Origin of the sequence: Brevundimonas aurantiaca (assembly GCF_904830995.1) — a bacterium.
Classification (GTDB): domain Bacteria; phylum Pseudomonadota; class Alphaproteobacteria; order Caulobacterales; family Caulobacteraceae; genus Brevundimonas; species Brevundimonas aurantiaca.
Map to the genome: position 1 here is coordinate 440033 of NZ_CAJGVD010000001.1, position 111887 is coordinate 551919.

Below are 111887 nucleotides of genomic sequence, written 5' to 3' on the forward strand. Positions count from 1 at the left end.
GAATTTCGGCGCCAGGAACAGGCTGATCCCCTTGGGCCCCTTGGGCGCGTCGGGCAGGCGCGCCAGGACCAGATGGAGGATGTTGTCCGTCGCGTCGTGATCGCCCCAGGTGATGAAGATCTTCTGGCCGTGGATGGCGTAGGTCCCGTCGCCGTTCGGCGTCGCCGTGGTGATCAGAGAGCCCAGGTCCGAACCGGCGCCCGGCTCGGTCAGCACCATGGCGCCGGTCCATTCGCCGCTGACGAGCTTGGTCAGATATTTCGCCTTCTGCTCTTCCGTGCCGACCTGCTCCAAGGCCTCGATGGCGGCGAGAGACAACATTGGACACAGGCCGAAGGCCATGTTGGCGGCGTGGACGGTCTCATAGGCCGCCAGCTCCAGCGCCTTGGGCAGGGCCTGGCCGCCCGCCTCGACCGGCGCCGACAGACCGGTCCATCCGCCGGCGGCGAACTGGCGATAGGCGTCGGCGAAGCCGGGAGCGGCCGTGACGGCGCCGTTGGCGTAGAGCGAGCCCTTCTGGTCCCCGATGCGGTTCAGCGGGGCCAGCACCTCCTGAGAAAACTGTCCGGCCGCCTCCAGCACGGCTGAGGCGACGTCGGAATCGTAATCCGGAAAGGCGCCGGTGGCGGCGACGTCCGCCATGCCGGCCACGGCCTCCAGGGTGAAGGCCAGATCACGAACGGGGGCGCGGTAGCTCATGGGTTTCCTCAATGTCCTTTCCGGCTTAAGTGCCTCGCCGAAGCCCCCCGTCGCAAGAGAGACTTGGCGCAGGCGGGGCAGTCGGGGCACAGTGACGCCCTGCCGCGAGGGAAGGGAAGTCGCCATGGCCGAGCCGCGCAATCGCTATTCGTCGGTGTCACTGGCTTTGCACTGGATCATCGCTGCGGCGATCCTGGTCCAGGTGCTGCTGATCACCGCCCATGAAAGCACCGAGGGGCCGCTGTCTGGGCAGTTCGTCATGCTGCACAAGTCGCTGGGCGTGTCGATCCTGGTCCTGACCCTGGCCCGCATCGGCTGGCGACTGGCGCATCCGGCCATTCCCTTGCCCGCGTCGATGCCGCGCTGGGAGCGGCTGGCGGCGCGCGCCACCCATGTCCTGTTTTACGTCGTCCTGATCGCCATGCCTCTGTCGGGCTGGCTGGCCACCTCGGCGGCGGGACGCGGCTTCGCCTGGTTCGGCCTGTTCGACTGGCCCCTCTTGCCGGTGGGCGGCGGGCGCGAGGCCGCCGGTCGGTTCATGGACGTGCATGAGACGGTGATGAAGGGCCTCTATGTCCTGATCGCCCTGCATGTCGCCGCGGCGCTGAAGCATCAGTTCATCAACCGCGACAATGTGCTGCATCGGATGATCCCCCTGATCCCGCGGCGGCCGTGAGGAGCGCGGGCGACCCGCCGGATCAGGCCGCCGCCGCCCTGCGCCGCGGCGAACTGATCCTGCTGCCGACCGAGACGGTCTATGGCCTGGGCGCCGACGCCGCCGATCCGCGAGCGGTGGCCGCCATTTTCGAAGCCAAGGGAAGACCTCGGTTCAACCCCTTGATCGCGCACGTCTCTGACGCCGCCGCCGCTGAGGCGATCGGTCTGTTCGACGCCGCCGCCCGCGCCCTGGCCCAGGCCTTCTGGCCGGGGCCGATGACGCTGGTGGTCCCGGTGCGGGATCGGACCCGCGTCTGCGATCTGGCGCGCGCGGGGTTGGACAGCGTCGCCGTGCGCGTTCCCGGCCACGCCCAGGCGCGGGCTGTGCTGTCGATGTTCGGCGGCCCCGTCGTGGCGCCGTCGGCCAACCGCTCGGGCCGGCCCAGTCCGACGACCTTCGCCGACGCCGTGGAGGAGACCGGCTTCGCCGTCTCGGCCGCCGTGGACGGCGGTCCTTGCGCCGTCGGTCTGGAAAGCACCGTCGTCTCGGTCCTGGAAGGACGGGTCGCCCTGCTGAGACCCGGCGCCGTCACCCGAGCGGAGATCGAGGCCGTGGTCGGTCCCCTGGACGAGGGCGGCGACGGGCGACGCTCTCCCGGTCGGCTGGCCGTCCACTATGCGCCCGACGCCCCGGTGCGGATCGAGGCGACCCAGCCGCGTCCGGGGGAAATCCTGCTGGGGTTCGGGCCGGGCGTCGGCGACCCCCGCTGGAGTCTCAGTTCTTCCGGCGATCTGCGAGAAGCCGCCGCTAACCTGTTCAGGTTGTTCAGAGAAGCAGATCGCACCAAGCCGGCGGGCATAGCCGTGGCGCCCATTCCTTCCTCCGGACTGGGCGAGGCGATCAACGACAGGCTTCGGCGAGCGGCGGGCTTCGTCGGCTAACCGAACCGCGCCTGAAGATCGACGCTGGAGCGGCGTCCGACGCTGGCGAGACAGGTTTCCAGCCAGTCGTCTGCAGCCGCCCGGCCACGGGCCTTCAGGTCGGTCAGGAAACTCCATTCCGTGTTGAACTTCGACCTCAAGGACAGGTCCGACAGCCAACCGTCGGCCTCGATGGCGTGAAGTCGCAATTGTCGATAGGGGCCTGAGCCGTGTTTCAACTGGCCCTGGCTGATCATTTCGCCGGCCATGGCGATGGCGCGCAGCTCGGCCAGGAGCGGCGCGTTGAAGAGGATCTCATTCAACCGATCGACGATGTCGCCCGCCGCGCGGGGCGTCTCGTCGCGCACCATCGGGTTCAGCGTCACCAGCAGCACGTCGTCCGGCGTATCGTCCCCCGTCAGGGGCCAGAGCGGCGGATTGGTCAGATAACCGCCGTCCCAGTAAGGCTCCCCCTCGATCTCGACGGCCTGAAACAGGTGCGGCAAACAGGCCGAGGCCATCAGGACGTCGGCGGTGATCTCGCTGGACGCGAAGATGCGGGCCCTAGCCTGGCGCACGGCCGTGGCGGCGACGAACAGTTTGACGTCGGACTCCTGGACCGCCTGAAAATCCACGGCCGTCTTCAGAACCCGTTTCAGAGGATTGTGGTTCAAGGGATTGAATTCATAAGGGCTCATTGACAGAGCCAGGGTTTCTCCGGCGCGCCAGAGCGGCGTGTCCTTCAGCCAGTCGGGCGCCTGGGCCGGATTCCACAGGGCGCTGTCGCCGAAGACGTTGCGGCCCCCCGACTGGTTGATCTCGCGCCACAGCCGGTCCAGGGCGGCGCGGGCGTCGCCCCTCGCCAGGCCGGAAACCAGGGCGGCCCCGTTCATGGCGCCGGCGGACACGCCCGAAACGGCGCGGATGTCCAGCCGATCGTCTTCCAGCAGTCGATCCAGCACCCCCCATTGGAAGGCGCCGTGCGCCCCGCCGCCCTGAAGCGCCAGACAGAAGGGCCGCCGTCCTGTCGAGGCGGCGGCCAGGTCCGTCGGCTCGGCGGTCTTGCGTTTGAAGATCGCCATAGGTCGGCCCCCGCTGGGATGATCTTATTGAGCGGTCCAGCCGCCGTCGATCGAGAAACTGGCGCCGTTGGCCGAGGCGCCCAGGTCGCTGACCAGATAGAGGAACAGCCCCGCCAACTGATCCGTCGTGACGAACTGTTTGGTCGGCTGGGCGGCCAGGATCACGTCGCTCATGACCTTTTCAGGACTGATGCCGCGGGTGCGGGCCTGGTCTTCGATCTGCTTTTCCACGATCGGCGTATGGACGAAGCCGGGGCAGATGGCGTTGCAGGTGATGTTGTCCTTGGCCAGCTCCAGCGCCACCGTCTTGGTGAAGCCGATGACGCCGTGTTTGGCCGCGACATAGGCCGATTTGAAGGGGCTGGCGACCAGGCCGTGGGCCGAGGCCATGTTGACGATCCGACCACGCCCCTGGGCCTTCATGATCGGGATGGCGGCGCGGGTAGCGTAGAAGGCCGAGGACAGGTTGATGGCGATGATCTGTTCCCATTTGTCGGTGGGAAACTTCTCGACCGACTCCACATGTTGAATGCCGGCGTTGTTGACCAGAATGTCCAGGCGGCCGAACTCGCGCTTGGCGAAGGCGACCATGTCGGCCACCTCCTCGCCGCGCGTCATGTCGGCGGGGTGATAGCGCACCCGCGCGCCGGAAGACGCCTCAAGCGCGGCGCGGGTGCGCTCGATCTCGGCCGGATCGCCCAGGCCGTTCAGGACCACGTCGCCGCCCCGCGTCGCCACCGCGCGCGCCAGGGCCAGGCCGATGCCCGAGGTCGAGCCCGAGATCACCGCCGCCTGACCCTTCAGATCGCCGATGTCGCGGAAGTCAGGGGACTGGGGCGAGGTGGACATGGATGCGCCTTTCGTTCTTTCGCGAGAGACTAGCGGGGGCGCCCGGCGAAGATCAAGAATTTCCCGACCTGATGAATATCCATTCGGTCTCGGTCGAGGCCGCCTTGTCGAAACCGTAGCCGTCCCGGTCGAAAGCCTTCAGATCCTCGACTCGTTCCAGCCGTTCGTCGATGGCGAAGCGGCTCATGGCGCCGCGCGCCTTCTTGGCGAAGAAGGAGACGATCCGCGTTTCGCCGTTCTTCTCCTCGCGGAACTGGGGCGTGACGACCGGCAGTTTCAGAGCCTTGGCGTCGACGGCGCCGAAATATTCCTGGCTGGCCAGGTTGACGACGACCGGATCGGGCGATCCCTGGGCTCTGAGGTCTTCGGCGTCGGCGTTCAGCTGTTTGGAGATCCGATCGCCCCAGAAATCATAAAGGCTGGAGCCGCGGCGGGTCTTCAGCCGCGTGCCCATTTCCAGCCGATAGGGCTGGATCCGGTCGAGCGGACGCAGCAGCCCATAGAAGCCGGACAAAATCCGCAGATGGTCCTGGGCGAAGGCCAGGGCGGCGGCGTCCAGCTCTCGCGCCTTCAGCCCCTCATAGACGTCGCCGGCGAAGGCGAAGGCGGCCTGGACGCCGTCCGTCGATTCCGGATCGAACGCCCTGAACCGTTCCAGATTCAAGGTCGCCAGATCATCCGAAATCCCCATCAGGCGACGCAGGTCGGCCTTGGTCTGACGCCGCGCCGTCGCCGCTAGGCTGGCGGTGTCTTCCAGAAAGCGACGCTCCGTGCCGGGCAGGGCCGGATCGGCCGGCGAGAAGTCGAGCCGTTTGGCGGGAGAAAGAAGGATCAGCAAGGGACGGCTCCGTGATGGCGCCGCTCACATAGGCCGCTTCTGCGAAGATTTGAACGGGCGAGGCCGGAATGCCGCGGCTCAGCCGCCGAAGCCGCCCTGGTCGAGGAAGGCCTGCTCTTGCGGCGTCGTCGCGCGGCCCAGGGCGAGGTTGCGGTGGGGAAAGCGGCCGAAGCGCACGATGATGTCGCGGTGCAGGCGGCCCCATTTCTCCAGCTCGGCGTCGCCGGCGACCAGGGCCAGGTAGCGGTCCTGATCCTCGAGCCGTTCGGAATGTTCGAAGGGCAGCAGGAGGAAGTTCTTCAGTTCGGGTTCGACCCGGAGGTGCCAGCCGCGCGCCACCGCCTGTTCGGCGAACATCAGCGCCAGGGGATCGGTGGCGAACTGATGGGCCGTGCCGCGGAAACTGTTCCTCGGATACTGATCCAGCAGGATCAGCAGGGCCAGGGCGGTCTCGGGGGCCTCGATCCAGTCGTCGCGTTCGCGCCGGGCGGCCGACAGGTGCAGATCCTGGCCGCGCGACCGAAACTGGGCGTCGAAGGCCTCGTCCTTGGCGAACCACTTTTCGGGCCCGGCCTCTTTCCAGAAGGCGACGACGTCGGATGCGGTTATGAAGGGGACCATGACCGACATCTTAGCCAATCCGCTGCCCGTCTTCCATGACCGCGACTGCGACCTTTCGATCATCCGCGGCAAGCGCGTGGCCATGATCGGCTACGGCAGTCAGGGACGCACCCATGCGCTGAACCTGCGCGATTCGGGCGTGACCGACATCGTGGTCGGCCTGAAGCCCGGGTCGAAGACGCGGGCTGTGGCCGAAGCCGACGGATTTAAGGTGATGACGGCGGGCGAGGCGGCGGCTGGGGCGGACGTGGTCGCCGTCATGACCTCCGACGAGGCGCATCGCGACCTGTGGCGCGACGAACTGGCGCCTGCTGTGCGGCCCGGCGCGGCCCTGATCTTCGCCCACGGCCTGTCGGTGCGATTCGGCCTGGTGGAGCCCCGCGACGATCTGGACGTGATCCTGGCCTCGCCCAAGGGGATAGGGCCGCGCATTCGCGACCTGTACGAGGCCGGGGAGGGGGTCTTCTGCCTGTTCGGGGTGCATCAGGACGCCACGGGCGGGGCCCATGCGCTCGGCCTGTCCTATACGGCGGCCCTGGGCTGCGGACGCAAGGGCATCCTCGAGACGACGATGCGGGACGAGTGCGAGAGCGATCTGTTCGGCGAACAGGTGGTGCTGTGCGGCGGGATCGCCGAACTGATCGATTCGGCCTTCATGAAACTGGTCGAGGCCGGCTATCCGGCCGAGGTGGCCTGGTTCGAATGTTTCTACGAGGCCAAGCTGGTCACCGACCTGATGTACGAGCGCGGCATAGCCGGCGCCTTCGCCAAGATCTCCAATACGGCGGAGTACGGGGCTTACCGCACCGGGCCGCGCGTGATCGGCGCCGAATCGCGCGCCGCCATGGATCAGGTCCTGGCCGAGGTTCAGGGCGGGGGATTCGTGCGGGATCTGATGGCGGACTATGACGCCGGCTCGCCCGACCTCATGGCGCGGCGCGCGGCCCTGGGGCGGCGGCCGATCGAGTCGGTGGGGGCGCGTCTGAACGAGGCGGCGCGGCGGGCGCGGGAGACGGCGGCGAACGACGACTGATGCGCGGGAGACGACTCGTCATCCTGTGCGTCCTCATCGACGCCATGCGGCGGACGGGCCGGCCCTCGGGTCGAGCCCGAGGGTGACGATCACTAGAGGGATGAGAGAGAATGGTCGGAGTGAGAGGATTCGAACCTCCGACCCCTGCGTCCCGAACGCAGTGCTCTACCAGGCTGAGCCACACTCCGACCGTGGGGGCTGGCCGCAAGGCGTCGCCCCGAAGTGAGGACGCGGCTTATAGCCATGGGTTTCGGAGGCCGCAAGCGTCCATTTCGACCTTCTTCGCAGGCGGCGAAAATTGTCCTGAATGGGGGTGTTGCATCCGAAAACGGTTTGGCCTATCTGACCGCCTCCGCCGCACGAGAGTGCAGCGGACGCCGGACCTGCTGGGGAATGGTGTAATGGTAACACTCCGGTTTTTGGTACCGTCATTCTAGGTTCGAGTCCTAGTTCCCCAGCCATCCGCCCCTCCCATAAGCGAAGGCCTGCCTTGGTGTCAGGCCCGCCGGCCAAGCCTCAAGACACAGTTATTTCAGTGCGGAGGCGGCATTCTGGCCGCAATCCCCTGGGCGGCGCGATTCGCAATGAACTGGTGGCGGGACGGCGTTGGGGTTACAGCGCCCCTTGTCAGGGGCGATCCCGCCCTCTAGAGCCCACTGCCTGCCCATGCGGATGTGGCGGAACTGGTAGACGCACTGGATTTAGGTTCCAGCGCCGCGAGGCGTGGAGGTTCGAGTCCTCTCATCCGCACCAAGCAAAAAGGCCCGGGATCGATCCCGGGCCTTTTTGTCTTTGTAGGGCAGGCTTATCGCGCTTCGCGCTGCTTGAGGCCATTTTGTGGGCCCATCGCGCGTGGCGTTAGTTGAGGCGCCGTTGGCGCGCCTCTGTTTCGCTTGCGGCGAAGAAAAAGGCCGGGGCGTTGACCCCGGCCTTCTTTGCATCAGTCGCGTTCTTCCTTGGAGCCGGGGGCCGGGGCGCCCGGCATCGGCGGGACCGGGCCGACCGGGGCGTCGGCCGACAGCTCCGGGACCTCGACCAGGCCGCGGGCGACGTGGCTCTTACGGAAGCCATAGGCGAAATAGATCACCAGACCCACGGCGCCCCAGATGGGCAGGACCATCTTGGCGTCATGCGGCAGGTTCCAGAACAGGAAGGCGCAGCCGGCGGCCGAAAGCGGCGCGATGATCCAGACCAGGGGCGTCTTGAACGGACGGTTCCGGTTCGGATCGGTGCGGCGCAGGATCAGGACCGCGATCGACACCATGAAGAAGGCGAACAGGGTGCCCGAGTTCGAGATGTCGGCCAGTTGACCCACCGGGAAGAGGGCGGCGGCGATGGCGACGGCGACGCCGGTGAACAGGGTCACGACATAGGGGGTCTTGAACCGCTTGTGCATCTTGGTCAGGCCTTCCGGCAGCAGGCCGTCGCGCGCCATGACGAAGAAGATGCGGGTCTGGCCGTAGATCATCATCAGGATGACCGAAGGCAGGGCCAAGAGGGCGGCGGTGCCCAGGGCGTTGCCGACCTGCGGATGGCCGATGACGCGCAGGACGTGGGCCAGGGCCTCGTTCGAGCAGACCAGGGCCTCGGCGTTGGCCGGCAGGGCGCAGGCGGCGACGAAGGCAGGCGAGCCCGGCTGGACGGCTTGACCGGCGGCGCCGAGGACCGGCTGGGCGCCGATGGCGCCGGCCGCGCCCAGGGCGACCAGCAGATAGAAGACGGTGCAGAAGGCCAGGGAGCCGATCAGGCCGATCGGCACGTTGCGCTGCGGGTTCTTGGTCTCTTCAGCAGCGGTGGAGACGGCGTCGAAGCCGACATAGGCGAAGAAGATCGAGGCGGCGGCGCCGACGATGCCCATGCCCGAATAGGCGCCGAACAGGCCGTTGGGCGCGAAGGGCGACAGGTTGGCGGTGTCGATGACCGGCAGGGTCAGGACGATGAAGACCGTCAGGGCCGCGACCTTGATCGCCACAAGGATGGCGTTGACGCGGGCCGATTCCGTGGTGCCCAGGATCAGCAGGCCGGTCACGGCCAGGGCCACGATGATGGCGGGAATGTTGACGATCCCGGCCGAGAAGTCCGGCGTCGGGATGAAGCCGTTCATGCTCCAGGTCGGTCCGGCGGATAGGAGGTCCGGGAAGTCGAAGCCTATCCCGTTCTCTATCAGGCCCAGCACATAGCCGGACCAGCCCACCGACACGGCCGAGGCCGCAACAGCGTATTCGAGGATCAGGGCCCAGCCGACGCACCAGGCGAGCAGCTCGCCCAGGACGGCGTAGGTATAGGTGTAGGCCGAGCCGGAGACCGGGGCCATGGCCGCCAGTTCCGAATAGCAGAGCGCCGCCACCGCGCAGACCGCGCCGGCGATGACGAAGCTGACCATCATGCCGGGGCCGGCCTTCTGAGAGGCCGCAGCCGTCAGAACGAAGATGCCGGTGCCGATGATGGCGCCGATGCCGAGTAAGGTCAGTTGAACAGGTCCGAGCGACCGATGAAGCGACTTCTTCTCGGCCGTGGCCAGAATCGCGTCGAGCGACTTAACGCGCCACATAGAATACCCCCACGTTTACGGCGGCCCTCTGGCCGCGTCGGCGGGGACGCTAGCGGCGGAATGCGGGCCGCGCAACGCGCATGACTGCGGGGTGAAGCGCTCACGACGCTTTCGTGATCGTGGCGCATCGGGGGCGCATCGGGCTAGAGGCGGATCATGTTGCCGATCCACGCCGTTCTCGACCCGCTGAAATCCGCCCTTGCAAACGGAAATACGGCGGTTTTGGCCGCCCCGCCGGGGGCGGGGAAGACCACTGTCGTCCCCTTGGCCCTGCTGGACCAGGCCTGGCTGGGCGACGGACGGGTGCTGGTGCTGGAGCCGCGCCGTATCGCCGCACGGGCCGCCGCCGACCGGATGGCCGCCACCCTGGGCCAGGAGGCGGGCGGGACGGTCGGCTACCGCACCCGGCTGCAGAGCCGGATCGGGCCGAAGACGCGGATCGAGGTGATCACCGAGGGGGTCTTCACACGGATGATCCTGGACGACCCCGGGCTGGAGGGGGTGGGAGCGGTCCTGTTCGACGAATTTCACGAGCGCAGCCTGGACGCCGACCTGGGTCTGGCCCTGGCGCGGGAAACGCAAGGGGCGCTGCGGGAGGATCTGCGGCTGCTGGTGATGTCGGCCACCCTGGACGTGGCGGGGGTGTCGCGGTTGCTGGACGGCGCGCCGGTGATCGAGGCGGAGGGGCGGGCCTATCCGGTCGACACCCGCTATCTGGGCCGCAATCCGACCGAGCGGTTCGAGGAGGCGATGACGCGGGCCTGTCTGACGGCCCTGGGCGAGGAGACGGGGTCGGTTCTGGCCTTCCTGCCGGGGCAGGGCGAGATTCATCGGGTCGTGCGGCAGATCAACGAACGGCTGAGGCTGCCGAACGTCGACGTGGTTCCCCTGTATGGCGGACTGGATCGGGCGGAGCAGGACCGCGCCATCGAACCGGCGGCGCCGGGGCGGCGCAAGCTGGTGCTGGCGACCTCGGTTGCGGAGACGAGCCTGACGATCGACGGGGTGCGGGTGGTGGTGGACGGCGGCCTGTCGCGCGTGCCTCGGTTCGAGCCGTCCAGCGGCCTGACCCGGCTGGCCACGGTTCGGGTCAGTCGGTCGTCGGCGGAGCAGAGACGGGGGCGGGCAGGACGGACCGAACCGGGCGTCTGCTATCGGCTGTGGGACGAGGAACAGACGCGCGGCCTGGTCCCGCATCAGCGGCCGGAAATCCAGGAAGCGGACCTGACCGGCCTGGCGTTGGATCTGGCGCGATGGGGCGCGCGGTCGGTCGAGGGGTTGGCCCTGCTGGACCCGCCGCCGGCCGGAGCCCTGGGCGAGGCGCGCAAGGTGCTGACGCGGCTGGGGGCGCTGGATGCGGAGGGCGGGTTGACCGATCACGGGCGGCGGCTGACACGCATCCCCCTGTCGCCGCGCCTGGCCCATATGGTCGCCGTGGCCTCGGACGGGCACGACGCCATGACGGGCGCGCGGATCGCGGCGGTGCTGAGCGAGCCGGGATTGGGCGGATCGAACGTGGATCTGCACGAGCGGCTGGTCGGCCTGGAGCGGGACCGGTCGCCGCGGGCGCGGGATGCGTTGAAACTGGCTGAGCGCTGGGCTCGGGCGGCGGGCGGCGGCGCGGGCGGGTCGGTCGATGAGGGACTGCTGCTGGCCGAGGCCTTCCCCGAACGGATCGCGCGGATGCGGGGCAAGGCCGGCGAGATGCTGCTGGCCAGCGGGCGCGGGGCCATGGTCGAGGCGACCGATCCCCTGGCGCGCGAGACCTGGCTGGCGGTGGCCGAGCTGGGGGGCGGCGAGGCGCGGGACCGGGTGCGGCTGGCGGCGGCGCTGGACGCGGCGACGCTTGAAACCGATCTGGCGCGGCTGATCGAAACCGAGGAACGGCTGGCGCGCGAGCCCTCGGGCCGGGCGGTGATCAAGCGCATCCGACGGATCGGCGCGATCGTTCTGGATGAGAAGGTGATCGGGACGCCTGACGCGAGCCAGTTGTCGGCCGTGCTGAAGGCCGAGGTCGAGGCCGAGGGGATCGGCGCCCTGCCCTGGGGCGAGCAGGCCTCGGCTCTGCGGGCGCGGCTGGCTTTTCTGCACGGACTGGACCCGGCCTGGCCTGATGTGTCCGACGAAGGGCTCATGGCGGCGCGCGAGGCCTGGCTGTGGCCGGTGCTGGAGGGCGCCAAGTCGCTGGCGGCGATCGGCGACGGCAGGCTGGCGGACGCCTTGCGGGGGCTGATCCCCTGGGATCTGCAACGCAGGCTGGACGAACTGGCGCCGCCGCGACTGACGACGCCGCTGGGGTCGGCGGGCATCGACTATGGCGCCGAGGGCGGACCGCGCGTGGAGATCCGCGTTCAGGAGCTGTTCGGCGTGACGACCCATCCGACGGTCGGCGGCGGCCGCGTTCCCCTGACCCTGGCCCTGCTGTCGCCGGCGCGGCGGCCGGTGCAGGTGACCCGGGACCTGCCGGGATTCTGGGCGGGCTCGTGGGCGGCGGTGCGCTCGGAGATGCGCGGCCGCTATCCGCGCCATCCCTGGCCCGAGAACCCGGCCGAAGCCCAGGCGACCAACCGGGCCAAGCCCCGCGGGACGTGAAGCGTCGAACCGGTCCCAAGCGGCTGCAACCGGGCGGCAAGCGCTGCGTTGAGCCAATCTCGCAGAGGACGCCCCATGGCCTTCACCCAACTCGACCCCCCGCTGCCTGTCACCGTGCAGGATCGCGGCAAGGGGTTCGCCTTCGCCGTCATCGACTATGGTCAGGAGCACAATCTGATCTGGGTGACGGCCATTACCGAGACCGGAGAAATCTGGTGCGCGCCCAACCCGGTCGTGCGGATGCAGGCCAACTGGACCATGGGACGGCCGTCGCCCGCGGGTTGAGGCTTTTCAGCGGGAGAAGATGACGCGATATGGTCAGGCGCGCCCGCCGTGCGCCAACGGGGACAAAATCGTGCCGAACGCCAGGACCATCTCGCCGACCGCCGGAAAAGGGCGGGTGCTTTTCGCCAGCCTGATCGGCACCACGATCGAATTCTACGACTTCTACATCTACGCCACGGCGGCGGTGCTGGTGTTTCCGCGGCTGTTCTTCCCGGGCGGGGACCCGACGACGGCCATGCTGTCGTCCTTCGCGACCTTCTCCATCGCCTTTTTCGCAAGGCCGGTCGGCGCCCTGGCCTTCGGGCATTTCGGCGACCGGGTGGGACGCAAGGCGACCCTGGTGGCGGCCCTTATGACCATGGGCCTTTCGACCGTGGCCATCGGCCTGCTGCCGACCCATGCGACGGTCGGTATTGTCGCTCCCCTGCTGCTGGCCCTGTGCCGGTTCGGACAGGGGCTCGGCCTGGGCGGCGAATGGGGCGGGGCCGTGCTGCTGGCCACCGAAAACGCGCCGCCGGGCAAGAAGGCCTGGTTCGGCATGTTCCCGCAACTGGGGGCGCCGATCGGCTTCATCCTGTCGACGGGCGCCTTCATCGTCCTGACCTCGACGATGGGCGAGGCCCAGTTCGAGGCCTGGGGCTGGCGCCTGCCCTTTCTGGCCAGCGCCGTCCTGGTCTTCGTCGGTCTGTGGGTGCGGTTGAAGATCACCGAGACCCCGGAATTCCAGACGGCGATGGACCGGAAGGAGCGGGTCAAGGCGCCGGCCGTGACCCTGTTCGCCCAGCACAAGACCGCCCTGTTCCTGGGGACGTTCAGCGGGGTGACGACCTTCTCCCTCTTTTATCTGATGACGGTCTTCGCCCTGGGTTGGGCGACGACGGGGATGGGGCTGGCGCGAGGCGACGTCCTGCCGGTCCAGCTGATCGGGGTGCTGTTCTTCGCCGCCTTTATCCCTGTGACGGCCCTGCTGGCCGACAAGTTCGGCCAGGTGAAGGTGCTGATCGCTTCATCGGTCGGGATCGCCCTGTTCGGCGGCCTGTTCGCGCCCCTGTTCGGAGCGGGGCTGACGGGGCTGCTGATCTTCTTCGCCCTGGGCTTTGCCCTGATGGGGTGCACCTATGGCCCTATCGGCGCGGCCATGGCGCGGCCCTTTCCGACGGCCGTCCGCTATACGGGGGCGTCCATGGCCTTCAATCTGGCAGGGATCGTGGGGGCGTCGCTGGCGCCCTATCTGGCGACCTGGCTGGCCAAGACCTACGGCCTGGCGGCGGTCGGCGGCTATCTGGCCCTGTCGGCGGCGGTGACCATACTGGCCCTGTGGGGCATGGGGCGGGTCAGCCCGGAGACGGAACTCTGATACCGAACTCTAGGCTTCGTCCGTCGCCGCATAGACCATGATCCCGGTCGCGATGGCCAGGTTCAGGCTGTCGGCCCGGCCGCGCATCGGGATCTTGACGTTGACGTCGCAGGCGGCGGCCAGCTGGTCGGTCAACCCGGCCTGTTCGTTGCCCATCAGGATCAGCGACGGCTTCTGCATCACCGCCGAGCGGTGGCTGACCTTGGCGTCCAGCCGGGTGCCGACGACGCTGCCGGGCCAGGTCTGGCGCCAGGCCAGGAAGGACTCGGGGTCGGCTTTGGTGATGGAGACGGCGAAGACCGAACCCATGGTCGCGCGCACCGCCTCGACCGAATAGGGATCGACGCAGTCGCCGATCAGGATGACGCCGCCGCAGCCGGCCGCGTCGGCGGTGCGGATGATGGTGCCCAGATTGCCGGGATCACGCACCTGCTCCAGGGCCACCCAGCAGGGGGCCGAGGCGGGGTCCAGCCTGTCCAGAGGGGTATAGACCTGATCGAACACGCCCAGGACCGTCTGGGGATTGTCGCGGCGGCTGATCTTTTCGAGGATGGCGTGGGTGACGACGACGATCTCGCCGCCGGCCTTGCGCGTCTCGGCCCTGGCCCGGTCCAGCAGGGGGTGCGGGCGGGCGTCCTCGCCGACCAGCAGCATGCGCGGCGCCCGGCCCAGATCCAGGGCCTCGCCGATGAATTTCAGCCCCTCGGCCAGGAAGGTTCCGGTGTTGTCCCGCTCCTTGCGCATATGCAGGGCGCGGACGGCCTTGACCGTATCATTGGTCAGGGAGGTGATGACGCGGTGGGTGTCGTGCGCGCTCATCGGCTCCACCGGGCGAAGAAGGACAGGCCGATGGCGCGGGCGTTCGCACCGTCTTCGGACAGGGCCAGTTCGCCCCAGTCGATGCGGCCGCCCCGATCCGGCAGGGCTTCGGCCATCAGATGGGCCAGGGACAGGCCGGAGATGCGGGCGGCGTAGGCGTTCAGCAACAGGAAGTCGGCCTCGTCCGACAACAGGACGGCGCAGTCCTTCAGCAGGGCCGGCATGTCCTCGAACAGGCGCCAGACCTCGCCGGTCGGGCCGCGTCCGTACTTGGGCGGGTCCAGGATGATCCCGTCGTATTTGGAGCCGCGCCGGACCTCGCGGACCACGTATTTTCGGGCGTCCTCGACGATCCAGCGGATCGGGCGGTCGGACAGGCCGGACTGTTCGGCGTTCTCGCGGGCGTAGCTGACCGATTTCTTGGAAGCGTCGACGTGGGTGACCTCGGCTCCGGCGGCGGCGCAGGCCAGGCTGGCGACGCCGGTGTAGCCGAACAGGTTCAGGATCTTCGGCGCTCGGCCGGCGTCGCGCGTGAAGGCGCGCACGCGGCCGTCCAGCCAGTCCCAGTTGGCGGCCTGTTCCGGGAAGAAGGCCAGGTGGCGGAAAGGCGTGAAACGGCCGGTGAACTTCACCTCGCGCCATTTCAGGGGAAAAGCGTCGACGGGGCCGTGCCGGTCGAAGCGCCAGCGACCGGAGTCGTCCTCCTCCTGCTGCGGATCGAAGGCGGCCGTGGCCTGGTCGAAGGCGGCCGGGTCGCGCGGGGACCAGAAGCACTGGGGCTCGGGCCGGACCACCGTGTAGGGACCGTAGCGTTCCAGCTTCCGACCGTCGCCGGAGTCCAACAGGGCGTAGTCGGACCAGCCGCGGGTCACCAGGGTTTCGGGGGTTGGGGAGAGCAGGGGCGCCATCCTGCGGCTGATAGGCGGTCAGGCGGCCTTCCGTCCAGCATCGACATGGGTCGAGGCGTCGCATTCGGCGTCATGGTCCGGCTCATGAATCGTCTTGTCCCAGACATAGGGCGATACGATCAGTCGCCACAGAGCCTGTACAAACGCGACGCTGAGCAGGGACCAGTAGGCCGGCGCCAGCAGCATGTCGCTGAGACGATAGTCCAGACCGGCGCGCCGCGCCCCGACGGCGCAACTCATCCATGCGGCGACGACGCCCAGAGCCAGGACGGCGAGCGATCCGACCGGCAAGGACGGCGCCGCGCCCGTGTGAAGACCCAGGAGAAGGGCCGAGCCGATCCAGGCCAAGGCGGGAGCGTGGCAGGCGGCGGATATGACGGCGGCTCCCAAGGTCATGACAAGCGACAGCAGTCCGCGCTCGCCCAGGGCGGCGGGCGAGCGCGTGTGGACGCCCCAGGTCTGCATATAGCCCTTCAACCATCGCGTTCTCTGGGGCAGCCAGCGCTCGAAAGGGCCGGGCGGCGTTTCCCAGGTCGGTCGGTGGATGACCCCCAGACGCCACCCCGCCGACCAGAGCCGAAAGCCCAGGTCGGCGTCTTCCGTCACATTATAGGCGTCCCAACCGCCCAGATCCCGGAGGATGGCCGTCCGAAGATGATTGCTGGTGCCGCCGAGGGGGAAGGGCAGGTTCAGCTTCGCCATGCCCTGAAGATTGACCTCGAAAAGGGCGGCGTACTCCAGGGCGAACTGTCGATCGAGAAACCCCTTCAGGCCGGCGCCTCTACGAACGCGCAGCGGCGCCTGAAGACAGGCCAGGTCAGGGTTCTGGGCGAAGTGCGCCGCCGCTTCACGCAGTTGCCCCGGGTCCGGCGCATCTTCGGCGTCATAGACGGTGACCAGTTCGCCCTTGATGAAGGGAAGGGCGTGGTTGAGGGCGCGCGGCTTGGTCTGGGGCGCGCCAGGCGGCACAATCAGGATCTGCAGCCAGTCAGGCCTGGCTGCGGCCGTCGCCGCCGCAATGGTTGACTGATCGTGCGCTTCCAGGATGAGGAACCCCTGCAACTGTCGGCGGGGGTAGTCCAGCCGAGACAGGTTCTGCACCAACTGCTCCACCACCGCCGCCTCGTCATACAAGGCCGCCAGGACGGTATAGCGCGGCCAGCGGCCCGGCTTGGGCGGCGGGGGCGGCGGAGAAAGACTGGCCGCCGCCAGGACGGCCCGCCAAACGGCCGTGGCGACGAAACAAGCCTGAAGCCCCAAGATCAGGGCCTCCAGCGTCGCCCGCGGCCAGAGGACGAGGGCGAGCGCCACACATGTCGCCAGCCCGCCGACAACCGCCGCCTGCCAGGCCGTCGGCGTTCGACGCCCTGCGCCGCTGAGCGCATTCGTCTTGATCGTCATGGTTCCAAGCCCCCGCCCGAGCCAAATACAACTTGAAATATATTTGCGCTGCAACTGGATTTTTTGCGCCGATTGGCGCCGATGATCGATTGTCGCTATTCAGATCGCTCCTGACCTGGAGTCGCCTTTGCCCCTCGCGTCGCAACCGTCTCGTTCCCACCGCAAGCCCAAGGGGGAAGGCCATTCACGGCGCGGCGAAATCCTGGCCGCCGCCGAGCGGATTTTCGTCGAGCACGGCTATGAAGGAGCGACCATTCGCAAGATCGCGGATGAGGTCGGCCTGTCCTCGACCGCGCTCTACATGCATTTCCCCGATAAGGGCGCGATCCTGCAGGAAATCTGCCGCAACGCCTTCAGCGTCCTGACGGCGGCTGCGGCCTCCCTGTCGTCGGGCTCCGCGCCGCCGGAGGTGCGACTGAGGGCCATGATCGAGGCCTACGCCCAGTTCGGGTTCGATCAGCCCAACGCCTATCGGCTGATCTATCTGACCCGTCCCGCGGAGGCCCGAGAGGGCGCTCAGACCTTGTCTCAGGAGCTGGGCGCCGTCGTCTTTTCCGCCTTTGTAGCCTTGGTTGAGGAGACCGTGGCCGCAGGGCGGATGGAGGGCGACGCCAGGGCGATCGCCCAGTCGATTTGGGCGGCTGCGCACGGCGTCGTGTCGCTGATGATCACCAAACCCTATTTTCCGTGGGTGGAGCGGGACCGGTTGGTCAAGACGACCCTGGACGCCGTGTTCGACGGCCTGCTTAAACCGTGACCCCACGCGCCCGGTCGCTCCTTCTCTGTCTGGTCCTTGTGGGGCTGACGCCGCTCCCCGCCCAGGCTCGGCCCTTGCGGGTCATGGCCCTGGATCAGTGCGCCGATCAATATGTCCTGGCCCTGGCGCCCGACGCCGAACTGGCCCTGTCGCCGCGCGCCGACGATCCTGACGCCTGGCTGAGGCGCGAGGCGGCCGGACACAGGCGGCTGCGCCCGACCCTGGAGGCGGCGGTCGGGTTCAAACCGGATGTGGTCGTACGCTACTGGGGCGGCGAACCCCGGCTGCTGGCGGCACTGGAGCAGCGCGGGACCAAGGTGGTCACGATCGCGGACGCGACGGACTTCGACGGGGTGCGCGCCAATATTCGCGCCGCAGCTCAGGGTCTCGGGCAGGCCGAGCGGGGGGCTCGACTGGAGCGGACCATGCAGGCCAAGCTGGATCGCGCGGCGCCGCCCGCCGGAAGCCCCACGCCCGGCGCCCTCTATCTGACCTCGGGCGGCTATACGTCCGGTCCCGGCACGCTGATGGATGCGATGATGCGGGCGGCCGGCTTTCGCAATCTGACGACCGCGCCGGGCTTCGGGGCCGTCAGTGTCGAGCAGATCGCGCTTCAGCCGCCCATCCGGTTCGTGCTGGGCTTTTTCGACCAGTTGCGGGCCGACTGGCGGGGCGCGGGCCGCCATCCGGTGGTGCGCCGCGCCGCCAAGGGGCGGACGGCGGCGAAGCTGCCGGCGGCCGTCCTGACCTGTCCCGCCTGGTTCGCCGCCGACGGGGTGGAGATGATGAAGGCGCGCCCATGAATCGTACGGTTCGTCTGTGCGTGACTCTGGGCCTGCTCTGTACGGCGGCCGTGGCGACCGCCGTCCTGTTCGGGGAGACGGGGTTCGACCGCGCCCAGTATGCGGCGGCCTTCGGCGATCCGTCTTCAGGTCCCTGGGACGTCTTGTGGCAGGTGCGGGCGCCCCGCGCCGTCTGCGCCCTGGTCGTCGGAGCGGCTCTGGGGCTGGCGGGGGCGGTGATGCAGGGGCTGCTCCGCAATCCCCTGGCCGATCCTGGCGTGCTGGGGGTTTCGGCGACGGCGGCCTTGGGCGCGGCCCTGGCGATCGTCCTGGGCGGCGCGGGCGTTGGGGGCTTGGTGGAGATGTCGGCCCTGGCCGGCGCGGCTGTGGCCGGCGGGGTGCTGGTCGCGGCAGCCGGACTGATGCGGGCGCCGGAGGCCCTGATCCTGTTCGGGGTGGCCCTGTCGAGTTTCGCGGGGGCGGCGACGGCCCTGATCTTCAACCTGTCGCCGTCCCCCATCGCCCAGGCCGAGGTCATGGCCTGGCTGTTGGGATCGGTGCAGAACCGGAGTTGGGTCGATGTCGCCTGGGTGGCGCCGGCCCTGGCGATCGCGGCCGTTTTCGCCGCCCTGTCGGCGCGGGGACTGCGGATGCTCACCCTTGGCGATGAAACGGCCGCAACGTCGGGGCTCTCCATGGGGCGGTTGAGAGGCTTCGCCCTGATCGCGGCGGCGCTGGCGACGGGGGCGGCGGTGGCGGTCGCGGGCGTGATCGGCTTCGTCGGTCTGGCGGCGCCCCATCTGGTGCGGGCGGCGGTGCGCGGGGACGCGGGGCGAATCCTGGCGCCCTCTGCCCTGGCGGGCGGATTGATCCTGGTGGTCGCGGACTTAGCCGCGCGGCTGACGCCGACGGATCAGGAGCTGAAACTGGGGGTGTTCACGGCCTTGATCGGGGCGCCCCTGTTCGCCCTGATCGCCTGGCGGGCGGCGCGGGAGTGGCGACTGTGATCGCGCCGCTGACGATGTGGGACGCCGAGGCGACCCTGGGCGGGCGCAAGGTGCTGGACGGTGCGGACGTACAGGTCGAGCGCGGCCGGTTGGTCGCCCTGGTCGGTCCCAACGGGGCGGGCAAGTCCAGCCTGATCAAGGCGTTCGTCGGACTGCTGGCGCTGGACGGCGGCGTCGCCCGCCTGAACGGCGACGACGTCACAATCCTGTCCCCTCGAGAACGGGCCCGGCGCGTCGCCTATCTGCCCCAGGAGCGGCGGATCGCCTGGAATCTGCCGGCGGTGGAGGTGGCGGCCCTGGGCGCGCCCTTCCTGGCCGGTCCCGAAGCCCTGGCGCGGGCCAAGCGGGCTCTGGCTGAAGTGGGCGGCGCCCATCTGGTCGATCGCGGCGTAGCCGAAATGTCCGGCGGCGAGCGGGCGCGGGTGCTGCTGGCGCGCGCTCTGACGACCGACGCCCCCATGCTGCTGGCGGATGAACCGATCGCGGGGCTCGATCCGGACGCGCAGCGGCTGGTGCTGGAGCGGCTGCGCGCCCGCGCGGACGGCGGCGCCGCCGTGCTGGTCAGCCTGCACGACCTGACCCTGGCGGCGGTCTTCGCCGACCAGGTGGCGGTCATGCATCAGGGACAGGTCGTCGCCGCCGCCCCGCCGATGGAGGCGCTGGAGCCGGGCGTGCTCAGAAGCGTCTTCGGCTTGGACGGGCGCTGGGTCGAAACGTCGGACGGGCCGCTGTTGGCGGCCCGCCGGGCTCAGTAGGCGACGTAGGGACGGGGACCTGCAGCCGCGCCGCGCGCAATGTCGGCCGAGGGCGTCAGGGGCGCCGAGCCGCCGTTCAGCCGGGCCTTGTAGACCGCCATATTCTCCATCACCCGCATCATATAGTTGCGCGTCTCGGTGAAGGGGGCGCATTCGATGAAGTCGATGGCGGCGTTGGCGTCGCCGCGCGGGTCGCCGCAGCGGGCGATCCACTGGTTCGGCCGCGCTGGGCCGGCGTTGTAGCCGACCGTGGCCAGCAGCATGGAGCCGTTGTTGGCCGCCATCAGCTCGCCCAGGTGATAGCTGCCCAGGGTCATGTTGTAGTCCGGGTCCCACAGCTGTTCGGCCGAGAAGCTCATGCCCAGGCGACGGGCCACGCCGGAGCCGGTGGAGGGCAGGAACTGCATCATTCCGCGCGCATCGGCGCCGGAGCGGGCCCGGGGGTCGAAACTGGATTCCTGACGCGTGATGGCCTGAGTGAACTCCAGCGGCGCCGCGCCGGCGACCTGTGGCGGTATGCGGACCGGATACATCCGCTCTGGCAGGACAAAGCCCCTCTGGCTAGCCGCACGGCCGACCATCATGGCCGCGAAACCGTCGCCGTAGCTGCGGCTCAGATCCATCAGCAGGGCCAGATCCTCGATCGTCGGGAGGTCGTTGTCGAGCTGATAGGCGAAGACCCGCAGCAGGCTGGTCTCTCCGGTCTCGCCGAGGATCCGAGTGGCGCGAACCCGTTCATCGGCTTCAAATCGGGCGATGTCCGCAGCGGTGGGCGCCGGATCGCCGGGCAGGGTCAGGGTGGTCATCCCCGCCTTTTCGGCGGCGAGCTGGCCATAGAAGGTCTGCCAGTGCTGGGCGCCGTTGCGATAATAGGCGAGGGCGGCGTCGCGCTCGCCCCGCGCTTCTGCGGCCCGGCCCAACCAGTAATAGGCGCGGCCCTGGGTGATCGGAGTGGAGGAGCCGGTGCGCAGGGCCTCGAAATGGCGGGCGGCGACCTCGGGCTGGTTCAGCTTGGTCAGGGCGACCCAGCCGGCGAAGAATTCGGCGTCAACCATTCGGTCGCCCGAGGTGAAGCCGTGGCCGTTCATCGCATCATAGGCGGCGCGCCAGTTTCCCTGCTGCAGGGCGTCCAGATAATAGTTGCGGCGCTCGGTCCACAGGGTGTCGTCGCCGACCGTGTGGCCCGGAGCGGGCGGGAGGTAGGCCAGAAGCGGGAAGGCTTCGGACTGACGGTTCTGAGACCGCAGGATACGAACCCGTTCCAGGACCACGACGGGATCGACGGCCTGTGTCGGGGTCAGGGAAGCGACCACGGCGTCAGGGCTGTAGGCGGTGCGCAGGCTCATGACGGCGTTTGCGACGGCCGCCCGTTCCGGTGAGACGAGGCCCGTCATCGCGCGGGTGGCCGGGCCGTGAGGGCCCATCAGCAGCAGATTGAGGCGGGTCTCATGATCGGCCGGGGTCAACCATCCGGCCCAGGCGGCCAGAATGCGCGATTGCGGCGCCTCGTCGAAGGATCGCGTGCGCCACCATTCGCGGATCAGGGCGCGCGCCTCATCGCGTCGCCCCCTCTGTTCAAGGGCGGCGGCGTAGGCGATGGCGCCATCGACCGTGCGGGGCGGTTCCTGCGCGAACAGGGCCAGGGCGGCGTCCGGGCCGACGCCGGACCGGGCCAGCACCTTTTCTGTCGCTTCGCGGCGTGATTCGGCCCTCGGCCAGCCGGCCAGCTCCGTCTGAGCGCGGGCGAGGTCGGCGTAGGACAGCTGTTCGCCCGAGGTGTCGATCAGGGCCCACTGGACCAGTTTGCGCGCTGCGGGATCGCCGATCTGTGAGAGGGCCGACTGGGCGCCCAGCACGTCGCGCGCCCGCGCGGCGGCCAGTCCTTGACGAAACAGCGCCGTGTCCTGATCATTCAGGACGCGGGTTTGGCCATAGGCGACGCCGGTTTGAGTGACGGAACCATAGGGGACGGCCTGCGCCGGCGCCGCGTCTTGAGGGCTCGGCGCAATCAAGGCGAGAACCGCCGCCAGACTCGTCGCAATCATGATCTTTCCTGTTCTCATTCATCCCGGTTGCGGCGAAGCCGCTGGCGACCTAACGTCTCGCGCTCTCAAGACAGAGGTCCTGGACGTCCGTCCATCGCCCCTCCCCAGTTAGGCTAGCTAGTCCCATGACCGCCCCCTTGTTCAAGGGCGTGATCACCGCCCTGATCACACCACTTCATGACGGAAACGTGGACGAAGCCGCATTCGCCACGCTGATCGAGCGTCAGATCGCCGCAGGCGTCAGCGGTCTGGTGCCCGTCGGCACGACAGGCGAGGGCGCCAGTATGGATCTGGACGAGCACAAGCATGTGATCGAACTGTGCGTGCGGCTGGTCGCCGGCCGCGTTCGCGTCATCGCCGGAACCGGTTCGCCCTACACCAAGGAAGCCATCGACCTGACCCGTCACGCCAAGACGGTGGGGGCGGACGGCGCCCTGGTCGTGACGCCCTATTACATCCGCCCGTCCCAAGCCGGGATGGCGGCGCATTTCGAGGCCATAGCGGACGCCGTCCAACTGCCCATCCTGCTTTACAATGTGCCCGCGCGAACCGGAGCGGACCTGGCCAATGAGACGGTGGCGCGATTGGCGGCTCATCCGAACATCGTCGGCATCAAGGACGCCACCGGCGACATGAGCCGGGTCAGCTGGATGCGGGCCGAGATCCAAGGGCCGTTCGACCTGATCTCCGGCGATGACTCCAGCTATTTGGGCTATCACGCCCATGGCGGGGTCGGACTGATTTCGGTGGCGTCGAATGTGGCGCCCGAAGCCATGGTCGCTTTGCACAATGCGGCGGCGTCCGGCGACTACGCCGCAGCGCGGGATTGGCAGGACCGTCTGATCGGCCTGTGTAAGGCGCTGTTCCTCGATAATTCTCCCGCCCCGACCAAATACGCCCTGGCCCGGCTGGGCCTGTGCCGTGAAGAGGCGCGCTTGCCGCTGTCGCCGACCTCCGACGCGGTCAAGCCGGCCATCGACAAGGCCATGGTCGAGGCGGGCGTGATCTGATGGCGCCCAAGCCGCAGCCCAAGTCCAAGGTCATCGCCGAGAACCGCCGCGCGCGCTTCGACTATTTCCTGGAGGACAATATAGAGGCGGGGATTCAGCTGCTGGGCACCGAGATCAAGGCTCTGCGCGACGGCCGGGCCAATATCGCCGAAAGCTATGCGGCGGTCGAGGGACGAGAGATCGTCCTGATCAACGCCGACATTCCGCCTTACAAACAGGCCAACCGCTTCAATCACGAGCCCCGCCGGCCGCGCAAATTGTTGCTGCACCGCAAGCAGATCGACAAGCTGATGGGGGCGGTGCAGCGTGACGGTCAGACCATCATCCCGCTGAGGCTCTATCTGAACGAGGCGGGCAAGGCGAAGCTGGAGATCGCCCTGGCCAAGGGCAAGAAGCTGCACGACAAGCGCGAGGCCTCGGCCGAACGGGACTGGCAGCGCGACAAGGCGCGGCTGATGCGGGACAAGGGCTGAGCCCCGTCGCCGTCGCCTAGTTGAGAGGGCGGGCGTCCGTCACGCCGGGCAGGTCGGAGGCGCTTCGGCTCATCTGGCCGCCGGCGGAGGGGGCGACCAGACCGCCGGTCAACAGCGTCAGCACCGTGAAGGCGACCACGACCACGGCCGCGATCAAGGCCAGCCTGCGCTCGGCTGGGGTGAAGAGTCGATCGGTCGTGCGTTGCATGGTTCAGCCTCCCTCCGTGCGAGAACGCAGCGGCGGGGCCTCAGTTCCGCCTCAATTGGATCCTGCCGGATTGGTGCGACACCTCCGCGACAGCACGTTCACGCTTCTATGATCGACCGGGCGCGATTGAACACCGCTTCGAACATGTCCGGGGTCAGGCGACCCGTGTTCGTGTTCAATCGGGAGCAGTGATAGGAGTTCAGGATCACATAGCCTCCGGCCTCGCCCTCGGCCCCATGCCCCGCCGGCATGGCCGAGGCGGGGCGGCCGAACGCCTTGAGGATGTTGCGGCGAGAGACGTCGCCCAGGGTGATGATGACCTTAAGATTGGGCAGAAGCGCAAGTCGGTCGATCAGGAAAGGACGACAGGTCGTCTCTTCGACCGGCAGGGGCTTGTTGCCGGGCGGGGCGCAGCGGACGGCGTTGGTGATCATGCAATCGACCAAGGTCAGATCATCGTCGCCGTTCGGCTCATAGGTTCCGGTCGCGAAGCCGGTCTTCTTCAGCGTGTCGTACAGCAGCCATCCGGCGTGGTCGCCCGTGAATGGACGGCCGGTGCGGTTGGCTCCGGTGCGGCCCGGCGCCAGGCCGGCGACCAGAAGCCGCGCCTGAGGGGCGCCGAAGGAGGGGGCGGGGCCGTTCCACCAATCCGGATTCTGGCGGGCGTTTTCCTGGCGATAGGCCACCAGTCGCGGGCAGAGCGGACAGTCGCGGGGCGGCTCGGGCGTTAGGCTCATTGCGCCGTCGCCGACTTGGGTCGGCCGAAGTCGGCCATCAGATCGTTCAGGTCCAGGAAGGCGTCCGCCTGACGGCGCAGTTCGTCGGCGATGTGGGGCGGCTGAGTCTTCTGGGTGGAGATGACCGTCACCCGCACGCCCTTGGCCTGGACGGCCTGGACCAGCCGTCGGAAGTCGCCGTCGCCCGAAAACAGCACGACATGATCCAGCGCCGGAGCCAGCTCCAGCATGTCCACCGCGATCTCCATGTCCATATTGCCCTTGATCCGGCTATGGCCGGCCGTGTCCGTGAACCGCTTCACCGGCTTGGTGACGACGGAAAAGCCGTTGTAGTCCAGCCAGTCCACCAGGGGTTTTACCGGTGAGAACTCTTCGCCCTCCACCACCGCCGTGTAATAGTAGGCGCGGATCAGGATGGATTTTTCGCGAAACCAGTCCAGCATCCGCCGGAAGTCCATATCGTGTTGCAAGGCGCGGGCGGCGGAATACAGGTTGGACCCGTCGATGAAGATCGCCAGGCGGTCGGTGGGATGAAACATGGTCGAGGCCGTCGAAAGAGATGAAATGAGGGACGAAAGGCGAGGGGCGCCGGTCGATACGAGAATCGACGCCGCACTCGACCTGAACGCCGCAGTCATCGTGGCGCTGGGCTGTAATGACAAGGGGGCCTGGTCGTCTTGCCGCGAGGCCCTGGAGGCGGCTCTGGCGCGGTTTCGCACGGAAGGGATCGATATCATCGCCCGGTCGTCCTGGTGGTCGTCGCTGGCCTGGCCCGATCCGCAGGATCCGCCGTTCCTGAACGGCGTCGTGATCGTGAGCACCGCCCATGATCCCCATGATCTGATGGCGGCGCTGGGCCGGATCGAAGACGCCTTCGGGCGGCGTCGGTCGGCGCGCAACGCGCCGCGCACCTTGGATCTGGACCTGATCGCCTACGGGCGACTGATCGGCGACCTGAACGGCCTGATCCTGCCGCATCCCAGGGCGGCCGAGCGCAGATTCGTCATGGGGCCGATTGCGGAGATTGCGCCGGACTGGGTGCATCCCGCCGGCGGCGACGCCGCAGCCCTTGCCGGGGCCGCAGGGGTCGGCAAGGACGCTCATCCCATCTGACGCCGTAGTTTCGCCGCTCTGGCGTTGCAAAACAGCGACCATATCTGTATTTGACGCGGTTCTCCCCCGCGTTCGAGGAATTTCATGGCCCGCGTCACCGTCGAAGACTGCATCGAGAAGGTTCCGAACCGCTTTGGTCTGGTGCTGATGGCGGGTCACCGCGCCCGCAGCATCGCCAACGGCGCCGCCCTGACGATCGACCGCGACAATGACAAGAACCCCGTGGTCGCCCTGCGCGAGATCGCCGATGACACGGTGGCGCCCGATGAACTGCGCGAGACCATCATCACGACGCTGCAACGCGTCGATGAGCGCACGGAGGCCGAGGACGAGGCGGAAACCGTCGCCCTGCTGGCCGAGCCGCAGCACATGAACATGGCCGAGGCCGAGCTGATCCGCGCCCTGCAAAGCGACCGGGACGGCGGTCAGGAGGAGCGCTACTGACGCCCGAGGGAGCCCCAGGCGTCACTATCCTGCCGGCGCGGACCGAGACGGTTCCGCCGGCGCCCCAAGCTGCAGACAAAATCGAGCCGGCGAAAGACATGGCGCCGCTCAAGCGCGCGCCGATCCTGCGTCAGTTCGAACTGATCGAGGCCGTCAAGGCTTATGATCCGACCGCTGACGAGGCGCTTCTCAATCGCGCCTATGTTTATGCGATGAAGATGCACGGCTCGCAGCTGCGGGCTTCAGGCGATCCCTATTTCGCCCATCCGATCCAGGTCGCGGGCATATTGACCGACTATCGGCTGGACACGGCGACGATCGTCACGGCCCTGTTGCATGACGTCGTCGAGGACACCTCGGCCACACGCGAAGACATCGCCCAGATGTTCGGGGAAGAGGTGGCCGTCCTGGTTGAGGGCGTGACCAAGCTGAGCCGGCTTGAGCTTCAGGCCGAGCATACGCGCCAGGCCGAAAACCTCCGCAAATTCATTCTTGCGATCAGCCGGGACGTGCGGGTCCTGTTGGTCAAGCTGGCGGACCGCCTGCACAACATGCGGACCCTTCAGTACGTCAAGCCGGAGAAGCGTGAGCGCATCAGCCGCGAGACGCTTGAGGTCTATGCACCCCTGGGGCGGTCAATCGGCATTCACTCCATTGCTTCCGAGTTGGAAGAACTGGCCTTCACCCATCTGAATCCGACGGCCAAGACGGCCATCGAACGTCGGCTTGAGGCGTTGAAGCTGGAGCATGGTCACGCCATCGAGGGCGTGTCGGACGAGGTGGAGCGGGTGCTGTCGGAAGCCGGGGTGCCGGCGCGGGTTTTCGGTCGGCAGAAGACGCCTTATTCCATCTGGCGCAAGCTGCAACGCAAGTCCGTCGGGTTTTCGTCCCTCTCCGACATCTATGGATTCCGCGTCATTCTGGAGGCGGAGGACGACTGTTACCGCGCGCTGGGCGTGATCCACCGGGCCTGGCCGATGGTCCCGGAACGGTTCAAGGACTTCATCTCCACGCCCAAGTCGAACAACTACCGCTCGCTGCACACCACGGTCGTGGGGCCGCGCGGCTTGCGAATCGAAATGCAGCTCCGCACCGAGGCTATGGACCGCGTCGCCGAGGATGGAGTGGCGGCCCACTGGCGCTACAAGAACCATTCCTACGGTTTCGATCATGAAGCCATGGCGACGGGAGGCGGCCGCGATCCCTTGCAGAACCTGCGCCACCTGGTTCAGGTGATCGAACATGGCGAGGGCGGAGAGGACTGGGTCGAGCACGCCAAGCTCGAAATGTACCTGGATCAGGTCTTCGTTTTTACGCCCAAGGGCCGGCTGGTGACCCTGCCGCGGGGCGGCATGCCGCTGGACTTCGCCTATGCGGTTCACACAGAGGTCGGCGACACGGCCGTCGGGGTAAAGGTCAACGGCGAGCTCAAGCCGATGCGGACGCCCTTGCAGAACGGCGACGTGGTCGAGATCATTCGCGGGGCCAAGCGGGAGGTGCCGGCGGACTGGCGTAGTCTGACGGTGACCGGGCGGGCCCGTTCCGCCATTCGTCGTCATATCCGAACCTCCGAGCGTGAAGAGTTCATCAAGCTGGGCCGTGTGGCGCTGGAGCAGACGCTGGCCCGGGTGGAGAAGTCTCTGGCTGACGTCTCGCTGAAGCCGGTTCTGGAAACCCTGGCGGTCGCCTCGGACGACGATGTGTTCGAAAATCTGGGCCGCGGTCGGTTCTCGCCCACGACCGTGGCCGAGACCCTGTTCCCGTCCTTGAAGGGGCGGTTGAAGGCCGGGCCGGAAAAACAGAGGATCGAGGGCGATACGGCGCGGCTGTTCGTTCGCGGGGGCGGACTGACGCCCGGCGTCAGCGTCCATTTCGGCCGTTGCTGCACGCCTGTGCCCGGCGATCGCATCGTGGGCATTCTTGAGCCGGAAACCGGGCTCACCGTCCATACTATCGACTGTCAGGCCCTGGCGGCCTTCGCCGATGACGATTCGGTCTGGCACGATCTGCAATGGACGCCTCAAGCCGAGACGGACGCCGTCGCCGCGGTCCGGTTGAACGCCACCATCCGCAATGCGCCGGGCGTGCTGGGGCAGGTGACCACCCTGATCGGCGAGGCGGGCGGCAACATCATCAATCTGTCGATGGCCTATCGTCAGCAGGACTTCTTTGACGTGACGATTGATGTGGAGGTGGAGGACGCCAAACACGCCACCACCATCATGGCGGCTCTGCGGGCCAATCCTTCGGTCGACAACGTCGATCGCGGGCGCGGCTGAGTCTTTCGCCGGACAGGGCGAGGCGCTAAGACGCCCCGCATGAACACCCAAGACGTCCTCAACGAGTTTCGCGACGCCGGCGCCCTGCGCGAAGGCCATTTCGTCCTGTCCTCCGGTCTGCACAGCCCCGTCTTTCTGCAGAAGAACCTGGTCTTCATGCAGACGGACCGCTGCGAGCGGCTGTGCAAGGCTTTGGCGGAAAAGATCGTCGCGACGGTCGGGCCGGTGGATGTGGCCATTTCGCCGGCCGTGGGCGGGATCATTCCCGGCTATGAGACGGCGCGTCACCTGGGCGTCCCGTCGATGTATGTCGAGCGCGAAGGCGGCCAGTTCAAACTGAGGCGCGGGTTTTCCGTCGAGCCGGGCCAGAAGGTTGTGATGGTGGAGGATATCGTCACCACCGGATTGTCGTCGCGCGAATGCATCGCCGCCATCCAGGCGGCGGGAGGCGAGGTGGTCGCTGCAGCCTGTATCGTCGATCGGTCAGGCGGAAAGGCCGATGTGGGCGTGCCACTCATCGCCCTGGCGTCGCTGGAGGTGCCGGCCTATCCAGCCGACGCCCTGCCGCCGGAACTTGCGGCCGTGCCGGTCGAAGACCCCGGCAGCCGTAGACTTGCGAAATAATGTCCGGCGAAGCGACGTCGGGGCCGGCGAGGAGCTGAAGATGCGCGAACGGGTGAGGCTGGGCGTCAATATTGATCATGTCGCGACGGTTCGGAACGCTCGCGGCGGCGCCCATCCGGATCCGGCCAGAGCGGCGGAGACGGCCTTGATGGCGGGGGCAGACGGCATCACCGCCCACCTGCGCGAGGACCGGCGCCACATTACGGATGCCGACATCGGCGTGCTGAGCGCGCTCTGCGCTCGCGCAGGCAAGCCGCTCAACTTTGAGATGGCCGTGACCGATGAAATGCTGAGCATCGCCCTGCGCCACCGCCCCCACGCCGCCTGCCTTGTGCCCGAGCGGCGCGAAGAGGTGACGACGGAAGGCGGCTTGGCGGTGGCGGGACAGGAGGCGCGGATCAAGCCTGTCGCCCAGGCCCTGACGGAAGCTGGGATACGGGTCTCGCTGTTCATCGAACCGTCCGAGGCTCAGGTCGAGGCCGCTGCGGCGGTCGGCGCCCAGGTGGTGGAGTTTCACACCGGCCGCTATTGCCACCTGACCGATCCCGGGGAGCGGGAGGTCGAGTTCCAGCGGCTGGCCGCCGCCGCCGCCCAGGCCGACGTCCTGGGGCTGGAGGTCCATGCCGGTCACGGGCTCGACTATGAGACCGCCCCAACGATGTTGGCCATTCCCGAGATTCGGGAGCTGAACATCGGCCATTTCCTGATCGGCGAATCCATATTTGTGGGCCTGGATACAGCGATCCGTCGCATGCGGGCGGCGATGGATTCGGCGAAGTGATCATCGGCGTCGGCGCGGACCTGTCGGACATCCGGCGTATCCAGGCCTCGCTCGACCGGTTCGGCGAGCGGTTCAAACAGCGGTGTTTCACCGACATCGAACGGGCGCGGTCGGATCGGAAGCCGGACCCGGCCTGGAGCTACGCCAAGCGGTTCGCGGCCAAGGAGGCCTGCGCCAAGGCCCTGGGCACCGGCATGAGGGCGGACGTCTATTGGCGCGACATGGGGGTGGTGAACCTGAGGTCCGGGCAGCCGACCCTGGCCCTGACCGGCCACGCGGCCGATCACCTGGCGCGGCTGACCCCGGCCGGGCACGAGGCGAAGATTCACCTGACCCTCAGCGACGAACACCCCTATGCGCTCGCCTTCGTGGTGATCGAAGCCTTGCCGCTGTCGTAATCGCGATATACCCGTCACTGGACGACCGCGAGGACGCGGCAAGGGGATGCTTGATCGCATGAGCGAAGATCAAAAGCCGCAGGGCGACGACGTGAAGACGAGCGATGCTGCGGGTGCGGCCTCGGCGGGCGACGTCTATGTCTGGACTGAGGGCGACAAGGCGGAGAAGCCTGCGGAGGCGCCTGTCGAGCCGATGACCTCGACGACGCCGGTCGCCGCAAAGCGGCCGGTTTGGAGCGACGACGGCGACGCCCCCTTCGAGGACGCGCCGGCGCCTGCGGCGCAAAAGGCGGACAAGTCTTCCAAGGCCAAACAGGGCGGCGGGGCCGGGGACGAGACGATGGAAATCGTCAAGACGGTCGTCTTCGCCCTGCTGATCGCCATGGTGCTGCGGATCTTCCTGTTCCAGCCCTTCACCATTCCATCGGCCTCGATGGAGCCGAACCTGTATGAGGGCGACTATATCGTCGTGTCGAAATGGTCCTACGGCTATTCGAGACACTCGATCCCGTTCAGCCCGCCGCTGTTCGACGGCAGGATCTTGGGGTCGGCGCCCAAGCGGGGGGACATCGTCGTGTTCAAACTGCCGCGCGACGACAAGACCGACTTCATCAAGCGCGTGATCGGCTTGCCGGGCGATCGGATCCAGATGATCGCCAACAAGCTGTATATCAACGATAAACCTGTTCAGGACGTCGTGGTCAGCCAGCAGGAGATCAACGACATCTTCGGCCCGCGCCCCGTCACCGAGGTTCGCGAGACCCTGCCCAACGGCAAGAGCTTCATGACCCAGGACTTCGGCCCGGGCAACGATCTGGACGACACCCCCGTCTATGAGGTGCCGGCCGGTCACTATTTCATGATGGGCGACAACCGCGACAACTCGATCGACAGCCGCGTCGAACAGTCCAGCGGCGTGGGCATGGTCCCGGCCGAGAACCTGGTCGGCAAGGCGCAGATCATCCTGTTCTCGTGGAAGCCGGGCGCCTCGCTGTTCAAGCCCTGGACGTGGGGCAATGTGCGGCTCGATCGGTTCTTCGACGTTCTGCACTGATGGCGAATACGCGGGCCGAGGCGGTCGCGGCGCTTGAGGCGCAGCTCGGCCATCATTTCCGGGACAAGGCCCTGCTGGATCGCGCCCTGACCCACGCCAGCGTGGGCGAGGGGGCGCCGGTCGGCGTCCATGGGCCCAAGCACAACGAGCGGCTGGAGTTCCTGGGCGACCGGGTTCTGGGCCTGCTGGTGGCGGACAAGCTGTCGCGGGATTATCCGACCGCAGACGAAGGACTGCTGTCGTCCAGCCTGCACGCCCTGGTCGACAAGACCGCCTGCGCCCGTGTGGGCGAAGCCCTGGGCGTCGGGCCGGCCCTGCGGCTGTCGCCCGGCGAGACCAAGACCGGCGGGCGGCGCAAGGCCGGGGTGATCGCCGATGCGGTCGAGGCCGTGCTGGCGGCCGTCTATCTGGACGGCGGACTTGAGGCGGCGCGAGCGGTCTTCGACAAGGCCTGGGCGGCCGAGTTCGCGGCCCCGCCGTCGCGGACGGTGACCAATCCCAAGTCGGCCCTGCAGGAGTGGGCACAAGGGCGCGGCCGGCCCTTGCCGACCTATCGCGTGGCGGATCGTACGGGTTCGGATCATGCGCCGACTTTCACCGTCGAGGTGACGGTCGAGGGCGTGGAGCCCTTGACCGCACAGGGGCGTTCGCGTCAGGAGGCGGAGAAGGCGGCCGCGACGGCCCTGTTGAAACGTGAAGGCGTCATTTGACCGAGATTGAAAACCAGCGCGCAGGCTTTGCCGCCATCATCGGGGCTCCGAATGCGGGCAAGTCCACGCTGGTCAACCGGCTGACCGGATCCAAGGTCTCCATCGTCACCCAGAAGGTGCAGACCACGCGGTTCCCGGTGCGCGGCATCGCCATGGAAGGCGACGCCCAGATCGTGCTGGTGGACACCCCCGGCATCTTCACCCCGCGCCGGCGTCTGGATCGGGCCATGGTGGCCTCCGCCTGGGGCGGCGCTGAGGATGCGGACGTGGTGGTGCATCTGATCGACGCCCAGTCGCACATCAACGCCGAAGGCCGCGAAGGCACGGCGGCGGATCGGCGCTCGGCCGAGGACACCGAGACCATCATCGCCAATCTCAAGGCGACGGGGACCAAGGTGATCCTGGCCCTGAACAAGATCGACGGCATGCGGCGCGACACCCTGCTGGGCCTGTCGCAGAAGCTCTTCGAGAGCGGCGTCTATGAGGAGGTCTATATGATCTCCGCCGCCAACGGCGACGGGGTCGAGGACCTGAAGCAAAGGCTGGCGCGGTCCATGCCCAAGGGGCCGTGGCTCTATCCCGAGGACCAGGCGGCGGACGTGCCGGTTCGGGTGCTGGCGGCCGAGATCACGCGCGAGAAGGTCTATCTGCGGGTCCATGAGGAACTGCCCTATTCGGCGGCGGTGGAGACGACCAGTTTCGAGGAGCGGGCCGACGGCTCGGCCCGGATCGAACAGACCATCTATGTCGAGCGCGAGAGCCAGCGCCCCATCGTTTTGGGCAAGTGCGGCCAGACCCTGAAATGGATCGGCCAGAAGGCGCGTGAGGAGCTGAACGAAATCCTGGGCCGCCAGGTCCACCTGTTCCTGACGGTGAAGGTCGATCCGAAGTGGCAGGATTCGCGGGCGCTCTACGCCCAGTTCGGTCTGGATTTCGACGTCTGAGCGCCCGTGTTTGAAGTGCCGCGTACCCCGGGGGGCATCCCCGGCTCGTTCTGGGCGTCCTGGGGGCGCTGATCCTCGGCGGCGCCGTCTGGGCCGGATTCTCCACAGCGGTAAGGCCCGTCAGCGACGCAGCGCGCGCCGCCGCTGCGCCCGATACGCCGCCGCGCCCGCCGCTCGTCGTGGTCGAGGACCTGCCTCAGCTGGCCGCGCGGCTGGATCGCGAGGCCGCCGCCGGTCGGTTCATGGGCGGGGTCCTGGTAGCCAGGGGCGACCGGGTTCTGTTCCGTCAGGTCTACGGCAAGGCGAACTATGGGCAGGACCAGGCGCTGAAACTGGACTCGCGGTTCCGGCTGGCCTCGATCTCCAAACAGTTCACGGCGGCGGCCATTCTGCGGCTACAGGACGAAGGCAAGTTGAGCGTCTCCGATCCGGTATGCAAATGGATCCAGCCTTGCCCGAAGGCGTGGGAGCCGGTGCGGATCAGCCATCTGCTCTCGCACACCTCGGGTATTCCGGACCTGATGGCGCGGCCGGGCTGGGGCATGCGGCGGACGACGCCGGCGACCCTTGACGAACTGACCGAGGATTCGAAGCGGTTCGGCCTGCAGTTCCCGCCGGGGACCAAGGTCCGGTACGACAATGCAGGCTTCAACCTGGCGGCGGCGATTGTCGAGAAGGCCAGCGGACGGCCGTATGACGCCTATATGCACGACACCTTCTTCAGCCCCCTGGGCATGAAGGACAGCGGGCTGGACCTGGACGGCGGCGACCACGGGCTGATTATGGGGTACGCCAACTTCCCCGGCGGGCTGGCGGCCCAGCCGAACGCCAACACCTCCATCGTCGCGGGGGCGGGGGCGGTCTATTCGACGCTGGACGATCTGCTGGTCTGGCAGAGGGCGTTGCACCGCGGCGGTCTGCTGAAGCCGTCCAGCTATCAGCAGATGCTCGCCGACCACGCCCCTGCCGATACGCCGATGGAGCGGGGCCATCCACGCCGCGACTGGGGCTACGGGATTTTCGCGAACCGGCTGGGCGATCAGGTTCGGCCAAGCTTCCAGGATCGCCAAATCTACCACACCGGCAGCTGGGGCGGATTCCGCAACCTGATGCTGTACCAACCCGACGCCGATGTGACGGTGATCGTGCTGTCGAACAACTATCACCTTCGGGATCAGGTCTTCCTGATCAGCCAGCAGGCGATGGCCGAAGCCCTGGGCCGTGACTTCCCCACGACCCTGCACCGCTAGCCTCATCTGAGGCCGTCCTAAAAGCGTCCGCTCCCGTCAAACGGACCGGCGCGGGGCGCAAAGGCTTGCGCCGCCGTATTCAGGAGCGGACGGAAGTGATCCGACCCGCTTCCTCAGGCCGGAAGCATGGAGCCGGTGTCGATATAGCGCTGATGCCAGGATAGGGCCTCGTTCAGCAGATGCGGCGACTGGAGGCCGTAGGAGCCCTTCAGCGCGCGATCGAAATAGTCGGTCAGTCCGTCGCGGTACCTGGGGTGGGCGCACTGGGCGATGATCAGCCGGGCGCGCTGTTTCGGCGACAGGCCGCGCAGGTCCGCCAGGCCCTGTTCGGTCACGATGACCTGGACGTCCTGGGTGATGTGGTCGACGTGGCTGGCCATGGGGACGATGGCCGAGATGGCGCCGCCCTTGGCCGTCGACGGCGTCACAAAACACGAGATGAAGGCGTTGCGCGAAAAGTCGCCCGAACCGCCGATGCCGTTCTGGATGCGCGAGCCCATGACCTGGGTCGAGTTGACGTTGCCGTAGATGTCGGCCTCGATCAGGCCGTTCATGGCGATACAGCCCAGGCGGCGGATCAGCTCGGGGTGGTTGGAGATTTCCTGGGGGCGCAGGATGATCTTGCCGCGGAACTGCTCCATCCGGCTGTTGAGATCGGCCGCCGCCTCTGGGCTGAGGGAGAAGGCGGTGGCGGAGGCGACGGTCAGCTTTCCGGCGTCCAGCAGGTCCAGCATGCCGTCCTGGATGACCTCCGTATAGGCGGCCATCCGCTCGAACGGACTGTCCATCAGGCCCGCCAGGACAGCGTTGGCGACATTGCCGACGCCCGACTGGAGCGGCAGAAGGCCGGCGGGCAGGCGGCCCACCCTCACCTCATGTTTGAGGAACTCGATCAGATGGCCGGCGATGGCGCGGGCGTTGGCGTCCGGGGCGGCGAAGGGCAGATTGCGGTCCGGCGCCTCGGTCTCGACGATGGCGACGATCTTGTCCGGGTCGCAGCGCAGGGTCGGCTGGCCGATCAGCTGGTCGGGGCGGGTCAGGGGGATGGGCACCCGATTGGGCGGCAGGGCGGTGCCGTAATAGATGTCGTGCATCCCCTCCAGGGCGGGGTTCTGCCAGGCGTTGACCTCGAGGATCACGCGCTCGGCCCGGTCCAGCCAGGTCTTGTTGTTGCCGATCGACGAGGAGGGGACCAGGGAGCCGTCCTCCTTGATGGCCGAAACCTCGATCACGGCCGTGTCGAGGCTGCCCAGCACGCCTTGCCAGACCATGGGGGCCAGGTGGCTGAGGTGCATGTCCAGATAGTCCATCTGGCCGGAGTTGATCTTCTCGCGGGCGATGGGGTCGGAGTTGTAGGGCAGGCGCCGTTCTATGCCGTCGGCCTTGGCCAAGGCGCCGTCCAGCTCGGGTCCGGTAGAGGCGCCGGTCCACAGGTTCAGCCGGAAGGGGGAGCCCGCGTCATGCGCCGCCTCGATCCGCCGGGCCAGGGCCGGGGGGACAAGCTTGGGATAGCCGGAGCCGGTGAAGCCGCTCATGCCCACCGTGGAGCCTGGAGGGATCAGGGCGGCGGCGTCTTCGGCCGACATAAGCTTGGAACGCAGGGACGAACAACGGATGCGCGACATGAACTCTTCAGGGTTACGGCCGGGGAGGGCCTTCAGCGTCTCGGTTAGGCGGCGCCTTGAAGGCGATCCATTCGACCTTGGTCTAGATCGGCCCAGGCGTCCCTGATCTTCGTCAAACCCGCCACGCCTCGATGGAACGCCTCAAGGCCCCGCCGGTTTGCCAGAAAACGACGGAAAGGATCCCCATGAGAGCGCTCGTTCTGAACTGCACCCTGAAACCTTCGCCCCAGACGTCCAGCACCGAGGCCCTCGCCCGGGTGGTGATCGCGGAGCTGGAAAAGGGCGGCGCCGAGGTCGAGCTGGTCCGGCTGGTGGATCTGAACCTCAAGCCGGGCGTGAGGACGGACGAGGGCGAAGGCGACGACTGGCCCTCGGTTCACGCCAAGATTATGGCGGCCGACATCGTCGTCTTCGCCACCCCGACCTGGGTCGGCCAGATGTCGAGCGTCTGTATGAGGGCCCTGGAGCGGATGGACGCCCTGTTCGGGGAAACGGACGACAGCGGCCGGCCCGTCGCCTTCGGCAAGGTGGGCGGCATCGTCATCACCGGCAATGAGGACGGGGCGCACCATATCGTCGCCACCGTGTCCCAGGCCCTGATCGACATGGGCTTCACCATGCCGGCGCAGAGCTGGACCTACTGGCACCTGGGGCCGGGCGCCGGTCCCGACTATGTCGAGACGGATCAGGGCCATGACTATTCCGATCGGGTGGGCCGCAACGCGGCGCGCAATCTGCTGGCCCTGGCCCGTGTTCTGAGGCCCGACACCTACCCCGTTCCCGAAAGCTGAGAACAGGACTAGAACGGGCGGCATGATCATCGCCCTGTTCGCCGTTCTCGCCCTTCAAGCCGCGCCGCCGACGACCGGGTCGTCAGTGCGGACCGACGGAGTCCGCGCGACCGCCCAGCGGGAGGCGGACGCGGCGGCGGCGACCCTGGACCGGATGCATCAGGCTGCGGCGCAGGCGGACGGGGCGACCTACTTCGCCCAGTTCAGCGACACCGCGCGATTCGTCGGCACCGATGCGTCGGAACATTGGGATATTGCCGCGTTCAAAGCCTACGCCGAGCCGGTGTTCGCCCGCGGCCAGGGCTGGACCTATCGGCCCTATGACCGCACTCTGATCGTGTCGGGCGACGTGGCCTGGTTCGACGAGAAGCTGGACAACGACAGCTACGGCGCCCTGCGGGGATCCGGCCTGCTGCGGCGGACCAGTCCTGAAGGCGAGTGGAAGATCGAGCAATATGTGCTCAGCTTCACCGTGCCGAACGACCGTGCGCGGGCGGTGGTCGCGCTCATCAAGTCCGACGCCGCCGACTGATGGATTTCCACGAAGAGGCCTTCGTCCTGTCGGCGCGCAGCCATGGCGACACCGGCGCCGTGGTGGATCTGCTGACCGAGACCCATGGGCGGCGCGCGGCCTATGTGGCGGGCGGGGCGTCGCGGAAGATGCGGCCGTTTCTGCAAGCGGGAGCGCGGGTTGTGGCCGACTATCGGGCCCGAACCTCGGATCATCTGGGCGCAGCGCGGCTAGAGCCGGTGGGAGAGGGGCCGAGCGCCCTGTTCGACGACGCCCTGGCCCTGACCGGCCTGGCGGCGGCGGCGGGCGTGGCCCAGGGCGCCCTGCCGGAGCGCGAGCCGCATCCGGGCGTCTTCCTGGCCTTTGAGGCCCTGATGGCGGCCTTCGCCTGGCCCGAGGTCTGGCCGGCGGTCTTCGTCCGGTTCGAGGCGGGGCTGCTGGAGGACCTGGGCTTCGGGCTGGATCTGTCGAAATGTGCGGCGACCGGCGTCACGGACGACCTGATCTATGTCAGCCCCCGCACAGGCCGCGCCGTCAGCCGCGCGGCCGGCGCCCCCTATGCCGACAAGATGCTGGCCCTGCCGCCCTTCATGCTGGGCGCCCAGGCCGGCGTGGACGAGGGCGACGTCAAGGCGGGCTTCGATCTGACCGGGCATTTCCTGGAGCAGTTCGTCTTCCACCCGCAGAACCGGCCCCTGCCGCCGGCGCGGGTGTGGATGCTGGACAAGCTGGGCGAGGCGGGCCGGCTGTAGGATCTGGAGCGTCGCTCCAGATCCCAGGCTTGACGCGGTTCAGGCGACGAGGAAGGCGATGCCGATCTCGCGATGGGGCGTGTAGCGGATCTCATATCCGGTCAGCATGGCGAGCTGCTCTTCCGATTCCGGAGAGAAAAACAGGCCGAGCGAGATCTTCCTGGCGCCCCCCAGCCCCAGCCGCATCGGACCGTTCAGCTTCCAGGTGTCGTACCGCAGGCCGTCGATGAAGCCGGCCCAGTTGCGGAGCGACTCGCACTTCATCTCGACCACAATCTCGTCCGAGGACGGGTTTTCGAAAGGGTTGTTGACCAGGAAGTCGGCGCGCGCCCGGTCGGGATAGACATAGGCTTCGCGCTCGATCCAGGCGTCCTGGACATTGGCGTTGATGTGGCCGGCGATTTCGGCCTGGGCCCAGGCCTCCCAACCGCCGGCGAGCGGCCAGACCAGGCGGATTCGATTGACGTTGGCGCTGGCCCATTGGGTGACCAGATCCATGAAGTTGGCGGTGGAGATCGGCATAGGTGTCGCTTCCGCATTGGCGCTCGCCGGTCTGGCGACGCCGGAGAAGGGCGCGGTGGCTGAGGGACGGACCGAACGGCCTTCGACCATACGACCGAGCAACAACAGGTTGAGCGCTCTCGACATGATGGGATGCTCCCGGTCCCGATTGCACGGTCTGGCCCACCACTCCCGCGTCAGAGCCGCGCCCCGGAAGACTGCGACGCGAGCGGTGGCGTCCCGCACACCCGACGTGGCCGACGGCGTCCTGTGAAACTTGGGCGGGTATTTTCAATCGGCCAGCCTCAGGGCGAGAAAATCAACTGAAGGTGGTTCACGACTTGAGCGCTCAATCGTCAAGGCCGTGAGGTCGCGCTTCAGCGGGGCAAGGCGACCTTCCTCAAAACGGGCCTCGATCCAACGGGTAAGGAGAGAACTGATGGCTATTCCAACTCCGGTGAACGGTCAGATCACCGACGCTGTAACCCAGGCCAATGTGAAGGTCCTGGGCGACGCCCCGGCCATGGCCATGGGCGCGATCTACCAGTCGCTGGCCCATTCCACGGGCATTCTGTACGAAAACGCCGCTTCGTCGCAGCAGCAGCTGGCGATCGCGGCGCAGGCCGCCACCAACCAGGGCGTCATCCAGATCTACAGCGTGGACACCATGGCCGGGGCCGTGGCGACCTCGAAGATCGCCCAGTCCGACACCCCCGACAATATGCTGTCCCTGCTGACCGCCCTGCGCGCCGTCGGCCCCGGCGCCGGCGTCTCCTGACGCTTCACCCTCGCACTGAAAGAAGGATTTGAGACATGGCGCTTCCCACTCCCGTCAACGGCATGATCACCGACGCCGTCACCCAGGCCAACGTCAAGGTTCTGGGCGACGCCCCGGCCATGGCCATGGGCGCGATCTACCAGTCGCTCGCCCACTCGACCGGCATTCTCTACGAGAACGCCGCCTCCTCGCAGCAGCAGCTGGCGATCGCCGGACAGGCCGCGACCAACCAGGGCGTGATCCAGATCTACAGCGTGGACACCATGGCCGGCGCCGTGGCGGCCAGCAAGATCAGCCAGTCGGACACCCCCGACAACCTGCTGTCGCTGCTCACGGCCCTGCGCGCCACCCAGGTCTGAGATCGGCTGACGGGCGACGCGGCCGGCGAGCGTCGACTGTCGTAATCCGCCATCGTTGCGGTCGGGCCCCGGCGCCCGCCGCGCCACCCTTGGGAGGACGACGTGTCCGAGGCCAGCAACAAGAGCGGCGGCGCCGACAAGGGCTCGCCCAACCTCGGCGACTATGAGGACATCCTCAAGCTCGCCCTGGAGCTCAGCCGCAATCCGGCCACCGCGCCGATCGCCGATTCGGTGGCCAGCACCTTGCTGACGGTCATCGGCTCGGGACCCAGCTTTGCGGCGATGCAGAGTTTGGTCGCCGCCAATCAGGCCAGCGGGCTGATGTACCACAACGCCGTGGCCCATCAGCAGACGACCAACATCCTGGGCATGGTGGCGACGATGAACTGCGTCAACGCCCTGATGGACAAGCCGTCCTTCGTGCCCTGGCCAGACATCAATCCGCGTCGAGAGGAGCCGTTCGAATGACGCAGGAGGAGACGCGATCGCCGGACCTGCGGGGTTCGGCCGCCTGCCGGGATGACCTTCTGGTGCTGTGCGGCGGGGCGGGGGGCTGCAACGCCAGCCTGATCACCATCATGGCCTCGGCCGACGCCTTCGCCGCGCGCCTGGCGGCGTCCAGCCAACACGCGGCCGAACTGTCGACCCTGCAACTGCGGCAGCTGGCGACCAGCCTGGCCGAGCTGCAGCCGATGCGCGCCGCCCGCGCGGCGGACATGGGCGTCCGCGCCGTTTCGCAGACCCATGCTCAGGCGCCGTCGCCCATGTATGGCGCGCCCGTCGTCACCTGAGCATTTGAAAGAGGGGGAAGGCTTATGACCGACACCGTCAATGCGCAGATCACCGATGCCGTGACCCAAACCAACGTCAAGGTTCTGGGCGAAGGTCCGGCGGAGGCTGTGGCGATCGCCGTTCAGGCGGTGGCCCACGCCACCAGCTTGTCGGTGGAGAACGCCAGCCAGGCCCAGGGCGGCATGCAGCAGATCAACAATGCGGCGGTCGGCGCCCTGATCGCCAAGATTCTCGAAATCCCGGTGGCCTGAGGCATGGCCTATTCACTCGCCGTCAACAGCCGAATCACCGATGCGGTGACGCAACAGAACATGATGGTTCTGGGCTCCGCTTCGACGGTGGCCATGGGCTCGATCTACCAGAGCGCCGCCCATTCGACGGCCATCGTCTTCCAAAATGCGGTTCAAGCCCAGCGCCAGGCCTCCATCTGCGCCCAGGCAGCGACCAACCAGGGGGTGATGCAGGTCTATGAGATGGGCGGCCTCGTCTCGGCGGCGGCCACCGCTCGCGTTGCGGCGCGCCCGCCGGCTTCGAACACTTTGGAGACCGCCGTGATGCTGCTCGTCGCTCTGAAAATGCTGAAACTCTAGATTTGTCAGGATCTGAACCATGGCCGCCGATACGCCCGTCAATTCTCAGGTCACCGACGCCGTCACCCAGACCAACGTCAAGGTGCTGGGCGAGGCGCCCGCCCAGTCCATGGCCCTGGTCTATCAGAGCATGGCTCACTCCATTTCCCTGGCCATGCAGAACGCTCAGCAGGCGCAGGGCGGGCTGCAGCAGATCGGCAACGCCGTCACCTCAAGCGCCGTCACCATGATCATGAACGCCGCGCACAAATAGCGCCGGGCCCTCCTGAAACGAAAGCAGCCGCGCCGTGAGCGAACCCGCCGTCAACAGCCAGATCAAAGACGCCGTCCAGACCTCGACCAACTGGGCCATGGGCTTTGCGCCCCTGGACGCCGGCACGCCGTCCAGCGCCAGCCGCGTCTCTGCCGGCGGGGCCATAGCCTATGACAAGGCGACCCAAGCCGCAGCCTTGGCGGTTCAGGACGCGGCCGATTACCAGCGCAATGTGATGTCGATCAGCACCACCGTCCAAGGCAAGGCGATGGCGATGATGCTGGCCTCCGGCGGCCTGAACGAACCGGCCCTGGTCGCCTACGCCATGGCCCTGGTCAGCGCGTTCGCCGCCCCCATCGCAGCCGGTCTGGCGGCGGAGTCCGTCACCAAGGCCGTCGAGAGCTTCCCCAAGAACTGAAGCCATACAAAGGAGACTATCGTGAGCCGACTGACCCTGTCCGCAAAGAGCGACGCCCAGGCCGTGATTCAGGAAGCGGAAGCCCTGGAATGGGAGACGCAGCGCGCAATGGAAGACTGGAGCGAGGAGGCCGGCGACGGCTTGTTGCGACCGTCCTTCGCCGCCAGCCAGGAACGCTACCTGGACCTGCGCCGCGCGTCGGAAACGGTCGTGGCCATCCTCTATCAGATGCAGGAGCCGCTTCTCGACGACCCCTACGCCTCATGGGCCGCCAAGCTGATGGTCAAGGCCAAGGGCCTGCTGACCGATATTGAGGAAGGGGAACTGGTCGCCAAGACCACCTTCGTTCCGGCGTCCGGCGACAAGGATTGAGGCGCCCATGACGAACGATGACGCCGGCGCCGAACCTGGCGCGTCCCAGTCTCCGGCGCCGGCGCGCGATCCCATCGTCGTGGCGGCGCAACAGATGGTGACCGAAATGTTCAACCTGGCCAGCGCTCAGCTGCCGGATCTTCTGAAGCTGCAAGGTCCGGCGGCCGGTCAGGTGGCCAAGTTCAGCGAGGAGATGATCAACCAGCTGAAGGGACAGGTCGAGCGCGCCCTGGGCGTGCCGGCCGCCGATAAGGACAAGACCTCGTGACAGAAGGGGCGGGCCAGCATCTGTATGACGCCGTCTCGGCGCAGAAGCACCAGGTCGTCGACAGTTTCGCCGATCAACGCGAACAGTTGAGGAAGGCCGTGGCGGACCAGCGCTTGGCGGCCATGCCGGAGGAGATGCGTCGCGCGGCGCTTGGGCCGTCCGCCCAGGTCAGTCGCGAGATCGTCGAAACCCTGCGGGCGATCATTGCGCAGGAGGTGACGCGGCAGCTGGATCTCGCCATCTGCGCGATGCTGGCCCGCGCGGCCGAGGCAGAAGAGGGCGCGGCTCTATCGGCCGAGGCGACGCACAGCTGATCTGATTTCCCTCGAATTCGGATTGCTCGCTTCACAAAACTCCGGGAAACCCGTTTAAGTTGTATTCAAGGGGGTGATGGGGCGGCGACGTCGCATAGACGGCGGGCGGCGCTTCTCCGCCAAGGTCGGATCAGCGCGTCGGCGGCCGACTTCAGCCCGATGGGACAGAGGGGTCGGGAAGATGAATGTTGTCCGCCTGTTTCCAGAAAAGGAAACCCCGGAGATCGAACAGATCGCCAGGTCGCCGGCCCGAACCGAACGAGGCTTGCGTCGGGGTATAAAGCCGGCCCAGCCTTCGCCGGTCGATGTTCTGGCCAGGGCGGCCGGAGAGCGGCGCGCCGCTTCGCCGCTGACGCCGACGGAGGTCATCGCTCGATCCCTGGAGCGGCCGGCCTCCATGGATCGGTTCTGGGCCATCTGGATGGCGCATCAGACAGCCCTACGGCAGAGAAGTCTTCGTCTGTCCGGCGGAAATCGCGCCGACGCCGAGGATGCGCTGAGCGCCGCCATGGTGCGGGCCGCCCAGGCTTTTCAGCGGCAACCGGTGGAGAATCCTCGAGCCTGGCTGGTGCGCATCCTGCACAACACCTGTATGGATCTGCATCGTCAGAACGCCAATCGCATCCCCATCCAGACAGAGGACGCCGATCTGCCGCAGCCGACTGCGGCGGCCTGGGTCAAGGCGGCCCCGTCGCCGGAAGAAGCCCTGTCGCAACAAGAGCGAGACGCCGCCTGGGACAAGGCCATGAACGCCCTGCCGGCCGCACTGGTCGAACCCTTGCGGCTTCACCTGGACGATTGGGGGGATGATCGGATCGCCGCCCATCTGAACATCAGTCGCGAACTGGTTCGAAAACGACGACAACTCGCCAAGAACCGTCTGCGCCTGTTGCTGGACCTCTAGACGGGCGTATCGACCAGCACCGCCGGCGACAGGGGGGCGCCTGTGGCCTCTGCCACCAGCTCGGCCGTGCGCGCTTCGATCACGGCTTCCAGGCGCGCCAGGAACTCGTCCTTGTCCAGGCCGACTGGAATGGGGTCCAGAAACTCGAGCGTGGCCGTGCCTGGATGCTTCTCGTACTTCTCTTCGGGCCAGAAGAGGCCGAGGTTGGTGGCCAGCGGCACGACCGGCATGTCGAAGTCGCGATACATATGCCAGACACCTGAGCGATAGCGGTATTTCTGTCCGACCGGGGCGAGGTGACCTTCAGGATAGATCAGGATCTTGCGGTTTTCAGCCCTGGCCTGGGCGGCGCGGGTTGCGAGCGCCTGGCGCGCTTCGTGGCCGCCGCAACTGTTGACCACGATCGCCCCAAGCTTTTTCAGAACGCCGCCGAGCAGGGGAAATTTTTCCAGGTGGTCGCCGGTGACGAAAGCCAGATCGTCGAACTGATCATAGGTCGCGAAGCCGTCGCCCCAGCTCTGGTGTTTGGAGGCGATGATGAAGGCGCCCTCAGGCAGCCGTTCCTTGCCCCGCACGTCCAGGCGGATGCCGGCGAAGAGGGCCATGGCCTGCACCATGCGTCGGACGTAGCGGCGGATGACCCAGCCAGTCGGGCCCCGCCCGGGGGCAAGCGCCGCGAAGGCGGCGGCCAAGCCATAGGCGATCGAGAGAATCCAGTAGGCGACGTTGAATGAAAAGCTGCGCATGGATCGATTATTGCGCAGCTGGCCGCGATGTCATGCCCTCAAGCCGCGTTTTCGAGGGCGGGCGCCCGCGTGACGCGATTGCGACCCCCGCGCTTGGAGGCGTAAAGCGCCGCGTCCGCGCGCTCCAGAAGGGCGGCGGGGCTTTCTCCCGGCCGATAGTCGGCAAAGCCGGCCGAAAGCGTCACCTTGCCCAGATCGTCGTTGGTCGAGCGACGCCGCAAGGCTCGGGACGCAACCTCTTCGCGGATGGTCTCCAGCGCCGCCAGAACCGTCCCCGCACCCTCGCCGGGGAAAAGGATGGCGAACTCTTCACCGCCGAAGCGGGCGACGAAGCGATTTCCGCCGCTGAAGCGAGACAGGACGGTCGAGACATAGCGCAAAACCTGGTCGCCCGTCTGATGGCCCCAAGTGTCGTTGAACCGTTTGAAGTGGTCGATGTCGATGATCGCCAGGATCAGCGGCGCATCGCCAGACGCACAGGACTGTTCCAACCGCTCGTCGAAGGCCTTGCGGTTGGCCAGGCTGGTCAGGGCGTCGGTCATCGCTTCGCGCCGGACCTCTTCCAGATGCTCGCGCAGCCGCGCGATTTCCTTGTTGGAGGTCTCCAGTCGCTTTTCCAGCACGGCGGTTTCGCGCCGCGCGCGTTTGGTCGCCGTCGACAGGCCGCCGACCAGCGCTTTCAGCGGCGAGGCGGCGCCGGCGGCTTCAATAGTGTTGGACGCATCCGCCAGGGTGTCGCCATAGTCCGCCTGGGTCTTATGGGCCTTGGCGATGGCGTTGGCGACGCTGGCCAGTTCCCGGTCCAGCACGGCGCCGGCGTCGCGAATCTGCTCCGACAAGCGGCCGCGCGGCAGGAATTCTGCGGCGAGTCGCTCGGACACCTCGTCCGATATGATTGCCGACGCGGCCAGGAGCCGGTCGATCTCGCAGGCGAGCGGGCTCTCGCGGTCGTCAAGGTAATGAAGCCAGAGCTCGAAGTTCAGTCGGGTCGGCCAGACGCCGGCCTTTTCCATCTCGTCGATGACATGGTGCGCGAAGGCGTAAGCCTGAGGCCCTCTGACCGTCGTCTCCAGCTCGGCCGTCATTCTACGCTCCAACCCCCTTCTAGAGTTTCGCAGGACATTAGATGTCTATCCGTAACACCGGGTAAACAGCAGACGGGGAGAGGGCGTAAATCAGCGGGGATCAGCCGTGAATGATCACCGGTCGGCGTAGGAAGGCGGGTATGTCGTCGCCGAAACCCTTGACCCCGGTCCGCTCGCGCTCCTCCGGCCGGCGTTCGCCGCGGCGATCGGACTGGCGCAGTTGAGGCTCGAGTTCCGCACGGGCGGGACGATCCGAATCGACAGAAACCGGCTCGGAGAGGGTCGCCTCGACCGCTGGCGGAGGCGCGGCCTCCGGCTTGGTCTTGCGGCGGCTGCGAGAGCGGGCCGGAGCCTCGGCGGTCTGCGCTTCGGTCGGGATTTCCGCAGACGCCGCGACGGCCTGTTCCGTCTTGTCCGTTGATCGCGCCCGGCCGCGGCCGGTTCTTTCGCGCCCGCCCTTGTCATCGCGCTGGGCGGGCTTCTTGGTCGTGTCGAAATCGACGCCGTCCAGGACCAACTCCTCCGGCTCCTTCTTGATCAGCTTGAGCACCTTATCCAACGACTTGTCGTCGGCCGGGGTCACGATCATGAAGGCCTGTCCCAGACGGCCCGCCCGACCCGTGCGGCCGATGCGGTGCACATAGTCGTCGGCGTGGTGCGAGACGTCGTAGTTGAAGACGTGGCTGACGTCGGGAATGTCCAGGCCGCGCGCGGCGACGTCGGACGCCACCAGAATCTTCAGCGCCCCCGAACGGAAGTCGGCCAGGGTCTTCATCCGGTGCGACTGATCCAGGTCGCCATGGATGGGGGCGGCGTCGAAGCCATGAGTCTTCAGCGACTTGGCGACGATATCGACTTCCGACTTGCGGTTGCAGAAGACGATGCCGTTCTTGACGTCCGACCGCTCGATCATGGCCCGCAGAGCGGTGCGCTTGGCCTTGGGGTCGCTGGTGGGGATGCGAACCAGATATTGGGTGATGGTGTCGGCGGTCTGGGCGGGACGCGAGACCTCGATCCGGGTCGGATCCTTGAGGAAGGCGGTCGTCAGGCGGGTGATCTCCGGCGGCATGGTGGCCGAGAAGAACAGGGTCTGGCGACGCGGCGGCGTCAGTTTGAAGATCCGTTCGATGTCGGGGATGAAGCCCATGTCGAGCATCCGGTCGGCTTCATCGACGACCATGATCTCGACGCCCGTCAGCAGCATCTTGCCGCGTTCGAACAGGTCGAGCAGGCGGCCCGGAGTGGCGATCAGGACGTCGACGCCCTTGTTCAGCGCCGCCACCTGGTCGCCCATGGAGACGCCGCCGATCAGCAGCACCCAGCTCAGCTTGGTGCCCTTGGCGTATTTGGCGAAGCTCTCGGCGACCTGGTCGGCCAGTTCGCGGGTCGGGGCCAGCACGATGGCGCGCGGCATCCGGGCACGGGCGCGGCCCGAGGCCAGGCGCTCGACCAGGGGCAGGGTGAAGGCGGCGGTCTTGCCCGTCCCGGTCTGGGCGATGCCCAGGACGTCGCGGCCGGCGAGGGCGACGGGGATCGCCTGTTCCTGAATGGGGGTGGCGGTCGTATAGCCGGTGTCGGCGACCGCTTGCAGGGTCGTGGGCGAAAGGCCCAGTTGGGAAAATTCTGTCATGAATCCTTGGGACGAAAAGCGTCTGCGTGCATAGCAGCGACGGAACCGCCCCTCTTTGGGCGAGCGGGCGGCGCGGATCGCAGACCTGTCCCGAGGCTGGGGGCGATATAGAAGCCCCTCCGACAAAGTCAAGTATTCTCGCTATTTCGGCCTGCTGAAGCGGAATAAATTCCCATGGTCAAGTTGGAGGTCGCTTGACTCCTCGTGGCCTGAAAGAGGCATATAAGAGAACAAAAGGAGAACTGTTGTGCGGTCCGACCGCAAGATCGAAGCCCTGCGCCAACATCTGAAAACCCTGGAGGCAGCCGGTCATCCAGTGGACGACGCACGCTTCGATCTCGGACTGGAGGCGGCTGACCGGCATCTAGGCGGGCTGGCGACCCATGGGCTGCACGAGGTTTACGCCGCGACTACGCCTGATGCGACAGCGGCCCTGGGGTTCGCTCTGGGACTGGTCCGCCGGACGGCGGGCGATCGACCTGTGGTCTGGGGGGTCCAGGCCATGGCCGAACTGGAGACGGGGCGGATCTATGGGGCGGGCCTGCGCGAACTGGGGCTGGATCCCGGCCGGCTGGTGCTGGTGCGGGTCAAGGAGACGAAGGAGCTGCTGGCGGCGGGAGAGGAAGCCCTGGCCGGTGGAGCCGTGGGAGCGGTGCTGCTGACAGCCTGGGGCGAGAGCAAGGTGCTGAGCCTGACCGCCACGCGTCGCCTGTCGATGGCGGCAGGGCAGGGACGGGCGACTGCACTCCTGACCCGGTTGGCGGCCCAGCCCCAGCCCAGTGCAGCCGAAACGCGGTGGCGGATCAGGGGGGCTTTGTCGCGGGCGCTGGAAGCGGAGGCCCCTGGCCATCCGACCTATGCGGTCGAACTGTTGCGGCATCGGCTGGGCGCGCAGCCGAGAAGCTGGATCATGGAGTGGGATCGTGAGCGCGGAGTCTTCGAACAGGGCGGGCAGAATGCCGGACATGAACAGCCGCAACGACCGGCGCTATCTGGCGGTCTGGTTTCCCCTGCTGCCGACAGATCGGCTGAGGCGCGAGGAGAGGGGCTCAGACGCTACGGCTGAACCAGCCACCGTGTTGGTGGAAAAGGTGAAGGGCGCGCTCCGTTTGGCCGCTGCAAATGGTTCCGCCCTGGCTCTGGGTCTGTCGCCGGGCATGACTCTGGCGGACGCGCGGGCGCGGGCGCCGGATATCCGCGTGGAGCCGCACCGGCCCGAGGCGGACACGGCCCTGTTGAGACGGGTGCTGCTGGATTTCGGACGCTTCACCCCGATGGCGGCGACGGACGGGCCGGACGGCCTGGCGCTGGATGTGACCGGTTGCGCCCACCTGTTCGGGGGTGAAGAAGGACTGATCCGGGCGGTCGCGGCGCGGGCTGAGGGCGTGGGTCTGGCGACGCGCCTGGCCCTGGCCGGCACGCCCGAGGCGGCGCGCGCCCTGGCCCGCTTCGGGCGGGGCGGAATCTATCAGGGTGCGGCGCAGAACCAGGCCCTGCGTCGCTTGGCGGTCGCGGCGCTGGAACTGTCGGACAAGGAGACCCAGGCCCTGTCGCGCGCGGGCCTGAAGACCCTGGCGCATCTGGCGGACCGCCCCACGGCGCCCATCGCCGCCCGGTTCGGGGCCGCAGCGGCGACGCGGCTGAACCGGGTGTTGGGACGCGAAGACGTCCGCATCCGCCCCGAACGCCCCGTTCCTCTGATTTCCGTCGACCGGGTTCTGGTCGAGCCGATCACGGAGACCCCGGACATCGAGGCGGTGATCGGCGACCTGCTGGTCGAGGCCATGGACCGGCTGGACCTGCGCGGTCAGGGCGGGCGCGCCTTTCAGGCCGGCTTTTTCCGCCTGGACGGAGAGGTGCGCCACATCACCGTGCGGACGGGCCGCCCCAGTCGCGACGCGGCGGCCGTGCTGCGCCTGTTTCGCGAACGGCTGGCCAATCTGGCGCGACCACTGGAGCCCGGTTTCGGCTTCGACCAGATGCGTCTGTCCGTAACGGTCGCCGATCGCCTGGCCTCGCGCCAGCGGGGATTTGAGGCCGCCCCGTCGACCGCTGAAGATCTGGGGCGACTGATCGACCGGCTGACGGCGCGCCTGGGACCGGAGGCGGTCAGCCGGTTCGAGCCGATAGAGTCGCACTGGCCCGAACGCGCCGTCCGCCTGATCCCGGCCGCCCATCCCCCAGCCCCATTTTCCCTGGGCGAGATCGTCGCCTGGCCCGAACCGGACCCTGCCGACCCGCCGCTGCGGCCGTTGCAGATATTCGACCCGCCCCAGCCGGTTCTGGCCACGGCGGAAGTGCCCGATCATCCGCCGAACCGCTTCATCTGGCGGCGGGTCGATCACCGGCTGGTCCGGGTCGAAGGCCCCGAACGCATCGCGCCGGAATGGTGGCGCCGGTCGCAGGGGGGCCAGGAGCCGACGCGCGACTATTACCGGGTCGAGGACCAGGAGGGACGGCGTTTCTGGCTGTTCCGTTCCGGCTTCTACGGCGAGGAGCCGGCCCCGCGCTGGTTCCTGCACGGGATCTTCGCATGACCGCCTATGCTGAGCTGGCGACGCGCAGCAACTTCTCCTTTCTGGAAGGGGCGTCGCATCCGAAGGAGCTGGTGCTGGCTTCGATCCTGCTCGGCCATACCGGCATGGGGCTGGCTGATCGCAACAGTCTGGCAGGGGTGGTCCGGGCGTGGAGTGCGCTGAAGGCCTTAAGGGAGGAGGGGTTGTCTCCCCCAGAGAAGGTGCGCGAGGGCGGCGGTCCGGGCGAGGTCGGCTGGGTCGAGGATCCGATGAACGACCCGGCCCTCAGCGACCGGGTCAAGCAGCGCGCCCAGGCCTTCAAACTGGTTCTCGGCGCCCGGCTTCGCTTCAATGACGGCGCGCCGGACATTCTGGCCTATCCGGAGGATCGCCGGGGCTGGGCGCGCCTGTGTCGCCTGCTGACCCTGGGCAACAGCCGGGCCAGGAAAGGTCAATGCGAGATCGGCCTGCACGACCTGTGCGCGGCGACCGAGGGATTGCTGCTGATCGTCATGCCGCCGCCTCGTCTGGAAGGCTTGGAGGCCGTGCTGGCGCGGGTGGTCGCGGCGGCGCCGGGCGCGGTCTGGGCGGGGGCGGCCATGACCCGTTCCGGCGACGACCGGCGGCGCCTGACGCGGCTTAAGGCGATGGCGAAGCGGACAGGCGCCACCCTGCTGGCGGTCAATGACGTCCTGTATCATGAGGCCGGACAGCGCGACCTTCAGGATGTCCTGACCTGTATCCGCGAAGGCGTGACTCTGGAGACGGCAGGGCGACGGCTGGAAGAGAACGCCGAGCGCCGCCTGAAGCCCCCCAGGGAAATGGCCCGCCTGTTCGCCGATGTGCCAGAGGCGGTGGCGGAGACGCAGAATATGCTGGCGCGGGTGAGGTTCGACCTTGAGGATCTTCGCTACAACTATCCCGAGGAGCCGATCCCGCCGGGGTGGTCGTCACAGGACTGGCTGGCGCACCTGGTCGATCGAAACCTGGACCAGAAATATCCGCAGGGTGCGCCTCAGAAGGTGCGCGATGATCTCGACAAGGAGCTCGCCTACATCCGGGAGCGCGATCTGGCGCCCTATTTCCTGACCATCCACGACATTGTCCAGGTCGCGAACGACAAGGGCATCCTGTGTCAGGGACGAGGATCTGCGGCGAATTCGGCCGTCTGCTATGTGCTGGGGATCACCTCGGTCGATCCCGGCCAGCATGATCTTCTGTTCGAACGCTTCCTGTCGGCCGATCGAAACGAGCCGCCGGATATCGACGTCGATTTCGAACATGAGCGACGCGAGGAGATCATTCAGCACATCTACGACCGGTATGGTCGGCACAGGGCGGGCCTAGCGGCGACGGTCATCCGTTACCGGCCGCGCAGCGCCATTCGCGAGGTCGGCAAGGTCCTGGGCCTGACCGAGGACGTCACGGCGCGGCTGGCCGGCAGTCAGTGGGGCAGTTTCGGCAGCGACATGACCGAGCGTCATGTCGCCCAGGCCGGGCTTGAGGCCGCCAACCCGCAGATCGCGCGCGCCGTCGCCATGACGCGGCGGCTGCTGGGCTTCCCGCGTCACCTGTCACAGCACGTCGGAGGCTTCGTCCTGACCCAGGACCGGCTGGACGAGGTCGTGCCCATCGGCAATGCGGCCATGCCGGACCGGACCTTCATCGAATGGGACAAGGACGATATCGACGCCCTGGGGTTGATGAAGGTCGATATTCTGGCGCTGGGGATGCTGACCTGTATCGCCAAGGCGTTCGAGTTGATGCGGTCGCTGGGGGTGGCGGACCTGCGGCTGGATACGGTTCCCGACGAGGATCCGGCCGTCTACCGCATGCTTCAGGAAGGGCGGTCCATCGGGGTCTTTCAGGTGGAGAGCCGGGCGCAGATCAACATGTTGCCGAGACTGAAACCCGCGACCTTCTACGATCTGGCCATTCAGGTGGCGATCGTCCGGCCGGGACCGATCCAGGGCGACATGGTGCATCCCTATCTGCGTCGACGCCAAGGTCTGGAGGCGCCGGACTACGCCCGACCCGGCCCGCCGCACGATCCGGACGAGCTGAAGAAGGTGCTCAAAAAGACCCTGGGCGTGCCCCTGTTTCAGGAGCAGGCGATGAAGGTCGCCATGGTGGCGGCCGAGTTCACCTCGGCCGAGGCCAATGGTCTGCGCAAGGCGATGGGCACCTTTCGAGGCGACGGGACGCTCTGGAAGTACGAAGAGCGAATGGTCGGTCGGATGATCGCCCGCGGCTACGACCCCGCTTTCGCGCAAAGATGTTTCGAACAGATCAAGGGCTTTGGTTCGTACGGCTTTCCCGAGAGCCACGCGGTGTCGTTCGCCAGGCTGGTCTACATCTCGTCCTGGATCAAATGTCATCACCCGGCGGTGTTCGCCTGTGCGCTGCTGAACAGCCAGCCGATGGGCTTCTACGCCCCGGCCCAACTGGTGCGGGATGCGCAGGAAAGTCCCCAGAAGGTCGAGGTGCGGCCGATCGATGTGAACCACAGCCTCTGGGACAATAGGCTGGAGCCGACGGCGCGGGGGCCGCACTATCCGGCCTTACGCTTGGGGATGCGGCATATCGACGGGTTCAAGGAAGTCTGGGCGGATCGGATCGTCGCGGCCCGGGATGCGCCCTTCGCGGATGTCGAGGAAATGGCGCGGCGGACGGGTCTGGAGGCGGCCGCGATGCGGAAGCTGGCGGATGCGGACGCGTTTCGATCGATGGGACTGGATCGACGCGAGGGGCTGTGGGCGGTCAGACGCTTGCCGGACGACGAGCCCCTGCCGCTGTTCCAGGCGGCGCGGGCGCGGGAGCTGGGCGTCGAGGCGGCGGCGAACCTGCCGCTGATGCCGCTGAAGGAGCATATCGCCACCGACTATCAGACGACGCGCCTGTCGCTGAAGGGGCACCCGATGCAGATCCTGCGGCCGATGTTCGACGCCGAGCGGGTGCTGAGCGCCGAGGCGGTCTACGCCAAGAGGCACGGGGCGCTGGTGAAGACGGCGGGGGTGGTGCTGGTGCGCCAGAGGCCCGGCACGGGCAACGCCATCTTCGTGACCCTGGAGGACGAGACCGGGGTGGTGAACATCCTGCTGTGGGCGCGGCTGTTCGAAACCTTCCGGCGCGAGGTCATGGCCGCGCGGCTGATGGAGGTGGAGGGCACGGTCGAGAAGAGCGTCGAGGGCGTGCTGCACCTCATGGCCCGGCGGGTCGTCGATCGTTCGGCCGAGCTGGGGCGGCTGTCCGAGGACTATGACCTTGAGGTCGAGCTGTCGCGGGCGGATGCGGTGAAATATCCGCAAGGCCCGCGCAGCCCGACCGGCCGGCATCCGCGCGACGTCCGAATCTTGCCGGGGTCGCGCGACTTTCACTGACGGACGTCAGCAGGTGGCGGGGGCCGCCACCGCTGTCCGCTTGCGGCTTAGGAAAAGGACCAGCAACAGGCCCAGTCCGGAAGCGACGGCTCCGGCCAAGGACACGGCTGGATAACCGAGGCCTCCTGCGATGACCGCTCCGCCCACGGCCGCGCCGATGGCGTTGCCCAGATTGAAGGCGCCGATGTTCATCGCCGAGGCCAGGTTGGGCGCATCGCCGGCGGCGGCCATGACCCGCACCTGGAGCGGCGGCACCAAGGCGAAGCTGGCGATCCCCCACAGGAAGACCAGTATCGAGGTCGGGACCGCGAACGGCATGGCGACAGCGAAGGCGACCAGGATGGCGGACAGGGAGGCCAGGGTCACGATCAAGGTCCGGTCCACGGACTTGTCCGCGAACTTGCCGCCCAGCCAGTTGCCGAGCGTCAGGCCCAGCCCATAGGTCACCAGCATGGCGGTGACGAAGCCGAGCGAGGCGTGGGTCTGCTCGCGCAGGATCGGGGCGATATAGGTGAAGACGGTGAACATGGCGCTGGAGCCGATCACCGTCAGGGCCAGTGCCGCCAGCACGGAGCCGCGACTGAGGACGCGCAGCTCGGCGGCGGTGTTCCCGCCGGTCGGGGCGGGCAGGTTGGGCAGGGTCAGGCGCAGGGCGGCCATGACCCCCACGCCGATGGCGGCGATGCCCCAGAAGCTGGCGCGCCAGCCCAGGGCGTCGCCGGCCCAGGTCGCCAGGGGCACGCCGACGACATTGGCGATGGTCAGGCCCATGAACATGGCGGCGACGGCGCCCGCCTGACGGTTCGGCGGGACCAGGCCGGCGGCCACGATCGAGCCGACGCCGAAGAAGGCGCCGTGGTTCAGCGAGGTGATCACTCGGGCGACCAGCAGCATCGAATAGTCGGTCGAGATCGCCGACAGCAGATTGCCGACGGTGAAGATGGCGGCGAGACCGATCAGCAGGGCTCGGCGCGGCATGCGGCCTGTGGTCAGGGTCATCAGCGGCGCGCCCAGCATGACGCCCAGGGCATAGGCGCTGATCAGCAGGCCGGCCGTGGGAATGGAGACGCCGAGATCGGTGGCGATGACGGGGAGGAGGCCCATCGGGGCGAACTCGGTCACGCCGATACCGAAGGCGCCGGCGGCGAGGGCGAGCAGGGGAGGATTGAGTTTCATGGTTGTCCTTCGGCGATGTCCTTGTCCAGGCGCACAGATGGACGGCGATCCGCGCGAGCGTTAGGCAGGCTTCAGGCCAAAGATTTTTGATCTGGACGCACAGATGCAGACAACCGGCGTGGACCGCGCGAGAGAGATGGAAGTGTTTGCTGCGGTGGCGCAGAGCGGCAGTTTTTCGGCCGCAGGCCGTATGCTGGATTTGACGCCGTCAGCGGTCAGCCGGACCATCGACCGGATCGAGGCGCGGCTGGGCGTGCGGCTGATGCTGCGGACCACGCGGGTGCTGACGCTGACGGCGGAAGGCCAGACCTATCTGGCGGCGGCGCGTCGCATTCTAGCCGAGCTGGACGATGCAGAGCGGGTCATCGCCGACCAGGGAGCCCCGCGCGGGCGGGTCAGGGTCAGCGCGTCCCTGGCCCACGGCCGCCAGCGCGTCGTGCCGCTGCTGGGCGAGTTCGCCCGCCTGTATCCGCATATACTGATCGACTTCAACCTGACCGATGTCGTGGTCGATGTGGCGGCGGGGCAGGCCGATGTCGCCATCCGGTTCGGACCGCTGGCCGACAGTCCGCTGACGGCGCGCCGACTGGGCGAGACGGGGCGGACCATTGTCGCCTCGCCGGAGTATCTGGCGCGACGGGGCGCGCCGCAGGTCCCGGAGGATCTGCACGATCACGACTGTCTGAACTTCAATTTCCGTCGGGCCGAGCCGGTCTGGCCCTTCCGGCGCGACGGCCGGGATTACGCTCTGACGGTGAGGGGACCGATCGAGGCCAACAATGGCGAGACGCTGACGCAGCTGGCGCTGGCCGGCGTCGGGGTGACGCGAGTGGGCAATTTCAGCGTCGCGGACGCCATCGAAACGGGGCGGCTTGTCCCGCTGCTGGAAGCCTTTAATCCTGGTGATCGCGAGCCGATCCACGCCGTCTTTGTGGGCGGCGCCAATATGCCGGCTCGGGTAAGGGTCTTCGTGGACTTTCTGGCGGAACGGCTGCGCTGAACCGGAAATCGCCGGACGAGCGGACCCGTCCGGCGAGCTTCAGTCTCGACTGCGATTTGAACTCAGCGCTTGCCGAAGATCAGATCGCCCAGTTTGGCGAAGAAGCTCTTTTCATCCGTCTTCGGCGCGGCGGCCGGGGTCGGAGCGGCGGGCTTGGGCGTTTCGACCGGCTTCGGCGCCGGAGCGGCGGCGGCCGGCGCAACGACCGCAGCGGGCGTCGGCGCAGCGACGACGGCCGGGGCGGCAGGCTTGGGCGCAGCGGCCTTGGCGGCCGGCTTCGCGGCTGTGGTCTTGGCGGCGGGCTTGGCTGCAGCGGGCTTGGACGCCTTGGGCGCAGCGGCCTTCACCGGCGCAGCCTTGGCGGCCGGAGCGGCCTTGGGTTTGGCGGCCGCCTTCGGTGCGGCCTTGGGCGCAGCGGTCTTCGCAGCGGCGGCCTTGGCGGCCGGCTTCGCAGCCGGAGCCTTGGCGGCGGGCTTGGCGGCGGGCTTGGGGGCGGCCGTCTTGGCCGCAGGCTTCGCAGCGGCGGGCTTGGTCGCCTTGGGCGCGGCGGTTTTCTCGGCGACGGCCTTCACAGCGCTCGACTTCGGCGCGGCTTTAGGCTTGGAAGCGGCGGTCGCCGGTTTCGGCGACGCAGGTTTAGACGTAGACGGTGACTTGGCCATGTATTCCCCGACCCCTCGGTTAGATAAAAAGCCCGGCGGCGTCGGGAAGACGAAGCGCCGGATCGCAACGATTCGCCATCTTAGCGGTGTTTGAGAAATGTCCGAGTCCGCAGTTCAGATAATCGCGCGCGGTTCGCGCGACAGCGCCGAGGCCGCCGCCGCCGCCATCGACGCCGACCCCATGCTGGAGGGGGCGACCTATTCCATCCTGGAGGAGGACGAGGATCGCAATCTCTGGCGTATCGACGCCTTCCCGACGACCGAGGACGAGGTCGAGGGTCTGAAGGCGACCCTGGCCGACTATGCCGTGACCGTCACGGTCGAGAAGCTGGCCGACGCCGACTGGCTGGCCATGTCGCTGTCGGGCCTGCCGCCGGTGCGGGCCGGGCGCTTCTTCGTCTATGGGGCGCATGACGAGGGGCGGGTGCCGCCCAACGCCGTCAATCTGAAGATCGACGCCGGCGCCGCCTTCGGCACCGGCCACCACGGCACGACGGTCGGCTGCCTGGAGGCCTTCGACGACCTGCTCAAGCGCGAGCGGTTCGAGCGGGTGCTGGACGTCGGCTGCGGCACGGGCGTTCTGGCCATCGCCGCGGCCCGCACCGGCAGCCGGATCGCCATCGGCACCGACATCGACGCCCCCTCGGTGCGGATCGCCAACGAGAACGCCGCCCTGAACCAGGCCCACGCCAGCTTCGTCCACGCCTCGGGCCTGAACGATCAGCGGGTGAGAAAGCACGGGCCCTATGATCTGGTCTTCGCCAACATCCTGGCCCCGCCGCTGGTGGCCTTGTCGCAGGACATCAAGACGGCGCTGAGCCTGGGCGGGGTCGCCATACTGTCGGGCCTGCTGCGGACCCAGGAGCGCCGGGTGACGGCCGCCTATACGTCGCGCGGATTCCGGCTGGAGAAGCGCATCCATCACGACGCCTGGAGCGCCCTGGTGCTGCGGCGGATGGGCTGAGGAACGAGAGACGAGATGATGCGCCAGACCTTCGACGAGACCACCGATCCGTCCTTCGGGGCCAAACACCTGCCGCTGTTGCGCGCCGAGATGGCCAAGCAGGGGCTGGACGGCTTCCTGATCCCGCACGAGGACGAACACCAGAACGAATATCTGCCCGACGCCAACGAGCGGCTGGCCTGGGCCACCGGCTTCAACGGCTCGGCCGGGGCGGCCGTGGTGTTCCAGGACCGGGCCAGCATGTTCACCGACGGCCGCTATACGGTGCAGGTCAAGGTCCAGACCGATCCTTCCCTGTTCGAACGGCGCGACCTGAACGACGTCGCCGCCTATCTGGAGACGGCCAAGCCCGGCCAGGTGATCGGCTATGATCCGCGTCTGCACAGCCCCGACGCCCTGGTCCCCCTGAAGGCGGCGGCCCAGAAGGCGGGTGCGGAGCTGAAGCCGGTCGAAGCCAATCCGCTGGACCTGGCCTGGGGGGCGGATCGTCCGGCCCAGCCGACCGCCCCGGTCACGCCGCACGAGGACGTCTATTCCGGCGAGCCCCACGCGTCGAAGCGGGCGCGGATCGGCCGGGCCGTGGCGGACGCCGGCGCCGAGGCCGTGGTTCTGACCGCGCCCATGTCGATCGCCTGGCTGTTCAATGTGCGCGGCGGCGACGTGATCCGCTCGCCCCTGCCCATCGGCCAGGCCGTGCTGGAGGCCGACGGCAAGGCCCGCCTGTTCCTGGACCCGGCCAAGGTGACCAATGAACTGCCCGGCTGGCTGGGCGACGACGTGCGGCTGGAGGCGCCCGAGCGGTTGGGGGAGGCGCTGGATAGTCTGGCCGGCAAGAAGGTGATGATTGATCCCGCCCTGTCGTCCGCCTGGTATTTCGACCGGCTGGAGCAGGCCGGGGCGACGGTGGTGCGGGCCATGGACCCCTGCGCCGTTCCGCGCGCCGCCAAGAACGCGGTCGAGATCGAGGGCAGCCGACGCGCCCATATTCGCGACGGCGCCGCCCTGGCCAACTTCCTGCACTGGGTCGACACGGTCGCCCAGCAGACCCTGCCGGACGAGCGCGAGGTGGTGGAGACCCTGGAGCGGTTCCGCGAGGCGACGGGCGCCCTGAAGGACCTGAGTTTCGACACCATCGCCGGAGCCGGGCCGAACGGCGCCCTGCCGCATTACAAGCCGGTCGGGGCCACGATCCGCAAGATCGAGAAGGGCTCCCTGTTGCTGGTCGACGGCGGCGGCCAGTATCTGGACGGGACGACCGACGTGACCCGCACCATGGCGGTGGGCGAGCCGACGGCGGACCAGCGTCACAAGTTCACCCTGGTGCTGAAGGCCCATATCGCCATGGCGACCATCCGCTTCCCGGCGGGGACCAGCGGCATGGCGCTGGACGCCATAGCGCGGGCGCCGATGTGGGCGGCGGGGCTGGATTACGACCATGGGACCGGCCATGGCGTCGGCTCCTATCTGGGCGTCCACGAGGGGCCGCAGCGGATCGCCAAATGGGGCACCAGCCAGCCGCTGCTGGAGGGGATGATCCTGTCCAACGAGCCCGGCTATTACCGCGAGGGCCATTGGGGCGTCCGCATCGAGACCCTGCAGGTGGTGACGCCGGCCGTGGTTCCCGAGGGCGGAGAGCGGCCGATGCACGGGTTCGAACAGCTGACCTTCGCCCCGATCGACCGCAAGCTGATCGACGTCGATCTGCTGACCCCGGACGAGCGGGCCTATGTCGACGCCTATCACGCCGAGACCCTGGCCAAGGTCGGCCCCCTGGTCGAGGGCGAGGTGCGGGCCTGGCTGGAACAGGCCTGCGCCCCGCTCTGATCTCACAGGTCGAAGGCGCGGGAGCGTCGCCGCAGGTGGGTGACGGGAACGGGCAGGTCCGCCAGGGCCGCCCGGGTCGCCTCGTAGCCTGAGGCGACCGGCTCGTCATAGGCCTTCCAGTCGCGGATGTCGGTCCCGCCGGTGCGCGGCAGGATCAGGACGTCGGCGGCGGCGCGCGACTGCTCCATCTCGGCGTCGGTGGTGATGGTGGCCGAGCGCATCAGGATGGAGACGATCGGGGGGCCGGCCTTCCAGGCGCCTGACAGCACCCATTTCCACCAGGAGGGGGGATTCTCCAGGGCGGCCGGATCGACGCCGCGGGTCTGGGACATGTCCACGCCGATGATGGGGCCGGAGTTCAGCTGGCGCATCACGCTGGTGGGGAAGTTCTTCAGCACCGCCCCGTCCACCAGAACCTGGCCGTCCATGACCACGGGCGGAAGGACGCCGGGAATGGCGATCGAGGCGCGCATGGCCCGGCGCATCAGGCCCGCGCGATGAACCTCGATCCGGCCGGACGTCAGGTTGGAGGAGACGCAGAAGAAGGGCAGGCAGAGATCGGCCAGATCGGTGTCGCCATAGGCCCGCTCCAGCAGCCGGGCCACCTTGCGGGCGCGCGACATGGCGATGATCGGAAAGGCCAGGTCGGACAAGGGGTCGGATTCGACGAAGGCGCGACGGATCTCGAAGTCCAGCCGCTCGAACGACCAGCCCATGGCCGGTCCGGCCGCCACCACCGCCCCCATGGAGGCGCCCCCGACGAAGTCGATGGGGACCCGGGCCTCCTCCAGGGCCTTGATCGCCCCCATGTGGCAATAGGCCCGCGCCCCGCCGCCCGATAGGACCAGGCCGACCGCCGTGCCCGTGATGACGCGGGCCATGCGGTCTGAATCGGTCTCGACTCCCTCGACGCAATGGAACCAGCGGTCCGGCTGGAGCACATTGAGCCAGACGCGAGTGTTGGCCGGCCGGTTCATGCGCGGATCGCGCAGCAGGATCAGATCGGTCAGACGCCGGCCGTCGCCGAAGCCCATACGCCGGGGCAGGTCCGACGGCGGGGCCAGAAGCCCGCTGCCGACGATGAACAGGCGATCGACCTGGCGGGCGCACAGCTCGGCCCAGGCCTTCTGGTCCAGTTCGGCGACATAGAGGACATAGTCGTGGTCGTCCTCGACCCGGCTGAACCAGTCGGCGGCCGAGCTGAGAGCCGACTGATCGATCACCTTGCAGGTGAAGCCCATGGCCTGGACGCCCGCCGCGATCCGTTCGACGAAGGCGCGGATCGGGCGCGGGCGGGCCGAGACGAAGCCGAAGACGCTGGGCTCGGCGGCGCCCACGGCCCGCTCGCGGGCGCGATGGATCATCAGGCGCGACAGTTCGACCAGCAGATCCGGCTCGGATCGAGCGGCGTCGAAGAAGGCTTCGCGCGGCAGGGCCAGGATTTCGGTGTCGCGCAGGGCGACCACGTCCGCGGTGTGCGGGGTGCCGGCCACCATGGCCATTTCGCCGACCGGCTCTCCGGGCCGGATGACGCCGACCAGCTGGGGCGGCTGATCCGTCTCGACGTGAAACACCCCCAGCCGGCCCGAGCGGACCAGATAGAGGGTGTCGGACGGATCGCCCGCCGCAAACAGCCGCTCGCCCCCGGTCAGGGCGAACCAACTGGCGCGATCGATCATCGGTCCTTCGAAGATGCGCGCCAGGGCGACGGCCAGGGTGTCGGGACGAAGCGGAGCCATGGCGTCTTGTACGGCAGATAAGGGAGGAGGTGAAATGGCGCGAAAACGCCTTTCAACCGATCGCGACGCCTGACAAAAGGGGCGAATGCCCCACGCCATTCCCTCGACCGCTGTCCTCGACGCGCTGAAGGCCGCCCTCGGCCCTGGCGGCTGGACCCAGGATCCAGAGGTCATCGCCCCGTCCCTGACGGAGTGGCGAAACCGCTGGACGGGTCATACGCCTATTCTGCTGACGCCGCGCTCGACCGAGGAAACCGCCAAGGCGATCGCCATCTGCGCCCAGTCAGGCGTGGCCGTCACCCCCCAGGGCGGGGGCACGGGCCTGGTCGGGGGACAGATCCCGTTCGGCGAGGTGTTGTTGTCCCTCAAGAAGATACGGGCCGTGCGCGACGTGACCCCCTTGGACGACGCCATGACGGTGGAGGCGGGTCTGACCCTGCTGGAGGCCCAGCAGGCGGCGGCGGCGGCCGGACGGGCCTTTCCGCTCAGCCTGGCGGCCGAAGGCTCGGCGACGATCGGGGGGGTGATCTCCACCAACGCCGGCGGCACCCAGGTGCTGCGCTACGGCATGATGCGGGACCTGGTCCTGGGCCTGGAGGCGGTCCTGCCGAACGGCGAGATCTTTCACGGTCTGAAGCGGCTGCGAAAGGACAATACCGGCTATGATCTCAAGCAGTTGCTGATTGGTGCGGAGGGCACCCTGGGCGTCGTCACTGCGGCCACCCTGAAGCTGTTTCCGATCATGCGGTCACGCGCGGTCGCCGTGGTCGCCCTGGAAACGGCTGCGGCGTCCATCGAACTGCTCGCCCGCGCCAAGGCGGAGACCGGCGGCGGGGTCGAGGCCTTTGAGTTGATGAAACGTCTGGGCATGGAGCTGGTGCTCAAGAACATCCCCGACACCCGCGAACCGCTGGACACGACGCCGAATTGGTATGTGTTGATCGAGATCGCGTCCGGGACGGCGGGGGGCGCCGAGGCCCAGATGGAGCGGCTGCTGGAAGTCGCCTTTGAGGAGGGGCTGATCACCGACGCCGCCATAGCGCAGAACGATGCGCAACGCGCCGCCTTCTGGCGGCTGCGTGAAGAGCATTCAGCGGCCCTGAAGCCCGAGGGCGGCGGGTGGAAACACGATGTCTCCGTCCCGATCAGCCGCATCGCCGAATTCATCGACGAGGCCACAGCGGCCGTCGAGCGCTTCCATCCCGGCGCCCGTGTCTCGGTGTTCGGCCACGTCGGCGACGGCAATCTGCACTACGACATCCTGCCCGGCGTCGGCGAGGATGTGGCGGCCTTTATCGGCCGCTGGAAAGAGGGCTCGCAGGTCGTTCACGACGTCGTCGGGCGTTACGACGGCTCAATCTCGGCCGAACACGGCCTGGGTCGGCTGAAGACCGAAGAGGTCAAACGCTACAAGTCGCCGCTGGAGATCGAGACCATGGCCGCCATCCGACGCGCCATCGATCCGCAGCGGATCATGAACCCCTCAGTTCTCTTCTAGACGGACAGGGCGACGATGAGCCTGCGTGACCTGGACGGCTGGACCGTCCTCTTCGATCTGGACGGCACCCTGGTCGATTCCGCTCCGGATCTGGTTGGAACCCTGAACCGTCTGCTGGTCGAGGAGGGATTGCCCCCTGCGCGACCCGAAGCGGCGAGGACCTTGATCGGCTCGGGCGCGCGCGCCCTGTTGGCGCATGGGTTCGAGGCGGCCGGCGCCGATGTGGAACGGGCCCGGTCCGATGCGCTCTTTGAGCGGTTCCTGGTCGATTACACCGCCCATATCGCCGACGGCTCGCGGGCGTTCGAGGGTGTCGTCGAGACCTTGGAACGCCTGGCCGAACGCGGCGCAGTCTTGGCGGTCGCCACCAACAAGCGGTCGGACCTGTCTGAACTGTTGCTGGACCGGCTTGATCTTCGCCGCCATTTCCTGGCCGTCGCCGGCCCCGATCGGGTCAGCGCGCGCAAACCCTCTGGCGCGCATCTGAAAGAGGCTGTGGCGATGGCGGGCGGTGACCCGGCCCGCGCGATCATGGTCGGCGACGCCGCGCCCGACGCCGAGGCGGCCCGCGACGCCGACATGCCCTGTGTCCTGACCACCTTCGGCTACACGCCCGTGCCGGTGGACACCCTGGGCGGAGACGTCCTGATCGACGCCTTCGAAGACGTGGAAGAGGCGATCGACGGCATTCTGGCCGAGTTTTACGTAAGGCGGGCCCTTAAGGTCTGAAAGAGCTGCGCTTAAGCCTGTACGCAGGAAAACTGCGCCACGTTCGGGGACGACGACGGTTGCGGAACGGGGGGCCGATGGACAGATTGGCCCATCCCAGCCGAAAGCCCCCTTCATGATCTCCCGCTTCTTCCAGATTCCGCTTTGGCAGCGCACCTTCGCGGGCCTCGCCCTGGGGGTGATCGCCGGCCTGATGCTGCGTGAACGCGCCGAGACCTGGCTGCAGCCGATCGGCGACGTCTATCTGAACCTGATCCGCATGGTGGTGGCGCCCCTGGTGCTGTTCACCATCGCCAGCTCGATCGCCAAGTTGGGAGAAGGGGCGGGGGCCGTCCGCCTGGGCGTGCGCACCCTCGTCTGGTTCGCGATCACGTCGCTGCTGGCCGTGCTGGTCGGTTTCGCCTTCGGCCATCTGATCAATCCGGGCGTGGGCCTGTCGAACCTGCCGCTGGGCGAGGTCAAGGAAAGGGTCATTCCTACTCCGCTGGAGGTGCTGATCGGCGTCGTCCCCACCAATCCCTTCGCCGCTCTGGCCGAAGGGAAGGTGTTGCAGATCATCTTCTTCTCCGCCCTGGTCGGCATGGCTCTGGTCGCGCTGGGCGATCGGGCCCAGGGCGTGCGGCGACTGGTGGACGAGGGGGCGGCCGTCATATTCCGCATCACCCGCTGGGTGATCCAGTTGACCCCCATCGGCGTGTTCGGCCTGATCGGCTCCGTCGTCGGCGGCTATGGCTGGGAGGCGCTTCTGCCCCTGCTGAAGTTTATCGGCGCCATCTACGCCGCCTGCCTGTTCCACATACTGGTCGTCTATTCGGGGCTGCTGAAGCTCCACGGCCTGAAGGTCGTCAGCTTCTTCCGCGGCGCCTTCGCGGCCCAGCAGACGGCCTTCGCCACCTCGTCGTCGCTCGGCACCCTGCCGATAACCTTGCGCCAGACGGTCGAGCGGCTGGGCGTGCCCCAGGCTTACGCCGCCTTCGCCGTGCCTCTGGGCGCCAATGTGAAGATGGACGGGTGCGGCGCCATCTATCCCGCCATCGCCTCGATCTTTATCGCCCAATATTTTCAGATCGACCTGACCCTGACCCAATACATACTGATCGGCTTGACTGCGGTCTTGGGCTCGCTGGGGACGGCGGGGGTTCCGGGAACCTCGATCGTCATGCTGACCCTGACCCTGTCCACCGCCGGCCTGCCGCTGGAAGGCATCGGCTATATCGTCGCCATCGACCGGGTCATCGACATGATGCGGACGGCGACGAACGTGACCGGTCAGATGCTGGTCCCGGTCTTGGTGGCCAGGGAGGAAGGCATTCTGAACGTCGATATCTATGACGGCCACGTGGCCTGGCTGCCCGGCGATCCGGAGGCGGAGACGCCCGAAGCCGTTCAGGCGGCCGGAATCTGAAACGGACGCTTGCACCGCGCGAGCGACCGGGCTATGTCGCCGCCTCCGCAAGGCATGGATGCGTAGCTCAGCGGGAGAGCACCTCGTTCACACCGAGGGGGTCACAGGTTCAATCCCTGTCGCATCCACCATCTTTTCCATCATAGACGCCTTGCAGCTCAGCTTGCGAACGCGACGAGGGCGTCGATGCCGCAGATCAACGACACGGTCCATATCCGCTTCTCGCTCAGAGGCCTGGGCGGGCCTTTCTGGCAGACCAACGCCACCATCGCCTCCGTCAGCCAGGGGGTGGCGCTTCTAGACGGGCTGGACCGCCAGGTGCCGGCGGCCGTGACAGAGCTGAAGCGCGCCGGCCCGAACCGCTGGACCTTGGACTGGGAAGTCAGAAGCCGGCCTTAGAGCCTATTCCTCAGACGTCCGGCACGTCGCGTCCCGGCGGCACATTGACGCCCATCAACTTCAAATAGGTCTTGATGTTGCGCGCGGCCTGACGGATCCGGTGCTCGTTCTCGACCAGGGCGATGCGCACGAAGCCCTCGCCGTTCTCGCCGTAGCCGACGCCTGCCGCCACCGCGACCTTGGCGTGGGTCAACAGTTGCTTGGAGAATTCCAGGCTTCCCAGGTGGGCGAGGGCGGGGGGCACGGGCGCCCAGGCGAACATGGAGGCGGCGGGCTTGGGTATGTCCCACCCCGCCCGCGCGAAACTGTCGATCAGGACGTCACGGCGTCGATGATACAGGGCGCGGTTCTGATCCACGATGTCCTGCGGACCGTTCAGAGCCGCGACGGCGGCCGCCTGGATCGGCGTATAGGCGCCGTAGTCGAGATAGGACTTCACCCGCGCCATGGCGGCGATCAGCTTGCGATTGCCGACGGCGAAGCCGATGCGCCAGCCGGCCATGCTGTAGGTCTTTGACAGGGAGGTGAACTCGATCGCAACGTCCTTGGCGCCCGGCACCTGCAGGATCGAGACGGTCGGCTTGCCGTCGTAATAGAGTTCGGAATAGGCCAGGTCGCTGATGATCCAGAGGTCATTGGCCTTGGCGAAGGCGACGACCCGCTCATAGAAGGCCAGATCGACCGTCTCCGCCGTCGGGTTCGACGGATAGTTCATCACCAGAACCTTGGGGCGCGGCACCGTATAGGCCATGGCCCGCTCCAGCGCCTCGAAATAGCGCTCGTCCGGGGTCGTCGGCACGCTGCGGATGGCCGCGCCGGCGATGATGAAGCCGAAGGTGTGGATCGGATAGGAGGGATTGGGCGCCAGGACCACGTCGCCCGGCTCGGTGATGGCCGTCGCCAGACTGGCCAGGCCCTCCTTGGAGCCCATGGTGACGATCACCTCGGTCTCGGGGTCCAGATCGACGCCGAAACGACGTCCGTAATAATTGGCCTGGGCGCGACGCAGGCCCGGTATGCCCTTGGAGGCCGAATAGCCGTGGGCGTCCGGCTTTCGAGCCACTTCACACAGTTTGTCGATGACGTGCGGCGGCGGCGGCAGGTCCGGGTTGCCCATGCCGAGATCGATGACGTCCTCGCCGGCCTGACGGGCGGCGGCTCGCATGGCGTTGGTCTCCGCGATCACATACGGAGGCAGGCGCTTCATGCGATAGAATTCTTCGGACATCGGTCTTTGTGGGTGGAAGGTGAAGGGGGCGCAAGCGATGCCACCGATGCGCGCTTCATGAAACAGAAAGATGAAGGCCGTCGGGCTTTATCCGCCAAAAACTTGTGACACAGCCTCTCTCGGGCTGCTCCTGCGCAAGAAGCTTGCGAGCCGGCCTAGCCGATGAAGACGCGCGGCTCCTCGCCGATACGCGCGGGCGTCGGAGAGCGGTTCTGAGGGCCTCGCCGCCGCCGTACATAGTCGGACAGGCCGCGCACCTCGGCCTCGGCGACCCCGTCGCGCTCCATCAGCCGACGCACGATGGGATCTGACAGCATCTCGTCCAGGGTCAGGTCGTAAGACGTCATGGCGCATCTCCGGCTCACGGTTCGTCCCCCTCCGACGAGATGGGGCGGCCCCGTCAGGACGCCAGAGCCAGATGGCGATGTCGTGGAAATTTCACGGTCCGGGCGCGCCAAAACGGCGGCTTTTCCGGCACCGCAAACCGAAAATCGGGTCACCGCCGCAATATCTGTTCGTCTTTTCGTTGTTCCGGCGGCGGCAAAGTCCTATTCTTGCCGGATGACACGCTGGACCCCCGAAAGCTGGAGAACCAAGACCGCCCTGCACATGCCGGCGGACTATCCGGACCCGCAAGCCCTGGCCCTGGTCGAGGACGAACTGCGCGCCCTGCCGCCGCTCGTCTTCGCCGGCGAGGCGCGACGACTGACGTCTAAACTCTCGCAGGTCGAGCGGGGCGAGGCCTTCCTGCTCCAGGGCGGCGACTGCGCCGAGAGCTTCAAGGAGTTCTCGACCGACAACATCCGCGACACCTTCCGCCTGATCCTGCAGATGGCCGTGGTCCTGACCTTCGCGGGGCGCAAGCCGGTTGTGAAGGTGGGCCGGATCGCCGGCCAGTTCGCCAAGCCGCGCTCTTCTCCGCTTGAAGAGATCGACGGCGTCGAACTGCCCAGCTATCGCGGCGACATCATCAACGGCATGGGCTTCACGGCCGAAGAGCGCATGCCCGACCCCCAGCGTCTGATCCGGGCCTACAACCAGTCGGCCTCGACCCTGAATCTGCTGCGCGCCTTCGCGGGGGGCGGCTACGCCGACCTGTACAACATCCATCGCTGGACCCTGGGCTTTGCGGGCGACAACGCCGCCGGCGCCCAGTACCGCGAGCTGGCCGACAAGATCACCGAGGCCCTGGCCTTCATGGAGGCGGTCGGCGTCACGCCCGAGACCCATCCGGATCTGAGCCGGGTCGAGGTCTTCACCAGCCACGAGGCCCTTCTCCTGAACGTCGAGAGCGCCCTGACGCGGCTGGACGGCGGTTCGGGCGAATGGTTCGACACCTCGGCCCATATGCTGTGGATCGGCGAACGCACGCGTCAGCTGGACGGCGCCCATGTCGAGTTCATGAAGGGGATCAAGAACCCCATTGGCGTGAAGTGCGGACCCACCATGACCGCCGACGACCTTCTGCCCCTGATCGACGTCCTGAACCCGGACAATGTGTCGGGCCGACTGACCCTGATCGGCCGTTTCGGTCACGACAAGGTCGGCGAACGCCTGCCCAAGCTGATGCGCGAAGTTAAGGCCTCGGGCCGCAAGGTGATCTGGTCCATTGACCCGATGCACGGCAATACGCTGAAGGCCGGCAACGGCTACAAGACCCGGCCGTTCGACCGGATCCTCAGCGAGGTGCGGACCTTCATCGACGTGGCGGAGGCGGAAGGCGTCCACCCCGGCGGCGTCCACCTGGAGATGACCGGCCAGAACGTCACCGAATGCATCGGCGGCGCCCAGGCCGTGACCGAGGACGACCTGTCCAACCGCTATCACACCCACTGCGACCCGCGCCTGAACGCCGACCAGGCGCTGGAGCTGGCCTTCCTGGTGGCCGAGCGGTTGAAGGCAGGCCGGATCAGCCGCTCGGAAGCGGCCTGATCGACGGAAACAGCGGGGCGACGAGGCCGATGGTCGCGTTCGCCTCGGCTCGGTCCGGCGTCTCGTCGTCGACACCGACGCCGTTCATGTCATTGCGCATGGCCTGAACCACGATCCCGTCCGGTCGCGACAGCACGGTCACGCCCCGGAAATGCAGGCCGTAGTTGACCTCGGGCTGGGGCGCGAGCCAGGCGATCTGGCCGCGCACGGGGATCATCTCCTTGTCCTCGAACAGGGCCTTCGCGCCATAGCCGGTGCAGTTGATCACGATCTTCTCGGGCAGGGCCGTCAGATCCGCCGGCGTGTTGAAGGCGCGGGTCTCGATCCGGCCGCCCTGGCTCAGAAACTCGGTCTCCAACCGGTGCGCCAGTTCGGCGACGTTGAACTGCATGGCGCTGACCATCCGGGTCTCCCCAACCGGAAAGGGCGAGGCGGAAGCGGGCAGGGGGATGGATCGCGGCGCCAGCCCGTCCAGCCTGTATTCGGCGAATCGGATCGGCTTTATCCCAGGCGCGGTAAGGATCGGCGGCGGTTCGACCGTACGCGGCAGGTCCGCCGCGCCCGACAGCATATAGCGGTCGCTAAAGACGACCGGATCGCCTTCTGTCCCCAGATAGGTCTGGTGAGTGGCGTAGGTCTCGCGCGCCATCTGTTCCCAAAGGGCGGGGAAGTCAGCCGCGACGCGATCAGCGTCGGCGATGCGGCTGTCCGGCGTCCAACTGCCTGTGGCGCGCATGGATCGGGTGAAGGCTGCCCGTTCGCGCGCATAGATGGTCACCCGCGCCCCCATGCGCTGAAGCTGGAGCGCCGACGTCAAGCCGAGGGCGCCGCTGCCGATCACCGCGACCACGGGCGGACCGCCCGCCAGACCCGCCAGGGCCATGGCCTTGCGCGCTGCGATAGCGCTGGAGCCCCAGGACAAAGACCAGCCGCTGCCGCCGTGGCCATAGTTGTGAACCACCTTGGTCTCGCCGACCGCCTCCACGTTCAGGCGCGGGCCTGTCGGGCGAAAAGGACGGGTGCAGACGGTGATGCGTATGATCCGCTCGGGCGTCATCAGGATCGGCGCGATCCGGCGCGGGGCAAACCCTGTCGTCGGCAGGACGGCAGGCGTCGGCGCGCAGCCTGCAAGGGCTCCCGCCAGGCCCGTCAACACGGCCCGACGGTTGGAGCTGGTGACGAGGGACATGAGCGGCTCCGGAAGATGCGAACTGCGACGCTACCCGCACCATGCGCGGCCCGAAAGCACCCCACGATCACATTCGGCTTGTGGGGACGAAAGCGGCGCCGCAGATACGGCGCGAAACGGTCACGGCTCGGACAACTATGCTCCGTCTGATCGGCGGCCAGCAAAGGGAAGGCTTTCGGCGGTCCGTCGGAAGTGATGAATATGGACAAGCCAACACAGCAAGACGACAACCCCGGTCGGGTCGCCTATCAGGGCGCCCCCGGCGCCTTCAGTCATGAGGCCTGCACGGCCCTTCGCCCCTGGGACGAGGCTGTGCCGTTCGAGACCTTCGCCGAGGCCATCGCAGCCCTGAAGGGCGGCGACTGCGACTGCGCCCTGATCCCGGTCGAGAACTCCTCCATCGGCGTGGTCGAACCCGCCGCGACCCTGGTGCGCGACTCCGGCCTTCGCGTGGTCGCCGAAGCCTGGCGGCCGATCCGCCACGCCCTGATGGGACTGGACGGCGCGCGCATCGCCGATCTGAAGCGGGTGCTCAGCCACCCCATCGCCCTGGCTCAGTGCGAACGGACACTGAAGGGCCTGAAGCTGAACGTGGTCGAGCATTTCGACACCGCCGGCGCCGCCCGCGACGTCGCCGAGGCGGGCGATCCGACCCAGGCGGCCATTGCGCCGGTAGGGGCCGCCGAGGTCTATGGCCTGTCGATCCTGCGCAACGATCTTCAGGATTCCAGCGATAACCGGACGCGTTTCGTCCTCCTGGGGGCCGATAGGGCTTGACGGCGCACGGTCTTTGCGTGCTTTAAGGCCGCTCGGATCGCGAACGATCCGCATAACCGGACCCGGACCCATGTCCCGCCAGCGCGTTCTTTCTGTTTCCTTCGACCGTTCGCGCGCGGTGTCCGGCCTCTATTTCGGCTACGGCTTTTACGGCTTTCGATACGCCGGCTGAGGCGTCGGGCGCTTTTCGTCCCTGACAGTCTCGCCGGCGACCGCTCTGGACCAGAGCGGCTGTCCGCCCCTGCACATCGAAATTCCCCTTTTGCCGAAAGCCCGAACCCATGCCCCATTCCAACGTCCAGAAAGTGTGGCCCGAAGTGGTCGAACTGACCCCGGAACAACAGGCCCTGGCCGCCCTGCGCGCCGAGATCGACGCCATTGACGATCAGATTCTGGCCCTGTTCGAACAACGTCTCGCCGTCGCCGCCACCGTCGGCCGCGCCAAGGACGCCCCCACGGGGCCCCACACCAAGCTTCGCCCCGACCGCGAGCAGACCGTCCTGTCGCGGATGTTGTCCAAGTGCCGCCCCGAAAACGCCGAGGCGGTCGAACACCTCTGGCGTGAGATCGTCGGCTGGGGGCTGGCGCGTCAGGGCCGGCTGCAGGTCCAGGTCTGGGCCCCGATCGAGCCGACCCGCGCCTATGACGGCGCCCGGTTGCGTTTCGGCGCCGCCGCCGACATCAAGATGGTGCGCGACCCGCAAAAGGCCCTGGCCTTCGCCGCCGAGGGTCATGGCGTGGCCGTTCTGGCCATCAACACCGAGGACGCCTGGTGGATGGGCCTGCGTCGCGAATGGTCGATGCTCAGCGTCTTCGACGGCTACGGCGGCGAGACGCCGACCTCCCTGGCTGTCGGCAAGATCGATCCGCCGGCCCTGCCGAAGGGTCGCCGCGTGGTCGTGACCGCAGGCGGCGACGCCGGCGACGGCGGCGGCGCGCGTCGCTGGGGCCTGAACACCCATCACGGCTGGACCATCGCCCTGACCGAGGCGGAACTGACGCCGGGCGAGGCGGAAGGCTGCGTCGGCGCGATCGGCTGACCGCGCCGACATGAAGGCTCAGGAGGCGTGCGCCTTCTGGGCCTTGGTCAGTTCGATCATGCCCTGGGCGGCGCCCATCTCCGGCACGATCTCTTTCGAACGGTCCGAGATGGCGTCGAACCGGGCCGCGACCTGTTCCGGCGCGTCCGGACCGGCGATATGGACGCCCTCTGTCAGGGTCACATAGGCGCGTTCGAACCCGCCGGCGCCGGCCGCCAGGATACAGCGGCTGGGGGCGTCCCGGCTCAGCAGATACAGCAGACCAGGCGTCACCAGCGCCGGATCCAGGGCCTCCAGGGGCAGGGCGGCGCCCAGGTCTTCGGTCATGCGCGTATGGGCCGTGGGCGCCAGGCAGTTGACGCGGATGTCGTTCTTGGCCCCCTCGATCGACAGGGTCTGCATCAGACCGACCAAGGCCATCTTGGCCGCCCCATAGTTCGACTGGCCGAAATTGCCGTACAGACCCGAGGACGAGGTGGTCATGACGATGCGGCCGTAGTTCTGGCCGCGCATGATCTCCCACACCGCCTTGGTGCAGTTGACCGCCCCCATCAGATGGACGTCCACGACGAAGCGGAAGTCCTCCAGCTCCATCTTGGCGAAGCTCTTGTCGCGCAGGACCCCGGCGTTGTTCACCAGCAGGTCGACCCGACCCCATTTGGCCATGGCCGCCTCCACCATGGCCTGAACGGCGGCGAAGTCGGTGACGGAGGCGGTATTGGCCACGGCCTCGCCGCCGGCGGCCTCGATCTCGGCCACGACAGCCTCGGCGGCGGTGGCGGAACCGCCCGAACCGTCGCGGGCGCCGCCCAGATCATTGACCACCACCTTGGCCCCGCGCGCCGCCAGGGCCAGGGCGTGCTGCCGCCCCAGACCACCGCCCGCGCCTGTCACAATGGCCACCTGTCCGTCGAACCGGATCGTCATCCTATCGTCTCCACCCAAGCACTGGGGCCCTCGGCGCTACAGCCGGCCCCTTGATCCGGTTTTGACGACGCCGGGCGCGGCGCACAAGTCCGGCCTGATCAGCCCGCGCGGTTCTTCACCAGATCCTCGACGACCGACGGATCGGCCAGGGTCGAGGTGTCGCCCAGCGAGCCGATCTCGTTCTCGGCGATCTTGCGCAGGATGCGGCGCATGATCTTGCCGGATCGGGTCTTGGGCAGGCCGGGCGCCCACTGGATCACGTCCGGGGCGGCGATGGGGCCGATCTCGCGACGGACGTGGGCGCCCAGGGCCTTGCGCAGATCCTCGGTCGCCTCGACCCCCTTGTTCAGGGTGACATAGGCGTAGATGCCCTGGCCCTTGATGTCGTGCGGATAGCCGACCACGGCCGCCTCGGCCACGTCGTCGTGCAGCACCAGGGCGCTTTCGATCTCGGCCGTGCCCATCCGGTGGCCCGAGACATTGATGACGTCGTCGACCCGGCCGGTGATCCAGTAATAGCCGTCCTCGTCCCGGCGACAGCCGTCGCCGGTGAAATACCGGCCGGGATAGGTCGAGAAATAGGTCTCGAAGAAGCGCTGATGATCGCCGTAGACGGTGCGCATCTGGCCCGGCCAACTGTCGGTGATGCACAGATTGCCCGAGACGGCGCCGACCAGTTCCTGGCCCTCCGCATCGACGATCTGCAACTCCACGCCGGGCAGGGGCAGGGTGGCCGAGCCCGGCTTCAGGTCGGTGGCGCCGGGCAAGGGGGTGATCAGATGGCCGCCTGTCTCGGTCTGCCACCAGGTGTCCACGATCGGGCAGCGGCTGTCCCCGACCACCTCATGATACCAACGCCAGGCCTCCGGATTGATCGGCTCGCCGACCGTGCCCAGCAGACGCAGCGATTTGCGTGACGTGGCCTTCACCGGCGCGTCGCCTTCGCGCATCAGGGCGCGCAGGGCCGTCGGGGCGGTGTAGAAGACCTCGACCTTGTGCTTGTCCACCACCTGCCAAAAGCGGCTGGCGTCGGGATAGTTGGGTACGCCTTCGAACATCAGGGTGGTCGCGGCGTTCGCCAGCGGACCATAGACCAGATAGGAATGGCCCGTGACCCAGCCCACGTCGGCCGTGCACCAGAAGACCTCGCCGGGGCGATAATCGAACGTCAGCTCATGGGTCCAGGCGGCCCAGAACAGATAGCCGCCCGTCGTGTGAAGAACGCCTTTGGGCTTTCCGGTGGAACCTGAGGTGTAGAGGATGAACAACGGATCTTCCGCCTTCATCGGCTCGGGGGGACAGTCGGTCGAGGCCTCGGCCGCCTCGACGGCGTAGTCGATGTCGCGGCCTTCGATCATCGGCACGTCGGCGCCGGTGCGGCGGACCACCAGAACCGTATCGACCTTCACCTTTTCCAGGGCCGCATCGACATTGGCCTTCAGCGGCACGATCTTGCCGCCGCGCACGCCCTCGTCGGCCGTGATGACCAGGTTGGAGCCGCAGTCCTCGATCCGACCGCACAGGCTGTCGGGCGAAAAGCCGCCGAAGACCACGGAATGGACCGCCCCGATCCGGGCGCAGGCCAGCATGGCGTAGGCGGCCTCGGGGATCATCGGCAGATAGATGGTGACCCGGTCGCCCTTCTTGGCCCCGTGGGATTTCAGTACATTGGCCATGCGGCAGACCTGCGCGTGCAGCTCGCCGTAGGTGATGTGACGACTGTCCGCCGGGTCGTCGCCCTCCCAGATGATCGCGGTCTCATCCTTGCGGTGGGGCAGGTGGCGGTCGATGCAGTTGGCGGCGACGTTCAGAACGCCGTCCTCGAACCAGCGGATGCGGAAATCCTCCTTCCTGAAGGAGACGTCCTTGATCCTGGTCGGCGCCTTGATCCAGTCGAGGCGTTTCGCCTGTTCGGACCAGAAGGCCTCGGGCGTCTCGCGCGCCGCGATCCGCGCCGCCTCATAGGCTCGCCGGTCCATATGGGCCTTGGCGGCGAAGTCTGCGGGAACGGGGTAGAGGTCGGAATCGGGCACGCGAGACGTCTCCAGCATCTTTAGAATCCGTATTTGGCGAACAGGATCAATCGGGTCATGTCGCCGCTCGCGCCGGATTCGATTTCGCGGTCGGCGAACATCAGCTCGGCGCCGACATCAAACGCCGTAACCGGCGACCAGATCAAGTTGGCGTGGACGCTCTGGGCCGACCGGTTGACGGCCAGACCGGTCACGCTCGTGTCATTATCGACCGACTGCGCCGACCAGATCAGGCTGGAGCGCCAGCCGGGCGCCCAGACGTGACGATAGGCGGCGAAGCCGGCGACGACGCCGATCGCGTCCAGTTCGCCCGAGGCGTCCAGCACCGCGTCGTTCGAGAAGTTCAGCCCGACATATCGGCCGATCCCTTCGCCGCCCGTCACCATCAGACGCAGATCGTCCTTGGCGCCGACCTTGATCTTGGTCGAGGCGGACAGGCCCCAGCCGGTGGCGGTGGAATCGATGCTGGTCGACGGGTTCTGGTACTTCAGCTGACGCAGCAGACCGGCGAACTGCAGATCCCCCCAGGGCCGCGCCAGGGCGTAGCGGGCGGTGAAGTCGGGCAGGCTGTTGTCGTCGGCGATGATCCGCGCGCCGCCGCCGAACGGGGTCACGGTCGTCTCGGGGTTTTCCACCGAAACGGAGAAGGGACCGCGCGTGTAACGCACCTGGACCTGCCGCGCGAAGACCGTGCCCTCGGCCGCGCCGATGAAGTCGGCGGATTCGGGCAGGACGGCGGTGTTCTGGAAGTTGGTCCACTCCTGGCCGATCAGCCAGTTGTCGATGGTCACGAAGGCGCGGCGCAGGGCCGGGTTGGCGGGGCTGGTGGTGCGCTGGTCCGCTGTGCCGGGCAGGGTCTGGAAGTCCATCTCCAGCCGCGTGCCGACCTTGTGGCCGCCGACCAGGCCGTCGGTCGTCAGCCAGAACCGGGTCTGGCGGGCGTTGAAGTCTGTCGCCGTATCCTCGTCGGCGCCGCCGATGGGGATGGAGCCGGGGATATGGAACTCACGCAGGGCGTCGCCATTGGCGGGATCGCCGCCGGAATAGCTGGAGGCCGAGGCGTCCACCTTGACGAAGCCGCCGAACTTCACTGTGTGGTCGCCGATCCGGAAACCGTCGCTGGGCGCGGCCGCCTGCTGGACCGGCGCCGGCGGCGCCGGGCGGGCCTCCAGCCGGATGATGTCCTGCTGCTGCGCCGCCTGCTGGGTGCGGGCGGCGACGACTTCGGATTTGAGGGCGTTCAACTCGGCTTCGAGCTGAGCGATTCGGGCTTCGAGGGCGGCCTGGGCGTCTTGCGCCGAGGCGACGCCGGGGGCCAGAAGCAGGGCCGCCGCCGCGCATCCTGCCGCCAGGCTGGATTTGATCATGATGGTTCCTCCCTGGCTCGTCTGTTGCGAGCGTCCGAATGAACCTTTTCCCCAAGGGGCGTATGCGGCCATTAGCCAATGGTCTAGTTTCGACCAAAGTCGAACTGCGTCATGCTGCTGCAGACGCGGCCGCCAAGAACGCTGCGCGAAGGGAAGGACGCCTGATGGATCGAATCGTCATCGCCGACGATCACCCCCTGTTCCGCGCCGCGCTGCGGTCCGCCGTCTCCAAGGCCTCGCCCGAAGCGACGATAGAGGAATGCGCCAGCCTGGCCGAGGCGCGAGCGGCCCTCAGGACGCCGACCGACCTGCTGCTTCTGGATCTCAAACTCTCCGACAGTGAAGGCATGGCGGGCCTGGCCGCCGTTCGGGCCGAACATCCCGTCGTTCCGGTCGCCGTCGTCTCGGCCAGCGAGGAGGCGAGCGTCGTGCGCCGCGCCCTGGCCCTCGGCGCCGCAGGCTTCATCCCAAAATCCGCCGCCCTTCCGCAGATGGTGGAGGCGATCACGGCCGTTCTGGCCGGCGACGCCTGGGCGCCCGAGACGCCGGAGGCGGCCGGAGAGGACGACCTCGCCGCCCGGGTCGGCAGCCTGACGCCGTCGCAGCTGCGCATACTGGAAGGGTTGAAGGCGGGGCGGTTGAACAAGCAGATCGCCTTCGACCTGGGCGTCTCCGAAGCAACCATCAAGGCGCATCTGACCAGCGTGTTTCGAAAGCTGGGCGTTTATAATCGGACCCAGGCGGTGATTCTGGCTCAGCAGATGGACCTGACCCGGTGACCCTGGTTTAGGCCCTTTTCAGGTCCGCCACGCCGCGATTCGCCAACTGGTCCGCGCGCTCATTCAACGCATGGCCGGCGTGGCCCTTGACCCAGCGCCATTTGACCTCGTGTCTCTGGCGCGCCTCATCGAGACGTCGCCAAAGGTCGGCGTTCTTGACCGGCTTCTTGTCGGCGGTCAGCCAGCCGCGCGCCTTCCAACCGCGCATCCATTCGGTCACGCCTTGCATGACATATTTGCTGTCCGTATGAAGCTCGACCTTGCACGGGCGTTTCAGCGCCTCCAGCGCCATGATGGCGGCCGTCAGCTCCATGCGGTTGTTGGTCGTATTCGCCTCGCCGCCCCAAAGTTCCTTCTCATGACCGCCTGCCGTCTGCAGCAGGGCGCCCCAGCCGCCGGGCCCCGGATTGCCCTTGCAGGCGCCGTCGGTATGGATGATGACGTGATCGGAGAGACTCATGGTCGCGCACACCTACAGCCTCCCTTGGCGTGGGGCCATGACTCCGCCTATATGCGGGACGAAGAAGAGTGGATGGGGCCGATCATCGGCCTCTTCGAGGAGATTACCCATGGGCTCCATGAGCATCTGGCACTGGGCCATCGTCATTGTCGTGGTCGCCGTCCTGTTCGGCGGACGCGGCAAGCTGTCCAGCATCATGGGCGACGCCGCCAAGGGCATCCGCGCATTCAAGGACGGCCTGTCGGACGACGGCAAGAAGGACGCGACGCAAGACGGCGTCGGCGCCCTGCCGCGCACCGAGGCGGAGAAGGAAAAGCACTGAAGTCCGCGTCGGGTCTTTGAGGGCTGACGCATGGGCGGGCTCGGCCCCGGTATCGGGGGCTTCGAACTATTGGTGATCGGTCTGGTGGCCCTGCTGGTGGTGGGGCCCAAGGACTTGCCTGTGCTCATGCGCCGCGTGGGCCAGATGCTGGCCAAGGCCCGCGCCATGGCCAATGAGTTCCGCTCCAGCTTCGACGAGATGGCGCGCCAGTCCGAACTGGACGAGTTGCGTAAGGAGGTCGAGGCGCTGCGGAGCGGGCAGGGGGCCATGTACCCCCTGGGCGCCGAGGCCGATGCGGCCTTCAAGGAGATCAACGCCGGTCTGACGACGCCGCCGCCCGTCGCCTCACTGCCGACCCCGGCGGTGGATGAATGGCCCGATGCGTCGCCTGTCTCCCCGCTGGAGCCGGAGCCGGAGGCCAAGTCGAAGCCCGATTCAAGGCCCAGGTCGAAGCGCGGCAGTTCGACCGCCGAAACCTCAGCAACGCCCGCGAAAACGAAGAAGACCGCCAGGGCGGGCGGGGCGGTCGCGGCGAAGACCCGCGCCTCGGCCAAGGGCGCCGCCAAGACCCAGATCTCGGACGCCCAGGCGCCGGCCCAGTCGTCCGCCAAGACCAAGACCCCGCGCAAGAAGGCCGTCGAGCTTTGACTATCTCCGACCGCGACGAGGCCGAGATCGAGGCGTCGCGCGCGCCCCTGATGGACCATCTGATAGAGCTGCGCAGCCGGCTGCTGGTCTGCGTGGTCGCCTTCGCCCTGGGCTTCATCCTGTGTTTCGCCTTCGCCAATCAGATCCAGATCGCCCTGATCAAACCCTATCAGGCGGCGGCGGCCATTCATGCGGCGGCGGCGGCCTCTGGAGGCCACGCCAATCCGCTGGAGCTGATCGCGATCATGACGGGTTTCAAACCCTATCCGCCCGGTTCGGCCGCCGTGGTGCAACTGATCGCCACTGCCCCACTGGAACAGTTGTTCACCAAGATGAAGATCGCCGCCTTCGGCGCGGCCGTCCTGACCTTCCCGGTCATGGCCTGGCAGGTTTACCGCTTCGTCGCGCCCGGCCTGTACCGCAATGAGCGGGGCGCCTTTCTGCCCTTCCTGATCGCCGCCCCCGTGATGTTCTGCCTGGGCGGAGCCCTGGTCTATTACGTCATGCTGCCCTTCGTCATGCTGTTCTCCCTGGGGCAGCAGGTGGTCAGCGACGGCATTTCCGTGGCTCAGACGACCAAGATTTCGGACTATCTGAACCTGGTCACCTCGCTGCTGCTGGCCTTCGGCCTGTGCTTCCAACTGCCGGTCGTGACGACCCTTTTAGGCCTGGCCGGCTTGATCAATTCCAAGATGATGGCCTCGGGCCGCCGCTACGCCATCGTCGCCGTGGTGGTGGTCGCCGCCGTCGTCACGCCGCCCGACCCCATCAGCCAGCTGATGCTGGCGGTGCCCCTGGTCATTCTCTATGAGGTCTCGATCTGGTGCGTGCGGCTGATCGAACTGCGCCGCAAGAAGGCGGACGATCTGGAAGCCGAAGCGGCCTGAGGCCGGTCCAGCCACTCCCTGCTCACCCCTTGAAAACGGCCGCCGCCTCGCTTGGCGCGCTGGACGACAAAAAGGGCGCCGGCGGTTCGCGCCGGCGCCCTTTGTTCGCCTCTGATATGTCGATCAGCAGCTGTAGTACATGTCAAACTCAACCGGGTGCGGGTGCAGTTGCAGGCGCATCACCTCTTCCATCTTCAGCTCGATGTAGCTGTCGATGAAGTCGTCATCCATGACGCCGCCCTTCTTGAGGAAGGCGCGGTCCTTGTCGAGGTTCTCCAGGGCTTCACGCAGCGAGCCGCAGACCTCGGGGATGGAGCCGCGCTCTTCCGGCGGCAGGTCGTAGAGGTTCTTGTCGGCGGGCGCGCCGGGATCGATGCGGTTTTCGATGCCGTCCAGGCCCGCCATCAGCAGGGCGACGAAGGTCAGATAGGGGTTGCCCATCGGGTCGGGGAAGCGGGCTTCCAGACGCTTGGCCTTCGGCGAGGAGACGTGCGGAATGCGGATCGAGGCCGAACGGTTGCGAGCCGAATAGGCCAGTTTCACCGGGGCTTCGTAACCGGGGACCAGACGCTTGTAGGAGTTGGTGGTCGAGTTGGCGAAGGCGTTGATGGCCTTGGCGTGCTTGATGATGCCGCCGATGTACCACAGGCATTCCTGCGACAGGCCGGCGTATTTGTCGCCGGCGAACAGGGGCTTGCCGTCGCGCCAGATCGACTGGTGCACGTGCATTCCCGAGCCGTTGTCGGCGAACATGGGCTTGGCCATGAAGGTCGCGGTCTTGCCGTAGGCGGCCGCGACGTTGTGGATGACGTACTTATACAGCTGCAGCCGGTCGGCCATGGTCAGCAGGTCCGAGAACTTCAGGCCCAGTTCGTGCTGGGCCGGCGCCACCTCGTGGTGGTGCTTCTCGGGCTGGAGGCCCAGGTCACGCATCACGCCCAGCATTTCGCCGCGCAGATCCTGACCCGAATCGACCGGGTTGACCGGGAAATAGCCGCCCTTGGGCCCAGGGCGGTGGCCCATGTTGCCCTCGGTGTATTCGGCGCCGGTGTTGGCGGGCAGCTCGGTCGAATCGTAGCTGTAGCCGGTGTTGTGAGGCTGGGTGTTCCAGCGCACGTCGTCGAAGATGAAGAACTCGGCTTCCGGGCCGAAATAGACCTGATCGCCCACGCCCGAAGACTGGACATAGGCCAAGGCCTTCTTGGCCATCGAACGGCTGTCGCGGTTGTAGGGCTCGCCGGTGTCCGGGTTCAGCACGTCGCAGAACAGGAACATGGTCGTCTGCTGATAGAAGGGGTCGATATAGGCCGTGGTCAGGTCCGGCTTCAGCAGCATGTCCGACTCATTGATCGCCTTCCAGCCGGCGATGGACGAGCCGTCGAACATGGTGCCTTCGTTCAGAAAGTCCTCATCGACTAGGTCGACGTCGAAGGTCACATGTTGCAGCTTGCCGCGGGTGTCGGTGAAGCGAACGTCGACGTATTTGACGTCCTTTTCCTTGATCTCTTTGAGGATCTTGCTGGCGCTCATTCTCGGAAGTCCTGTTTCTTGGTCGTTGGGGAGGAAGAGGGGCAGGTGAAGTCAGACCGCCTGAGCCCCGGTTTCGCCGGTGCGGATGCGGATCACGTCGGCGACGTCGGAGACGAAGATCTTGCCGTCGCCGATCTTGCCGGTGCGGGCCGAGGTCTGAATGGCCTCGACGACCGCAGGCGCCAGGTCGTCGGCGACGACGACCTCGATCTTGATCTTGGGCAGGAAGTCGATGACGTATTCGGCGCCGCGGTACAGTTCGGAATGGCCCTTCTGGCGGCCGTATCCCTTGGCCTCCAGCACGGTCATGCCTTGCACCCCGACGTCCTGGAGCGCCTCTTTGACGTCATCCAGCTTGAAGGGCTTGATGATGGCTTCGATTTTCTTCATGGCGACCCCTGAACGGCGTGCGAAATGCAGCGGCGTTCGGGCGGGAATGGGACACATCAAAGCCATCGAAGGCAAGCAGTTTTCGCAGAAAAGTCACGGATATTCGGAGTTCGGATGATTGAAACCAACGACCCGGCGATCTGGCGCAATTTTCTTCCGTGGCCTGGGCCGGAAACGCATAAGCATGCGCGGGGACGTTTGGGGGTGGTGTCCGGTCGGGCGCATCAGACGGGGGCGGCCCGTCTGGCGGCGCGCGCCGGTCTGAGGATCGGCGCCGGGGTGGTGCGGATCCTTTGCCCGCCCGACGCGGTCGCGACGATCGCCTCAACGGTCACGGCCGTCATGCTGACCCCCTTCACCTCGCCCGAGGCCCTGGGGCGGGAGGTCGAGGAGATGGACGCCGTCGTCGCCGGCCCCGCCGCCGGGCTTGACGAGGGTACGGTGGCCAACATCCAGGCCCTTGCGCTGAGCGGCGCGGCCTTGGTGATCGATGCGGACGGTCTGTCGGTGTTCAAGGGCCGTAGCGCCGAACTGTTCGCCGTTCTGGACCGCGACGACGTGCTGACGCCCCATGAGGGCGAGTTCGAACGGCTGTTTCCCGGCCTGTTGAAACAGGGCAGGGCGGTCGCCGCCGTTGAGGCCGCCCGCCACGCCCAGGCTATCATCGTGCTGAAGGGCGCCCAGACCCTGATCGCGGCGCCGGACGGCCGTGTGCGCCTCAATCCCAACGGCTCGCCCTGGCTGGCGACGGCTGGAACCGGCGACGTCCTGGCCGGCATGATCGGAGGCCTGATCGCCCAGCGTATGGACAGTTTCGACGCCGCCAGCGCCGCCGTCTGGCTGCATTCCGACGCCGCCGCGCGGTTTGGTCCGGGTTTGATCTCCGAAGACCTGTGCGACGTGCTGCCGCAAAGCCTGAAGGCGTTGCGGTGAAGCCGTATCAAGCGCCGCAGCAGCCTTCCTTCAGTGACGATGGATTCGCCGAAGGCGCCCTAATCCCGGCCCATTAGGCGCTCGAGTTCGCAAAGGATGAGTTCCATCGCCGAGAGGAGCGTGGCTTTTCCGTCATCATCGGGCTGAGCCGCCCATACGCATGTCCTTGCGCATGCCTCGCAAGGCCCCACGAATCCGTCAAGACGTTGGCGCGTAATCGAGCGGAGCGCGCAGCGGACTTGTACGTCGAAGGCGCTGATGCAGCATCTCGAGGATGGGCCCGGTGCGGGAGCCTTGCAAACTCAGTCTCAGCGTTACGGAACAGGAGTCTCAGGCTTACGGCGCCAATCCTGCGGAAATGCTGAAATCTCAGGATTAGCGAAACTCAAAGCAACACCGACCAACTTGGGCTGTCTTCGCATAATATATATTAGGCGAGAAAAGTACACTCGACCAAAGTCGCCCTGACGCTTGTCTCAGCCCTGCGTCACTCTCTCGGCCAATCGCGCACTTGCGGCGTGAAAACGGTCGGAAAGACCAGACAGCTGGGAGGCTACGCTATGACGGACAGCGCCATCGGTGCGCCGGTCGATGAGTATGTGGTGGGTAAGAACGACAAGCTGGTGATTCTGGCGTCGTCGGTCGGCACCGTTATCGAATGGTATGATTTCTATCTGTACGGGTCGCTGGCCGCGATCATCACCGTGCAGTTCTTCTCGGGCGTCAATGAGACGACCGGCTACATCTTCGCCCTGATGGCCTTCGCCGCCGGATTTGCGGTTCGACCGTTCGGGGCCGTGGTCTTCGGGCGTCTGGGCGACCTGTGGGGTCGCAAGAACACCTTCCTGGTGACCATGCTCCTGATGGGGCTTTCCACCTTCGTCGTGGGTCTGTTGCCGCCCTATGCGGCCATCGGCATCGCCGCGCCGATCATTCTGGTGCTGATGCGGCTGATCCAGGGTCTGGCCCTGGGCGGCGAATACGGCGGCGCCGCCACCTATGTGGCTGAGCACGCGCCACATGGTAAACGCGGCTTCTACACCTCCTTCATCCAGATCACCGCCACGGCCGGGCTGGTGCTGAGCCTGGTCGTCATTCTGGGCGTCCGTGTCTCGGTCGGCGAGGAGGCCTTTGCGGAATGGGGCTGGCGGATCCCCTTCCTGGTCTCGATCCTGCTGCTGGGCGTGTCGCTGTGGATTCGTCTGAAGCTGTCCGAAAGCCCGTCCTTCAAACGGATGAAGGCCGAGGGCAAGGGGTCCAAGACCCCGCTGAAGGACTCCTTCGGCAAATGGCCGAACCTGAAGCTGGTGCTGATCGCCCTGCTGGGCCTGACCGCCGGCCAGGCCGTGATCTGGTACACGGGTCAGTTCTACGCCCTGTTCTTTCTGGAACGGGTGATGAAGCTGGACGCCACCCTCGTCTATGTGATGCTGACTATCGCCCTGGTCGCGGCCTCGCCCTTCTTCATCTTCTGGGGCTGGCTGTCGGACAAGGTGGGACGCAAGCCGGTCATCCTGGCCGGGTGCCTGATCGCCGCCCTCACCTATTTCCCGCTGTTCAACGCCCTGACCCAGGCCGCCAATCCGCGGCTGGCCGCCGCCGCCGCCTCGGCGCCGGTCGTGGTCTATGCCGATCCGGCGGACTGCAACGTCCAGTTCGATCCGATCGGCAAGACGGTGTTCAACCACTCCTGCGACCTGGCCAAATCCTATCTGGCCAAGGCCGGGGTGACCTACACCAATGTCGAGGCGCCCGCAGGCACGGTGGCTCAGGTGCGGATCGGCGACCAGGCCGTCGTCCAGAGCTTCCGTGGAGACGCCATGGCGCCTGCCGATTTCGCGGCTGAGAAAAAGGCCTGGGACAAGCAGTTGGGCGAGGCTCTGACGGCCGCCGGCTATCCTGCCAAGGCGGACAGCGATCTGGTCAACAAGCCGATGGTGGTGCTGATCCTGTTCATCCTCGGCTTCTATGTGACCATGGTCTACGGCCCGATCGCTGCGGCCCTGGTCGAGATGTTCCCGACCAATATCCGCTACACCTCCATGTCCCTGCCCTATCACATCGGCAACGGCTGGTTCGGCGGCTTCCTGCCGACCACGGCCTTCGCCATCGTGGCGGCGACCGGCAACATCTATTCCGGCCTCTGGTACCCGATCATCGTGGCGCTGGGGACGGTCGTGCTGGGCTTCCTTCTGGTCAAGGAAGGAAAGGATGTCGATCTAAACGCCTGAATTCCTGCAATCAGGCGTGGATGAGGGGCGGGTCGTCGCAAGACGGCCCGCCTTTCCCTTGTGAAAGCCCCCCTGCCTGGTTCAGATGCCGCCATGTTCAGCCTGATGATCCTCGGCCTGGTCGTCGCCTATATGGCGGTGCTGTTCGGCGTGGCCTGGCACCAGGAGCGGCCGGGCGCGCGCGGGCGCGGCCTGGGTCCGTCGGTCTATGCCCTGTCGCTGGCCATCTACTGCACCTCCTGGACCTATTATGGCGCGGTGGGCACCGCAGCCCGTGAGGGGTGGGAGTATCTGCCCATCTACATCGGCCCGGTGCTGGGGCTGACGGTGCTGTTTCCTCTGTGGCGTCGGATCGCCGCCGCCGCCCGGCGCGAGAACGTCGGCTCGATGGCGGACTTCGTGGCGTCCCGCTATGGCAAGAGCCAGACCCTGGGCGCGGTCGTGACGCTGGTCGCCATACTGGGCTCCCTGCCCTACATCGCGCTGCAGCTGAAATCCCTGTCCATGGCGGGGGCCCTGTTGACGGCGGGGACGCCGGTGGCCGGTTCCGAGAGCCTGACCGTTCTGGTGCTGGCGGGGGTGCTGGCGGGGTTCGCCATATTGTTCGGGGCGCGGCGGCCGGATCTGACCGAACACAATCGGGGCCTGATCCAGGCCGTCGGGTTGGAGTCCCTGGTCAAGCTGGGCGCTCTGCTTCTGGTCGCGGCCTTCGCCCTGTTGCTGCTGGTTCAGAACGGTTCAGGCGCGACAATCCGAGAGGGGCTGGGCGCCCTCGCCGCCCCGCCGGAGCTGACGCCTCGATTCCTGGCCATCGCCCTGATCGCCACCCTGGCCATCTTCTGTCTGCCGCGTCAGTTTCACGTCGCCTTCGTCGAGGGCGCCGACCCCAGCCATGTGCGCCGGGCCCGCTGGATTTTTCCGGCCTATCTGGTGCTGACCAGCCTGGCGGTGCTGCCGCTGGTGGCCGCCGGCGCCCTGTTCGCACCCTCGACCAACCCCGACCTGCTGGTTCTGGCCCTGCCGTTCGGGCGGGGCGAGACGTGGCTGACCGCCGTCGTCTTCGTCGGGGGGTTTTCCGCCGCCACGGCCATGGTCATCGTCGAGGCCGTGGCCCTGTCGGCCATGGTTTCCAACAGCCTGATCCTGCCCTTCCTGGCGCGAGACCGATGGCGGTTGCGCGGCGACGCCTCGGACATGTCGGGCATCATATTGCAGGTGCGACGGGGGGCCATTGTGGCGGTGCTGCTGCTGGCCTGGCTTTACTATCAGGCGACTGATCAGTCGCGGGGGCTGGCGGCCATGGGGCTGGTGTCCTTCGCCGCCATGGCGCAACTGGCGCCCGCCCTGTTCGGCGCCGTATTGTGGCGCGGCGGTCACGCCCACGGCGCCCTGGCGGGCGTCACCGTCGGGATCACGGTCTGGATCGCCATGCTGGCCCTGCCCCAGCTGGCGCCGGCCGCGCCCTGGCATCTGCATGTCATGTTGGGGGTTAAGGACCCGCTGGCGCTGGGCGTCTTCGTCAGCCTGGGGCTGAACCTGGCCGCCTATGTCGGGGTGTCGCGGTTCGCCCAGCCGCGGCTGATCGACCGAGTCCAGGCGCGGGCCTTCGTCGATCGTCTGGGGCCCGACTGGCTGGAGGCGCGGCCGTCGCCGGCCGGCGCCTCGGTCGGCGATCTGCGCGCCCTCGTCGCCCGCTTCATCGGGGACGAACGCGCCGAGCGGGCCTTTGCGGCCTGGAGCGCCGAAACCGATGTCCGGTTGCGAGACGCCGATCCGGCCAATGCGAGTTTGGCGAGGGCGGCGGAGCGGATGCTGGCCGGCGCCATCGGGGCGGCCTCGGCTCGGCGGGTGATCGCCGCCGCCCTGGCCGGCGGCGGCCGCGCGCCCGAGGATGTGGTGCGGATGCTGGACGAGGCGTCCCAGGCCGTCCAATTCAGTCGGGACCTGCTTCAGACGACCCTGGACAATATCGACCAGGGCGTGATCGTCGTGGACGAAGATCTGCGCATAACGGCCTGGAATCGCCGATATGTGTCTATGTTCGATCTCCCGGCCGGCTTCGTTCACGTCGGCTTGCCGATCGCCAGCATCTATCGACTGAACGCCGAACGCGGTGAAAGCCCCAACGACATCGACACCTGGGTGGAGCGGCGGCTGGAAGCCTTGAGCCGACGCATTCCCCATGACCATGAACGGCTTCAGCCGGACGGGCGGGTGCTGCGTTCGTCCGGGGCGCCGATCCCCGGCGGCGGCTATGTGACCAGCTATACGGACATCACCGCCCTGCGGCGGGCGGCCAGCCAGTTGGAAGAGGCCAACGAAAGGCTGGAAGCTCGGGTCGCCGACCGGACGGCTCGGCTCGAGGAAGCGCGGCGCGCGGCGGAGGAGGCGACGGCCTCCAAGACCCGCTTCCTGGCCGCCGCCAGCCACGACCTGTTGCAGCCTTTGCATGCCGCGCGGCTGTTTATCGCCGCCCTCAAGGAAGAGCCGGCCGTCTCGGGACCGGAGGCGGGGCCGGCCGGCCGCACCCTGGCCCTGAATGCGGACCGGGCCATAGACAGCGCGCACCGGCTTCTGACCGCTCTTTTGAACCTGTCGAAGCTGGAGGCCGGCGGGGTGAAGGCGGCCGTGACACAGGTGTCGCTGGACGGACTGTTCGACGAGCTGGAGCGCGAATATCTGCCGGTGGCGGAGGCCAAGGGGCTGCGGCTGACTCTGGTGCGGAGCGGTCTGTGGGTGCAGTCGGACCGGGATCTGCTGCGGTCGATGCTTCAGAACCTGATCGCCAACGCTCTTCGGTATACGGACGCCGGACGGGTGCTGGTCGGGGCGCGGCGCAAGGCCGAGACCGTGCAGATCCTGGTGTGCGACACCGGTCGAGGCATCCCCGACGCCGATCGTGAGACCGTTTTCGGGGAGTTCGTCCGCCTGCCCGGAGCGCCGGTCGATGAACCGGGCGCGGGGCTGGGTCTGGCCATCGTGCGGCGATTGTCCAGCCTGCTGGATCATCCGCTGACGCTGACGTCCCGCGTCGGGGCCGGAACCGCCTTCCGCATCACGGCGCCGCGCCGTCACGCCGATCGTCCGCCTGAGCCGGCGCCGCTGAAGGAGGCGCGGCTGCCTCTGTCGGGTTTGCGGGTGCTCTGCGTCGACAATGAGCCGGTGATCCTGGCCGCCTTGACGGCCCTGCTGACACGCTGGGGCGCCCGTCCGGTGACAGCGTCCAGCCTTGAGGCCGCAAAGGCCGCGACGGGGCCGTTCGACGCCGCCCTGATCGACCTGCATCTGGGCGAAGGGCCGGAAGGATTTGCGGTGATCGACTGGCTGCGGCCGCTGGGCGTGCGTCGGATCGCCTTGGTCACGGCCGATACGCGCGACGGCCTGAACGATCAGGCGACCGCCGCCGGGGCGGTGCTGCTGCCCAAACCCATCAAGCCCGCGGCGCTGAAAGCCTTTCTGTCCAGCTGAAGCGCCGGCTTGGATTCAGACGGCCGAGCGCACGGTCAGCACCGATCCGCTGACGCCTTTGACCACCACGTCCTGCCCTGGTTCGGGCGCCTCGCCGTCGATCACGGCAGCCCATTCGGCGCCGGATACGAACACCCGCCCGCGGCCGGCGACGAAGGCCTCCACGACCCGGGCGCGCTGATCAAGCAGACGACTGTTCCGATCATTGATGTCCTGGCCGGGCGGATTGGCTTTCTGCACCAGACGCCGCGACAGAATGGTGGCGATCACGGTCAGAACGGCGAAGACGGCGACCTCGCCCGGCAGGCCCAGACGCAGACCCACCGCCGTCATCACCGCCACCAGTCCCGCCGAGACCGCAGGCCACAGCAGCCATTCGGTCGAGAACATCGCCTCCACCGCCAGAAGGAGCACGCCCACGCCCAGCCAGATCCAGAACGGCTGGGCGGTGTAGAGATCGGCCACAAGGGTCATGTCGCGCGCTCCGATCAGGCGGTCGGCGGAACCGACGAACGACGTGCGGTCGTCGTTGGCCGAGCAGGCTGCGGCGCGTCCTGCTGCTGAGCCTTGGCCAAGCCGACCATCTCGCCGATGCCGGCGATCGTGCCGACGAGGGCGCCCATTTCCGCCGGAACGATGACGGTCCGCTGCTGAGGGCTGCGGGCCAGGTCGGCGAAGGCCTCGACGTATTTCTGGGCGACGAAATAGTTGATGGCGTTGACGTCCCCTCGGGCGATGGCTTCCGACACCATGGCGGTGGCGCGGGCTTCCGCCTCGGCTTCCCGCTCGCGCGCCTCGGCGTCGCGGAAGGCGGCCTCCTTGCGGCCTTCGGCCTCCAGAATGGCTGCCTGTTTGGCGCCCTCGGCGCGGGCGATGGCGGCCTGTTTCTCGCCGTCGGCTTCGGTCACCACAGCGCGGCGTTCGCGCTCGGCCTTCATCTGACGGGCCATGGCGTTGGTGACGTCGGTCGGCGGGGTCAGGTCCTTGATCTCGATCCTGTTGACCTTGACGCCCCAGGGCTCGGTCGCCGCGTCGATGACGTGCAGCAGGCGGGTGTTGATGCTGTCGCGCTGGCTCAACACCTCGTCCAGCTCCATTGAGCCGACCACAGTTCGCAGATTGGTCATGCACAGTTGAGCGATGGCGTAGGTCAGGTCGTCGACCCGATAGGCGGCGCGGGCGGCGTCCATCACCTGGATGAAGACGATGCCATCCACCCGGACCATGGCGTTGTCCTTGGTGATGACTTCCTGAGTCGGTACGTCAAGAACCTGCTCCATCATGTTCATCCGCTTGCCGATTCGTTCCACGAACGGGGTCAGAAAGCCAATGCCGGGGCTCAAGGTCTTGGTGTATTTTCCGAACCGTTCGACTGTGAATTCGCGCCCTTGGGGCACGATCTTGATCACGCTGAACAGCAGCGAGACGGCGAGGAACAGCAGAACGCCGGCGAAGATGGTGAGCACGTCCATGGGGGTCCTCCTTGAGAACCCCAGGTTACGCCGCGGCAGGCGGCTGCGCCATAAAAACCGGACGCGAGACGATCGTTTCAGCCCGCCCGAGCGGCGTAAACCGCCAGACGCTCCGCAACATCTTCTTCAATATCACCATAGAATAAGTTGTAAGGGCGGGCTTTTCGTCGATCCGCCCAACTCCCTCTTTCCTTGAAGGACTCCAGATCAGGCCAGCTGTGGCGCAGCAATCCGTCGCGGCACTGGGTCTCGACCTCCCGCGCCATCAGGGCCGGCCTTGCGCCCCATTCCAGGCCGGTGGCGTTGGTGGCGCCGCGATGAAGCCGTGCGGGGACGCGCGCTTCGCCCGTTCCGCCCGTCACCGGATTGACGCAGACCGGGCGGCGGCCCGCAAGATCGACGAACTGTCCGCGCTCGTCCCAAACCGTCGCCCGTCGAAGCCGGCGATGCGCGGCCGCATCATCGGGAGCGCCGACTTGAGACCAGGCGACGACGCAGTGGATCTGCCCCCGGTCGGCGCAGGGCGGCGTGTCGGCCGGCAGGTTTTCGACGGCGATGATGGCGTCCATCAGATAGGCCGCGACCATCCGGCTTCTGAGCGCGGGATCAGGCGCGATCCGTTCCCGGATCAAACGATCCAGAAGATCGGCCCCCTGCTCCACCCCCGCCAGGACGATGGGGCCCGTCGGATGGCGACCCAGCCAGACGTCGAAGGCGGACAGAATATCGTCATAGGCGAAGGCGCGCGCTTCGCGCGCGTCGTCGCGCAGGGTCAGCCGCGTATAGAGGCTGGCCTGCCTATAGCGGGGCGCGCTGACGGCGCCGGCGCGAGCGAAGGGTCCGGCGTAGTTCGGCAGAACCACGCGCTCCAGATAGGCGTCGGCCTTCTTGTCGCCGATCGCGCCGTTCCAGTCGCGGCCGCCGTCGAAGGTCGTCGAATGGACGAAGAAGACATTGGCCGCGCCGGACCCTTGCACCCGCGCGTCCAGAAGAGCCCAGGCCGAGGGCTGGGCGTAGTCGGGCGCCGGGGGCGGGCGATAGGTCTGAAACGGGATCTGCGGATCAAGGGCGGCGCGCAGAATGTCGCCCCGCCAGACCGCCACCGCCGCCGTCAACAGAAAGACCAGAACGAAGCCGCTGTATCCAATCCATTGACGCAATGTCAGATGTTTCATCGATAAGGATCTGGCTGAGAAAGGAATTGCTGAACATAGCGCCGCACTCCCTCTTCCAGAGGCGTCGCCTGTCCCTCGAAACCGGCAGCCCGGATGCGATCCATCCGCGCCTGGGTGAAATACTGGTATCGGTCGCGGATGACCTCGGGCATGTCGATATAGGCGATCGCCTCAGGCTTGCCGGCCGCGGCGAAGGTGGCGCGCGCCAGGTCGGCGAAGGAGCGGGCCTGGCCCGAGCCGGCGTTGAAGATCCCCGAAACCTGAGGCGATTGCAGCAGGAACTCGATCACGTCGACCACATCGTCCACATAGACGAAGTCCCTCAGCTGCCCGCCGTCGGCATAGGCGGGATTGTGCGAGCGGAAGAGGCTGACGGTCTCGCCCGCCGCCACCTTGGGCCAGATCTGGGCGACGACCGACTTCATCCCGCCCTTGTGGCCCTCGTTCGGTCCATAGACGTTGAAAAATTTCAGCCCAGCCCATTGCGGCGGCGCCTGGTCCCGGTCCGCCTGTCGAACCGCATATTGGTCGAACAGCAGCTTGGAATAGCCATAGGCGTTCAGGGGCCGCAGCTGCGTCAGGGACAGGGCGTCGTCATCGTCGTTGAACCCCGTCTCGCCGTCGCCGTAGGTGGCGGCGGAGGAGGCGTAAATCAGGCGGACATTGCGGATGGCGCACCAGTCCCACAGATCGCGCGACAGGGTGAAGTTGGTCCGAAGGATCAGGTCCGCGTCGGGCTCGGTCGTCGAGGAGATCGCGCCCATATGGACCACGGCCTCGATCCGTTCGGCATAGCGCTCCAGCTGGTCGAACATCTCCTCGGGAGACCAGAAATCCGCGATCGGATGTTTGGCCAGATTCCGCCACTTGCCCAGATCGGCCGTCTCCAGCCGATCACAGACGACGACGTCATAGGCCGTCTCCTTCGTCAGCCGGGCCACGATGTTGGAGCCGATGAAGCCGGCGCCGCCGGTCACCACGATCATCCGGGGCGTCATGTCAGACCTGAGGCGTCTTGGCGCCGATCTGAATGGCCAGATCGTCGAAAGCGATCAGCTGGGCCGCCAGGGCCTCGAACTGATCCAGCGGCACCATGTTCGGGCCGTCCGACGGAGCGTTGTCGGGGTCCGGATGGGTCTCCATGAAGACCGCGTCCACGCCCACCGAAACGGCGGCGCGGGCCAGAACCGGCACGAACTCGCGCTGGCCGCCCGAAGACGTCCCCTGCCCGCCTGGCTGCTGGACGCTATGGGTCGCGTCGAACACGACCGGGCAGCCGATGTCGCGCAGCACCGGAAGCGCCCGCATGTCGCTGACTAGGGTGTTGTAGCCGAAGCTGGCGCCCCGCTCGCAGGCCATGACGTTCGGATTGCCGGCGCCGACCACCTTGGCCACGACGTTCTTCATGTCCCAGGGCGCCAGGAACTGGCCCTTCTTGATGTTGATCGCCTTGCCGGTCGCGGCTGCGGCCAACAGCAGGTCCGTCTGGCGGCTCAGAAAGGCCGGGATCTGCAGCACGTCGACCACCTCGCCGACCGGGGCGCACTGAGCCTCGGAGTGGACGTCGGTCAGGGTCGGCAGGCCCGTGACCTCGCGGATCTCGGCGAAGATCGGCAGAGAATCCTTCAGACCGATGCCCCGCGCCGCCGTCGCGCTGGTGCGGTTCGCCTTGTCGAAACTGGTCTTGTAGATGATGCCGACCTTCAGCCGCTCGCCGATTTCCTTCAGCGCATGGGCCGTCTCCAGGGCGTGCTGGCGGCTCTCCATCTGGCACGGGCCGGCGATGAAGACGATTCGGGCGCCGCCGCCGATGACGACAGGCGTCCGAAGACCTTCGGACAACGTAATGACGGCGTTGGGTCGGCTCACGAGGCGGCTCTTTCGATAGTCAGGCTTTATGGGAGCGGCGTTTGCCGCAGCTATGAGGCCATCAGGTGGCGTGCATTCGCCGCCGACGCAAGTTTTCATGGAGTCGCCTGCGTGGCCGTCAAGCCTGTCGTCCTTTGGTTTCGCCGCGACCTGCGCCTGAACGACAATCCCGCCCTGAACCAGGCCGCCGCGACGGGCCGTCCGATCCTGCCGGTCTTCATCCTGGACCGCGACCCGGACCGCCCGGCGGGCGCCGCCTCGCTGTGGTGGCTGGACAAGTCTCTGCGCGCCCTGGACGCCGCGCTGCGCGAGCGGGGATCGCGGCTGATCCTGCGGCGTGGCGAGACCCTGGTGCAGCTTCAGGTGTTGGTCCAGGAAACCGGAGCAGACTCCGTCTTCATGAACCGGCTGTTCGAGCCCGCCGCCTTCGCCCGTGACGCCGAGATCGCCCATGAGCTGAAGTCGGCCGGCGTCGACTGCCGGGGCTTCAACGGGTCGCTCCTGGCGCGACCCGGCGCCGTGCTGAACGGCTCCGACGCCCCCTACAGGGTCTTCACCCCCTTCATGAAGGCCCTTCTGGCGAGCGCCGAGCCGCCGCCGCACTCGACCGGACCGCGCCGGATCGAAACCCCGGCCGATGTCGCGAGCGAGGCGCTGGACGACTGGGGCCTGCACCCGACCCGGCCCGACTGGTCGAAAGGCTTCGACTGGACGCCGGGCGAGGCCGGCGCCGCGGCGGCCCTGTCCGACTTCCTGGCGCGCGGCGCGAAGACCTATGCGGCCGACCGCGACCGTCCCGGCCTGCCGTCCACCAGCCGCCTGTCGCCCCACCTGCACTGGGGCGAGATCAGCCCTTGGCGGGCGGCCCAGCGCGCCCGCGAGGCCGCGCCGGCGGCCGAGGCGGCCAAGTTCGTCTCCGAACTGGGCTGGCGCGACTTCTCGGCCCATCTGCTCCACCACTTCCCGACGATCGTCGACCGCGCCTTCCGCCCGGAATACGAGTCCATGCCCTGGCGGAACGATCCCGAGGGCCTGGCGGCCTGGAAGCGAGGGCGCACCGGCTATCCCCTGGTCGACGCCGGCATGCGTCAACTTTGGACGACCGGCTGGATGCACAACCGGGTGCGGATGGTCGCGGCCTCCTTCCTGGTCAAACATCTGCTGATCGACTGGCGCGAGGGCGAGGCCTGGTTCTGGGACACTCTCGTGGACGCCGACCTGGCCAGCAATGCGCAGAACTGGCAGTGGGTGGCGGGCTCGGGCGCCGACGCCGCGCCCTATTTTCGCATCTTCAATCCCATAGGTCAGGGCGAAAAGTTCGACCCCGACGGCGCCTATGTCCGTCGCTGGGTTCCCGAGCTGCGCCGCCTTCCGGATCGTTGGCTCCATTCGCCGTGGACAGCCCCGGCCGAAGTTCTGCGCGACGCGGGAGTGAGGCTTGGAACGGACTATCCGCACCCTATCTTGGATCATGCTCAGGCGCGTGCGCGCGCCCTCGACGCCCTGAAGACGGTGTCGGGTCGCGATGCGTCCGCTGATCCTGACTGACGACTGAGACAGAGGTTCTTGCATGACTGCCGCCGCTCTGGACATAGAGGCCGCCGCCGCCCGCACGCCACGCGTTTTCGGCCTGCTGCTGCGTCTGCTGGCGTCGAACTGGACCTTCGGCCGCCTCACCGTTCGTCTGCCGAACGGCGAGGTCCATGTGCTGGAGGGCGCGCGTCCCGGCCCCAGCGGCGTGCTTGAAGTCAAGGACTATCGCTTCGCCCGCCGCGTCCTGGCCGCCGGCGACATCGGCTTCGCCGAGGCCTATATGGCCGGTGAATGGGACAGCCCCCATCTGGCCGCCCTGCTGGAGACCCTGGTCGAGAACTATGACCACATCCGCCGCCTGTTCGACGGCAACTGGCTGATGAAGGCGGTCAACTGGCTGGCCCACCGGCGCAACCGCAACAGCCGGACAGGCTCGAAAAAGAACATCCACGCCCACTACGACCTGGGCAACGCCTTCTACTCGACCTGGCTGGACCGTTCGATGACCTATTCCTCGGCCCGGTTCGACGGCGCCGACCGCTCGCTGGAGCAGGCCCAGCGCGCCAAATACGCCGCCCTGGCCCGGATGATGGATCTGAAGCCCGGCATGTCGGTGCTGGAGATCGGCTGCGGCTGGGGCGGCTTCGCCGAGTTCGCCGCCCGCGAGATCGGCGCCCAGGTCACCGGCCTGACCATCTCGAAGGAACAGCACGACTTCGCCCGCCAACGTCTGTTCAACGCCGGCCTGTCGGACCGCGCGACGATCGACCTGATGGACTATCGCGACGTCCAGGGCCGCTTCGACCGCGTCGCCTCCATCGAAATGTTCGAGGCGGTGGGCATGGAATACTGGCCGACCTATTTCGGCAAGATCCATGAGGTGCTGAATCCCGGCGGCCGCGCGGGGCTTCAGATCATCACCATCCAGGAGCCCCTGTTCGACGAATACAACGCCCGCACCGACTTCATTCAGAAATACGTCTTCCCCGGCGGCATGCTGCCGTCGGAAGAGCGGCTGAAGCCGGTCGTCGCCGCCGCCGGCCTGAACTGGGGCCCCATCGAACGCTTCGGCCTCGACTATGCCGAGACGTTGAAGCAGTGGGACGAACGCTTCCAGACCGCCTGGTCCGACATCCGCCGCATCGCCGGCTTCGACGAGCGGTTCCGCCGCCTGTGGCGCTTCTATCTGGCCTATTGCGAGGCGGGCTTCCGCTCGCGCCGGACCGATGTGGTGCAACTGGTGCTGGACCGCGCCTGACATTAGGCTGGGGCCATGACCCAGCCCTCGCCCCTCTTTCCCCTGATCTCCACAGGGGATCTCGCCGCCCTGACGGACGATCCGTCGCTGCGCATCCTGGACGCCAGCTGGCATCTGGACGGCCGGGACGGCCGGGCCGAGTTCGCGGTCGAACATATTCCCGGCGCCCGCTTCTTTGATCTGGACAGCGTCTCTGACGGCTCCTGCGGCCTGCCCCACATGCTGCCCTCGCCCGCAGCCTTCGCATCCGCCCTGTCGGACCTTGGGATCGGCGAGACGCACCGGGTGGTGGTCTATGATTCCGTCGGCCTGTTCTCGGCGGCCCGCGTCCGCTGGATGCTGAAGGTCATGGGCGCCACCCATGTCCAGGTGCTGGACGGCGGTCTGCCGAAGTGGAAGTCCGAGGGACGCCCCGTCGAAGCCGGGACCCCGGCTCCGCCTTCGCCCGCCCGTTTCATCCCGGATTTCGACGCGGGCGCAGTCGCCGGCCTGGATGATGTGCGCGCCGCACTCGCAGAGGGGATTCAGGTCGCCGACGCCCGTGGTCCCGCCCGCTTCGCCGGCCAGGCGGCGGAACCCCGACCCCGCGTCCGTGCGGGCCATATGCCCGGCGCGATCAACCTGCCCTACGCCGCCCTGATCGACGGCGACGGTCGGCTGAAACAGGGGGCGTCCCTGAATGACGTCCTGGCCGACGCCGGACTGGACCCGGCCCGACCGGTCGTGACGACCTGCGGATCCGGCGTCACGGCCGCAATCATCAGCCTGGCGCTCGAAACCCTCGGGCGGCCGTCGCGCCTGTATGACGGATCATGGGCCGAATGGGGATCTCGAACCGACACCCCCGTCGCCACCGGGGCCTGACGCCGCTCAGGCCAGGATCGGCGGCGAGGCCGGGGTTTCGGTGATCGACTCGACCGGTTCGTCCTTCTCGCCGCGCGAGACGACGGTGGCCAGCACCAGGTCGCCGGTGACGTTCAGCGTCGTGCGGCACATGTCCAGGAAACGGTCGACGCCCAGGATCAGACCGATCCCTTCCGGCGGCACCTTCACCATGACCAGGATCATGGCCACGACCGGCAGCGACCCGGCCGGCACTCCGGCCGTGCCGATTCCGCCCAGGATGCAGACCAGCATCACGATCAACTGCTGGGTCAGGCTCAGCTCGACGTTGAAGAACTGGGCCAGGAACAGCACCGTCACCCCCTCGAACAGGGCCGTGCCGTTCTGGTTGGCGGTGGCGCCGACCGTCAGTACGAAACGGGCGATCTTGCGCGGCAGTTTCAACTCGTGCTCGGCCGCCTTCAGCGACACCGGCAGGGAGGCGTTTGACGAGGCGGTGGAGAAGGCCACCACCATGGGCTCGCGCACCGCCTTGAAGAAGCCGAACGGCGAGCGCCCGCCGAGAATCCAGATGACGAGGGGATAGACCACGAACATATGGATCGCCATGGCCCCGACGGCGACGCCGACGAAGGCGGCCAGACGCACCAGCAGATCCCAGCCGAACAGGGCCGCCAGATTGAACATCAGGCAGGCGATGGCGATGGGCGCCAGTTTGATGAAGAGGTTGATCAGCTTCATCGTGACTTCGAGAATGCCTTCGATGACCTGCTGGAGGCGGTCGGTGGCGGGGCTCTTGGCCATGACCAGGCCGATGCCGAAGAACAGGGCGAAAACCATGAGCGGCAGGATCTGGTTCTCCGCCGCCGCCGTAACCGCGTTGGACGGAACCAGGCCTAGGAAGAAGTCGCCGAGCTGGATGGTCTCCGGCGCATTCTGGACGATCCCGGCCGCGCCGTCGCGGCCTTGCTCCAGCAACTGTTGAGCCATGGCCGGATCGACGCCGCGACCGGGCTGCAACAGATTGACCATCACCAGCCCTATGACCACGGCGATGCCGGACACCAATATGGTCAGAAGCAGGGTCCTGATCCCCGCCCGGCCAAGGGCGTTCAGATCCCCCATCTCCGCCACCCCGATCACCAGGGCCGAGAACAGCAAGGGGATCACCATCATGAACAGCAGGCGCAGGAAGATCTGACCGGCCGGACCGGTGACGTTTTCGGTCAGCCAGACGACCCAGGGCGTGTCGGCGCCGAGGGTCAAATTGACCCAAAGGCCGGCGGCCAGGCCGACGGTGAAGCCGATCAGCATCAGCCAGTGGAGCGCCAAGCCCCCGCGTTTGGTCTCAGTCATCTGTCCCCCAGAAAACGATGCAAGTCGTCGCGCTTAACGGATCGGCAATCCATAGATCAAGCCGGGCGGCCGACCGTTCCACTGTGCGTTCAATCCGCGGGCCAGGTCGAGCGGCGATTGAGAGCCCAGGTTCCGATCAAAGATTTCGCCATAGTTGCCGACGGCGGAAACAGCGTCCTTCGCCCAGGTCTTCGACAGGCCCAGCATGGCTCCGAAATCCCCCTCTGCGCCCAGCAGACGCCGGATTCGCGGGTCTCGGGCGTCTTTGGCCTGGGCCTCGACGTTCTCCTGAGTCACGCCCAGTTCTTCGGCCAGGATGACGGCGTTGAGGGTCCAGCGGACCACGTCGGCCCAGCGGTCGTCGCCCGCGCGGACAACCGGTCCCAGGGGCTCCTTGGACACCACGTCTGACAATATCGTGTGCGCCTGGGAGTCGGCCAGGACGGCGCGCGAGGCGGCGAGGGCCGAAATGTCGGCGCTCAGGGCGTCGCAGTCCTCGCGGCCATAGGCGTCGCGCGCCGCCTCCTCCGTGGGCAAGACGACAGGCCGGTACGGGATCCCCCGTGACCTGAAGAAGTCGTCGGCGTTGGCCTGTGCGGTCGAGCCGGCCTGGACGCAGACCCGCGCCCCATTCAGCTCAGTCGCGCTGTTCAGGCTGAGTGACCGTCGCACCAGAAAGCCCTGGCCGTCGTAATAGTTGACGCCGGCGAAGACGAAGCCTTCTCCGGCGTCGCGGCTCATGGTCCAGGACGAGTTGCGCCAAAGGACGTCGATCCTGCCCTCATTCAAGGCGGCGAACCGGTCTGACGCCGACAGGGGCACGAAGCGCACCGCCTCGGCGTCGCCCAGGATCGCCGCCGCCATGGCCCGGCAAAAGTCAGCGTCGAAACCTCGCCATTGCCCGCGATTGTCGGTGTGGGCGAAGCCCACCAGACCCTGGTGCACCCCGCAATTGAGCCGCCCGCGGCGCTTGACCGCCGCCAGGGTCGGACTTTCGGGACGATCGGTCGTCACCGTCGGCGCGGGAACCGGGGGGGCGTCGTCTTCGGCGGCGCGTCTCGTATCGTCGCGGCCGCAAGCCGCCGCCGCCAACAGCAGGACCGTCATCGCTCCGATCGCCATGATCCGCATCGCGTTCGTCTCCTCCGCTTGCGCCCGGCCGACTTTAGAGGCCTTTAGACCCTGATCCGCAAGCCATCGGAGAGGCCATGTCGCCGCATTCGGACCGCACCCGCCTGATCTCGTCCGCCACACGCCGGGGGCAGGGCCGCCGTCCGGTCAATCCGCCCGTCGAGCGGGCCTCGACCATGCTCAGCGACCGTGCGGCGGCCATGCGAGATAACGCTGATGGCCCGACCTACGGCCTGGACGGCGGGACGGCCGCGCGCCAGCTGCGGGCCGCCCTGGCCGATCTGGAAGGGGCCGAGGACGCCTTTATCGTCCCCTCCGGCCTCGCCGCCGTCACCGTGCCTCTGCTGGCCCTGACCCGGCCGGGCGACGAGGTGATCACGACCGACGCCCTCTATGGTCCGTCGCGACGCTTTCTGTCCCGCTACCAGGCCGCGCGTGGCGTCACGTCACGATTTTTGCCGGCCGATGCGGATGCTGAAACGGTGATCGCCGCGATCGGGCCGCGCACCCGCCTGGTCCTGATGGAGTCGCCCGCCTCCCTGACGTTTGAAATGATCGACGTCGAGGCGGTGGCTCGGGCCTGTCGAGAACGCGGCGTTCTCAGCATGATCGACAACACCTGGGGCGCCGGCCTGGCCTTCAAACCCCTGGCCCACGGCGTGGACGTCAGCGTCCAGGCCCTGACCAAATATGTTTCCGGCCATTCCGACGTCCTGATGGGCGGGATCGCCATCACGGATTCAGCCTGTCGCCGGGCGATCGCAGATACGATCGAAGACCTGGGCTGGCACGTTTCGCCCGACGACGCCTGGCTGGCCCTGCGCGGCCTTCGCACCCTGCCGCTGCGCTACGCCGAGCAGGGTCGGTCGGGTCTGATCATCGCCGAATGGCTACAGGCCCGGCCCGAGGTGTCCCGCGTCCTTTATCCGCCCCTGCCCGGCTCTGTCGGCCATGAGCTGTGGACACGCGACTTCACCGGCGCCGCCTCCCTGATGGGGGTCGTTCTGAAGGGGGGGACCGAGGCCGCCGGCCAGGCCCTGCTTGATGCCCTCAGCCTGTTCGGCATGGGCTATTCCTGGGGCGGATTCGAAAGCCTGATCACCCACGAAACCCATCAGACGGCCTATCGCGTCTACCCACCCGCCTTGGAGGGGGAGCTGATCCGACTGCATGTGGGGCTGGAAGACCCGTCGGACCTGATTGCGGACCTGGAGCGGGGACTAGCGGCCTTCCGCGCCGCGCTCACCCTTCCTTAAGCGGGCGGCGTCACCCTTGGGCGTGCGCGCCTCACCTGACCGATTCGATCAGCCGACCGATCCGCCCGCCTGGGAGCAGTGGGCGGCGGGCTTCGTCGTCTTCATGCTGACCGGCGCCCTTTTCGCGCCCGTCTTTGCGCCGGACCAGAGCGAGACCCCCATGCTGCGGTTCCTGTGGCTGCCGGTCTATGCGGTGACGGCGGGGCTGATCGTCTTCCGGTTCGAGCGCGTCATCCGCGCCTGGCCGGCCTGGCTGGCGGTGGGCGCCCTCGTCGGCCTGGCCTATGTGTCGCAGTACTGGTCGATCGATGCGGAGGTGACGGAGCGGCGCGTCATCGCACTGGCGATCAACAGCGCCTTCGCCGTCTATCTGGGCGCCGTCTTTAATGGCTCCGCCCTGCCCCGCCTGTTGATGCGCGCGGGCCTGGTGATGGCGATCGGCAGCCTGATCATGGTCTTCCTGTTTCCTCGGATCGGAGTGCACCAACTGGACAACGCCGGCCTGTGGCGCGGGCTCTGGTACGAAAAGAACCAGATGGGCCTGGTCATGGTGGTCGGCGCCGTCTCGGCCGCCGCCGTTCTTGTCGCCGATCATCTGGCTGACAATGGCTGCAAACCCTGGATCGCCCTCCTGACCCTGGCCCTCACCACGCTTTTGGTGGTCGCCACCCAGTCCAAGACCTCCCTGCTGTGCCTGATCCTGGGGGTCGGCATGGTCGGGGGCTGGTGGGTGCTTCGCCAAGGCGGAGCCGCCGTCACCGTGGTTGCGGTCTGGTTGGGGGTCGTCATGGCGGCCGGCGGCGCCTGGCTTTGGAATACCCAGTCCGCCGTCATCCTCGAAGCCCTGGGCAAGGATCCCTCCCTGACCGGCCGGACCCTGATTTGGGAGGCGTTGATGCGCAAGGTCGCCGATCGCCCCTTTACCGGCTACGGTTTCAGCGCCTTCTGGGGCGTGGATTCCATCCCCGCCCGCGAAATCCGCTTGGAGACCCAGTGGCCGGTTCCCTCGGCCCACAACGGCTGGATCGACCTTCTGGTCCAGCTGGGCTGGCCCGGCGCCGTCCTGGTGGGTTTGGTCATGGCCGTTTCGGCGGTGATGATTCTGGCCCGGCTGAACGGAATGGGCGCGCGCGAGGGTTTCTGGAGCCTGGGCTATATGACGGGCTTCTTCGTCCTGAGCCTTTCGGAGAGCGTGCTTCTGACCCACGCCAACCTGCCCTGGGTGCTGATGCTGGCGATTTTGGCCCGCGCCGTGACCTTCGATCCCGTTCCGGTGCGACCGCCGCTTGCCCGACCGGCTTCACGGGCCTACCAGAACCGGCCCCGAATCGCCTCAGACTATGTGAATGGCCGCCGATCTCTTCGCTTTTGACGACACGCCCCAGCCTCCGAAGCCGGAGGCGCCCAAGCCTGTCCCGACGCCGGGCGCTGCGGCGGCGCCCGCACCGACCCCGGCCGCTGCGGTCCCCGGCGGCTATTCCGCCTCCTCGATCGAGGTGCTGGAAGGCCTGGAGCCCGTCCGCAAGCGCCCCGGCATGTATATCGGCGGCACCGACGAACGCGCCCTGCACCACCTGTTCGCCGAAGTCCTCGACAACGCCATGGACGAGGCGGTGGCCCGCCACGCCCGGCTGATCACCGTCGATCTGGACGCCGAAGGCTATCTGTCCGTCCGCGACGACGGCCGCGGCATCCCCGTCGACCCGCACCCCAAACACCCCGGCAAGTCGGCGCTGGAGGTGGTCATGACCGTCCTCCACTCCGGCGGCAAGTTCTCGGGCAAGGCCTATGAGACCTCGGGCGGCCTGCACGGCGTCGGCGTCTCGGTCGTCAACGCCCTCAGCGAAAGCGTCGAGGTCACGGTCTGGCGCGACGGTTTCGAGTGGAGGCAGGCCTTCTCGCGCGGCCATGTCCTGGCCCCGATCCAGCAGGTCGGCCCGTCCAAGAAGCGCGGCACCCTGATCCGCTTCAAGCCGGACGAGCAGATCTTCGGCGTCGGCGCGGCCTTCAAGCCCGCCCGCCTGTTCCGTATGGCGCGCTCCAAGGCCTATCTGTTCCGCGGCGTCGAGATCAAATGGACCTGCGCCCCCGAACGGATCACCGACGCCACCCCGGCACAGGCCCTGCTCCACTTCCCCGGCGGCCTGGCCGACGCCCTGGCCGACCGCATCGGTGAGCTGGAAACCGTCACCCCCACCTTCGCCGGCCGCGCCGAGCGTCAGGGCGAGGCGGGCGCCTTCGAATGGGCGGTCACCTGGTCGCCCGCCGGTTTCGGCGAGGCGGACGGCTTCATCCAGTCCTACTGCAACACCGTCTCCACCCCCGACGGCGGCACGCACGAAGCCGGCTTCCGCGCGGCCCTGGTCAAGGGGCTCAAGGCCTATGGCGAACTGACCAATGAGAAACGCGCCGCCATCATCACGGCCGAGGACGTCATCGCCAACGCCGGCGCCCTGATCAGCGTCTTCATCCGCAATCCAGAGTTCCAGGGCCAGACCAAGGACCGTCTGTCCTCGCCCGAGGGGGCGCGGATCGTCGAACAGCTGCTGCGCGACCCGCTGGACCACTGGCTGACCGAAAGCCCCAAACAGGCCAACGCCCTGCTCGGCTTCGTCATCGACCGGGCCGAAGACCGGCTGCGCCGCCGCAAGGACAAGGAGGTCCAGCGCGCCGCCGCCACCCGCAAGCTGCGCCTGCCCGGTAAACTCTCCGACTGCTCGCGTCAGGCCGCCGAGGGCACCGAACTCTTCATCGTCGAAGGCGATTCAGCCGGCGGCTCGGCCAAACAGGCGCGCGACCGCACCACCCAGGCCATCCTGCCCCTGCGCGGCAAAATCCTGAACGTCGCGTCGGCCACGGCGGACAAGCTGCGCCAGAACGTCGAACTGTCCGATCTGGCCCTGGCGCTCGGCGTCCAGCCCGGCAATCGCTTCAACATCGACGACCTCCGCTACGAGCGGATCATCATCATGACCGATGCCGACGTCGACGGCGCCCACATCGCGGCCCTGCTGATCACCTTCTTCTATCGCGTCATGCCCGAGACGATCCGTCAGGGCCGGGTCTTCATGGCCTTGCCGCCGCTGTACCGGATCTCCGCCGGCCCCTTGAGCGAATACGCCCGCGACGACGTCCACCGCGACGAGCTTCTGGCCACCGTCTTCAAGGGCAAGAAGACCGAGATCGGCCGGTTCAAGGGCCTGGGCGAAATGATGGCCTCCCAGCTGAAGGAGACCACCATGGACCCGAAGAAGCGCACCCTGGCCCGGATCACAGTGCCGGACGCCGAGGCGAGCATCGAGGATTTGGTCGAACGGCTGATGGGCAAGCGGGCTGAGGCCCGTTTCCAGTTTATCCAGGAAAACGCCCAGTTCGTGAAGGAAGAGCTGGACGTCTGATCCCGCCCGCCACGCCCCCGTGACGCCTGGACCCAGGCGCGCTAGAGGGCGACAGACCAAGACCGACAGCCGGATCGATCCATGACCCAGACGCCGCCCCGCGCCGCCATCATCCTCGCCGCCGGCCAGGGCACGCGGATGAAATCGCCCCTGCCCAAGGTGCTGCATCCGGTCGGCGGGCGCGCCATGCTGGATCACGCCATTGACGCCGCCGAGGCCCTAGGCTGCGAGCGGGTGGTCGTGGTGGTGGGCGAGCATTCGCCGGAGGTCCGGGCCCACGTCGTCAACCGCCTGGGCGAGGCTGCGATCGCTGTCCAGGACCCGCCCCTGGGCACCGGTCACGCCGTGCGCGCCGCCGAACAGGCTCTGGCCGGGTTCGAAGGAGACGTGGTCGTCACCTATGGCGACGTCCCCCTGCTGAAGGCCGCCGACATCGCGCCTGTCTTCGGCGCGTCGGGGGTCACCGTGATCGGTTTCGAAGCCCGCGACCCGGGCGCCTATGGCCGTCTGATCCTCGAGGGCGACATCCTGACCGCCATCACGGAGGCCAAGGAGGCCTCGCCCGAGGTGCTGGCCGTCACGGCCTGCAACTCGGGCGTCATGGCCGCGCCGGCCGCCCTGCTTTTTTCCCTGTTGGCCCAGGTCCGCAACGACAACGCCAAGGGCGAATACTATCTGACTGACGTCGTCGAACTGGCGCGCAAGGCCGGCCATCCCACCCGCGCCGTCTTCGCCGATGAGGACGCGGTCATGGGGGTCAACGCCCAGGCGGAACTGGCCCAGGCCGAGGCCCTGTTCCAAAAGGTTCAGCGCGAGACCTTCTTAGCCGCCGGCGTGACCATGAGCGCGCCGGACACCGTCCACTTCGCCTGGGACACCCAGGTCGGAGGCGGAACGGTCATCGAACCCTATGTGGTCTTCGGGCCGGGCGCCGTGATCGAGGGCGGGGCGCGCATCCGCAGCTTCAGCCATATCGAGGGCGCGCGCGTGGCGGCCGGGGCGGAGGTGGGCCCCTACGCCCGGCTGCGGCCAGGCGCGGACCTGGGCAGGGGCGCCAAGGTCGGCAACTTCGTCGAGGTCAAGAACGTCCTTATGGCCGAGGGCGCCAAGGCCAATCACCTGGCCTATCTGGGCGATGGATCGGTCGGCGCCGGCGCCAACATCGGGGCGGGAACCATCTTCTGCAACTATGACGGCTTCAACAAGGCGCAGACCGAGGTCGGGGCCGGCGCCTTCGTCGGCTCCAATTCCAGTCTCGTCGCCCCCGTGACGGTCGGCGCGGGCGCCCTGGTCGCCTCCGGCTCCGTCATCACCGAGGACGTGCCGGCCGACGCCCTCGCCTTCGGCCGGGCCCGCCAGACGAACAAGCCGCAAGCCGCCGCCGACTTCCGTGAAAAGGCCAAGGCGAAGAAGGAGGCGGCCAAGGCCGCTAAGCTGAAATGAGCGATCTGCAAAAGAAGAACGCGGGCGAAGTCGCCGCCCAGCATGTCGAGCCCGGCATGGTGGTGGGCCTGGGCACCGGCTCGACGGCCGCCTGGTTCGTCAAGGCTCTGGCCGCCCGCAATCTGTCCGGTCTGCGGTGCGTCCCCACATCCGAAAAGACCGCCGACCTGGCGCGCGATCTGGGACTGACCCTATCGACGCTGGAAGACACGCCGCGCATCGACCTGACCGTCGACGGCGCGGACGAGGTCGGTCCCGGCCTGGCCCTGATCAAGGGGGGCGGCGCCGCCCTGTTGCGTGAGAAACTGGTGTGGGAGGCCTCCAGCCGCTGCATCGTCATCGCCGACGCCGCCAAGGTGGTTCCGGTGCTCGGCGCCTTTCCCCTGCCGATCGAGGTCGTCGCCTTCGGGCACAAGACCACGGCCAATCGTATCGCCGACGTCCTGGTCGATCATGAGATCCATGCGCCGGCGCGCGTGCGCCAGGCGGATCGCGGTCTGGTTCGCACCGACGGCGGCAATCTGATCTATGACGCGGCCTGCAAGGCCATCCACGACCCGGTCCGTTTAGCCGATGACCTGAAACTGATCACCGGCGTGGTCGAACACGGCCTGTTCCTCGACCTGGCGGACTTGGCGATCATAGGGATGGATGACGGAGTCTACACGATTCAGCCTTAAGGCGACTATTTCTCTTCCTCATTCTTGAGCAAGACGTGCTCGCGGCGGATTGCATCTACGATTTCAGAACGCGCCACTCGCGTGCTGACGTGGCCGCGCTCTGCCGCATAGAGCCCCGCCAAATAGGCCTTGTCCCAATCAGTCAGAGATTCCGCGTCTGCGGGTTGAGTGAAGATATTCAGGATGGATGCATAAGCACTGGTGTCCGAATCGGGATCGATTTGGGCGAACGTGACCATGGCGACGTAATCCGCTAACTGCTGTATTGTGACGTTGGCCACTTGGTCGACATCGATGATTACAATCGTACGAAAAATGTCATCAACGATTTGGGAGTTCAGCCGCGACGCTGCGAATACAGGAACCACCGGCGCCATCTCGAATCCCTTAATGCAGGATCCAGAACAGTCTCCGGGAATACGGACGGCGCGCATGCCCGTGTCTGAATCGACCGGCATGGATACATTCCACCAACGGACCGGACGATCTGAAGCCCGAAACCGCCGCAGGGACTCCCTGCCTCTGTCCATTCCGGAACCGCCGATTCTAAACGTTCTAGGGCTCTCTTCAACCATAGCGTTCGCTGTTGCTGCGCCGTCTGATGTCGCCACGACCAGAGCATTGGGCGTGCAACCGGGCTTTCCAGCCTTCAGGCCCAAATCGTCCGCTATCTCTGATACGCGATCTACGATATACTGTGCAGGTTCGCGTTGCAGATTGGCGACGCCCACACACACAGGATCGCGCCATCGCGCCAGGCCCCGCCCATTGTTCGGCGCCGCAACCTCCCTCACAAAGTCGCTGATCATGCTGTCTAGAGGGCGACCGACAACTTCGACATCTTCAAGTCTGACCGCAGCAGAAGATGAAGAAGGCGTCTCAACACGTAGCTGGTCATCGCCCGATTGCGGAAAAATTACAGCCGCTGTCAAAAGGAGCCCAATCATACCCGCCACCCATTAAGTCCTGACAGCACACTGTTCGACCGCACACCCGAAGTCAACCTTTTGGCCATGTCTATGCAACCTTTTCGTGCTCTATTGACCTTAGCTTGTCTCGCTAGAACAACGTACTTATGTCAGTGGTCCGCCTGGGCTGCGGCGCGTGCCGGCTCTGTCACTGCGGCTGTGTTTCGGAGCGCTCCATGGCTGATTACGACTACGACCTCTTCGTCATCGGCGCCGGCTCCGGGGGCGTGCGTGCAGCGCGGCTGACCGCCCTGGACGGAAAGCGGGTCGCGGTGGCCGAGGAATACCGGGTCGGCGGCACCTGCGTCATCCGAGGATGCGTGCCCAAGAAGTTCATGGTCATGGCCTCCGAAGTCAGCCATGCGTTGCAGATCGCTGAGGGCTACGGCTGGTCGTTCGACCAGGCCCGGTTCGACTGGCCGACCTTTCTCGAAGCCAAGGACGTCGAAATCGCGCGTCTTTCGGGCATCTACGCCGCCAATCTGGGTAAGGCAGGCGTTGAGCTGGTCCATGGTCGGGCTGTGTTGAAAGACGCCCATACGGTCGAAATCGTCGGAAAGGACCAGGTTTTCACCGCTGAAAAGATCCTGATCGCCACCGGCGGCCGCCCATGGAAGCCGGACGGCCTGACCGGGATCGAGCACGCCATCACCTCGGAAGAGGCCTTCCACCTGCCCGAACTGCCCAAGCGCATCCTGATTGCGGGCGGCGGCTATATTGCGGTGGAGTTTGCGGGAATTTTCGCCGGCCTGGGCGTCGAGACGACCCTGATCTATCGCGGGCCGAATATCCTGCGCGGCTTCGACGACGATGTGCGCGCCCATCTGGCCGGCGAGATCGAAAAGCGCGGCGTCAAGGTGATCCTGGGCTGCCAGCACGAGAAGATCGAGAAGACGCCCACCGGACTGATCAACCACCTCGAAAACGGCATGAAGCTGGAAACGGATGTGGTCATGTTCGCCACCGGCCGGGTTCCGCATGTGAAGGGCTTGGGGCTGGAAGCCGCAGGGGTCGAGCTCAACGAGGCCGGGGCGATCAAGGTGGACCGCTGGTCAAGGACGACGGCCGAAAACATCTGGGCCATCGGCGACGTCACCGACCGGATGAACCTGACTCCGGTGGCTATTCGCGAAGCGGTGGCCTTTCACCAGACCGTCTTCCGCGACAATCCCCAGCACTTCGACTATGAGGCCGTGGCGACGGCGGTGTTCAGCCAGCCGCCCGTCGGCGTGGTCGGCCTGTCGGAGGCCGAGGCGCGCCGGTCTTGTTCGGCCGGCGTCGATGTCTATGTAACCCGCTTCAGGCCGATGAAATACGCCTTCACCGGCTCAGAGGAGCGGGTTCTGATGAAGCTGGTCGTCGACGCTGACAGCCAGAGGGTGGTCGGCGTCCATATCGTAGGGCCGGACAGTCCGGAGATGATTCAGCTCGCCGCCATCGCCGTTAAGGCCGGCCTCACCAAGGCGCAATGGGATGCGACCTGCGCCGTCCACCCCACCATGGCGGAGGAGTTGGTGACCTTGAAGGAAAAGCAGTCCAGCAGCACCTCGGCGGGCTGAACCTTCCGCAATTCAGACCGAGCCCTCAGTGTTGATAGGGCCTAGCCGCATCTTCATCCGGCCGAAGCGCACGAGGACGCCCGCGCGGGCGCTCACGGAACTGTTCGATCAGGTCCAGACGCCCCGCGTCCGGGGTCGGAACGGCGACGGGACCGTCGTTCCGAATCAGCAGCAGCGTCGGATTACCTTTTCCGGCCGCCATCGGCCAGTCGGGCCGGCCTACTCCGTTCGGATCGCCGGAGCGGGCGAAGCTGGTCCAGTAGCCCATCATGGCCTGGGAGGCGACCTGATCCACCGGCCGCACCGGATAGGGCAGAAGCGACAGCGTTCCAAAGACATAGGGCCGCTCGATCGCATGGGTGGCGCCGCCGTGCGGTTCGGGATTGTCCGGCGAGGAAATGTCGAACCGATAGAGATAGGCGGGTCGTCCTGCGGCGGCGTGCAGCCGCGCCAGCAGCCGTGCGGGTTCGGAGAATACGGCGTCGGTGATGAAACCGCGGTCAAACCCGGCCTCTCCGCCATAGGCCTGGATGATCTGGGCACGTTCCAGCCAGGTCATGTCGTCGTCGATCATGCCGTAGCCGTTGCGGTCGGTGGGCTTCATCCACCAGAATTCGGCGCTGTTGGTCCCGATGATCAAGGGCGCCGGCGACTGCCGCCCGGCGCGGAAGGCCGCCTCGACGGTCGAAGGCACGATCCTGCCGTCGATCAGGGTCAGGTCGCCGTTGGCGAAGACCGGCGCAGGCGTCAGCAGCAGTTCGACCGGCGCCGACCGCAGATCGGCCGCCGTCATCAGATTATGGCCGTGCGCCCAAACCTCGCCCCTCTCGCGGGCGGACGGCAGGTCAAAGGCGCCGCGTCGGTCCAGGGGCGTTTGCAACTCACGCCCGAGTCCGGACTGAACGACGGCCCGGGCGAACAGATCACGCGCCGGAGGCGAGATCATCAGGCGGGTCACCATGGCGCCGCCGGCGGATTCCCCGAATATGGTGACGTTGTCGGGGTCGCCGCCGAAGACGGCGATATTGGCCTTTACCCATTTCAGGGCGGCGATCACGTCCATGACGCCATAGTTGCCCGCCGGCTCATCGGCCGGCCGTTCGGCCGCCAGGGCGGGGTGGTCAAAGAAGCCCAGCCGTCCCAGGCGATAGTTGAGCGTGACCACCACCATGCCCTGACGCGCCAGGTGCGACCCGTCGTAGAGCGCGGCCGTGCCCGAGCCGTTCACCAGTCCGCCGCCATGGATCCACACCATCACCGGCGCCGGCGCGGACGTATCAAGGGGGCGCCAGACGTTCAGGTTCAGGCAGTCCTCGCTCATCGGCAGGGGGCCGACGCCGGGATCGCCCTGCGGCGTGGCCTGAATGCAGATGGGGCCATAGGTCGAAGCGTCGCGACGGCCTTCCCATCGCGGGGCCGTCCCGGGCGGCCGCCACCGCATCTCTGCGACCGGCGGGGCGGCGTAGGGAATGTTCTTGAAGGCGGCGACTTCCCCCTCCGCCACACCTGTCAGCTCGCCCTGATCGATCCGCACCAGAGGCGGATCGTCGGCGGGCCGGTCTGTGGGTTGAGCGATCATCAGGGAGAGGGTGGCCAAGGCGCCGGCGATTGTCATGTCCCGTCCTTAGCAAATTCCCTCGACGGGCCAATGACGATCCGAAAATGATTTGTGCTGGCGTGAACCTTTTCGTCAGGTCGGCGTTTACGCCCGGTTCGACTGGGGCGTGGCTTGACTGAACTTCTGACACAGGGCGCGTCGATCGCCGATTTGGCGACCGCGTTTGCGGCTTCGCCCAATCCCTATCTGTTGCTCACCCCGGATTTGCGGATCTTCGACGTCAATCAGGCCTATCTGGACGTCACCCGTTCGAATCGGCCCGATCTCCTGGGTCGACCGCTGTTTCAGGCCTTCGATTCCGGACCGGGGCAGGAGGCGCCCGAAAACGTCCGGCAGGTCAGGGCCTCACTTGAAAAGGCGCGCGACACCCGACAGCGCGACCATCTGGCCCTCGTCCGCTATTCGCTCCCACGACGCCTGGATGATCGCCGGGAGGTGTTCGAGGAGCGGATCTGGAGCGCCACCCATACGCCGCTGCTCAACGCCGAGGGCGAGGTCGTCCTTCTGCTTCAGCACACGATGGATATCACGGACCTGTTCCCGGCCGCCCCGCGCGACGAACCGACCACGGCCCTCGATGCCATCGTCGGCGGTTCCGTTCTGCGGCGCGCTCAGTCGGTGCAGGAGGACAACCGTCGCCTGGAGAAGGAACGCAACCGCCTGGTCGAGATGTTCATGCAGGCGCCGGGCTTCGTCGCCATTCTGTCGGGCCCGGACCACTGTTTTCAGATGTACAACGCCGCCTATGGGCAGTTGATCGGCCACCGCGACATCGCCGGCAAGCCGATCCGAGAGGCGCTGCCTGAGCTGGCCGGCCAAGGCTATTACGAGTTTCTCGATTCCGTCTTCGCTACAGGCGAAGCCTATGAGGGGCGCGAAAGCCTGGCGCAACTTCAGCGGCGGCCCGGAGCGCCGCTGGAAAACCACTATCTCGACTTCATCTATCAGCCCATTCGCGACGAGGCCGGCCAGGTGGTCGGCATCTTCGTACAGGGTCACGACGTGACCGAGAACGTCCTGGCCGCCCGCCGTCAGAAGTCGATGATCGACGAGCTGAACCACAGGGTGAAAAACACCCTGGCGACGGTCCAGTCCATCGCGATCCAGACGGCGCGGTCCCACCGCGACCCCTCCACCTTCGCCCAGGCCTTCCAGGCGCGAATCCTGGCACTCTCCCACACCCATGATCTTCTGACGCGGACCCATTGGGAGGGCGCCGATCTGCGCGCCATTCTGGAGCACGAGACCGAGGCGTTCGGTCCGACGCGCTTCCACCTGAACGGTCCCGCCGTCGCCCTGGCGCCGGCTACAGCCCTGTCTTTGGGCATGATCTTCCATGAGCTGGCGACGAACGCCGGCAAATACGGCGCCCTTTCCACGCCCGACGGACGGGTTCTGGTCGATTGGGGCCTGGCGGATCAGACTGCGCCGAAACTAAAGCTGACCTGGCGAGAGTTGGACGGGCCGAAAGTTACGCCACCGGACACAAGAGGCTTTGGTAGCCGATTGATTGAACGAAACATTCGTCACGATCTGGCGGGTGAGATCGATCTGGTTTACGGCAAAGACGGATTGATTGCGGAACTCATGGTTCCCCTCGACAGGACACCCGCCCTATGAACCAGCCGCTGAATGGACGCCGCGTCTTGGTTGTGGAGGACGAGTCCCTCGTCGCCATGTTGCTCGAGACCATTCTGGAGGACATGGAGTGCGTGCCCATCGGTCCCGCGTCCAATATCGACGAGGGCGAGACCCTGGCCCGCGACACGGTCGAGCTGGACGCAGCCCTGTTGGACGTCAATGTCGCCGGCCGGCAGGTCTTTCCCGTAGCGGAGGCCCTGAAAGCCCGCGGCGTGCCCTTCGTCTTCTCGACCGGCTATGGCGAAGGCGGTCTGCCGGACGAATGGCGCGGGTCGCCGACCATCCAGAAGCCCTTCACAGAGGCGGCGGTGCGCGACGCCTTGCTGAAGGCTATGGGCGTGGCCGAGGTCTGATTCGGGTTTCAAGCTCGATGGGGGGCGAACCAGCCTGTCTCCGAATGTTGAACCGCCCCTGAAACGGCCAAGACCGCCAGCGTATGTTCGATCGTGCGGGTCTTACGCCGTCCGCCGCCTTCAAACGCCGCCGCCAGATGCTCAGGCTGCATGGGGACGCCGGCGCGTCTCAGACGGAACAGCAGGGCTGAGGCCAAGGGGCCCGGCTCCTCCGGAAGCTGCGGCCGGCTGGGCGGCGATACCAGGACCGCCTCGGTCTGGACGGGCTGGGGCGCGATGATCCGTACCTTGCCGCTCTGATAGGCGGGACGGACGAAGCGCACCCTTCCCTGGGTCTCTTCCTCCGCCCTCCTTCGATTCAGCTGCGTCAGTCCCGAGACGATCGTCGCCTCATCCGCATCGGCCGGCCAGCCGTAGGCCTTGGTCACCCGCTCATCCAGCCGGCGATGAAGATGATCGAGGATGCCGATGCGGCCGCGGTCATGTCTGTCCCGTTCGGACGTCTCGAGGGGACGGGCCTCGGCCGCGCGGGCCATCGCGTTATAAAGCGCCGTCATGGTCAGGTCGGGATTCTCAGCCAGGACGCGCGCCCGCGTCTGGTCCAACTCCTCCCCCAGGGCCGCCAGTTCAGCCGCCTGGGCCGGGTCCAGTTCGGGAAAGGGAAAGCGGTCGAAACAGACGCCTTTCACATAGACGGCCTCGCGCTGATACTCGCCGATCCTTCCACCGTTCGCGGCGAACCAGGCCCGATGGACGCGGGACGACAGCACCGCCAGCACGGCCGGATCGTCACTGGCGATGACGACGAGCTTGTTGTCGGGCAGGACGTCCTTGTCCAGAAAGCGGAACCAGCGGTGTTTGGCGGTTTCGACCGTAACTATATAGCGATCAAGACCCGTCAGGGCCGCGCGAAGCTCGCGGCGCGGCTCGCCAAAGAGCCACCAACTGTCCCTGTAGGCGGCGCGGTTGTTGCGCTCCCGTTCGGGCTTCACCGTCTCAAGCAGATGCTGATAGATCAGAGGATGGCGACGCCGCACGTCGGCCTCGTCCCACCCGAACAGGTCGATCACCTCAAGATTGCGGCTGCGATCCGCCAGATCGCGACCATTCCGATAGGCGCGGATCGGCGACGGCGCTCCGACCTCTGAACCGCCCAGCAGGGCGCGTCCCTTCTCCGGCGTCACCAGGAATCCGGCGCCCATCAGCTGGACGCCGCGATAGGCTAGGCCTGCATTGGCTCTCAGATCGACCGCCCGGCCCAGACCGTCGTCGATCATCAGGTCCGCGCCGATGACCCCTCGCCTTTCCTGAAAGGTCAGACGGGGAAGATCCGTGTCGAGGTCGGCCTCGTCGGTCACGCCCAGCCACCGGCCCTGGCCGTCCGCCTCCCCCCTTTCCGCCACCGACATGGCGATGCGGACGTCGGCGCGGCCGACGCCGACGACCCACGGATGGTCGGGGATGGCGAATACCAGGCGAACCGCCGGGCGGCGGTTGAGATGATGCGCGATGACACGACGCGAAAAGGTCTGGGTGACGGAATTGGTGGTGATGAAGCCGAAGCGGCGCAGGATGGACCCCGGCCGGGTCAGAATCTCAGCCGCGCGATCCCACCAGACGGTCACCAGATCGGCGGAGCGAAACCGACCACCGCGCACCTGGTCCAGGGCGGCCATATAGCCGTCGCCGAAGGCCGCACGCAGATCCTTGCCGCCCATGAACGGCGGATTGCCGATGATGAAATGCGCCTCCGGCCAGGGCGTCGGCCGCGGATCGACATAGTGCTCGACCGAACGATCCCCGCCCGTTTCGCCCGGCGCCCCAGCGATCCGCGAACAACTGACCAGGGCGTCGACATGCACGACCCGGCGAAAGTCCTTCAAAATCGGTTCAGAAGGGGCGGCGTCGCCGAACAGGCGAAAATGCCATTGCAGATGGCCGATCCACATCACCATTTCGGCGATCCAGGCGGCGTAGGCGTTCTTCTCCAACCCATGGAATTGTTCGGGACTGACGACGTGGCCGTCCAGACCTAGGCGGCCCTGCTTCTCCCCCATTTCCGCCAGAACGCCCAGAACCTCTCCCTCAAGCGCCTTCATCATGTGCATGGCGACGTAGAGAAAGTTCCCCGTCCCGCAGGCCGGGTCCAGCACACGCACCCGGCAAAGCTGATCGTGAAAGGTGCGGATCATCCGCCTTGCGCCCTGGACGTCGCCTTCGAGATAGAG

Annotated in this window: 108 protein-coding genes and 4 tRNA genes (2 of these 112 running past the window's edge); 71 read left to right on the forward strand and 41 right to left on the reverse strand. The window is 67.2% G+C overall.

All coding sequences use genetic code 11. The features are described 5' to 3' along the window. On the reverse strand, positions 1 to 699 hold the 5' end (the start) of the coding sequence (locus JMT67_RS02260) for an acyl-CoA dehydrogenase (RefSeq protein ID WP_201462579.1). 1086 nt of this gene lie to the left of the window's left edge; the window shows 699 of its 1785 coding nt (coding positions 1–699); the start codon lies at positions 697 to 699; its stop codon lies off the left edge, out of view. A 124-nt stretch (positions 700 to 823) separates the two neighbouring features. Here JMT67_RS02260 and JMT67_RS02265 point away from each other — a divergent pair, with 124 nt between their 5' ends. Both JMT67_RS02265 and JMT67_RS02270 read left to right on the forward strand, forming a co-directional pair. Then, a complete protein-coding gene (locus JMT67_RS02265; protein ID WP_201462580.1) occupies positions 824 to 1375 on the forward strand; it encodes a cytochrome b in 552 nt (183 codons plus the stop codon). Continuing rightward, on the forward strand, positions 1372 to 2298 hold the full coding sequence (locus JMT67_RS02270; protein ID WP_233455764.1) for an L-threonylcarbamoyladenylate synthase: 927 nt from the start codon (positions 1372 to 1374) through the stop codon (positions 2296 to 2298). The genes JMT67_RS02265 and JMT67_RS02270 overlap by 4 nt, the downstream gene beginning before the upstream one ends. Here the strand turns inward: JMT67_RS02270 and JMT67_RS02275 are convergent. The 4 genes from JMT67_RS02275 to JMT67_RS02290 all read right to left on the reverse strand — a co-directional run bounded on the left by JMT67_RS02275 (position 2295) and on the right by JMT67_RS02290 (position 5667). Then, entirely contained in the window at positions 2295 to 3359 is a 1065-nt protein-coding gene (locus tag JMT67_RS02275; protein ID WP_201462581.1) for a patatin-like phospholipase family protein, read from the reverse strand. The genes JMT67_RS02270 and JMT67_RS02275 overlap by 4 nt on opposite strands. 24 nt (positions 3360 to 3383) lie before the next feature. Continuing rightward, a complete protein-coding gene (locus JMT67_RS02280; RefSeq protein ID WP_201462582.1) occupies positions 3384 to 4208 on the reverse strand; it encodes a 3-hydroxybutyrate dehydrogenase in 825 nt (274 codons plus the stop codon). A 52-nt stretch (positions 4209 to 4260) separates the two neighbouring features. Next, entirely contained in the window at positions 4261 to 5046 is a 786-nt protein-coding gene (yaaA, locus tag JMT67_RS02285; protein ID WP_182713622.1) for a peroxide stress protein YaaA, read from the reverse strand. 78 nt (positions 5047 to 5124) lie between these two features. After that, positions 5125 to 5667 carry a DUF924 family protein gene (locus tag JMT67_RS02290; protein ID WP_183215612.1) on the reverse strand — a complete coding sequence of 181 codons (543 nt, stop codon included), beginning with the start codon at positions 5665 to 5667 and terminating at the stop codon, positions 5125 to 5127. Between JMT67_RS02290 and ilvC the strand changes: the two genes are divergently transcribed. Next, on the forward strand, positions 5666 to 6700 hold the full coding sequence (gene ilvC, locus JMT67_RS02295) for a ketol-acid reductoisomerase (protein WP_201462583.1): 1035 nt from the start codon (positions 5666 to 5668) through the stop codon (positions 6698 to 6700). The two genes, JMT67_RS02290 and ilvC, sit on opposite strands and share 2 nt — an antisense overlap. Positions 6701 to 6811: 111 nt before the next feature. On the opposite strand, the gene JMT67_RS02300 is transcribed toward ilvC, so the two are convergent. Then, positions 6812 to 6888 (reverse strand) — tRNA-Pro (locus JMT67_RS02300). Positions 6889 to 7087: 199 nt separating this feature from the next. On the opposite strand from JMT67_RS02300, the gene JMT67_RS02305 reads away from it, so the two are divergent. Continuing rightward, positions 7088 to 7161: transfer RNA gene (locus tag JMT67_RS02305), tRNA-Gln, on the forward strand. Between the two features lie 207 nt (positions 7162 to 7368). Then, positions 7369 to 7453 (forward strand) — tRNA-Leu (locus JMT67_RS02310). Positions 7454 to 7640: 187 nt separating this feature from the next. Here the strand turns inward: JMT67_RS02310 and JMT67_RS02315 are convergent. Further along, on the reverse strand, positions 7641 to 9251 hold the full coding sequence (locus JMT67_RS02315) for an amino acid permease (protein ID WP_201462584.1): 1611 nt from the start codon (positions 9249 to 9251) through the stop codon (positions 7641 to 7643). Positions 9252 to 9407: 156 nt separating this feature from the next. Between JMT67_RS02315 and hrpB the strand changes: the two genes are divergently transcribed. The 3 genes from hrpB (at position 9408) to JMT67_RS02330 (ending at position 13485) form a co-directional block, all read left to right on the forward strand. Beyond that, the gene (gene hrpB / locus JMT67_RS02320) at positions 9408 to 11843 is read left to right on the forward strand and encodes an ATP-dependent helicase HrpB (protein ID WP_201462585.1); all 2436 of its coding nucleotides are present in this window, start codon (positions 9408 to 9410) and stop codon (positions 11841 to 11843) included. 75 nt (positions 11844 to 11918) lie between these two features. Continuing rightward, positions 11919 to 12128 carry a hypothetical protein gene (locus JMT67_RS02325; protein ID WP_182713618.1) on the forward strand — a complete coding sequence of 70 codons (210 nt, stop codon included), beginning with the start codon at positions 11919 to 11921 and terminating at the stop codon, positions 12126 to 12128. 19 nt (positions 12129 to 12147) lie between these two features. Next, positions 12148 to 13485: an MFS transporter gene (locus JMT67_RS02330; protein WP_407645712.1), complete on the forward strand. Its 1338-nt coding sequence runs from the start codon at positions 12148 to 12150 to the stop codon at positions 13483 to 13485. Positions 13486 to 13494: 9 nt separating this feature from the next. Here JMT67_RS02330 and JMT67_RS02335 read toward each other — a convergent pair whose 3' ends face one another. The 3 genes from JMT67_RS02335 to JMT67_RS02345 are packed head-to-tail and all read right to left on the reverse strand — an operon-like array spanning position 13495 to position 16613. Beyond that, positions 13495 to 14304, reverse strand: coding sequence for a TrmH family RNA methyltransferase (locus tag JMT67_RS02335; protein ID WP_201462587.1), 810 nt, complete (start codon positions 14302 to 14304; stop codon positions 13495 to 13497). Further along, complete coding sequence (locus tag JMT67_RS02340) at positions 14301 to 15212, reverse strand: class I SAM-dependent methyltransferase (protein ID WP_201462588.1); 912 nt, start codon at positions 15210 to 15212, stop codon at positions 14301 to 14303. The genes JMT67_RS02335 and JMT67_RS02340 overlap by 4 nt, the downstream gene beginning before the upstream one ends. A gap of 18 nt (positions 15213 to 15230) precedes the next feature. Next, complete coding sequence (locus tag JMT67_RS02345) at positions 15231 to 16613, reverse strand: glycosyltransferase (RefSeq protein ID WP_201462589.1); 1383 nt, start codon at positions 16611 to 16613, stop codon at positions 15231 to 15233. Between the two features lie 127 nt (positions 16614 to 16740). On the opposite strand from JMT67_RS02345, the gene JMT67_RS02350 reads away from it, so the two are divergent. From JMT67_RS02350 to JMT67_RS02365, 4 genes are read left to right on the forward strand one after another with little or no spacing between them, the layout of a single operon-like run. Next, a complete protein-coding gene (locus tag JMT67_RS02350; RefSeq protein WP_201462590.1) occupies positions 16741 to 17370 on the forward strand; it encodes a TetR/AcrR family transcriptional regulator in 630 nt (209 codons plus the stop codon). Then, on the forward strand, positions 17367 to 18173 hold the full coding sequence (locus tag JMT67_RS02355) for an ABC transporter substrate-binding protein (protein ID WP_395942045.1): 807 nt from the start codon (positions 17367 to 17369) through the stop codon (positions 18171 to 18173). The genes JMT67_RS02350 and JMT67_RS02355 overlap by 4 nt, the downstream gene beginning before the upstream one ends. Further along, on the forward strand, positions 18170 to 19159 hold the full coding sequence (locus tag JMT67_RS02360) for a FecCD family ABC transporter permease (protein WP_201462591.1): 990 nt from the start codon (positions 18170 to 18172) through the stop codon (positions 19157 to 19159). Before JMT67_RS02355 ends, JMT67_RS02360 begins: the two co-directional genes overlap by 4 nt. Further along, complete coding sequence (locus JMT67_RS02365; RefSeq protein ID WP_233455914.1) at positions 19159 to 19914, forward strand: ABC transporter ATP-binding protein; 756 nt, start codon at positions 19159 to 19161, stop codon at positions 19912 to 19914. Before JMT67_RS02360 ends, JMT67_RS02365 begins: the two co-directional genes overlap by 1 nt. On the opposite strand, the gene JMT67_RS02370 is transcribed toward JMT67_RS02365, so the two are convergent. Then, entirely contained in the window at positions 19908 to 21959 is a 2052-nt protein-coding gene (locus tag JMT67_RS02370) for a lytic transglycosylase domain-containing protein (RefSeq protein WP_201462592.1), read from the reverse strand. The two genes, JMT67_RS02365 and JMT67_RS02370, sit on opposite strands and share 7 nt — an antisense overlap. A gap of 125 nt (positions 21960 to 22084) precedes the next feature. Between JMT67_RS02370 and dapA the strand changes: the two genes are divergently transcribed. After that, positions 22085 to 22969: a 4-hydroxy-tetrahydrodipicolinate synthase gene (gene dapA, locus JMT67_RS02375; RefSeq protein ID WP_191558145.1), complete on the forward strand. Its 885-nt coding sequence runs from the start codon at positions 22085 to 22087 to the stop codon at positions 22967 to 22969. After that, entirely contained in the window at positions 22969 to 23442 is a 474-nt protein-coding gene (gene smpB, locus JMT67_RS02380; protein WP_054765718.1) for an SsrA-binding protein SmpB, read from the forward strand. Before dapA ends, smpB begins: the two co-directional genes overlap by 1 nt. 16 nt (positions 23443 to 23458) lie before the next feature. Here smpB and JMT67_RS02385 read toward each other — a convergent pair whose 3' ends face one another. The 3 genes from JMT67_RS02385 to JMT67_RS02395 form a co-directional block, all read right to left on the reverse strand. After that, complete coding sequence (locus JMT67_RS02385; protein ID WP_201462593.1) at positions 23459 to 23650, reverse strand: hypothetical protein; 192 nt, start codon at positions 23648 to 23650, stop codon at positions 23459 to 23461. 98 nt (positions 23651 to 23748) lie between these two features. Next, complete coding sequence (locus JMT67_RS02390) at positions 23749 to 24387, reverse strand: uracil-DNA glycosylase (RefSeq protein ID WP_201462594.1); 639 nt, start codon at positions 24385 to 24387, stop codon at positions 23749 to 23751. Further along, positions 24384 to 24926: a LabA-like NYN domain-containing protein gene (locus tag JMT67_RS02395; protein ID WP_152950228.1), complete on the reverse strand. Its 543-nt coding sequence runs from the start codon at positions 24924 to 24926 to the stop codon at positions 24384 to 24386. Before JMT67_RS02395 ends, JMT67_RS02390 begins: the two co-directional genes overlap by 4 nt. Before the next feature lie 25 nt (positions 24927 to 24951). On the opposite strand from JMT67_RS02395, the gene folK reads away from it, so the two are divergent. The 10 genes from folK to JMT67_RS02445 all read left to right on the forward strand — a co-directional run bounded on the left by folK (position 24952) and on the right by JMT67_RS02445 (position 33984). Next, complete coding sequence (gene folK, locus JMT67_RS02400; RefSeq protein WP_224761548.1) at positions 24952 to 25500, forward strand: 2-amino-4-hydroxy-6-hydroxymethyldihydropteridine diphosphokinase; 549 nt, start codon at positions 24952 to 24954, stop codon at positions 25498 to 25500. 84 nt (positions 25501 to 25584) lie between these two features. Beyond that, positions 25585 to 25944: a DNA-directed RNA polymerase subunit omega gene (gene rpoZ / locus JMT67_RS02405; RefSeq protein ID WP_054765722.1), complete on the forward strand. Its 360-nt coding sequence runs from the start codon at positions 25585 to 25587 to the stop codon at positions 25942 to 25944. Between the two features lie 98 nt (positions 25945 to 26042). Then, positions 26043 to 28223, forward strand: coding sequence for a RelA/SpoT family protein (locus JMT67_RS02410; protein WP_054765723.1), 2181 nt, complete (start codon positions 26043 to 26045; stop codon positions 28221 to 28223). Between the two features lie 39 nt (positions 28224 to 28262). Further along, a complete protein-coding gene (pyrE, locus tag JMT67_RS02415) occupies positions 28263 to 28847 on the forward strand; it encodes an orotate phosphoribosyltransferase (protein ID WP_152950231.1) in 585 nt (194 codons plus the stop codon). Positions 28848 to 28887: 40 nt separating this feature from the next. Further along, positions 28888 to 29628, forward strand: a complete 741-nt coding sequence (locus JMT67_RS02420; RefSeq protein WP_201462595.1) for a pyridoxine 5'-phosphate synthase — start codon at positions 28888 to 28890, stop codon at positions 29626 to 29628. Next, a complete protein-coding gene (gene acpS / locus JMT67_RS02425) occupies positions 29625 to 30026 on the forward strand; it encodes a holo-ACP synthase (RefSeq protein ID WP_054765726.1) in 402 nt (133 codons plus the stop codon). The genes JMT67_RS02420 and acpS overlap by 4 nt, the downstream gene beginning before the upstream one ends. Before the next feature lie 340 nt (positions 30027 to 30366). Next, a complete protein-coding gene (gene lepB, locus JMT67_RS02430) occupies positions 30367 to 31080 on the forward strand; it encodes a signal peptidase I (RefSeq protein ID WP_224764416.1) in 714 nt (237 codons plus the stop codon). Next, a complete protein-coding gene (gene rnc / locus JMT67_RS02435; protein ID WP_201462596.1) occupies positions 31080 to 31790 on the forward strand; it encodes a ribonuclease III in 711 nt (236 codons plus the stop codon). The genes lepB and rnc overlap by 1 nt, the downstream gene beginning before the upstream one ends. Further along, a complete protein-coding gene (era, locus tag JMT67_RS02440) occupies positions 31787 to 32734 on the forward strand; it encodes a GTPase Era (protein WP_201462597.1) in 948 nt (315 codons plus the stop codon). Before rnc ends, era begins: the two co-directional genes overlap by 4 nt. A gap of 179 nt (positions 32735 to 32913) precedes the next feature. Beyond that, positions 32914 to 33984: a serine hydrolase domain-containing protein gene (locus JMT67_RS02445; protein WP_233455765.1), complete on the forward strand. Its 1071-nt coding sequence runs from the start codon at positions 32914 to 32916 to the stop codon at positions 33982 to 33984. A gap of 113 nt (positions 33985 to 34097) precedes the next feature. Here JMT67_RS02445 and JMT67_RS02450 read toward each other — a convergent pair whose 3' ends face one another. Further along, the gene (locus tag JMT67_RS02450) at positions 34098 to 35609 is read right to left on the reverse strand and encodes an acetyl-CoA hydrolase/transferase family protein (protein WP_201462598.1); all 1512 of its coding nucleotides are present in this window, start codon (positions 35607 to 35609) and stop codon (positions 34098 to 34100) included. 185 nt (positions 35610 to 35794) lie between these two features. Here JMT67_RS02450 and JMT67_RS02455 point away from each other — a divergent pair, with 185 nt between their 5' ends. Genes JMT67_RS02455 through recO form a run of 3 tightly spaced genes read left to right on the forward strand, consistent with a single transcriptional unit; the run spans position 35795 to position 37663 of the window. Then, positions 35795 to 36400, forward strand: coding sequence for a flavodoxin family protein (locus JMT67_RS02455; protein WP_054765731.1), 606 nt, complete (start codon positions 35795 to 35797; stop codon positions 36398 to 36400). A gap of 22 nt (positions 36401 to 36422) precedes the next feature. Then, a complete protein-coding gene (locus tag JMT67_RS02460; RefSeq protein ID WP_201462599.1) occupies positions 36423 to 36932 on the forward strand; it encodes a nuclear transport factor 2 family protein in 510 nt (169 codons plus the stop codon). Next, a complete protein-coding gene (gene recO, locus JMT67_RS02465) occupies positions 36932 to 37663 on the forward strand; it encodes a DNA repair protein RecO (protein WP_054765732.1) in 732 nt (243 codons plus the stop codon). The genes JMT67_RS02460 and recO overlap by 1 nt, the downstream gene beginning before the upstream one ends. Before the next feature lie 39 nt (positions 37664 to 37702). Here recO and JMT67_RS02470 read toward each other — a convergent pair whose 3' ends face one another. Then, a complete protein-coding gene (locus JMT67_RS02470) occupies positions 37703 to 38311 on the reverse strand; it encodes a hypothetical protein (RefSeq protein WP_152950246.1) in 609 nt (202 codons plus the stop codon). Between the two features lie 292 nt (positions 38312 to 38603). Here JMT67_RS02470 and JMT67_RS02475 point away from each other — a divergent pair, with 292 nt between their 5' ends. From JMT67_RS02475 to JMT67_RS02530, 12 genes are all read left to right on the forward strand, one after another. After that, on the forward strand, positions 38604 to 38942 hold the full coding sequence (locus JMT67_RS02475) for a RebB family R body protein (RefSeq protein WP_054765734.1): 339 nt from the start codon (positions 38604 to 38606) through the stop codon (positions 38940 to 38942). Between the two features lie 35 nt (positions 38943 to 38977). Beyond that, positions 38978 to 39301, forward strand: coding sequence for a RebB family R body protein (locus tag JMT67_RS02480; RefSeq protein WP_152950248.1), 324 nt, complete (start codon positions 38978 to 38980; stop codon positions 39299 to 39301). A gap of 102 nt (positions 39302 to 39403) precedes the next feature. Continuing rightward, positions 39404 to 39769: a RebB family R body protein gene (locus tag JMT67_RS02485; protein ID WP_054765736.1), complete on the forward strand. Its 366-nt coding sequence runs from the start codon at positions 39404 to 39406 to the stop codon at positions 39767 to 39769. Further along, complete coding sequence (locus tag JMT67_RS02490) at positions 39766 to 40092, forward strand: hypothetical protein (RefSeq protein WP_201462600.1); 327 nt, start codon at positions 39766 to 39768, stop codon at positions 40090 to 40092. Before JMT67_RS02485 ends, JMT67_RS02490 begins: the two co-directional genes overlap by 4 nt. 24 nt (positions 40093 to 40116) lie before the next feature. Next, positions 40117 to 40344: a RebB family R body protein gene (locus tag JMT67_RS02495; protein WP_054765738.1), complete on the forward strand. Its 228-nt coding sequence runs from the start codon at positions 40117 to 40119 to the stop codon at positions 40342 to 40344. 3 nt (positions 40345 to 40347) lie between these two features. Further along, positions 40348 to 40683, forward strand: a complete 336-nt coding sequence (locus JMT67_RS02500) for a RebB family R body protein (protein ID WP_054765739.1) — start codon at positions 40348 to 40350, stop codon at positions 40681 to 40683. A gap of 19 nt (positions 40684 to 40702) precedes the next feature. Continuing rightward, entirely contained in the window at positions 40703 to 40936 is a 234-nt protein-coding gene (locus tag JMT67_RS02505; RefSeq protein WP_054765740.1) for a RebB family R body protein, read from the forward strand. 34 nt (positions 40937 to 40970) lie between these two features. Beyond that, positions 40971 to 41354 carry a hypothetical protein gene (locus JMT67_RS02510; protein ID WP_054765741.1) on the forward strand — a complete coding sequence of 128 codons (384 nt, stop codon included), beginning with the start codon at positions 40971 to 40973 and terminating at the stop codon, positions 41352 to 41354. Positions 41355 to 41375: 21 nt separating this feature from the next. Then, positions 41376 to 41726, forward strand: a complete 351-nt coding sequence (locus tag JMT67_RS02515; protein WP_191558150.1) for a hypothetical protein — start codon at positions 41376 to 41378, stop codon at positions 41724 to 41726. 7 nt (positions 41727 to 41733) lie between these two features. Then, positions 41734 to 41994 (forward strand): hypothetical protein, encoded by a 261-nt coding sequence (locus JMT67_RS02520; protein ID WP_201462601.1) that lies wholly within the window; start codon positions 41734 to 41736, stop codon positions 41992 to 41994. Next, the gene (locus JMT67_RS02525) at positions 41991 to 42308 is read left to right on the forward strand and encodes a hypothetical protein (protein WP_201462602.1); all 318 of its coding nucleotides are present in this window, start codon (positions 41991 to 41993) and stop codon (positions 42306 to 42308) included. The genes JMT67_RS02520 and JMT67_RS02525 overlap by 4 nt, the downstream gene beginning before the upstream one ends. 265 nt (positions 42309 to 42573) lie before the next feature. Beyond that, positions 42574 to 43212 carry an RNA polymerase sigma factor gene (locus JMT67_RS02530; protein ID WP_201462603.1) on the forward strand — a complete coding sequence of 213 codons (639 nt, stop codon included), beginning with the start codon at positions 42574 to 42576 and terminating at the stop codon, positions 43210 to 43212. Here JMT67_RS02530 and JMT67_RS02535 read toward each other — a convergent pair. The 3 genes from JMT67_RS02535 to JMT67_RS02545 form a co-directional block, all read right to left on the reverse strand. Then, positions 43209 to 43958 (reverse strand): lysophospholipid acyltransferase family protein, encoded by a 750-nt coding sequence (locus tag JMT67_RS02535; RefSeq protein ID WP_201462604.1) that lies wholly within the window; start codon positions 43956 to 43958, stop codon positions 43209 to 43211. The genes JMT67_RS02530 and JMT67_RS02535 overlap by 4 nt on opposite strands. Before the next feature lie 38 nt (positions 43959 to 43996). Beyond that, positions 43997 to 45043 carry a GGDEF domain-containing protein gene (locus tag JMT67_RS02540; RefSeq protein WP_054765747.1) on the reverse strand — a complete coding sequence of 349 codons (1047 nt, stop codon included), beginning with the start codon at positions 45041 to 45043 and terminating at the stop codon, positions 43997 to 43999. 100 nt (positions 45044 to 45143) lie between these two features. Next, entirely contained in the window at positions 45144 to 46673 is a 1530-nt protein-coding gene (locus JMT67_RS02545; RefSeq protein WP_201462605.1) for a DEAD/DEAH box helicase, read from the reverse strand. Positions 46674 to 46920: 247 nt separating this feature from the next. Here JMT67_RS02545 and JMT67_RS02550 point away from each other — a divergent pair, with 247 nt between their 5' ends. The 3 genes from JMT67_RS02550 to JMT67_RS02560 are packed head-to-tail and all read left to right on the forward strand — an operon-like array spanning position 46921 to position 52569. Continuing rightward, on the forward strand, positions 46921 to 47739 hold the full coding sequence (locus JMT67_RS02550) for an ImuA family protein (RefSeq protein ID WP_183215570.1): 819 nt from the start codon (positions 46921 to 46923) through the stop codon (positions 47737 to 47739). Next, positions 47639 to 49210, forward strand: a complete 1572-nt coding sequence (locus JMT67_RS02555; protein WP_233455766.1) for a Y-family DNA polymerase — start codon at positions 47639 to 47641, stop codon at positions 49208 to 49210. The genes JMT67_RS02550 and JMT67_RS02555 overlap by 101 nt, the downstream gene beginning before the upstream one ends. Beyond that, entirely contained in the window at positions 49207 to 52569 is a 3363-nt protein-coding gene (locus JMT67_RS02560; protein WP_201462606.1) for an error-prone DNA polymerase, read from the forward strand. The genes JMT67_RS02555 and JMT67_RS02560 overlap by 4 nt, the downstream gene beginning before the upstream one ends. 6 nt (positions 52570 to 52575) lie before the next feature. Here JMT67_RS02560 and JMT67_RS02565 read toward each other — a convergent pair whose 3' ends face one another. After that, entirely contained in the window at positions 52576 to 53745 is a 1170-nt protein-coding gene (locus JMT67_RS02565; RefSeq protein ID WP_201462607.1) for an MFS transporter, read from the reverse strand. A 103-nt stretch (positions 53746 to 53848) separates the two neighbouring features. Between JMT67_RS02565 and JMT67_RS02570 the strand changes: the two genes are divergently transcribed. Beyond that, entirely contained in the window at positions 53849 to 54745 is an 897-nt protein-coding gene (locus tag JMT67_RS02570; protein WP_201462608.1) for a LysR family transcriptional regulator, read from the forward strand. Between the two features lie 62 nt (positions 54746 to 54807). On the opposite strand, the gene JMT67_RS02575 is transcribed toward JMT67_RS02570, so the two are convergent. Beyond that, a complete protein-coding gene (locus tag JMT67_RS02575; RefSeq protein ID WP_183215561.1) occupies positions 54808 to 55317 on the reverse strand; it encodes a hypothetical protein in 510 nt (169 codons plus the stop codon). Between the two features lie 187 nt (positions 55318 to 55504). Between JMT67_RS02575 and JMT67_RS02580 the strand changes: the two genes are divergently transcribed. Both JMT67_RS02580 and JMT67_RS02585 read left to right on the forward strand, forming a co-directional pair. Continuing rightward, positions 55505 to 56371 carry a 50S ribosomal protein L11 methyltransferase gene (locus tag JMT67_RS02580; protein WP_054765755.1) on the forward strand — a complete coding sequence of 289 codons (867 nt, stop codon included), beginning with the start codon at positions 55505 to 55507 and terminating at the stop codon, positions 56369 to 56371. 18 nt (positions 56372 to 56389) lie between these two features. After that, the gene (locus JMT67_RS02585; RefSeq protein ID WP_201463952.1) at positions 56390 to 58195 is read left to right on the forward strand and encodes an aminopeptidase P family protein; all 1806 of its coding nucleotides are present in this window, start codon (positions 56390 to 56392) and stop codon (positions 58193 to 58195) included. Positions 58196 to 58197: 2 nt separating this feature from the next. On the opposite strand, the gene JMT67_RS02590 is transcribed toward JMT67_RS02585, so the two are convergent. Next, positions 58198 to 59934 carry a patatin-like phospholipase family protein gene (locus JMT67_RS02590; protein WP_201462609.1) on the reverse strand — a complete coding sequence of 579 codons (1737 nt, stop codon included), beginning with the start codon at positions 59932 to 59934 and terminating at the stop codon, positions 58198 to 58200. Positions 59935 to 60019: 85 nt separating this feature from the next. Between JMT67_RS02590 and JMT67_RS02595 the strand changes: the two genes are divergently transcribed. The 5 genes from JMT67_RS02595 (at position 60020) to JMT67_RS02615 (ending at position 63965) form a co-directional block, all read left to right on the forward strand. Beyond that, positions 60020 to 61432, forward strand: a complete 1413-nt coding sequence (locus tag JMT67_RS02595) for an FAD-binding oxidoreductase (RefSeq protein WP_054765757.1) — start codon at positions 60020 to 60022, stop codon at positions 61430 to 61432. 15 nt (positions 61433 to 61447) lie between these two features. After that, complete coding sequence (locus JMT67_RS02600; RefSeq protein WP_201462610.1) at positions 61448 to 62161, forward strand: HAD-IA family hydrolase; 714 nt, start codon at positions 61448 to 61450, stop codon at positions 62159 to 62161. Positions 62162 to 62276: 115 nt separating this feature from the next. Continuing rightward, positions 62277 to 63566, forward strand: a complete 1290-nt coding sequence (locus JMT67_RS02605) for a dicarboxylate/amino acid:cation symporter (RefSeq protein WP_201462611.1) — start codon at positions 62277 to 62279, stop codon at positions 63564 to 63566. A 56-nt stretch (positions 63567 to 63622) separates the two neighbouring features. Beyond that, positions 63623 to 63697 (forward strand) — tRNA-Val (locus tag JMT67_RS02610). A gap of 55 nt (positions 63698 to 63752) precedes the next feature. Next, a complete protein-coding gene (locus JMT67_RS02615) occupies positions 63753 to 63965 on the forward strand; it encodes a hypothetical protein (protein WP_201462612.1) in 213 nt (70 codons plus the stop codon). Positions 63966 to 63975: 10 nt separating this feature from the next. On the opposite strand, the gene JMT67_RS02620 is transcribed toward JMT67_RS02615, so the two are convergent. Both JMT67_RS02620 and JMT67_RS02625 read right to left on the reverse strand, forming a co-directional pair. Then, a complete protein-coding gene (locus JMT67_RS02620) occupies positions 63976 to 65193 on the reverse strand; it encodes an LL-diaminopimelate aminotransferase (protein ID WP_201462613.1) in 1218 nt (405 codons plus the stop codon). Positions 65194 to 65348: 155 nt separating this feature from the next. Next, complete coding sequence (locus tag JMT67_RS02625; RefSeq protein WP_054765761.1) at positions 65349 to 65540, reverse strand: hypothetical protein; 192 nt, start codon at positions 65538 to 65540, stop codon at positions 65349 to 65351. A 214-nt stretch (positions 65541 to 65754) separates the two neighbouring features. Between JMT67_RS02625 and JMT67_RS02630 the strand changes: the two genes are divergently transcribed. Continuing rightward, complete coding sequence (locus tag JMT67_RS02630; RefSeq protein ID WP_183215549.1) at positions 65755 to 67125, forward strand: class II 3-deoxy-7-phosphoheptulonate synthase; 1371 nt, start codon at positions 65755 to 65757, stop codon at positions 67123 to 67125. Here JMT67_RS02630 and JMT67_RS02635 read toward each other — a convergent pair. After that, positions 67103 to 68314, reverse strand: a complete 1212-nt coding sequence (locus JMT67_RS02635) for an FAD-dependent oxidoreductase (protein WP_201462614.1) — start codon at positions 68312 to 68314, stop codon at positions 67103 to 67105. The two genes, JMT67_RS02630 and JMT67_RS02635, sit on opposite strands and share 23 nt — an antisense overlap. Positions 68315 to 68515: 201 nt before the next feature. On the opposite strand from JMT67_RS02635, the gene JMT67_RS02640 reads away from it, so the two are divergent. Next, a complete protein-coding gene (locus tag JMT67_RS02640) occupies positions 68516 to 69091 on the forward strand; it encodes a prephenate dehydratase domain-containing protein (protein WP_183215545.1) in 576 nt (191 codons plus the stop codon). A 281-nt stretch (positions 69092 to 69372) separates the two neighbouring features. Next, the gene (locus JMT67_RS02645) at positions 69373 to 70131 is read left to right on the forward strand and encodes a chorismate mutase (RefSeq protein WP_183215543.1); all 759 of its coding nucleotides are present in this window, start codon (positions 69373 to 69375) and stop codon (positions 70129 to 70131) included. Positions 70132 to 70149: 18 nt separating this feature from the next. Here JMT67_RS02645 and JMT67_RS02650 read toward each other — a convergent pair whose 3' ends face one another. The 3 genes from JMT67_RS02650 to JMT67_RS02660 all read right to left on the reverse strand — a co-directional run bounded on the left by JMT67_RS02650 (position 70150) and on the right by JMT67_RS02660 (position 74458). Then, positions 70150 to 71058 (reverse strand): SDR family NAD(P)-dependent oxidoreductase, encoded by a 909-nt coding sequence (locus JMT67_RS02650; RefSeq protein ID WP_201462615.1) that lies wholly within the window; start codon positions 71056 to 71058, stop codon positions 70150 to 70152. 98 nt (positions 71059 to 71156) lie between these two features. Then, entirely contained in the window at positions 71157 to 73109 is a 1953-nt protein-coding gene (acs, locus tag JMT67_RS02655; RefSeq protein ID WP_201462616.1) for an acetate--CoA ligase, read from the reverse strand. 2 nt (positions 73110 to 73111) lie between these two features. Continuing rightward, positions 73112 to 74458, reverse strand: coding sequence for a DcaP family trimeric outer membrane transporter (locus JMT67_RS02660; protein WP_201462617.1), 1347 nt, complete (start codon positions 74456 to 74458; stop codon positions 73112 to 73114). Positions 74459 to 74622: 164 nt separating this feature from the next. Here JMT67_RS02660 and JMT67_RS02665 point away from each other — a divergent pair, with 164 nt between their 5' ends. Continuing rightward, positions 74623 to 75237: a response regulator transcription factor gene (locus JMT67_RS02665; protein WP_201462618.1), complete on the forward strand. Its 615-nt coding sequence runs from the start codon at positions 74623 to 74625 to the stop codon at positions 75235 to 75237. Positions 75238 to 75244: 7 nt separating this feature from the next. On the opposite strand, the gene rnhA is transcribed toward JMT67_RS02665, so the two are convergent. Next, positions 75245 to 75697, reverse strand: a complete 453-nt coding sequence (gene rnhA, locus JMT67_RS02670) for a ribonuclease HI (protein WP_054765769.1) — start codon at positions 75695 to 75697, stop codon at positions 75245 to 75247. A gap of 109 nt (positions 75698 to 75806) precedes the next feature. Between rnhA and JMT67_RS02675 the strand changes: the two genes are divergently transcribed. Genes JMT67_RS02675 through tatC form a run of 3 tightly spaced genes read left to right on the forward strand, consistent with a single transcriptional unit; the run spans position 75807 to position 77554 of the window. Further along, a complete protein-coding gene (locus JMT67_RS02675) occupies positions 75807 to 76019 on the forward strand; it encodes a twin-arginine translocase TatA/TatE family subunit (protein WP_054765770.1) in 213 nt (70 codons plus the stop codon). A gap of 30 nt (positions 76020 to 76049) precedes the next feature. Further along, positions 76050 to 76667 carry a Sec-independent protein translocase protein TatB gene (tatB, locus tag JMT67_RS16455; protein ID WP_201462619.1) on the forward strand — a complete coding sequence of 206 codons (618 nt, stop codon included), beginning with the start codon at positions 76050 to 76052 and terminating at the stop codon, positions 76665 to 76667. Next, positions 76664 to 77554 (forward strand): twin-arginine translocase subunit TatC, encoded by an 891-nt coding sequence (gene tatC / locus JMT67_RS02685; RefSeq protein ID WP_201462620.1) that lies wholly within the window; start codon positions 76664 to 76666, stop codon positions 77552 to 77554. Before tatB ends, tatC begins: the two co-directional genes overlap by 4 nt. A 123-nt stretch (positions 77555 to 77677) precedes the next feature. Here tatC and glnA read toward each other — a convergent pair whose 3' ends face one another. Together glnA and JMT67_RS02695 are read right to left on the reverse strand one after the other, a co-directional pair. Beyond that, complete coding sequence (glnA, locus tag JMT67_RS02690; protein ID WP_054765772.1) at positions 77678 to 79084, reverse strand: type I glutamate--ammonia ligase; 1407 nt, start codon at positions 79082 to 79084, stop codon at positions 77678 to 77680. A gap of 51 nt (positions 79085 to 79135) precedes the next feature. Beyond that, positions 79136 to 79474, reverse strand: coding sequence for a P-II family nitrogen regulator (locus JMT67_RS02695; protein WP_054765773.1), 339 nt, complete (start codon positions 79472 to 79474; stop codon positions 79136 to 79138). A 114-nt stretch (positions 79475 to 79588) separates the two neighbouring features. Here JMT67_RS02695 and JMT67_RS02700 point away from each other — a divergent pair, with 114 nt between their 5' ends. From JMT67_RS02700 to JMT67_RS02710, 3 genes are all read left to right on the forward strand, one after another. Next, positions 79589 to 80407: an NAD(P)H-hydrate dehydratase gene (locus JMT67_RS02700; protein ID WP_201462621.1), complete on the forward strand. Its 819-nt coding sequence runs from the start codon at positions 79589 to 79591 to the stop codon at positions 80405 to 80407. 560 nt (positions 80408 to 80967) lie between these two features. Next, complete coding sequence (locus JMT67_RS02705; RefSeq protein ID WP_054765775.1) at positions 80968 to 82638, forward strand: MFS transporter; 1671 nt, start codon at positions 80968 to 80970, stop codon at positions 82636 to 82638. 93 nt (positions 82639 to 82731) lie between these two features. After that, positions 82732 to 86106 (forward strand): hybrid sensor histidine kinase/response regulator, encoded by a 3375-nt coding sequence (locus tag JMT67_RS02710; protein WP_201462622.1) that lies wholly within the window; start codon positions 82732 to 82734, stop codon positions 86104 to 86106. A 15-nt stretch (positions 86107 to 86121) separates the two neighbouring features. Here the strand turns inward: JMT67_RS02710 and JMT67_RS02715 are convergent, their stop codons facing one another. From JMT67_RS02715 to kdsA, 5 genes are all read right to left on the reverse strand, one after another. After that, on the reverse strand, positions 86122 to 86580 hold the full coding sequence (locus JMT67_RS02715; RefSeq protein ID WP_201462623.1) for an NfeD family protein: 459 nt from the start codon (positions 86578 to 86580) through the stop codon (positions 86122 to 86124). A 14-nt stretch (positions 86581 to 86594) separates the two neighbouring features. Continuing rightward, positions 86595 to 87578, reverse strand: a complete 984-nt coding sequence (locus tag JMT67_RS02720; protein WP_054765777.1) for an SPFH domain-containing protein — start codon at positions 87576 to 87578, stop codon at positions 86595 to 86597. Between the two features lie 77 nt (positions 87579 to 87655). Next, positions 87656 to 88753: a DUF3089 domain-containing protein gene (locus JMT67_RS02725; protein ID WP_201462624.1), complete on the reverse strand. Its 1098-nt coding sequence runs from the start codon at positions 88751 to 88753 to the stop codon at positions 87656 to 87658. After that, positions 88750 to 89751, reverse strand: a complete 1002-nt coding sequence (rfaD, locus tag JMT67_RS02730; protein WP_233455767.1) for an ADP-glyceromanno-heptose 6-epimerase — start codon at positions 89749 to 89751, stop codon at positions 88750 to 88752. Before rfaD ends, JMT67_RS02725 begins: the two co-directional genes overlap by 4 nt. Before the next feature lies 1 nt (position 89752). Further along, a complete protein-coding gene (kdsA, locus tag JMT67_RS02735; protein WP_407645715.1) occupies positions 89753 to 90622 on the reverse strand; it encodes a 3-deoxy-8-phosphooctulonate synthase in 870 nt (289 codons plus the stop codon). 111 nt (positions 90623 to 90733) lie between these two features. Between kdsA and JMT67_RS02740 the strand changes: the two genes are divergently transcribed. From JMT67_RS02740 to sseA, 3 genes are read left to right on the forward strand one after another with little or no spacing between them, the layout of a single operon-like run. After that, positions 90734 to 92170 (forward strand): cryptochrome/photolyase family protein, encoded by a 1437-nt coding sequence (locus tag JMT67_RS02740; protein ID WP_201462625.1) that lies wholly within the window; start codon positions 90734 to 90736, stop codon positions 92168 to 92170. Between the two features lie 22 nt (positions 92171 to 92192). After that, on the forward strand, positions 92193 to 93413 hold the full coding sequence (locus JMT67_RS02745; RefSeq protein WP_201462626.1) for an SAM-dependent methyltransferase: 1221 nt from the start codon (positions 92193 to 92195) through the stop codon (positions 93411 to 93413). A gap of 15 nt (positions 93414 to 93428) precedes the next feature. Further along, complete coding sequence (sseA, locus tag JMT67_RS02750; protein ID WP_201462627.1) at positions 93429 to 94277, forward strand: 3-mercaptopyruvate sulfurtransferase; 849 nt, start codon at positions 93429 to 93431, stop codon at positions 94275 to 94277. Positions 94278 to 94283: 6 nt separating this feature from the next. On the opposite strand, the gene JMT67_RS02755 is transcribed toward sseA, so the two are convergent. Continuing rightward, positions 94284 to 95612, reverse strand: a complete 1329-nt coding sequence (locus JMT67_RS02755) for a dicarboxylate/amino acid:cation symporter (protein WP_201462628.1) — start codon at positions 95610 to 95612, stop codon at positions 94284 to 94286. Between the two features lie 33 nt (positions 95613 to 95645). After that, complete coding sequence (locus tag JMT67_RS02760) at positions 95646 to 96734, reverse strand: amino acid ABC transporter substrate-binding protein (RefSeq protein ID WP_233455768.1); 1089 nt, start codon at positions 96732 to 96734, stop codon at positions 95646 to 95648. 86 nt (positions 96735 to 96820) lie between these two features. On the opposite strand from JMT67_RS02760, the gene metC reads away from it, so the two are divergent. The 5 genes from metC (at position 96821) to rpiA (ending at position 103520) form a co-directional block, all read left to right on the forward strand. Continuing rightward, positions 96821 to 97999, forward strand: a complete 1179-nt coding sequence (gene metC / locus JMT67_RS02765) for a cystathionine beta-lyase (RefSeq protein ID WP_201462629.1) — start codon at positions 96821 to 96823, stop codon at positions 97997 to 97999. Between the two features lie 22 nt (positions 98000 to 98021). Beyond that, the gene (locus JMT67_RS02770) at positions 98022 to 99371 is read left to right on the forward strand and encodes an O-antigen ligase family protein (protein WP_233455769.1); all 1350 of its coding nucleotides are present in this window, start codon (positions 98022 to 98024) and stop codon (positions 99369 to 99371) included. After that, positions 99346 to 101397, forward strand: coding sequence for a DNA topoisomerase IV subunit B (locus JMT67_RS02775; RefSeq protein ID WP_201462630.1), 2052 nt, complete (start codon positions 99346 to 99348; stop codon positions 101395 to 101397). Before JMT67_RS02770 ends, JMT67_RS02775 begins: the two co-directional genes overlap by 26 nt. Positions 101398 to 101478: 81 nt before the next feature. Further along, positions 101479 to 102840 (forward strand): bifunctional UDP-N-acetylglucosamine diphosphorylase/glucosamine-1-phosphate N-acetyltransferase GlmU, encoded by a 1362-nt coding sequence (glmU, locus tag JMT67_RS02780; protein ID WP_183215516.1) that lies wholly within the window; start codon positions 101479 to 101481, stop codon positions 102838 to 102840. Then, positions 102837 to 103520: a ribose-5-phosphate isomerase RpiA gene (rpiA, locus tag JMT67_RS02785; protein WP_201462631.1), complete on the forward strand. Its 684-nt coding sequence runs from the start codon at positions 102837 to 102839 to the stop codon at positions 103518 to 103520. Before glmU ends, rpiA begins: the two co-directional genes overlap by 4 nt. Positions 103521 to 103525: 5 nt before the next feature. On the opposite strand, the gene JMT67_RS02790 is transcribed toward rpiA, so the two are convergent. Next, positions 103526 to 104467: a hypothetical protein gene (locus JMT67_RS02790; RefSeq protein ID WP_224764271.1), complete on the reverse strand. Its 942-nt coding sequence runs from the start codon at positions 104465 to 104467 to the stop codon at positions 103526 to 103528. A 197-nt stretch (positions 104468 to 104664) separates the two neighbouring features. On the opposite strand from JMT67_RS02790, the gene gor reads away from it, so the two are divergent. After that, a complete protein-coding gene (gor, locus tag JMT67_RS02795; protein WP_183215513.1) occupies positions 104665 to 106047 on the forward strand; it encodes a glutathione-disulfide reductase in 1383 nt (460 codons plus the stop codon). 25 nt (positions 106048 to 106072) lie between these two features. Here gor and JMT67_RS02800 read toward each other — a convergent pair whose 3' ends face one another. Beyond that, the gene (locus tag JMT67_RS02800) at positions 106073 to 107662 is read right to left on the reverse strand and encodes a carboxylesterase/lipase family protein (RefSeq protein WP_233455770.1); all 1590 of its coding nucleotides are present in this window, start codon (positions 107660 to 107662) and stop codon (positions 106073 to 106075) included. A 114-nt stretch (positions 107663 to 107776) separates the two neighbouring features. On the opposite strand from JMT67_RS02800, the gene JMT67_RS02805 reads away from it, so the two are divergent. After that, positions 107777 to 109285 (forward strand): sensor histidine kinase, encoded by a 1509-nt coding sequence (locus JMT67_RS02805; RefSeq protein WP_233455771.1) that lies wholly within the window; start codon positions 107777 to 107779, stop codon positions 109283 to 109285. After that, a complete protein-coding gene (locus JMT67_RS02810; protein WP_152950274.1) occupies positions 109282 to 109659 on the forward strand; it encodes a response regulator in 378 nt (125 codons plus the stop codon). Before JMT67_RS02805 ends, JMT67_RS02810 begins: the two co-directional genes overlap by 4 nt. Positions 109660 to 109667: 8 nt before the next feature. Here JMT67_RS02810 and JMT67_RS02815 read toward each other — a convergent pair whose 3' ends face one another. Continuing rightward, positions 109668 to 111887 carry the 3' portion of a class I SAM-dependent DNA methyltransferase gene (locus JMT67_RS02815; protein ID WP_201462632.1) on the reverse strand. 1185 nt of this gene lie beyond the right edge of the window, so the window shows 2220 of its 3405 coding nt (coding positions 1186–3405); the start codon falls outside the window, past its right edge; its stop codon occupies positions 109668 to 109670.

Excerpts from the sequence above, each read along its gene's own strand:
- JMT67_RS02265 (WP_201462580.1), top strand. The coding sequence starts at position 824 with ATGGCCGAGCCGCGCAATCGCTATTCGTCGGTGTCACTGGCTTTGCAC.
- JMT67_RS02275 (WP_201462581.1), bottom strand. The coding sequence starts at position 3,359 with ATGGCGATCTTCAAACGCAAGACCGCCGAGCCGACGGACCTGGCCGCC.
- JMT67_RS02280 (WP_201462582.1), bottom strand. The coding sequence starts at position 4,208 with ATGTCCACCTCGCCCCAGTCCCCTGACTTCCGCGACATCGGCGATCTG.
- ilvC (WP_201462583.1), top strand. The coding sequence starts at position 5,666 with ATGACCGACATCTTAGCCAATCCGCTGCCCGTCTTCCATGACCGCGAC.
- JMT67_RS02290 (WP_183215612.1), bottom strand. The coding sequence starts at position 5,667 with ATGGTCCCCTTCATAACCGCATCCGACGTCGTCGCCTTCTGGAAAGAG.
- JMT67_RS02315 (WP_201462584.1), bottom strand. The coding sequence starts at position 9,251 with ATGTGGCGCGTTAAGTCGCTCGACGCGATTCTGGCCACGGCCGAGAAG.
- hrpB (WP_201462585.1), top strand. The coding sequence starts at position 9,408 with ATGTTGCCGATCCACGCCGTTCTCGACCCGCTGAAATCCGCCCTTGCA.
- JMT67_RS02325 (WP_182713618.1), top strand. The coding sequence starts at position 11,919 with ATGGCCTTCACCCAACTCGACCCCCCGCTGCCTGTCACCGTGCAGGAT.
- JMT67_RS02330 (WP_407645712.1), top strand. The coding sequence starts at position 12,148 with ATGACGCGATATGGTCAGGCGCGCCCGCCGTGCGCCAACGGGGACAAA.
- JMT67_RS02335 (WP_201462587.1), bottom strand. The coding sequence starts at position 14,304 with ATGAGCGCGCACGACACCCACCGCGTCATCACCTCCCTGACCAATGAT.
- JMT67_RS02340 (WP_201462588.1), bottom strand. The coding sequence starts at position 15,212 with ATGGCGCCCCTGCTCTCCCCAACCCCCGAAACCCTGGTGACCCGCGGC.
- JMT67_RS02345 (WP_201462589.1), bottom strand. The coding sequence starts at position 16,613 with ATGACGATCAAGACGAATGCGCTCAGCGGCGCAGGGCGTCGAACGCCG.
- JMT67_RS02360 (WP_201462591.1), top strand. The coding sequence starts at position 18,170 with ATGAATCGTACGGTTCGTCTGTGCGTGACTCTGGGCCTGCTCTGTACG.
- JMT67_RS02370 (WP_201462592.1), bottom strand. The coding sequence starts at position 21,959 with ATGATTGCGACGAGTCTGGCGGCGGTTCTCGCCTTGATTGCGCCGAGC.
- dapA (WP_191558145.1), top strand. The coding sequence starts at position 22,085 with ATGACCGCCCCCTTGTTCAAGGGCGTGATCACCGCCCTGATCACACCA.
- smpB (WP_054765718.1), top strand. The coding sequence starts at position 22,969 with ATGGCGCCCAAGCCGCAGCCCAAGTCCAAGGTCATCGCCGAGAACCGC.
- JMT67_RS02385 (WP_201462593.1), bottom strand. The coding sequence starts at position 23,650 with ATGCAACGCACGACCGATCGACTCTTCACCCCAGCCGAGCGCAGGCTG.
- JMT67_RS02390 (WP_201462594.1), bottom strand. The coding sequence starts at position 24,387 with ATGAGCCTAACGCCCGAGCCGCCCCGCGACTGTCCGCTCTGCCCGCGA.
- JMT67_RS02395 (WP_152950228.1), bottom strand. The coding sequence starts at position 24,926 with ATGTTTCATCCCACCGACCGCCTGGCGATCTTCATCGACGGGTCCAAC.
- folK (WP_224761548.1), top strand. The coding sequence starts at position 24,952 with ATGAGGGACGAAAGGCGAGGGGCGCCGGTCGATACGAGAATCGACGCC.
- rpoZ (WP_054765722.1), top strand. The coding sequence starts at position 25,585 with ATGGCCCGCGTCACCGTCGAAGACTGCATCGAGAAGGTTCCGAACCGC.
- JMT67_RS02410 (WP_054765723.1), top strand. The coding sequence starts at position 26,043 with ATGGCGCCGCTCAAGCGCGCGCCGATCCTGCGTCAGTTCGAACTGATC.
- pyrE (WP_152950231.1), top strand. The coding sequence starts at position 28,263 with ATGAACACCCAAGACGTCCTCAACGAGTTTCGCGACGCCGGCGCCCTG.
- JMT67_RS02420 (WP_201462595.1), top strand. The coding sequence starts at position 28,888 with ATGCGCGAACGGGTGAGGCTGGGCGTCAATATTGATCATGTCGCGACG.
- lepB (WP_224764416.1), top strand. The coding sequence starts at position 30,367 with ATGGAAATCGTCAAGACGGTCGTCTTCGCCCTGCTGATCGCCATGGTG.
- rnc (WP_201462596.1), top strand. The coding sequence starts at position 31,080 with ATGGCGAATACGCGGGCCGAGGCGGTCGCGGCGCTTGAGGCGCAGCTC.
- JMT67_RS02450 (WP_201462598.1), bottom strand. The coding sequence starts at position 35,609 with ATGTCGCGCATCCGTTGTTCGTCCCTGCGTTCCAAGCTTATGTCGGCC.
- JMT67_RS02455 (WP_054765731.1), top strand. The coding sequence starts at position 35,795 with ATGAGAGCGCTCGTTCTGAACTGCACCCTGAAACCTTCGCCCCAGACG.
- JMT67_RS02460 (WP_201462599.1), top strand. The coding sequence starts at position 36,423 with ATGATCATCGCCCTGTTCGCCGTTCTCGCCCTTCAAGCCGCGCCGCCG.
- recO (WP_054765732.1), top strand. The coding sequence starts at position 36,932 with ATGGATTTCCACGAAGAGGCCTTCGTCCTGTCGGCGCGCAGCCATGGC.
- JMT67_RS02470 (WP_152950246.1), bottom strand. The coding sequence starts at position 38,311 with ATGTCGAGAGCGCTCAACCTGTTGTTGCTCGGTCGTATGGTCGAAGGC.
- JMT67_RS02475 (WP_054765734.1), top strand. The coding sequence starts at position 38,604 with ATGGCTATTCCAACTCCGGTGAACGGTCAGATCACCGACGCTGTAACC.
- JMT67_RS02480 (WP_152950248.1), top strand. The coding sequence starts at position 38,978 with ATGGCGCTTCCCACTCCCGTCAACGGCATGATCACCGACGCCGTCACC.
- JMT67_RS02490 (WP_201462600.1), top strand. The coding sequence starts at position 39,766 with ATGACGCAGGAGGAGACGCGATCGCCGGACCTGCGGGGTTCGGCCGCC.
- JMT67_RS02495 (WP_054765738.1), top strand. The coding sequence starts at position 40,117 with ATGACCGACACCGTCAATGCGCAGATCACCGATGCCGTGACCCAAACC.
- JMT67_RS02500 (WP_054765739.1), top strand. The coding sequence starts at position 40,348 with ATGGCCTATTCACTCGCCGTCAACAGCCGAATCACCGATGCGGTGACG.
- JMT67_RS02505 (WP_054765740.1), top strand. The coding sequence starts at position 40,703 with ATGGCCGCCGATACGCCCGTCAATTCTCAGGTCACCGACGCCGTCACC.
- JMT67_RS02520 (WP_201462601.1), top strand. The coding sequence starts at position 41,734 with ATGACGAACGATGACGCCGGCGCCGAACCTGGCGCGTCCCAGTCTCCG.
- JMT67_RS02535 (WP_201462604.1), bottom strand. The coding sequence starts at position 43,958 with ATGCGCAGCTTTTCATTCAACGTCGCCTACTGGATTCTCTCGATCGCC.
- JMT67_RS02540 (WP_054765747.1), bottom strand. The coding sequence starts at position 45,043 with ATGACGGCCGAGCTGGAGACGACGGTCAGAGGGCCTCAGGCTTACGCC.
- JMT67_RS02545 (WP_201462605.1), bottom strand. The coding sequence starts at position 46,673 with ATGACAGAATTTTCCCAACTGGGCCTTTCGCCCACGACCCTGCAAGCG.
- JMT67_RS02555 (WP_233455766.1), top strand. The coding sequence starts at position 47,639 with ATGAACAGCCGCAACGACCGGCGCTATCTGGCGGTCTGGTTTCCCCTG.
- JMT67_RS02560 (WP_201462606.1), top strand. The coding sequence starts at position 49,207 with ATGACCGCCTATGCTGAGCTGGCGACGCGCAGCAACTTCTCCTTTCTG.
- JMT67_RS02565 (WP_201462607.1), bottom strand. The coding sequence starts at position 53,745 with ATGAAACTCAATCCTCCCCTGCTCGCCCTCGCCGCCGGCGCCTTCGGT.
- JMT67_RS02570 (WP_201462608.1), top strand. The coding sequence starts at position 53,849 with ATGCAGACAACCGGCGTGGACCGCGCGAGAGAGATGGAAGTGTTTGCT.
- JMT67_RS02580 (WP_054765755.1), top strand. The coding sequence starts at position 55,505 with ATGTCCGAGTCCGCAGTTCAGATAATCGCGCGCGGTTCGCGCGACAGC.
- JMT67_RS02585 (WP_201463952.1), top strand. The coding sequence starts at position 56,390 with ATGCGCCAGACCTTCGACGAGACCACCGATCCGTCCTTCGGGGCCAAA.
- JMT67_RS02590 (WP_201462609.1), bottom strand. The coding sequence starts at position 59,934 with ATGGCTCCGCTTCGTCCCGACACCCTGGCCGTCGCCCTGGCGCGCATC.
- JMT67_RS02595 (WP_054765757.1), top strand. The coding sequence starts at position 60,020 with ATGCCCCACGCCATTCCCTCGACCGCTGTCCTCGACGCGCTGAAGGCC.
- JMT67_RS02600 (WP_201462610.1), top strand. The coding sequence starts at position 61,448 with ATGAGCCTGCGTGACCTGGACGGCTGGACCGTCCTCTTCGATCTGGAC.
- JMT67_RS02605 (WP_201462611.1), top strand. The coding sequence starts at position 62,277 with ATGATCTCCCGCTTCTTCCAGATTCCGCTTTGGCAGCGCACCTTCGCG.
- JMT67_RS02615 (WP_201462612.1), top strand. The coding sequence starts at position 63,753 with ATGCCGCAGATCAACGACACGGTCCATATCCGCTTCTCGCTCAGAGGC.
- JMT67_RS02620 (WP_201462613.1), bottom strand. The coding sequence starts at position 65,193 with ATGTCCGAAGAATTCTATCGCATGAAGCGCCTGCCTCCGTATGTGATC.
- JMT67_RS02625 (WP_054765761.1), bottom strand. The coding sequence starts at position 65,540 with ATGACGTCTTACGACCTGACCCTGGACGAGATGCTGTCAGATCCCATC.
- JMT67_RS02630 (WP_183215549.1), top strand. The coding sequence starts at position 65,755 with ATGACACGCTGGACCCCCGAAAGCTGGAGAACCAAGACCGCCCTGCAC.
- JMT67_RS02635 (WP_201462614.1), bottom strand. The coding sequence starts at position 68,314 with ATGTCCCTCGTCACCAGCTCCAACCGTCGGGCCGTGTTGACGGGCCTG.
- JMT67_RS02640 (WP_183215545.1), top strand. The coding sequence starts at position 68,516 with ATGGACAAGCCAACACAGCAAGACGACAACCCCGGTCGGGTCGCCTAT.
- JMT67_RS02645 (WP_183215543.1), top strand. The coding sequence starts at position 69,373 with ATGCCCCATTCCAACGTCCAGAAAGTGTGGCCCGAAGTGGTCGAACTG.
- JMT67_RS02650 (WP_201462615.1), bottom strand. The coding sequence starts at position 71,058 with ATGACGATCCGGTTCGACGGACAGGTGGCCATTGTGACAGGCGCGGGC.
- acs (WP_201462616.1), bottom strand. The coding sequence starts at position 73,109 with ATGCTGGAGACGTCTCGCGTGCCCGATTCCGACCTCTACCCCGTTCCC.
- JMT67_RS02660 (WP_201462617.1), bottom strand. The coding sequence starts at position 74,458 with ATGATCAAATCCAGCCTGGCGGCAGGATGCGCGGCGGCGGCCCTGCTT.
- JMT67_RS02665 (WP_201462618.1), top strand. The coding sequence starts at position 74,623 with ATGGATCGAATCGTCATCGCCGACGATCACCCCCTGTTCCGCGCCGCG.
- rnhA (WP_054765769.1), bottom strand. The coding sequence starts at position 75,697 with ATGAGTCTCTCCGATCACGTCATCATCCATACCGACGGCGCCTGCAAG.
- JMT67_RS02675 (WP_054765770.1), top strand. The coding sequence starts at position 75,807 with ATGGGCTCCATGAGCATCTGGCACTGGGCCATCGTCATTGTCGTGGTC.
- tatB (WP_201462619.1), top strand. The coding sequence starts at position 76,050 with ATGGGCGGGCTCGGCCCCGGTATCGGGGGCTTCGAACTATTGGTGATC.
- glnA (WP_054765772.1), bottom strand. The coding sequence starts at position 79,084 with ATGAGCGCCAGCAAGATCCTCAAAGAGATCAAGGAAAAGGACGTCAAA.
- JMT67_RS02695 (WP_054765773.1), bottom strand. The coding sequence starts at position 79,474 with ATGAAGAAAATCGAAGCCATCATCAAGCCCTTCAAGCTGGATGACGTC.
- JMT67_RS02700 (WP_201462621.1), top strand. The coding sequence starts at position 79,589 with ATGATTGAAACCAACGACCCGGCGATCTGGCGCAATTTTCTTCCGTGG.
- JMT67_RS02705 (WP_054765775.1), top strand. The coding sequence starts at position 80,968 with ATGACGGACAGCGCCATCGGTGCGCCGGTCGATGAGTATGTGGTGGGT.
- JMT67_RS02710 (WP_201462622.1), top strand. The coding sequence starts at position 82,732 with ATGTTCAGCCTGATGATCCTCGGCCTGGTCGTCGCCTATATGGCGGTG.
- JMT67_RS02715 (WP_201462623.1), bottom strand. The coding sequence starts at position 86,580 with ATGACCCTTGTGGCCGATCTCTACACCGCCCAGCCGTTCTGGATCTGG.
- JMT67_RS02720 (WP_054765777.1), bottom strand. The coding sequence starts at position 87,578 with ATGGACGTGCTCACCATCTTCGCCGGCGTTCTGCTGTTCCTCGCCGTC.
- JMT67_RS02725 (WP_201462624.1), bottom strand. The coding sequence starts at position 88,753 with ATGAAACATCTGACATTGCGTCAATGGATTGGATACAGCGGCTTCGTT.
- rfaD (WP_233455767.1), bottom strand. The coding sequence starts at position 89,751 with ATGACGCCCCGGATGATCGTGGTGACCGGCGGCGCCGGCTTCATCGGC.
- JMT67_RS02745 (WP_201462626.1), top strand. The coding sequence starts at position 92,193 with ATGACTGCCGCCGCTCTGGACATAGAGGCCGCCGCCGCCCGCACGCCA.
- sseA (WP_201462627.1), top strand. The coding sequence starts at position 93,429 with ATGACCCAGCCCTCGCCCCTCTTTCCCCTGATCTCCACAGGGGATCTC.
- JMT67_RS02755 (WP_201462628.1), bottom strand. The coding sequence starts at position 95,612 with ATGACTGAGACCAAACGCGGGGGCTTGGCGCTCCACTGGCTGATGCTG.
- JMT67_RS02760 (WP_233455768.1), bottom strand. The coding sequence starts at position 96,734 with ATGGCGATCGGAGCGATGACGGTCCTGCTGTTGGCGGCGGCGGCTTGC.
- metC (WP_201462629.1), top strand. The coding sequence starts at position 96,821 with ATGTCGCCGCATTCGGACCGCACCCGCCTGATCTCGTCCGCCACACGC.
- JMT67_RS02775 (WP_201462630.1), top strand. The coding sequence starts at position 99,346 with ATGGCCGCCGATCTCTTCGCTTTTGACGACACGCCCCAGCCTCCGAAG.
- glmU (WP_183215516.1), top strand. The coding sequence starts at position 101,479 with ATGACCCAGACGCCGCCCCGCGCCGCCATCATCCTCGCCGCCGGCCAG.
- rpiA (WP_201462631.1), top strand. The coding sequence starts at position 102,837 with ATGAGCGATCTGCAAAAGAAGAACGCGGGCGAAGTCGCCGCCCAGCAT.
- JMT67_RS02790 (WP_224764271.1), bottom strand. The coding sequence starts at position 104,467 with ATGATTGGGCTCCTTTTGACAGCGGCTGTAATTTTTCCGCAATCGGGC.
- gor (WP_183215513.1), top strand. The coding sequence starts at position 104,665 with ATGGCTGATTACGACTACGACCTCTTCGTCATCGGCGCCGGCTCCGGG.
- JMT67_RS02800 (WP_233455770.1), bottom strand. The coding sequence starts at position 107,662 with ATGACAATCGCCGGCGCCTTGGCCACCCTCTCCCTGATGATCGCTCAA.
- JMT67_RS02810 (WP_152950274.1), top strand. The coding sequence starts at position 109,282 with ATGAACCAGCCGCTGAATGGACGCCGCGTCTTGGTTGTGGAGGACGAG.